The 89,151-nt window shown below is 63.0% G+C and carries 86 protein-coding genes and 1 tRNA gene (1 of these 87 only partly in view); 46 read left to right on the top strand and 41 right to left on the bottom strand.

Annotated features, from left to right (window positions below; translation table 11 throughout):
• The 3 genes from XB14_RS01705 to XB14_RS01695 form a co-directional block, all read left to right on the top strand.
• A partial coding sequence (locus XB14_RS01705; RefSeq protein WP_210190002.1) for an electron transfer flavoprotein subunit alpha/FixB family protein occupies positions 1–383 on the top strand: 383 nt, incomplete at its 5' end.
• A 151-nt stretch (positions 384–534) separates the two neighbouring features.
• Positions 535–1,407 (top strand): 3-hydroxybutyryl-CoA dehydrogenase, encoded by an 873-nt coding sequence (locus XB14_RS01700; RefSeq protein ID WP_065774654.1) that lies wholly within the window; start codon positions 535–537, stop codon positions 1,405–1,407.
• A 126-nt stretch (positions 1,408–1,533) separates the two neighbouring features.
• A complete protein-coding gene (locus XB14_RS01695; RefSeq protein WP_143348182.1) occupies positions 1,534–2,889 on the top strand; it encodes a sulfatase-like hydrolase/transferase in 1,356 nt (451 codons plus the stop codon).
• A gap of 3 nt (positions 2,890–2,892) precedes the next feature.
• Here the strand turns inward: XB14_RS01695 and tlpA are convergent, their stop codons facing one another.
• Entirely contained in the window at positions 2,893–3,552 is a 660-nt protein-coding gene (gene tlpA, locus XB14_RS01690) for a thiol:disulfide interchange protein TlpA (RefSeq protein ID WP_077959873.1), read from the bottom strand.
• Positions 3,553–3,578: 26 nt separating this feature from the next.
• Here tlpA and argH point away from each other — a divergent pair, with 26 nt between their 5' ends.
• The 4 genes from argH (at position 3,579) to XB14_RS01670 (ending at position 9,465) form a co-directional block, all read left to right on the top strand.
• Positions 3,579–4,982 (top strand): argininosuccinate lyase, encoded by a 1,404-nt coding sequence (gene argH, locus XB14_RS01685; RefSeq protein WP_077959872.1) that lies wholly within the window; start codon positions 3,579–3,581, stop codon positions 4,980–4,982.
• A gap of 105 nt (positions 4,983–5,087) precedes the next feature.
• On the top strand, positions 5,088–5,282 hold the full coding sequence (gene lptM, locus XB14_RS01680; protein ID WP_034806616.1) for an LPS translocon maturation chaperone LptM: 195 nt from the start codon (positions 5,088–5,090) through the stop codon (positions 5,280–5,282).
• Between the two features lie 69 nt (positions 5,283–5,351).
• On the top strand, positions 5,352–6,620 hold the full coding sequence (gene lysA / locus XB14_RS01675; protein WP_077959903.1) for a diaminopimelate decarboxylase: 1,269 nt from the start codon (positions 5,352–5,354) through the stop codon (positions 6,618–6,620).
• Between the two features lie 208 nt (positions 6,621–6,828).
• Positions 6,829–9,465 (top strand): TIGR02302 family protein, encoded by a 2,637-nt coding sequence (locus tag XB14_RS01670; protein ID WP_077959871.1) that lies wholly within the window; start codon positions 6,829–6,831, stop codon positions 9,463–9,465.
• A 229-nt stretch (positions 9,466–9,694) separates the two neighbouring features.
• Here XB14_RS01670 and XB14_RS01665 read toward each other — a convergent pair whose 3' ends face one another.
• The 3 genes from XB14_RS01665 to XB14_RS01655 all read right to left on the bottom strand — a co-directional run bounded on the left by XB14_RS01665 (position 9,695) and on the right by XB14_RS01655 (position 11,553).
• Positions 9,695–10,054 (bottom strand): response regulator, encoded by a 360-nt coding sequence (locus XB14_RS01665; RefSeq protein ID WP_077959870.1) that lies wholly within the window; start codon positions 10,052–10,054, stop codon positions 9,695–9,697.
• Positions 10,055–10,274: 220 nt separating this feature from the next.
• Entirely contained in the window at positions 10,275–10,820 is a 546-nt protein-coding gene (gene hpt / locus XB14_RS01660) for a hypoxanthine phosphoribosyltransferase (protein ID WP_077959869.1), read from the bottom strand.
• 64 nt (positions 10,821–10,884) lie between these two features.
• Entirely contained in the window at positions 10,885–11,553 is a 669-nt protein-coding gene (locus XB14_RS01655) for a hypothetical protein (protein ID WP_077959902.1), read from the bottom strand.
• Between the two features lie 310 nt (positions 11,554–11,863).
• Here XB14_RS01655 and ftsE point away from each other — a divergent pair, with 310 nt between their 5' ends.
• The 4 genes from ftsE (at position 11,864) to XB14_RS01635 (ending at position 15,265) form a co-directional block, all read left to right on the top strand.
• Entirely contained in the window at positions 11,864–12,523 is a 660-nt protein-coding gene (ftsE, locus tag XB14_RS01650) for a cell division ATP-binding protein FtsE (RefSeq protein WP_034806610.1), read from the top strand.
• Between the two features lie 73 nt (positions 12,524–12,596).
• Positions 12,597–13,544 carry a cell division protein FtsX gene (locus tag XB14_RS01645; protein ID WP_419178555.1) on the top strand — a complete coding sequence of 316 codons (948 nt, stop codon included), beginning with the start codon at positions 12,597–12,599 and terminating at the stop codon, positions 13,542–13,544.
• 97 nt (positions 13,545–13,641) lie between these two features.
• Positions 13,642–14,340, top strand: coding sequence for a YdcF family protein (locus XB14_RS01640; protein WP_077959867.1), 699 nt, complete (start codon positions 13,642–13,644; stop codon positions 14,338–14,340).
• A 133-nt stretch (positions 14,341–14,473) separates the two neighbouring features.
• Positions 14,474–15,265 (top strand): lysophospholipid acyltransferase family protein, encoded by a 792-nt coding sequence (locus XB14_RS01635; RefSeq protein ID WP_077959866.1) that lies wholly within the window; start codon positions 14,474–14,476, stop codon positions 15,263–15,265.
• A gap of 4 nt (positions 15,266–15,269) precedes the next feature.
• Here XB14_RS01635 and XB14_RS01630 read toward each other — a convergent pair whose 3' ends face one another.
• Positions 15,270–15,821: a gamma-glutamylcyclotransferase gene (locus XB14_RS01630; protein ID WP_077959865.1), complete on the bottom strand. Its 552-nt coding sequence runs from the start codon at positions 15,819–15,821 to the stop codon at positions 15,270–15,272.
• 199 nt (positions 15,822–16,020) lie between these two features.
• On the opposite strand from XB14_RS01630, the gene XB14_RS01625 reads away from it, so the two are divergent.
• Positions 16,021–17,031, top strand: a complete 1,011-nt coding sequence (locus tag XB14_RS01625; RefSeq protein WP_077959864.1) for a DUF2125 domain-containing protein — start codon at positions 16,021–16,023, stop codon at positions 17,029–17,031.
• Between the two features lie 12 nt (positions 17,032–17,043).
• Here XB14_RS01625 and XB14_RS01620 read toward each other — a convergent pair whose 3' ends face one another.
• Both XB14_RS01620 and XB14_RS01615 read right to left on the bottom strand, forming a co-directional pair.
• Complete coding sequence (locus XB14_RS01620; RefSeq protein ID WP_077959863.1) at positions 17,044–18,117, bottom strand: nucleotidyltransferase family protein; 1,074 nt, start codon at positions 18,115–18,117, stop codon at positions 17,044–17,046.
• The gene (locus tag XB14_RS01615; RefSeq protein WP_077959862.1) at positions 18,104–19,207 is read right to left on the bottom strand and encodes a serine kinase; all 1,104 of its coding nucleotides are present in this window, start codon (positions 19,205–19,207) and stop codon (positions 18,104–18,106) included. Before XB14_RS01615 ends, XB14_RS01620 begins: the two co-directional genes overlap by 14 nt.
• 228 nt (positions 19,208–19,435) lie before the next feature.
• Here XB14_RS01615 and XB14_RS01610 point away from each other — a divergent pair, with 228 nt between their 5' ends.
• A complete protein-coding gene (locus XB14_RS01610; RefSeq protein ID WP_077959861.1) occupies positions 19,436–19,669 on the top strand; it encodes a hypothetical protein in 234 nt (77 codons plus the stop codon).
• A gap of 187 nt (positions 19,670–19,856) precedes the next feature.
• Here XB14_RS01610 and XB14_RS01605 read toward each other — a convergent pair whose 3' ends face one another.
• The 3 genes from XB14_RS01605 to XB14_RS01595 all read right to left on the bottom strand — a co-directional run bounded on the left by XB14_RS01605 (position 19,857) and on the right by XB14_RS01595 (position 22,796).
• The gene (locus tag XB14_RS01605) at positions 19,857–20,780 is read right to left on the bottom strand and encodes a prephenate/arogenate dehydrogenase family protein (RefSeq protein WP_077959860.1); all 924 of its coding nucleotides are present in this window, start codon (positions 20,778–20,780) and stop codon (positions 19,857–19,859) included.
• Positions 20,780–21,886 (bottom strand): histidinol-phosphate transaminase, encoded by a 1,107-nt coding sequence (hisC, locus tag XB14_RS01600; RefSeq protein ID WP_077959859.1) that lies wholly within the window; start codon positions 21,884–21,886, stop codon positions 20,780–20,782. The genes XB14_RS01605 and hisC overlap by 1 nt, the downstream gene beginning before the upstream one ends.
• A gap of 145 nt (positions 21,887–22,031) precedes the next feature.
• Complete coding sequence (locus tag XB14_RS01595; RefSeq protein ID WP_077959858.1) at positions 22,032–22,796, bottom strand: class I SAM-dependent methyltransferase; 765 nt, start codon at positions 22,794–22,796, stop codon at positions 22,032–22,034.
• A gap of 81 nt (positions 22,797–22,877) precedes the next feature.
• Here XB14_RS01595 and gloB point away from each other — a divergent pair, with 81 nt between their 5' ends.
• A complete protein-coding gene (gene gloB / locus XB14_RS01590) occupies positions 22,878–23,648 on the top strand; it encodes a hydroxyacylglutathione hydrolase (protein WP_077959857.1) in 771 nt (256 codons plus the stop codon).
• Entirely contained in the window at positions 23,648–24,085 is a 438-nt protein-coding gene (locus tag XB14_RS01585) for a cupin domain-containing protein (RefSeq protein ID WP_077959856.1), read from the top strand. The genes gloB and XB14_RS01585 overlap by 1 nt, the downstream gene beginning before the upstream one ends.
• 12 nt (positions 24,086–24,097) lie before the next feature.
• Here the strand turns inward: XB14_RS01585 and XB14_RS01580 are convergent, their stop codons facing one another.
• On the bottom strand, positions 24,098–24,988 hold the full coding sequence (locus tag XB14_RS01580; RefSeq protein ID WP_077959855.1) for a DMT family transporter: 891 nt from the start codon (positions 24,986–24,988) through the stop codon (positions 24,098–24,100).
• 97 nt (positions 24,989–25,085) lie between these two features.
• Positions 25,086–25,862 (bottom strand): DUF3108 domain-containing protein, encoded by a 777-nt coding sequence (locus XB14_RS01575; RefSeq protein ID WP_077959854.1) that lies wholly within the window; start codon positions 25,860–25,862, stop codon positions 25,086–25,088.
• Between the two features lie 388 nt (positions 25,863–26,250).
• On the opposite strand from XB14_RS01575, the gene rpmB reads away from it, so the two are divergent.
• Positions 26,251–26,541 (top strand): 50S ribosomal protein L28, encoded by a 291-nt coding sequence (rpmB, locus tag XB14_RS01570; protein ID WP_034806568.1) that lies wholly within the window; start codon positions 26,251–26,253, stop codon positions 26,539–26,541.
• Between the two features lie 169 nt (positions 26,542–26,710).
• A complete protein-coding gene (locus tag XB14_RS01565) occupies positions 26,711–27,352 on the top strand; it encodes a queuosine precursor transporter (RefSeq protein ID WP_077959853.1) in 642 nt (213 codons plus the stop codon).
• Positions 27,353–27,449: 97 nt separating this feature from the next.
• Here the strand turns inward: XB14_RS01565 and XB14_RS01560 are convergent, their stop codons facing one another.
• The 5 genes from XB14_RS01560 to XB14_RS01540 form a co-directional block, all read right to left on the bottom strand.
• Positions 27,450–27,902 carry a GNAT family N-acetyltransferase gene (locus XB14_RS01560; RefSeq protein ID WP_077959852.1) on the bottom strand — a complete coding sequence of 151 codons (453 nt, stop codon included), beginning with the start codon at positions 27,900–27,902 and terminating at the stop codon, positions 27,450–27,452.
• Between the two features lie 268 nt (positions 27,903–28,170).
• Positions 28,171–29,175: an esterase-like activity of phytase family protein gene (locus XB14_RS01555; protein ID WP_077959851.1), complete on the bottom strand. Its 1,005-nt coding sequence runs from the start codon at positions 29,173–29,175 to the stop codon at positions 28,171–28,173.
• A 187-nt stretch (positions 29,176–29,362) separates the two neighbouring features.
• Positions 29,363–31,258, bottom strand: a complete 1,896-nt coding sequence (gene cobT / locus XB14_RS01550; protein ID WP_077959850.1) for a cobaltochelatase subunit CobT — start codon at positions 31,256–31,258, stop codon at positions 29,363–29,365.
• Positions 31,259–31,363: 105 nt separating this feature from the next.
• Complete coding sequence (gene cobS, locus XB14_RS01545; RefSeq protein WP_043623109.1) at positions 31,364–32,359, bottom strand: cobaltochelatase subunit CobS; 996 nt, start codon at positions 32,357–32,359, stop codon at positions 31,364–31,366.
• 74 nt (positions 32,360–32,433) lie between these two features.
• Positions 32,434–33,069, bottom strand: a complete 636-nt coding sequence (locus XB14_RS01540) for a J domain-containing protein (RefSeq protein WP_077959849.1) — start codon at positions 33,067–33,069, stop codon at positions 32,434–32,436.
• Between the two features lie 148 nt (positions 33,070–33,217).
• Between XB14_RS01540 and XB14_RS01535 the strand changes: the two genes are divergently transcribed.
• On the top strand, positions 33,218–33,499 hold the full coding sequence (locus XB14_RS01535; protein WP_077959848.1) for a BolA family protein: 282 nt from the start codon (positions 33,218–33,220) through the stop codon (positions 33,497–33,499).
• Between the two features lie 3 nt (positions 33,500–33,502).
• On the opposite strand, the gene XB14_RS01530 is transcribed toward XB14_RS01535, so the two are convergent.
• Genes XB14_RS01530 through XB14_RS01520 form a run of 3 tightly spaced genes read right to left on the bottom strand, consistent with a single transcriptional unit; the run spans position 33,503 to position 36,523 of the window.
• Positions 33,503–34,810 (bottom strand): HlyC/CorC family transporter, encoded by a 1,308-nt coding sequence (locus tag XB14_RS01530; RefSeq protein ID WP_077959847.1) that lies wholly within the window; start codon positions 34,808–34,810, stop codon positions 33,503–33,505.
• A complete protein-coding gene (gene aroB / locus XB14_RS01525) occupies positions 34,807–35,940 on the bottom strand; it encodes a 3-dehydroquinate synthase (RefSeq protein ID WP_077959846.1) in 1,134 nt (377 codons plus the stop codon). The genes XB14_RS01530 and aroB overlap by 4 nt, the downstream gene beginning before the upstream one ends.
• Positions 35,933–36,523, bottom strand: a complete 591-nt coding sequence (locus XB14_RS01520; RefSeq protein ID WP_077959845.1) for a shikimate kinase — start codon at positions 36,521–36,523, stop codon at positions 35,933–35,935. Before XB14_RS01520 ends, aroB begins: the two co-directional genes overlap by 8 nt.
• 234 nt (positions 36,524–36,757) lie before the next feature.
• Between XB14_RS01520 and XB14_RS32420 the strand changes: the two genes are divergently transcribed.
• From XB14_RS32420 to XB14_RS01500, 5 genes are all read left to right on the top strand, one after another.
• A complete protein-coding gene (locus XB14_RS32420; protein WP_104664452.1) occupies positions 36,758–36,907 on the top strand; it encodes a hypothetical protein in 150 nt (49 codons plus the stop codon).
• On the top strand, positions 36,904–37,860 hold the full coding sequence (gene xerD, locus XB14_RS01515; protein ID WP_077959844.1) for a site-specific tyrosine recombinase XerD: 957 nt from the start codon (positions 36,904–36,906) through the stop codon (positions 37,858–37,860). Before XB14_RS32420 ends, xerD begins: the two co-directional genes overlap by 4 nt.
• Before the next feature lie 64 nt (positions 37,861–37,924).
• Positions 37,925–38,878 carry an acetyl-CoA carboxylase carboxyltransferase subunit alpha gene (locus XB14_RS01510; RefSeq protein WP_077959843.1) on the top strand — a complete coding sequence of 318 codons (954 nt, stop codon included), beginning with the start codon at positions 37,925–37,927 and terminating at the stop codon, positions 38,876–38,878.
• Positions 38,879–39,136: 258 nt separating this feature from the next.
• Entirely contained in the window at positions 39,137–40,573 is a 1,437-nt protein-coding gene (locus XB14_RS01505; RefSeq protein WP_077959842.1) for a L,D-transpeptidase family protein, read from the top strand.
• Positions 40,573–40,809 (top strand): sulfurtransferase TusA family protein, encoded by a 237-nt coding sequence (locus XB14_RS01500; protein WP_034806524.1) that lies wholly within the window; start codon positions 40,573–40,575, stop codon positions 40,807–40,809. Before XB14_RS01505 ends, XB14_RS01500 begins: the two co-directional genes overlap by 1 nt.
• A gap of 42 nt (positions 40,810–40,851) precedes the next feature.
• Here the strand turns inward: XB14_RS01500 and XB14_RS01495 are convergent, their stop codons facing one another.
• Together XB14_RS01495 and XB14_RS01490 are read right to left on the bottom strand one after the other, a co-directional pair.
• The gene (locus XB14_RS01495) at positions 40,852–42,012 is read right to left on the bottom strand and encodes a CobW family GTP-binding protein (RefSeq protein WP_077959841.1); all 1,161 of its coding nucleotides are present in this window, start codon (positions 42,010–42,012) and stop codon (positions 40,852–40,854) included.
• A gap of 12 nt (positions 42,013–42,024) precedes the next feature.
• The gene (locus tag XB14_RS01490) at positions 42,025–43,095 is read right to left on the bottom strand and encodes a D-alanyl-D-alanine carboxypeptidase family protein (protein WP_077959901.1); all 1,071 of its coding nucleotides are present in this window, start codon (positions 43,093–43,095) and stop codon (positions 42,025–42,027) included.
• A gap of 201 nt (positions 43,096–43,296) precedes the next feature.
• Here XB14_RS01490 and XB14_RS01485 point away from each other — a divergent pair, with 201 nt between their 5' ends.
• The gene (locus tag XB14_RS01485) at positions 43,297–44,460 is read left to right on the top strand and encodes a M20 aminoacylase family protein (RefSeq protein ID WP_077959840.1); all 1,164 of its coding nucleotides are present in this window, start codon (positions 43,297–43,299) and stop codon (positions 44,458–44,460) included.
• Between the two features lie 19 nt (positions 44,461–44,479).
• The gene (locus XB14_RS01480; RefSeq protein ID WP_034806518.1) at positions 44,480–44,944 is read left to right on the top strand and encodes an Lrp/AsnC ligand binding domain-containing protein; all 465 of its coding nucleotides are present in this window, start codon (positions 44,480–44,482) and stop codon (positions 44,942–44,944) included.
• A 318-nt stretch (positions 44,945–45,262) separates the two neighbouring features.
• Here the strand turns inward: XB14_RS01480 and XB14_RS01475 are convergent, their stop codons facing one another.
• Positions 45,263–46,309: an NAD(P)-dependent alcohol dehydrogenase gene (locus tag XB14_RS01475; RefSeq protein ID WP_077959839.1), complete on the bottom strand. Its 1,047-nt coding sequence runs from the start codon at positions 46,307–46,309 to the stop codon at positions 45,263–45,265.
• A gap of 217 nt (positions 46,310–46,526) precedes the next feature.
• Between XB14_RS01475 and XB14_RS01470 the strand changes: the two genes are divergently transcribed.
• Positions 46,527–47,465 carry an AraC family transcriptional regulator gene (locus XB14_RS01470; RefSeq protein ID WP_077959838.1) on the top strand — a complete coding sequence of 313 codons (939 nt, stop codon included), beginning with the start codon at positions 46,527–46,529 and terminating at the stop codon, positions 47,463–47,465.
• Positions 47,466–47,499: 34 nt separating this feature from the next.
• On the opposite strand, the gene XB14_RS01465 is transcribed toward XB14_RS01470, so the two are convergent.
• The gene (locus XB14_RS01465; RefSeq protein WP_077959837.1) at positions 47,500–47,982 is read right to left on the bottom strand and encodes an Lrp/AsnC family transcriptional regulator; all 483 of its coding nucleotides are present in this window, start codon (positions 47,980–47,982) and stop codon (positions 47,500–47,502) included.
• Positions 47,983–48,061: 79 nt separating this feature from the next.
• Here XB14_RS01465 and XB14_RS01460 point away from each other — a divergent pair, with 79 nt between their 5' ends.
• On the top strand, positions 48,062–51,118 hold the full coding sequence (locus tag XB14_RS01460; protein WP_077959836.1) for an aminotransferase class III-fold pyridoxal phosphate-dependent enzyme: 3,057 nt from the start codon (positions 48,062–48,064) through the stop codon (positions 51,116–51,118).
• 105 nt (positions 51,119–51,223) lie between these two features.
• Positions 51,224–52,234: an amino acid ABC transporter substrate-binding protein gene (locus XB14_RS01455; protein ID WP_077959835.1), complete on the top strand. Its 1,011-nt coding sequence runs from the start codon at positions 51,224–51,226 to the stop codon at positions 52,232–52,234.
• Positions 52,235–52,330: 96 nt separating this feature from the next.
• On the opposite strand, the gene XB14_RS01450 is transcribed toward XB14_RS01455, so the two are convergent.
• Positions 52,331–55,255 (bottom strand): aminotransferase, encoded by a 2,925-nt coding sequence (locus XB14_RS01450; protein WP_077959834.1) that lies wholly within the window; start codon positions 55,253–55,255, stop codon positions 52,331–52,333.
• Between the two features lie 115 nt (positions 55,256–55,370).
• Positions 55,371–56,114: a histidine utilization repressor gene (gene hutC, locus XB14_RS01445; RefSeq protein WP_077959833.1), complete on the bottom strand. Its 744-nt coding sequence runs from the start codon at positions 56,112–56,114 to the stop codon at positions 55,371–55,373.
• Positions 56,115–56,250: 136 nt separating this feature from the next.
• Here hutC and hutF point away from each other — a divergent pair, with 136 nt between their 5' ends.
• From hutF to XB14_RS01415, 6 genes are all read left to right on the top strand, one after another.
• A complete protein-coding gene (gene hutF, locus XB14_RS01440; protein ID WP_077959832.1) occupies positions 56,251–57,627 on the top strand; it encodes a formimidoylglutamate deiminase in 1,377 nt (458 codons plus the stop codon).
• A 35-nt stretch (positions 57,628–57,662) separates the two neighbouring features.
• Positions 57,663–58,697 carry an ABC transporter substrate-binding protein gene (locus XB14_RS01435; protein WP_077959831.1) on the top strand — a complete coding sequence of 345 codons (1,035 nt, stop codon included), beginning with the start codon at positions 57,663–57,665 and terminating at the stop codon, positions 58,695–58,697.
• 157 nt (positions 58,698–58,854) lie between these two features.
• The gene (locus XB14_RS01430) at positions 58,855–59,712 is read left to right on the top strand and encodes an ABC transporter permease (RefSeq protein WP_077502802.1); all 858 of its coding nucleotides are present in this window, start codon (positions 58,855–58,857) and stop codon (positions 59,710–59,712) included.
• On the top strand, positions 59,705–60,532 hold the full coding sequence (locus tag XB14_RS01425) for a quaternary amine ABC transporter ATP-binding protein (RefSeq protein ID WP_077959830.1): 828 nt from the start codon (positions 59,705–59,707) through the stop codon (positions 60,530–60,532). Before XB14_RS01430 ends, XB14_RS01425 begins: the two co-directional genes overlap by 8 nt.
• Complete coding sequence (locus XB14_RS01420; protein ID WP_077959829.1) at positions 60,525–62,021, top strand: HAL/PAL/TAL family ammonia-lyase; 1,497 nt, start codon at positions 60,525–60,527, stop codon at positions 62,019–62,021. The genes XB14_RS01425 and XB14_RS01420 overlap by 8 nt, the downstream gene beginning before the upstream one ends.
• Entirely contained in the window at positions 62,018–62,599 is a 582-nt protein-coding gene (locus XB14_RS01415) for a HutD family protein (RefSeq protein WP_077959828.1), read from the top strand. Before XB14_RS01420 ends, XB14_RS01415 begins: the two co-directional genes overlap by 4 nt.
• 21 nt (positions 62,600–62,620) lie before the next feature.
• Here XB14_RS01415 and XB14_RS01410 read toward each other — a convergent pair whose 3' ends face one another.
• Positions 62,621–63,202, bottom strand: coding sequence for an acetyltransferase (locus XB14_RS01410; RefSeq protein WP_327325264.1), 582 nt, complete (start codon positions 63,200–63,202; stop codon positions 62,621–62,623).
• Positions 63,203–63,279: 77 nt separating this feature from the next.
• On the opposite strand from XB14_RS01410, the gene XB14_RS01405 reads away from it, so the two are divergent.
• The 3 genes from XB14_RS01405 (at position 63,280) to XB14_RS01400 (ending at position 64,492) form a co-directional block, all read left to right on the top strand.
• Positions 63,280–63,588 (top strand): energy transducer TonB, encoded by a 309-nt coding sequence (locus XB14_RS01405; protein WP_234803930.1) that lies wholly within the window; start codon positions 63,280–63,282, stop codon positions 63,586–63,588.
• Between the two features lie 164 nt (positions 63,589–63,752).
• Positions 63,753–63,911, top strand: a complete 159-nt coding sequence (locus XB14_RS33035; protein ID WP_158665050.1) for a hypothetical protein — start codon at positions 63,753–63,755, stop codon at positions 63,909–63,911.
• A gap of 125 nt (positions 63,912–64,036) precedes the next feature.
• Entirely contained in the window at positions 64,037–64,492 is a 456-nt protein-coding gene (locus XB14_RS01400) for a hypothetical protein (protein ID WP_143348177.1), read from the top strand.
• 202 nt (positions 64,493–64,694) lie between these two features.
• Here XB14_RS01400 and XB14_RS01395 read toward each other — a convergent pair whose 3' ends face one another.
• The 4 genes from XB14_RS01395 to XB14_RS01380 form a co-directional block, all read right to left on the bottom strand.
• The gene (locus XB14_RS01395) at positions 64,695–66,425 is read right to left on the bottom strand and encodes a TPR end-of-group domain-containing protein (protein WP_143348176.1); all 1,731 of its coding nucleotides are present in this window, start codon (positions 66,423–66,425) and stop codon (positions 64,695–64,697) included.
• Positions 66,426–66,937: 512 nt separating this feature from the next.
• Positions 66,938–67,014, bottom strand: a tRNA-Met gene (locus tag XB14_RS01390).
• A 135-nt stretch (positions 67,015–67,149) separates the two neighbouring features.
• Entirely contained in the window at positions 67,150–68,403 is a 1,254-nt protein-coding gene (gene mnmA, locus XB14_RS01385; protein WP_077959900.1) for a tRNA 2-thiouridine(34) synthase MnmA, read from the bottom strand.
• Between the two features lie 179 nt (positions 68,404–68,582).
• Positions 68,583–69,332 (bottom strand): helix-turn-helix transcriptional regulator, encoded by a 750-nt coding sequence (locus tag XB14_RS01380; protein WP_077959823.1) that lies wholly within the window; start codon positions 69,330–69,332, stop codon positions 68,583–68,585.
• Between the two features lie 478 nt (positions 69,333–69,810).
• Between XB14_RS01380 and XB14_RS01375 the strand changes: the two genes are divergently transcribed.
• Positions 69,811–70,086, top strand: a complete 276-nt coding sequence (locus XB14_RS01375; protein ID WP_003527546.1) for a DUF1153 domain-containing protein — start codon at positions 69,811–69,813, stop codon at positions 70,084–70,086.
• A 302-nt stretch (positions 70,087–70,388) separates the two neighbouring features.
• Positions 70,389–70,670, top strand: a complete 282-nt coding sequence (locus tag XB14_RS01370) for a GNAT family N-acetyltransferase (RefSeq protein WP_077959822.1) — start codon at positions 70,389–70,391, stop codon at positions 70,668–70,670.
• A 270-nt stretch (positions 70,671–70,940) separates the two neighbouring features.
• On the opposite strand, the gene XB14_RS01365 is transcribed toward XB14_RS01370, so the two are convergent.
• Positions 70,941–71,291: a flagellar export protein FliJ gene (locus XB14_RS01365; protein ID WP_034806460.1), complete on the bottom strand. Its 351-nt coding sequence runs from the start codon at positions 71,289–71,291 to the stop codon at positions 70,941–70,943.
• Between the two features lie 441 nt (positions 71,292–71,732).
• Here XB14_RS01365 and ctrA point away from each other — a divergent pair, with 441 nt between their 5' ends.
• The gene (ctrA, locus tag XB14_RS01360; RefSeq protein ID WP_025424706.1) at positions 71,733–72,434 is read left to right on the top strand and encodes a response regulator transcription factor CtrA; all 702 of its coding nucleotides are present in this window, start codon (positions 71,733–71,735) and stop codon (positions 72,432–72,434) included.
• A 275-nt stretch (positions 72,435–72,709) separates the two neighbouring features.
• Here ctrA and XB14_RS01355 read toward each other — a convergent pair whose 3' ends face one another.
• The gene (locus XB14_RS01355; RefSeq protein WP_077959899.1) at positions 72,710–73,072 is read right to left on the bottom strand and encodes a response regulator; all 363 of its coding nucleotides are present in this window, start codon (positions 73,070–73,072) and stop codon (positions 72,710–72,712) included.
• Between the two features lie 253 nt (positions 73,073–73,325).
• A complete protein-coding gene (gene chpT, locus XB14_RS01350) occupies positions 73,326–73,976 on the bottom strand; it encodes a histidine phosphotransferase ChpT (protein ID WP_077959821.1) in 651 nt (216 codons plus the stop codon).
• A gap of 274 nt (positions 73,977–74,250) precedes the next feature.
• On the opposite strand from chpT, the gene XB14_RS01345 reads away from it, so the two are divergent.
• Together XB14_RS01345 and XB14_RS01340 are read left to right on the top strand one after the other, a co-directional pair.
• Positions 74,251–74,844 carry a DUF1134 domain-containing protein gene (locus XB14_RS01345; RefSeq protein ID WP_077959820.1) on the top strand — a complete coding sequence of 198 codons (594 nt, stop codon included), beginning with the start codon at positions 74,251–74,253 and terminating at the stop codon, positions 74,842–74,844.
• Positions 74,845–75,004: 160 nt separating this feature from the next.
• On the top strand, positions 75,005–76,168 hold the full coding sequence (locus XB14_RS01340) for a hypothetical protein (RefSeq protein WP_077959819.1): 1,164 nt from the start codon (positions 75,005–75,007) through the stop codon (positions 76,166–76,168).
• A gap of 48 nt (positions 76,169–76,216) precedes the next feature.
• On the opposite strand, the gene XB14_RS01335 is transcribed toward XB14_RS01340, so the two are convergent.
• Together XB14_RS01335 and XB14_RS01330 are read right to left on the bottom strand one after the other, a co-directional pair.
• A complete protein-coding gene (locus XB14_RS01335; RefSeq protein ID WP_077959818.1) occupies positions 76,217–77,053 on the bottom strand; it encodes a TrmH family RNA methyltransferase in 837 nt (278 codons plus the stop codon).
• A gap of 4 nt (positions 77,054–77,057) precedes the next feature.
• Positions 77,058–77,441, bottom strand: coding sequence for a hypothetical protein (locus XB14_RS01330; RefSeq protein WP_077959817.1), 384 nt, complete (start codon positions 77,439–77,441; stop codon positions 77,058–77,060).
• Positions 77,442–77,470: 29 nt separating this feature from the next.
• Here XB14_RS01330 and XB14_RS01325 point away from each other — a divergent pair, with 29 nt between their 5' ends.
• On the top strand, positions 77,471–78,499 hold the full coding sequence (locus XB14_RS01325) for an RluA family pseudouridine synthase (RefSeq protein WP_077959816.1): 1,029 nt from the start codon (positions 77,471–77,473) through the stop codon (positions 78,497–78,499).
• A 210-nt stretch (positions 78,500–78,709) separates the two neighbouring features.
• Positions 78,710–79,615: an RNA polymerase sigma factor RpoH gene (gene rpoH / locus XB14_RS01320; protein WP_077959815.1), complete on the top strand. Its 906-nt coding sequence runs from the start codon at positions 78,710–78,712 to the stop codon at positions 79,613–79,615.
• A 108-nt stretch (positions 79,616–79,723) separates the two neighbouring features.
• Here the strand turns inward: rpoH and XB14_RS01315 are convergent, their stop codons facing one another.
• Both XB14_RS01315 and XB14_RS01310 read right to left on the bottom strand, forming a co-directional pair.
• Positions 79,724–82,027 carry a hypothetical protein gene (locus XB14_RS01315; protein ID WP_077959814.1) on the bottom strand — a complete coding sequence of 768 codons (2,304 nt, stop codon included), beginning with the start codon at positions 82,025–82,027 and terminating at the stop codon, positions 79,724–79,726.
• Positions 82,028–82,090: 63 nt separating this feature from the next.
• Positions 82,091–83,389 carry an adenylosuccinate synthase gene (locus XB14_RS01310; protein ID WP_077959813.1) on the bottom strand — a complete coding sequence of 433 codons (1,299 nt, stop codon included), beginning with the start codon at positions 83,387–83,389 and terminating at the stop codon, positions 82,091–82,093.
• Positions 83,390–83,594: 205 nt separating this feature from the next.
• Between XB14_RS01310 and XB14_RS01305 the strand changes: the two genes are divergently transcribed.
• Both XB14_RS01305 and XB14_RS01300 read left to right on the top strand, forming a co-directional pair.
• Positions 83,595–84,476 carry a DMT family transporter gene (locus XB14_RS01305; protein WP_077959812.1) on the top strand — a complete coding sequence of 294 codons (882 nt, stop codon included), beginning with the start codon at positions 83,595–83,597 and terminating at the stop codon, positions 84,474–84,476.
• A gap of 126 nt (positions 84,477–84,602) precedes the next feature.
• Entirely contained in the window at positions 84,603–86,417 is a 1,815-nt protein-coding gene (locus tag XB14_RS01300) for a methyl-accepting chemotaxis protein (RefSeq protein WP_077959811.1), read from the top strand.
• 43 nt (positions 86,418–86,460) lie between these two features.
• Here XB14_RS01300 and XB14_RS01295 read toward each other — a convergent pair whose 3' ends face one another.
• The 3 genes from XB14_RS01295 to XB14_RS01285 all read right to left on the bottom strand — a co-directional run.
• Positions 86,461–86,967 carry a GNAT family N-acetyltransferase gene (locus XB14_RS01295; protein WP_077959810.1) on the bottom strand — a complete coding sequence of 169 codons (507 nt, stop codon included), beginning with the start codon at positions 86,965–86,967 and terminating at the stop codon, positions 86,461–86,463.
• Positions 86,968–87,080: 113 nt separating this feature from the next.
• On the bottom strand, positions 87,081–88,676 hold the full coding sequence (serA, locus tag XB14_RS01290) for a phosphoglycerate dehydrogenase (RefSeq protein ID WP_034806426.1): 1,596 nt from the start codon (positions 88,674–88,676) through the stop codon (positions 87,081–87,083).
• Positions 88,677–88,808: 132 nt separating this feature from the next.
• Positions 88,809–89,151, bottom strand: partial view of a phosphoserine transaminase gene (locus XB14_RS01285; protein WP_077959809.1) — the 3' portion only. The gene runs 836 nt beyond the window's last position; 343 of the gene's 1,179 nt are visible here — the last part of the coding sequence; the start codon falls outside the window, past its right edge — the gene reads right to left on this strand; it ends in the stop codon at positions 88,809–88,811.

The raw sequence follows: 89,151 nt of genomic DNA, 5'->3' as shown, positions 1-89,151 counted from the left end.
CGTCGTCCGACCGTCCGGAACTGACCTCGGCGAAGATCATCATCTCCGGCGGCCGCGCGCTCGGCTCGTCGGAGAAGTTCCAGGAAGTGATCCTGCCGGTGGCCGACAAGCTCGGCGCTGCCGTCGGCGCGTCGCGCGCTGCCGTCGACGCCGGTTACGCCCCGAACGACTGGCAGGTCGGCCAGACCGGCAAGGTCGTCGCACCCGATCTCTACATCGCCTGCGGCATTTCCGGTGCCATCCAGCACCTGGCCGGCATGAAGGACAGCAAGGTGATCGTCGCGATCAACAAGGACGAAGAGGCGCCGATCTTCCAGGTCGCCGACTATGGCCTGGTTGCCGATCTCTTCGACGCCCTGCCGGAGTTGCAGAAGGCCCTGTAAGCATTCACCATGGCCGGCCGCTTGGCCCCTGAAAAGGGCTGGCAAAAGCGCGGACTTGGCATTAACAATCTACCGGGCCGGCCAAACCGGCCCGGTTTGCATGTCTGATGGCGGCCTCGCCGCCAACCTCTGAAGATGGAAGTTCGCCGCGATGATCAAGACGGTCGGAATTATCGGTGCTGGGCAAATGGGCTGCGGCATCGCGCATGTTTCGGCAATCGCCGGATACAAGGTCCAGATCTACGATCTGGCCGCAGACCGGATTGAAGCGGGGCTTGCCACCGTCAACGGCAACCTCGCCCGGCAGGTATCCTCCGGCAAGATGACCGACGAGGCCCGCAAGGCAGCACTGGCTCTGATCAAGGGCTCGACCGATATCAACGACCTGTCGCAGGCCGACCTCGTTATCGAGGCCGTCACTGAAGACGAGACGATCAAGCGCAAGATCTACGGCCAGGTGTGTCCGATCCTGAAGCCGGAAGCGATCCTCGCGACCAACACGTCCTCGCTGTCGATCACCCGCCTGGCATCGGCGACCGATCGCCCCGAGCACTTCATGGGCATCCATTTCATGAACCCGGTTCCGGTCATGAAGCTCGTCGAGCTCGTGCGCGGCATCGCCACCGACGAACAGACCTTCAAGACCGCCAAGGAATTCGTCGCGACGCTCGACAAGACCGTGACTGTCGCCGAGGACTTCCCGGCCTTCATCGTCAACCGCATCCTGCTGCCGATGATCAACGAAGCGATCTATACGCTCTACGAAGGCGTCGGCAGCGTCGAGGCCATCGATACCGCGATGAAGCTCGGCGCCAACCATCCGATGGGCCCGCTGCAGCTTGCCGACTTCATCGGCCTCGACACCTGCCTGTCGATCATGCAGGTGCTCTATGATGGCCTGGCGGACTCGAAGTATCGTCCCTGCCCGCTGCTGGTGAAATATGTCGAAGCCGGCTGGCTCGGGCGCAAGTCCGGCCGAGGCTTCTACGACTATCGCGGCGAAGTACCGGTTCCCACCCGATAATCCCGTCCAAATAACGACAGGACGCCCGGCCCTCTCGGCGTCGCAACTTTGGACACAGGCTCAGGTCAAGAGGTAATGTAATCTAAAGGCGGTGCTGTTACCTCTCCCAGACAGGTGGGAGAGAAGATGACGTCGAGAACCATTTCCGCGGTAGCTGCGCGATCGGTCCCTTCATTGTCGAGTGCGAGGGCGTGGCGTTTTGCCCTGCTCCTCGGCGTGGCACCCAATCTTGTCATGCTGCTGGCCTTGCCGTTTTACGTGGCCACCCGAGCGTTTTCGCCGCTCCTCTATGTATTTGCCGGCCAGCTCGCGCTGCGCGCTCCACCCCTTCTGGCCTATGTGTTGTTCCCGTTGATTGCCGTCGTCGATCTGGGCCTCGTGGCCATGGCGGTGTTCAATCTGCCATTCGGCACTGCGGTCCAGTCGATGCGCTACCTGGCGTCCGTGGATTTGACCTCATCGGCCTTCTATCTGGCGGTGCTCGGCTTCTTTGTCGCGAACGGCGTCGCAGTCGCCTGCCTTTTCAATCGCAACCGGCAGGCCCTGCGAGGCGCAATGGTGCTGCCAGCGGTTCTGGTGGCACTCGGTGTGGCCTTGCTGGAGCGCCACATCAATAGCCCCTTCCTGAAGCAACCTGCTCAATCATTTGAAAGCGCGCTCTCAATCAATGGCGCCGATCCCGCAACCATAGCGGATGCTGGTCGGAACGTACTCTTCGTCATGGTGGAAGGGCTCGGCGCATTGGCGAACCCCGCGCACGCTGCCATTCTCTCACAGCGTCTCCAGCCTGCCCTCGATACCGGGCGCTACACGCTTTCAAGTGGTCTCAGCAATTTCGAGGGCTCGACGACAGGGGCTGAATCCCGCGAACTCTGCGGGCAATGGGGCGACCATACGGATTATCTTGGCCAGGCCCGCTATGACTGCTTCCCCGCGGCCATGGCCGACCGCGGCTATCGCACCGTGTCCTATCACGGATTTTCTCATGAGATGTTCGAACGGGACAAATGGTATCCAAGCATCGGCTTCCAGGAATCATACTTCCTCGAGAACCTTGCGACAGCCGGCGATCGGTTTGGCCAGCGCTGCGGCAGCGTTTTTACGGGATTGTGCGACAATGACGTCGCCGGGGCGATCCGCGACCGGTTGACGAAGCAACCGGCCGAACGGACGTTCCTGTACTGGCTGACGCTGAATTCCCACATACCCTACGTGGCCAAGCAGCATGGCCAGCTGCGGTGTGGCAGAGATTCAGCCGAGATCGCGAACACCCAGGTGTGTGAACTGACCGAACTATGGGCCGACGTTTTTGCCGACGTTGCCGCGATTGCCAAGGACCCGGCTCTGCCGCCGACCGACATCTTCATCGTCGGCGACCATCCCACGCCGTTGTGGAACCGTGCAGCGGCAGGGCATTTCACGCCCCACAAGGTTCAGTGGTACCTGTTGCGGGACAACCGGCAGGTCACTGACAGAGGGTAGCGCCTACTGTCCAACAGCAGCCGTGATCAGCGCCTTGGCGTCGTCGCTGTCCCAGGCGGCCGGGCCGTTCATCGAGCCGATGAGGCAGCCCTTGTCGTCGAGGAGCAGCGTGGCCGGCAGGCCGAAGGCAAGGCCTTCCTTCTTCATGCTGTTGAACACGCCCATCGAGGCATCGCGATAATAGGCAAGCTCGTGCACGGCGGTCTCGTCGAGAAACGCCTTCGGCTTCTCGTCGTCGCCGACGTCGATGTTGATCGCCACCACTTCGAACTTGTCGCTGCCGAGCGACTTCTGCAGCGCGTTGAGCGCCGGCATTTCCTCGCGGCAGGGCACGCACCACGTCGCCCAGATATTGACGAGCAGCGACTTGCCGGCAAAGGCCGAGACATTGGTCGGCTTGCCGTCCGGACCGTTGAAATCGAGCGCGATCGGTCGCGGCGAGGACGCCGGCGACATGGCGGCCACCTGCCCCTTCATGAAGGGCGTGAGCGTGGCGACCTTGGCCGAGGTCAGCGGGCAGCTGGCCGCAGCCGTTTCGGCCGTGTCGCCATTGCCAGACCCCGTCTCCTTCACGTATACCGCTGCCGCACCGACGATCACGCCGAAAAGGGCGGCGAGCGCGAACAGTTTCACGGCCGGGGGGGATTTCTTCTGGTCGGGCATTTCATTCTCCAAGGCGGGCATTCTTCATGGCTGACGGCAATTCCGAGACGAAATCCTCCAACCAGATGTGGGGCGGTCGCTTTGCCTCGGGTCCGGACGCGATCATGGAGGAAATAAATGCCTCGATCGGCTTCGACAAGAAGCTCTATGCCCAGGACATCCGCGGCTCAATAGCGCATGCGACGATGCTGGCGCAGCAAGGCATCATTTCGGCTGACGACAAAGACAAGATCGTTCACGGTCTGAACACGATCCTGTCAGAGATCGAAAGCGGTCAGTTCGAGTTCTCGCGCCGCCTCGAAGACATCCACATGAACATCGAGGCGCGGCTTGCAACGCTGATCGGGCCTTCGGCCGGCCGGCTGCACACCGCCCGCTCGCGCAACGACCAGGTGGCGCTCGACTTCCGCCTCTGGGTCAAGGAAGAGCTGCAGCGCACCGAAAAGGCGCTGACCGGTCTCATCGCCGCCTTCCTCGATCGCGCCGAGGAGCATGCCGACACGGTCATGCCCGGCTTTACCCATCTGCAGACGGCGCAGCCGGTCACCTTCGGCCACCACTGCATGGCCTATGTCGAGATGTTTGGCCGCGACCGCTCGCGCGTGCGCCACGCCATCGAGCACATGGACGAGAGCCCGATCGGTGCCGCCGCACTCGCTGGCACCGGCTTCCCGATCGACCGCCACATGACCGCCAAGGCGCTCGGCTTTGCCGGCCCGACCCGCAACTCGATCGACACGGTATCGGACCGCGACTTCGCGCTCGAATTCCTGTCGATGGCCTCGATCACCGCCACGCACCTGTCGCGCCTTGCCGAGGAAATCGTCATCTGGTCGACGCCGCAGTTCGGCTTCATCCGCCTGTCGGATGCATTCTCGACCGGCTCCTCGATCATGCCGCAGAAAAAGAACCCGGACGCGGCCGAACTGGTGCGCGCCAAGACCGGCCGCATAAACGGCTCGCTGGTCGCCCTTCTGACTGTCATGAAGGGCCTGCCGCTCGCCTATTCCAAGGACATGCAGGAAGACAAGGAACAGGTCTTCGACGCAGCCGAAAGCCTCGAACTGGCGATCGCCGCCATGACCGGCATGGTGCGCGACATGACCATCCGCGCCGACCGCATGAAGGCCGCCGCCGGCTCGGGCTACTCGACCGCGACCGACCTTGCCGACTGGCTGGTGCGCGAAGCGGGCCTGCCCTTCCGCGACGCCCACCACGTCACCGGCCGGGCCGTGGCGCTCGCCGAACAGAAGGCCTGCGACCTCGCTGATCTTTCGCTTGCCGACCTGCAGTCGATCCATGCCGACATCACCGACAAGGTGTTCGACGTGCTGACGGTCGAAGCCTCTGTGGCCAGCCGCACGTCCTTCGGCGGCACGGCGCCCAACGAGGTCCGCAAGCAGATCGCCTGGTGGCGCGCCCGCAACTAGGCGGGGAGCTGCGGGCGGTTTCCGCCCGCAGAAACAGGGTGCACAAGCGCCTGAAAAATCGGTAAGACATCGCACCTGCATCAGTTCCCGCGAAGGAAAATCACGATGACATTCACGAAGGCGGCCCGGCTTGCACTTCTGCTGGCGATCCCCGGGCTGGTTCTCGTTGGCTGTGGACGCAAGGGCGACCTCGATCGCCCCGGCTCGACCGCGCCGATCAACACCAAGGCGCCAGCCGGAACCGTCGAGCAGAAGGAAAAGGCCGACGAGCGTTCGTTCCTGCTCGATCCCCTACTCTAGTTCATCTGAAATTACGCAATTCCGAACGCTTCACATGTCCCGGAATTGCTCAAAGCCGAGCTGCCTGACGTGAACCATTTTCAATACCGCGACGGAATTCTCTACGCCGAAGACGTGCCGGTGACCGATATCGCCCGCGCGGTCGGCACGCCCTTCTACTGCTATTCGACCGCTACGCTCGAACGCCACTACACGGTATTCTCCAAGGCCTTCGCCGATGTGGATGCGATGGTCTGCTACGCGATGAAGGCCAATTCCAACCAGGCGGTGTTGAAGACGCTCGGCCGCCTCGGCGCCGGCGTCGATGTGGTCTCGGGCGGCGAGCTGCGCCGGGCGCTGGCGGCCGGCATCCCGGCAAGCCGCATCATGTTCTCCGGCGTCGGCAAGACGCCGCTGGAAATGGATCTCGCGCTCGACGCCGGCATCTACTGCTTCAACGTCGAATCCGAACCGGAACTCGAAGTCCTGAACCAGCGCGCCGTGCGCGCCGGCAAGCGCGCCCATGTCTCCTTCCGCATCAATCCCGACGTCGACGCGAAGACCCATTCGAAGATCTCGACCGGCAAGAAGGAAAACAAGTTCGGCATTTCCTGGGAGCGCGCCCGTGCGGTCTACGCGCACGCCGCCACCCTGCCCGGCATCCAGGTCACCGGCATCGACATGCATATCGGCAGCCAGATCACCGAGCTGCAGCCCTTCGACGACGCCTTCAAGCTGCTGCGTGAACTCGTCGACACGCTGCGCTCCGACGGCCATTCGATCGATCACGTCGATATCGGCGGCGGCCTCGGCATCCCCTACAAGGACGACAACAATCCGCCGCCGCTGCCGGATGCCTATGCCGAAATCGTCAAGAGCCAGCTGCAATCACTCGGCTGCAAGATCGTCACGGAGCCGGGCCGGCTGATCGTCGGCAATGCCGGCATTCTGGTGACCGAGGTCATCTACGTGAAGGACGGCGGCGACAAGACCTTTGTCATCGTCGACGGCGCGATGAACGACCTCATCCGCCCGACGCTCTATGAGGCCTATCACGAGATTCGCCCCGTTCGCATCTCCGCCGCCAATGCCCCGCGTATCCGCGCCGACGTCGTCGGCCCGGTCTGCGAAACCGGCGACTACCTGGCGCTCGACCGCGAGATGGCGATGCCGAAGCCCGGCGATCTCTTCGCCGTCAGCTCGGCCGGTGCCTACGGCGCCGTTCAGGCCAGCACCTACAATTCCCGCCTGCTGATCCCCGAAGTGCTGGTCAAGGGCGACCGCTTCCACGTGGTTCGCCCGCGTCAGGACTATGATGCGCTGATCGGCCTTGATTCGGTGCCGGACTGGCTCGACTGAGCCGCCCCGCACCGGCAGCGACAATCTGTGGATCGGCCGCCCGGACGATCACGATTGTGTTTGCGCCCTCGTCTTCGCCACAAACGATGGTATCCTGAACACAAGCGGGATCGGCGAAACTATGCGCTTTTTTTGAGCGTGCCCGTCGCCTCACTATATTGGGGTCAGCCACAAGCGTTGTTGGGCGACCGAAAGGAAACTTGGGCGGATGACGCAATTCCGGCAGGATGAAACGCCACAACCGAAGCCGTTTTCGAGAACTCTGGCGCTGAAGAGATGGCTGGCGCGCGCGGTGCTGGTCGCCGAGCAGCTTCTGCCGCGCATCCTGCTGCCGGGCGCAATCGCCCTTCTGTTTCTCGCCTTCGCCTGGCTCGGCTTCTTTCGCGCAGCGCCTTTCTGGCTGCATGCCGCGGCGCTCTTTGCCTTTGGGCTCGCCTTCCTCGCCGCCCTCGTCCCGCTCAGCCGGATAAGTCTGCCCGGCAGTGCCGATGCCGATCGCATGCTCGAGGAGCGCAACGCGCTGCCGCATCAGGCGATCCGCGTCCAAGACGATCGCCCGGCGACCGACAATCCCTTGGGCGAAGCGCTGTGGCGCGAACACCAGGCACGCATGGCGCGAATGATCGGCGCCCTCGATACGGGGTTGCCGCGGCCCGATATCGCCAGGCACGACCCATTCGCGCTCAGAGCGGTGCCGGTGCTGCTGGCCTGCGTGGCCTTTGCCTATTCCTATTCCAATCGCGCCGGATTGCTCAGCGACGCCTTCCGGCTGCCGCAGACCTCGATCGAGGCCGCCAACGTGCGCGTCGATGCCTGGGTGACGCCGCCGCCCTATACCGGGCGGGCGCCGATCTTTCTGACCGGCAAGCCGGAAGCGGCCGCTACCGGAGAGGAAGAACCCGGAGCAATCACGATCCCGCAGTTCAGCGACATCACCGTCCGGATCACCGGCACCGGGGCGGAGGCGCCCGTACGCTATGCTGAGACCGGTGCGAGCGAACCGGTCTCCATTCCCGTCGTCGGCGCCGAAGCCAACGAAAAACAAGCGGAACCGAAGGCTGCAGAGGCAGCACCGCCGGATCCGGCGCGCGGCGCAACCGCCGTGCGCAACCACGTCTACAAGGTCGTCAAGGATGGCGAGCTTGTCGTCGGCAACCAGCGTTGGACCTTCAAGATCACCCCGGACGGCGTGCCTCAGATCGCCTTCGACGGGATTCCCCGTCCCACCATCAACGCGGCGCTGGAAATCACCTTCCTTGCATCTGACGATTACGGCGTCGCTCAGGCCTTCGCGGAAATCAAACCGCTCGACGCGCCGGCCGAAGGTGCGCGCGCGCTTTACCCGCTGCCGGAATACCGGCTCGACTTGCCGCGTCGCAACGCGCGCGAGGCAAAAGGCACGACCAGCAGGAACCTCAGCGAGCACCCGCTTGCCGGCAAGCGCGTGCAGATCACGCTCGTCGCCCGCGACGCCGCCGGGCAGGAAGGCCGCAGCCCGCCGCAGGACATGATCCTTCCCGCCCGCCAGTTCTCGCAGCCGCTCGCCGGCGCCGTGGCCGAACAGCGTCAGGTCTTCGCGCTCAATGCCAACGACCTGCCGCGCGCCATCGACCTCAACGACGCCGTCACCTCGCTTGCCGAGGACTGGATCCCGAACCTCACCCATTTCCTGCTGTTGAAATCGGCACGCACCCGCATGGCGCTCGCCTATAACGACGACATGCTGCGCGATGCCGCCGGATACCTCTGGGAGATTGCGCTCGGGATCGAGGACGGCGACCTGTCGCTTGCGGAGCGGCGTCTGCGCGAGGCCCAGCAGGCGCTGTCGGATGCGCTGGAGCGCAACGCTTCCGACCAGGAAATCGCCAAGCTGATGCAGGAACTGCGCCAGGCGATGCAGGAATACATGCAGGCGCTGGCTCAGCAGGCGATGAAAAATCCGCGCATGACCGGCAAGCTCGATCCCAACAACATCTTGCGCCAGCAGGATCTCGAAAAGATGATGGATCAGATCGAGAACCTCGCCCGCTCCGGCGCTCGCGATCAGGCGCAGCAGATGCTTTCGGAGCTGCAGCGCATGATGAACAACCTGCAGGCCGGTCGCAGCCAGCAGCAGATGGGCGAGCAGAACGACGCCATGCGCCAGCAGATGGACAAGCTCGGCAAGCTGATGCAGCAACAGCAGCAGCTGATGGACGAGACCTTCAAGTTCGATCAGGCCTTGCGAGACCGGATGCAGCGCGGCGACCCGCTGCAGGGCGAGGACAACGAGCTCTTCGGCCAGGAAATGCCGCAGGATCCGGGTCAGCAGGGTGATCCGAACGGCCAGCCCAGCCCGCTCGACGACATGACCGCCGAACAGCTGAAGGAAGCTCTGAAGCAGTTGAAAGAGCAGCAGGACGCGCTCGGCAAGCAGCTCGGCGAACTGAGCCAGAGCCTTGAAAACATGGGCATCAAGCCGGGCAAGGGCTTTGGTGAAGCCAAGCGCGAAATGGACGGTGCCTCCGGCGCCCTCGGCAAGGGCCAGGGCGAACAGGCGGTCGGCAACCAGGGCCGCGCGCTGCAGGCGCTGCGCGAGGGTGCGCAGGACATGATGAACCAGATGCAGGGCCAGGGTCAGGGACCTGGCATGGGCGTGCCGCAATACGGCCAGAACGGGCGCGACCCGCTCGGCCGGCGGCAGCAGAACCTCGGCCCTGAATTCGGCGATCAGGTCGAGGTTCCCGACGAGATCGATTCTCAACGTGCCAGGCAGATCCTCGAAGAGATCCGCCGCAGGCTCGGCGACAGCCTCTCGCCCGAGGCGGAGCGCCAATACCTGGAGCGCCTGCTCGATATGCGTTGAGCCGAGCGCCCGCTCGGTCTACAGCGCCGCGCGTCTTACCAGACGCGCAAAGGTTGCTGTAGAACTTTGGCCTGCATGTTTCGTCCTTTAATCTGCTTTGATTGAAGGCCAAAAACATGCAGTAGCGCTCTTGGACTCACGCGCATTAGGAACGACATCGGCTCCCGTCGCATGCAAATCGATGCGTCGGGGCGAGTTCTTGCGGCGACCGGTCGTCTGGTCGAACGCCTCAGGCGGCGAGCGCCAGGGCGACGGCCTTGCGGATATCGGGAAGGGAAAATGGCTTGGAGATGACGTCGACGATCTTGTCGGTGAGATCGTCGGCCCGCTCGCGCTGCTCGGCATAACCCGTCATCAGCAGAATCTTCATTGCCGGAAAGGCGGCAGACGCCTGGTGTGTCAGTTCGATGCCGTCCATGACGGGCATGCGGATGTCGGAGAGCAGAAGGTCGAATGCCTCTTCATTGAGGCACGCAAGGCCATCGGCACCGTCGCCGGCCTCGACCGTCTCGTGGCCATCAAGCCTCAGGGCCCGCGCGACGAAGGAACGCAATGCATCCTCGTCCTCGGTAATCAGGATCTTCGCCATCATGGCCTCCGCGTTCGCTTCCAGGTCCGGCGTTCACGCCGGCACCCGCACTGATCCAAAGATACAGCGGGCGTGGATCATCGGGAGACACACTGGCGCTGCAGCGCCGCCGATCCCATCGAGAATCACTGCGGCACGCACCAAAACAACCAGTTTTTCGTTTGTGTTCGGTAAACGCCGAACGACTGGATTTCAGGGCGCATGCCCCAAAACGGGACGTTTACTCGGCGTCGCCGGTGACAACGCCGACGAAAGGCAGTTCGCGGAAGGCATAGGCGACGTCCATGCCATAGCCGACGACGAAGTGATCGGGGCATTCGAAGCCGACATAATCCGCCTCGAGCTCGACCTTGCGCTTGACCCGTTTGTCGAGCAGCACGGCGATCGTCACATTGCGGGCGCCACGTTCGTACATCAGCTCCTTGGCGAAGCGCAGCGTGCGGCCGGATTCGAGAATGTCGTCGATCAGGAGCACGTCGCGGCCATGCACGTCGCTGTCGATATCCTTGGTGATCTTGACGCCCTGCGAGACGGTGCCGGTGCCGTAGCTCGACAGCGTGATGAATTCGACTTCCGGGGCCAGACCGGCCGAATGCATGGCGCGGATCAGATCGGCCGCGAAGATGAACGACCCCTTCAGCACCGCGATCACCAGCAGGTCCTTGTGCGGACCGTTGACGATCAGCCCGGCCAGCTCGCTGTTGCGGGCGGCGATCGTTTCAGCCGTATAGAGAGGTTCGATATTCTTACCGCGAACGACGGGCATCAAGGCTTCTCCAGCGTTTCATCCGGAAGACATCAGCCTTCCCCTTTGGCGCCGCTTAGCACAATCAGCGCGCCGAAACACCGTTTTCGGCGAAGGAAACCGTAACATCCGGCATTTTTCCACCTGCATAGGGCAATCTCGTCATGAAATGACGGCTCTCGCCGGGTGCGATGGCCGCGCCTTCCGGCATCACCCGCGTCGTCGTGACCTTGCGCCCGTTGGCAGTGATCTCCACCACGACGAGCGGCAATCGCTGCTCGGCATCCGAGCGGTTGTCGATCGAGCCATAGACGGACAGCACACGCATGCCGCCGGAGTAGTCGAGCGCGCTCGTGATCCCCGATATCGTCAGCGGCTGAACGTCGGCCTGTCCATCGCCGGCAAAGCCGACGATCGCCAGGAAGGAAGCAAGCGCAACCCCCGCGACCATCCCGGCAAAGCGGCGTGCCGGCATGTCGCGCAGCCGCGTTTCGGCAAGACGCAACAATCGAGCGCCTAGCGACGGCTCCTGCTCCACGACCGTCAGCGTCGGCCGCCTGCGGCTCCCTGTCCTGGCATTGTCGTTGAAAACAGGATAGGGCGTGCGGCGGGACGTTGCGGATATCACCTCGAATTCCGCGTCCACATAGTCGGCGCGCCTCGGCGCGGCACCACCGTTGCGTCCGCCGTGCTCGGGCGGCAGGAAATCCGTATAGGCGCTGTTGCTGGCGGACTTGGTCCGGAATGCCTGCATGATCATTTCCTCCTGTCCCGCAAGAGGACATGGGCCGCAGGCGGCCGGTCTGTCTGCGAAACCATCGGGCGATGCCCAGCCCCCTTGCGGTGCAAGAATCTAGGCATTGCATCAAATCTTTCCGACACGTAAACCGGAATGGTTAATGTTTCGGAAAGACGTCGCGAAAGCGGCGCCTTTTCATGAAAAATTAACCGTCACTTAACCATGATTCCGCTGGCGGTTTTGCCTTTCTTGGCTGGTCGTCCTATGCGCGGAGGACCGGAACCGGCCATCGGTTGCACGGCCGTGAGAGAGACTGGGCTGCCGCTTGATTCACTTTGAGAACGTCGGACTGCGCTATGGCATGGGACCGGAAATCCTCCGGGACCTGACCTTCGACATTCCACGCCGTTCGTTCCAGTTCCTGACGGGCCCGTCAGGCGCCGGCAAGACCACGCTGCTGCGGCTTCTTTTCCTCTCGCTGCAGCCGACGCGCGGGCTGATCCGCATGTTCGACCGCAACATTTCGTCGATCCCGCGCGAGGAGTTTCCGATGCTGCGCCGGCGGGTCGGCATCGTCTTCCAGGATTTTCGCCTGCTCGACCACCTGACCACCTACGAAAATGTCGCGCTGCCTTTGCGTGTGCGCGGCAAGGAGGAAACGAGCTACCGCGCCGACGTGCTCGAACTCTTGAAATGGGTCGGTCTCGGTGAGCGTATCAACGTGCTGCCGCCCGTTCTTTCCGGCGGCGAAAAGCAGCGTGCGGCGATTGCCCGGGCGCTGATCGACCGGCCGGAGATCCTGCTTGCCGACGAGCCGACCGGCAACGTCGATCCGCCGATGGCCAGACGTCTGCTCAATCTTTTCCTCGAGCTCAACCGGCTCGGCACGGCAGTGGTGATTGCCACGCACGATCTGTCGCTGATGGACCAGGTGGAGGCGCGGCGCATGATCCTCTCGCAGGGACGGCTCGACATCTATGAGTGACGGCCGCACCAAGCGCCAGAAGAGCGCGCCCGAACCGACGGCCGAACAGCAGCAGCAGCAGCGTCGCACCGAAATGCGGGTGCGGCCGACCGGCCCGATCGTCCCCTCGTCCAATGTTTCCGGCCATGCGCTGATGTGCGTCATCGCCATCATGTCGTTCCTGGCCTGTCTGACGCTCGGCGGCGTCAGCATGGTGAGGGCCACGGCCCAGAGCTGGCAATCGCAGATCTCCCGCGAGATCACCATCCAGATCAAGCCGGACGACAACCTCGACATGGAAAAGGCGCTCGCCGACGCCCGCGACCTGGCGCTGACCTTCAACGGCACCACGGACGGCAAAATCGTCGACCGCGCCGCCACCGCCCGCCTGCTCGAACCCTGGCTCGGCGAAGGCCTCGATCTCGACGAACTGCCCGTTCCGCGCCTCGTCATCATCACCATCGACGAAAACAACCCGCCCGACTTTGCCTCCATGCGCAAGGCGTTGACCGAAACGATCCCGCAGGCTTTCCTCGACGATCACCGCACCTGGGTCGACCGGCTGGTCGCCATGGCCAATACCACGGCGATGATCGGCACGGGCGTGCTGACGCTGGTCTTTTCCGCCATGGTGCTGACGGTGGTCTTCGCAACGCGCGGCGCGCTGTCGGGCAACCGCCATATCGTCGAGGTGCTGCATTTCGTCGGCGCCGAAGCCGGCTTCGTCGCCTCGGAGTTCCAGAAACATTTTTTGCGGATCAGCCTCAAGGGCGCAGGTGCCGGCGGCCTGCTTGCAGCACTTTTCTTTGCGCTCGCGGGCTTCTGGCAGTCCCGCACCCTGGCAACACCCGAGACCGACCAGGCCACCGCCCTCTTCGGAACCTTTACCATCGGCTACGGCGGCTATCTCGGCATCGCCGCGATCATCGTCGTCATCGCCATCCTGACGACGGTCACGGCGCGGCTGACGGTCACCCGCACGATCTACGAGATCGACCTTATCCGTTCGGACCCCGGCCGCACCGACCTCTACCAAAGCTGAGCCGCCTGATGTTTCGCCGCCGCCTGATCTATTCCTTGCCGCAATCTGCGGCTATGTGAAGAGAATCATGATGGCGCGAGAGCTACGCGGGAACGGAATGGCCGGAGGAGGCAAATGGCACGGGAATGCCGACGATCGCCGGCGGCCCCGCAGTCTGCTGCGCAAAATTCTCCGCAGAACTTTCTTCGTCCTGCTCCTGCCGCTGGCAATCCTGATCGCCGCCTTCCTGAACTTCGCCGACACGGTCGCTTCGCTGCAGCCGCCGGGTCATCCGAAGGCCGACGCGATCGTGGTTCTGACCGGCGGCTTCCAGCGCATCGACCAGGCCGTCGATCTTCTCAAAGGCGGCGCCGGCAAGCGCCTCTTGATCTCCGGGGTCCACCCGACGACGACAGGCAGCCAGATCCGCCGCAATACCCAGAGTTCGGCCGATCTTTTCAAGTGCTGCGTCGACATCGGCCACGAGGCGGTCGACACCATCGGCAACGCCACGGAAGCGGCCCAATGGATCCGCGATCGCGGCTATGCGAAGGTGCTCGTCGTCACCAACAACTATCACATGCCGCGAAGCCTCCTGGAACTGCGCCGCGCCCGGCCGGAAACGGCGTTCATCCCCTACCCGGTCGTCAATTCCGATCTCAAGACGACAAACTGGCTGCGCAATCCGATGGTGCTGAAATCGATCCTTCTGGAATTCGGCAAGTATACGGTGGCGTCGATACGCGACTTCGCTGGCGCCCGCCCGACCAGCGGCCTGCGCACCGACGCGTCGCGCGCGACGCCCGCCGAAGAATAGGCCTGGCAGGAACGGCCTTCGCGCTGCAAAGTGAAACAGAGCAGTTTTCCTTCAGCACATATTCGTGTAGGCAGCGATCAACCGGCTGAAAGACGTCGGCTCCCTTGAGACCTCGCCTACGAGAGCGTGCCTGATGATCGTCTTGCGTTCGATCCTTTTCAACGTGGTGTTCTACGCCAACCTGATCGTGCAGATGATCGTGCTTACCCCGATCTACTTCCTGCTGCCGCGCAAGAAGGCGTGGTTCGTGCCGAAGAACTGGGTGCGCAGCAATCACTGGCTGCAGGAGAAGATGGTCGGCACGACCTTCGAGATCGAAGGCTTGGAGAATATCCCCGAGGTTCCCTATATCTTCGCTCCCAAGCACCAGTCGTTCTGGGATGCCTATGCGCTGCTCCCCTGGCTTAGCGATCCCTTTTATATCCTGAAGCGCGAGCTCACCTGGATCCCGCTCTTCGGCTGGTATGTGCTCAAGCAACGCATGGTTCCGGTAAATCGCGCGGCGCGCGGCAAGGCCATGACCGGCGTGATGGACCGCACCAAGCAGGAAATGGCAACCGGCCGCGAGCTCATCATCTACCCGGAAGGCACGCGCCGCCCGCCGGGCGCTCCGCCGGAATACAAATACGGCATCGCCCGCCTGTACCGCGACCTCAACGTGCCGGTGGTGCCAGTCGCCATGCATCCCGGCCTCTTCTGGCCGCGCCGCAAGTTCCTGCGTTTCCCCGGCCACTTCAAGGTCCGCATCCTGCCGCCGATCGAGGCCGGCATGGACCCGGACGCCTTCCTGGCGAAGCTCGTCGAGGTAACCGAGAGGGCGAGCGACGAGCTGCTCGTCGAAACGGTGAAGGCCAATCCGCATGTGCCGCTGCCGCCGACCGCCGAGCAGCGGATGAAGGAACTGAAGGCGGAGGGCCGGGCCTGACCCTTCAGGCCTGGGCCGGAAGCGGCACCTGCCGCAGCAATCCGACCACCTCTTCCAGCCAGTGATCGCGGATGCCCATCTCGTTGAGATGGGCGAGCGTGTTGAACACGTATTCGCTGTTCGGCCCGGACTTTCCCGTCGAGACCGCGACGATGCCGGCCGCCTCCGCCGTGCTCAGCGCGCCCGCATACTGGACGTGGCCCCGGTCGATGACATAGGCGAGCGCCGGAACACGGCGGCCGTCGGCAAGCAGCACCGGCATGGTGCGCTCCTTGTAGACATGGGTCACCAGTTCACGCTCGCGCAGATAGTCGACGACATCCGCCTGCTGCCCGCGCCCGATGCGAAACGCAGTGCCGATGCAGGAGCCACCACGGTCGAGCCCGAGCACAAGGCCCGGCCGCTGCTCGGTGCCGCGGTGAACCCAGGAATGCACGCAGAGTGAGCGACGAAAACCGAAGGCCCGTGCCGTCAGCTTCTCCTCGAACGCAAAGCCCGGGTTCCACATCAGCGAGCCGTAGCCAAAGACCCAAAATTCGTCCATATCCACTGTCATTCAACCCGCGCTGCTGTTCTCGCCGCCGAATCACGATCGGCCCCGTGGGACGGTCAGCCATGTCGGGTTCTACGGCACAGCATCCCGGCACGAAAGAGACAAGCTCGTCCTCGTGCATCTGAACGGAAGAATAGTTTTGCGGATCGACGGCGCCACCCGAAAGGCAGCCTCGATCCTATAGAGTGAGGTATTCGCGCCCATGTCGGCCACCGCAGTCTCCAACCCCTCGTCGGTCAGCCGGAAGTTCCGCTGGCTGACGGCAGGCGTCGTGCTTGTCGTCGGTATCTATTCGGCCGGCTGGTTCCTTGCCGCCGATCAGATCGAGAAGCGGCTCGCAACCCGCCTTGCCGAGGGACAGGCAGCCGGCCTCGGCGGCGAATGCACCGACATGGACGTACGCGGCTTTCCGTTCCGCATCGGCCTCTTCTGCGACAAGGTCCATCTCGACGACACCCGCAACGGCACCTCCGCCTCCTTCGGAGCGCTCAGGACCGCCGCCCAGGTCTACCAGCCCGGCCATGCGGTGATCGAGCTCGACGGCCCGGCCGAAATCCGGGCGTCCCCCGGCCTCAACATCTTCGCCGACTGGACGCTCCTGCATGCAAGCGTGCGCGCGAGCCTGTCCGGTGTCGACCGCACGTCACTCACCTATGACAACCTCACCGGGCGCGTACGGCTACCGCTTTCCGGCGACGGCCTCGGCTTCGGCGCCAGCCACGGCGAGGTGCATCTGCGCCAGAACGGCGCGGACCTCGACGCGGCCCTGAGCGTCGACAAGCTCGACCTGCGGCCGGAGGAAGGCCCGAGCCTCGCACCGCCGGCGACCGTTGCCGCTGACCTGACCTTCACCGACAAGGCCGGCTGGTTGACGACCCCTCCGACACCGGAGATGTTTCGCGGCGGCAAGGGCGAGCTGAGGCAGCTTACCCTCGACCTGGGCTCCGGCATGAACGCCAGGCTGTCCGGGCCGTTCTCGGTCAACGATCAGGGGCTGATCTCCGGCGAGTTCTCGCTGACGATGACCAACATCGAGGCCTGGCGCGCCAATCTGGTCACGCTCATCCCCGACGACGCCAACCTCGTCGACAACACCGCCAACATGCTGAAGGCGCTGGCCAACGGCAAGAACGAGGCGACCGTGAAGCTCAACGTGCGCGACGGCACGGCGTTCCTCGCCTTCATCCCGATCGGCGTATTGCCGACGCTTTAGACCTGTTCGCCCTCAGAGTTTTCCGACCGGTTTCGAGCGAAAAATACGCCTCAGCTCGCGAACTTTTCGCACGACCTCCCGTCGGAGAGATGGATAAGGCTCGCCGCCAAAGCGATCCCAATGCCGATAGTGAGGAACCTCGGTCAGGAGCGTCAGAATTGTAAGGGGGCTGGCGAGATAGTTCCTTCCGAACTGAACCTGCCGCCGCATCAGTTGAATTCTTGCCCGTGTCCCGAACGATAGTTTCGATCCACTATCCATCCCGAACAGTTCAAGCGCTGTGAGGATTTGGGTGTCTACCGCATTTCGTTCGTAACCGGCGGCAAACAGCGACCGCAGCTCCCCCCAATCAACATTCCCGAGATGGGCAAGCTTCGCGATGTCGAGCAAGTGCCGCAGATCGATCAGACCCCGCCAATAGTCACCGTCCTGGAACTGATCATGGAGGATTAGAAAGACGATCTGTACGAAGGCGGACGGGAGATAGGCGTGATTTCCAGCAAGGATGACCCGCCTGCTGTGACCGTACAGCCATTCGATATCGCCGAAAGATACCGGGCCCTTCGGCCTGCAATGAAGATCGATGCCGCCAACATCGACGGGGCGTTCCAACACGGCCGGCAGATGGTATCGGGGGTTTCCCGGCCAGGAGCCACTGCCCAGCCGGAGCTCATAGCCGATACCCTCAAGCGCCGTTATGGCGGAGCTCATATCGGCGGGGCGAACGAATATGTCGAGATCTGTCAGTATCCGCGCGCCGATGTCGTCAAGCTCCTGCGCAAGCAGAATGGCCGCCCCCTTCATAACGACGGGCTCGATTCCGATACGGTTCAGATGCCCCACCGCTTCCGTCAACTGCGCCAGCAATCGGCGATTACGCTCGGCGTTTCTTTCGTAGATCAAGGTCAGGTAATCGCGCACGTCCTGCGGCATATCAGGGGCGGTTCTTACCACCAGGGCGAGCGAAGAAACGGTGAGGCTCTCATTGGCCAATGCTATGATGTCGTCCCAGTTCACCCCGTCGGGCGGCTTTCCCTTGAGGCAGGACGCGAGTGCAACCAGGTTTCGATAGTTATGCCGCCGCATGATGCTGACTCAACGCCGCTACGGCTTCGTCGAGCCGCGCATAGGAAAGTTCTACCGTGCGAGCGCGACGAAGGGCGCCGAGCAGGGTCTCGAACTGCGCGAGGTCGAGGCGCCTCGCCGGCGTGAAGGCGCCGGAAAGGAGCTCTGACAGAACCCGCGCTGGTTCCACGGCGGATATCGAAACTGGTCCATTCCGGCGACGGCGAAGCAACACGATGCTGTGAAGCGGCACGGTTTCGTGCGGCGCATATGGGATCGATGCGAGGTAGCGAACAGTTTTCCCGTCGAGGCGGCGATGGATTGGGGCCGCGGCGATTGCTTCGCGCATGCCGGCAATCAGGCCCCACGATCCCCGCTTGACCGCAGGTGCAAAAGGAACGCCCTGCACAAGGCCATCCTCATCCAAAAGGGCGATATCATCCCCACCACAGGCAAAATCGGCTCTGAGAAGCGCGAGCGCCAACGTCGTCTTGCCAGCCCCCGGCGCGCCACAAAGGAGCAGTCCCTGTCGATTTTTCACGAGGAGCGCTGCATGCAGCGCCACCTGCCGCCTGAGGCCTGCAAGCACGTCATCCGTCAGCATGGCCTTCAGCGCCGGGGCCGCCGCGTTGGCCGCTACAATCATTCCTCTGGCACGGTTGCGGCTGATACAGACTGTGTTGCCGAGGCTTGCCAGCTCGTAGACGATCGAAGGCTCTCGTTCCTTCACCCGCTGATGCTCGAAAACCGGCAAGACCAAGTTGGCAAGCGAATGATCGTGACAGGCGATCGAAACGGCAGTTCCTGCAAGATCAGCCACCAGGCTGCGAACGGGCGGGCCCTCCTCCTCGTCAAGAACGATGTCCAGCAAGCCCAGTCGGGACCAATGCGCAAGGTACTTCTGCACTAAGGTGCGTGCCGTCGCCTGGCCGGCGCCACGTGCTGCAAGCGCCGACACCAGCTCCTGCAGCGACAAAGGCTCGCTGAGGGCGCAGGTGAGAAAGGCCGTCACGTCGTCGACCTCGAATATCTGCTGCGACGATTCGACAAAAACCGTCTTGCGTTGCCCCAGCAGAAAGAAACCCGCGCCCTGCGAGATGCGGAACTTCATTCCAATCCCCCTCGTCCGTCGCCGCCGACGCGCGACTGCGCACATGCCCCAGACAAACTCGCCTATTTGTTGTCGAAAATCCATGCTGCGGCGCGCCCCGGACTGCGGTGAAATGACCGCTGAAAGCGAAGCCAACCGGGTACGGGGAAAGATTAGCCCCAAAGCGCTATGTCCAGAATTTAAGAATTTACTGTATAATCGATTTCTTACCAAACGACAGAGGGTGCAATGGAGAAGGGTGACAACGAGAAGTCTCTCGCACAGGGGGACAGGCGCGAGTTCTTGATAGCTTGCGGTCGTTTCGCGGCAATCACACCACCCGCCGTGACGATGCTGCTGTCGACCAGCCTGACGTCTGAAGCAATCGCGAAATCAGGCAGTGGCGGCGGTTCGGGCGGAAACAGCGGTAGCAACGGCAAGGCCAAGGGCAAGAGCAACGGTAAGGGGAAAGGCAAACCCTAACCCCGAACGGCGCCCGTTATAGCCGCCCCGGCGAAGACGCAGCCGTGCCGTCTCCGCTCGACGCAATGGCATCTGCCCGGCACTCCAGTCGCCGGGTGCCGCCCGACGACAATTGACCCAAAACGCTCATTTGCAGCAACCCTTGTGCCGTTGCAGCAGGCCGTTTCCCGTCCTGGAGCTGCTCCTGTTACTTCTGGTCCATCGCATGCCGGCCGAAGTCCGGCATCGCCGTATCCTGACCCGCCTGGATGATCGAGCGGCGGATGGCGCGGGTGCGGGTGAAGAGGTCGAAGAGCTTGTCGCCGTCACCCCAGCGGATCGCCCGCTGCAGGTAGGCAAGATCCTCCGAAAATCGCGCAAGCATCTCCAGGATCGCATCCTTGTTGTGCAGGCAGACGTCGCGCCACATGGTCGGATCGGAAGCCGCCAGACGCGTGAAATCGCGGAAGCCGGAGGCGGAGTACTTGATCACTTCGGATTCGGTGACCGTCTCCAGGTCGTCCGCGGTTCCGACGATGTTGTAGGCGATGATGTGCGGCAGGTGCGAAACGATCGCCAGCACCTTGTCGTGATGCTCGGCGTCCATCTCCTCGACCATCGAGCCGAGTGTTTCCCAGAAGCGCCGAAGCCGTGCCACCGCTTCCTCATCGGCGCCCGGGGGCGGCGTCAGGATGCACCAGCGGCCACGGAAAAGACCGACGAAGCCGGCGTCCGGGCCGGAATGCTCGGTGCCGGCGATCGGATGCCCCGGCACGAAATGCACGTTCTCGGGCAGATGCGGCGCCATCTGCGCGATTACCGAGCCCTTGGTCGAGCCGACATCGGTGACGATGGCGCCGGGCTTCAGATGCGCGGCGATCTCGGCTGCAACGGCGCCGGACGCACCGACCGGGACCGAGACGATGACGAGGTCCGCGTCGCGAACGGCTTCCGCCGCCGACAACGTATAGCGATCGCCGAGCCCGAGTTCCTGCGTGCGCTTCAGCGTCGCCTCGCTGCGCGTGGAGACGACGAGCGTGCCGGCAAGCTGCTTCTCGCGGATTTCGCGCGCGATCGACGAGCCGATGAGACCAATGCCGATGAGGGCGATCGTTTCAAACTGCTGAGCCATTATTTCCGTCCCATGAATTCGGTCAGCGCCGCGATGACGCCCTCGTTGGCTTCTTCCGAGCCGATGGTCATGCGCAGCGCATGGGGGAAGCCGTAGCTGCGCACCGCCCTGAGGATGTAGCCGCGGCGGGTCAGGAACTCATCGGCCTCCTCCGCCCGCTTGCCGTCCTCGTCGGGGAAGTGGATCAGCACGAAATTCGCAACCGAGGGCGTGATACGCAGCCCGATCGCCGCGAGCGCTTCGCCGACGCGCGCAAGCCAGGTGAGATTGTGATCGACCGCCGTCGCCACGAAGGCCTGGTCGCGGATCGCGGCCGCACCCGCGGCGATCGAGGGCGCGCTGAGGTTGAACGGCCCGCGGACACGATCGACAGCGTCGATCACTTCCGGCGGCGCATACATCCAGCCGATGCGCAGGCCCGCAAGGCCATAGATCTTCGAGAAGGTGCGGGTCATCACAACGTTGCGGCTGGCCGAGACGAGTTCGAGACCGGCCGCATAGTCGTTGCGGCGCACGTATTCGGCATAGGCCGCGTCGAGCACCAGCATCACGCTCTCGGGCAGGCCCGCATGCAGCCGGCGCACTTCGTCGACGGGGATATAGGTGCCGGTCGGATTGGCCGGGTTGGCAAGGAAGACGACCTTCGTCCGTTCGGTAACCGCGGCAAGGATCGCGTCCACGTTGACGCGCGCCTCCGTTTCCTTGACGGTAACCGGTGTGGCACCGGCCGCCAGGATCTGGATCTTGTAGACGAGGAAGCCGTGCTCGGTGATGATGCCTTCGTCGCCGGGTCCGAGATAGGTGTGGCACAGCAGCCCGAGCAATTCATCCGAGCCGTTGCCGCACATGATGTTTGCCGGATTGAGCCCGTGCACGGCGCCGATGGCCTCTCTCAGCGCGCGCGCCTGGCCGTCCGGATAGCGCTCCAGATTGAAGGCCATCGCCTGGAAGGCTTCGATCGCCTTCGGGCTGGCGCCGAGCGGCGTCTCGTTCGACGAGAGCTTATGCACCTTGGCGACACCCGGTGCATGCTCCTTGCCCGGCACATAGGCGGCAATGTCAAGGATGCCGGAACGCGGCTCAGGGCTCTTCGAAGCAAGGCTCATCGGGTCAGCTTTCTATGGCCATCAAGGTGCTACGGCGACCTTTGTCGCGCCTTGGGAGGCGCGGGGCGCTATAGGCAGGAAAAGAGGTCAAGCCATTACCGGCGCAAGCGGCTTTTGTCGAGGGTCCGCCGCCGGACGCTGCGCCTTATCGGGTAAGCCGCGACTGTTCGCGCGTGCTCGGCACGCCCTGCGGGGCAAGCACCGGCACAAAGACGCGGCGCGACGCGCGGGCTGCGACCGGCAGCCCCTGGTAGAGCCGCTTCTGCGCCTCGACGACGATGACGCCGGAAAAGACCGGCCAGAGCCAGCGGCCGAGCCGCTCGAAGCCCTTGCGCAGCCGCAGGATCGCCCGAAGCTTCGACGGCGGGAAGAACAAGGCATCCGCCGTGGCGCCGGGGGTGAAGTTGGTCTCGCGCAAAAGCGCCGTCAGTTGCCCGCGCGAATAGGGCCGGCCGGAGCCGAAGGGCGTATGCTCCATGCGCGCCCAGACGCCGCGTCGGTTGGGCACGACGATGACGAGCCGGCCGCCCGGCGCCAGCACCCGCCAGATCTCCTTCATCGTCTCGCGCGGGCTCTCGGCGAATTCCAGCGAATGCACCATCAGCACCCGATCGATCGAAGCGTCCGGCAACGGCAATTCCTCATCGAACACCAGCGCCGTCGTGGAGCGTTCGGCAACCGGCCAGTTCACCGCCCCCTGCCCCGCCGGCATGAAGGCGAAGGTGCGTTCCGTGTCCTTGCGGAACCGCTCGAGATAGGGAACGGCATAACCGAGGCCGACCAGCCGCTCGTCCGGCAGCCGCGCCCACACGGACGAAAGCGCCATGGTGACGGATTGCTCCGCCATCCGGCCAAGCTCGGAGTGATAGAATTCGCGAAGGTCGACGATATCGGTATGCATTCGCAACATGTTAGCTTCGAAGCGGTAGACTTCAAGGCAAGCCTCGCTACATTCGGCAACATCCCCTCTCTCCTGACCGGAGGACGTGCCATGGCCGCGCTCGAACTCGATCTTTTCCTCTGCCGCACCGACAATTTCGGCGTGCTGATCCACGACCCCGAAAGCGGCCTGACCGCCTCGATCGACGCGCCGGAAGAGGCGCCCATACGGGAAGCTCTGGAACGCCGCGGCTGGAACCTTACTCACATCCTGACCACCCACCACCATGGCGACCACGTCGCCGCCAACGACGCCCTCAAGGAACGCTTCGACGTCACGATCATCGGCCCCTTCGGCGAAGCCTCGAAAATCCCTGGTCTCGACAAGGCGGTGCGCGATGGCGAGCGCTTCGAATTTGCTGGCCGCACGGTGGAGGTGATCGAGACGCCGGGCCATACGGCCGGTCACATCTGCTTCCATTTCCCAGAGGACAAGCTGCTCTTTGCCGCCGACACGCTGTTTGCGCTCGGCTGCGGCCGCCTGTTCGAGGGCGCGCCGGCGACCATGTGGAAATCCCTCGGCCGGCTGATTGCGCTGCCCGACGACACGACCGTCTATTTCGGCCACGAATACACGCTGTCCAACGCCCGCTTCGCGGTCACGGTCGATCCCGACAATGCCGAACTTAAGGCCCGCGCTGCCGAGATCGAGGAAATCCGCTGCGACGGCGGCTTCACCGCACCGACGACGATCGGCCTGGAGAAGCGTACGAACCCGTTCCTGCGCGCTAGCGACCCCGGCATTCGCGCCCATCTCGGCCTCCGAGATGCCGACGATGCCGCGGTCTTTGCGGAAATCCGCAAGCGGAAGGATAACTTCTGATGGCTGAAGCACAGACGGCGGCAGAGGTCATTGCGGCGCTCGGCCTCACGCGCCATCCGGAGGGCGGCTGGTACATCGAGACCTTCCGCGACACGGACGGCGGCCCCCGCGGCCATTCGACGGCGATCTATTATCTGCTCGAGCGTGGCGAACGCTCCCACTGGCACCGCGTCCGCGACGCCGTCGAGATCTGGCACTACCACGCCGGCGCGCCGCTGGAGCTCAGCATCGCCGAGGACGGGAAGCCCGCCGAGACACTGCGGCTTGGGGCCGACATCCGGGCAGGTGATCGGCCGCAGGGCGTCGTCCCGGCCAACTGGTGGCAGTCTGCTGCCTCGCTGGGCGATTGGACGCTGGTCGGTTGCACGGTGGCGCCAGCCTTCGATTTTGCCGCCTTCGAGATGGCGGCCCCCGACTGGCAGCCGCCAACCCGATAGCGATCTTCGGGACTACTCCGCCGGCTGCGTGGCCGCAGCATCCTTGCGCAAGATCAGATCCTGGGCGGCGAGCACCGCCCCGCCTGTGACGAACAGGCAGGCAAGCGCTATGCGCCAGGATGGCTCGGCAAAGCCGAAGAGGATCAGGATCAGCGTCGACAGCACCGGTGCTGCATAGCTCGAAACGCCGAGAAGCTGGATGTCGCCGTTCTTCACCCCGTAATCCCACGCATAGAAGGCCGCGCCCACCGGCAACAGGCCGAGGCCGGCGACGGCCAGCCACTCGAAGGTCGTCGCCGGCCAGACCGTCGTTTCGAGCGCCAGATGGCAGACGAAGGACAGGATCGAGGTGGCAAGGCAGAAGCCGGTGACCACATCGGTCGAAACCGCTTCGAAGCGGCGTGTGATCAGCGAATAGCCCGACCAGGTAAAGGCGCAGAGGAAGGCCGCGCCATAGCCGATGAGATAGGCATCGTCGAAGGCAACGCCGTTGCGCGCGACGATCAGGATTGTACCGACGAGGCCCGCAAGCGCGCCGGCGATATGATACCAGCGCAGCCGCTCACCCGGCAGCAGTGCCGAACCGACAACGATCAAGAGCGGCCAGAGATAGGCGATCAGCCCGGCCTCCACCGCCGGCGCATTGCGCAGCGCCGTGAAGTAGAGGAAGTGATAGCCGAAGAGGCCGGCAATGCCCGTGATCCAGACCTTCGCCGGCTGCTTGAGCAGCGCCAGGCGCTCCGGTTTTACCACAAGCACCGCAAGGCCGGGCAGGCTGCCGATCAGGAAACAGATTGCCGAAAGCTGGAACGGCGGCATCTTGCCCGATGCCGCCGTGAACAGCGCGAGCAGCGACCACATCAGGATGGCCGAAAAACCAATCAGAGTTGCCTTGAGTTTCATAGTCGTCCCCGGGCGTGATTTCTCTCAACGGAAACCTGCGCCGTCAAAATCACGGTGCTTGGTGGTATTTAACCTTTTAGTTGCACGCGATCGCGCGTCAACCACCAAATCGCGTCGCCGAGACCGTGACCGGCCCGAGCTTGGTGGGGATGCGGACATAGACGGGGGCATAGACATTCATGGTCTCAGCTTTGGCGAACCAGATTTCCATCGTCTGCAGTCGCCGCAGATATTCGACGTCCTCGCGGCCCTTCTTGTAGCCGGCCTTCGGCACGAAGCGGATGCCGCAGACGATCACCTCGCCCTCGAAGCCCTTGGTCTTGAAGGGCTTTGTACCCTTCGGCGAGAGCTTGATGTCAAGCCGCGACTCGCCGTCGAAGATCGGCAGCGTGTTGGGGCAGACGCGCGCTTGCGCCGGAATGATCAGGCCCGAAAGCGGGTCGAGCACGTTGCGCATGTCGCGCGAGGTGACCGGCACCCAGTTCTTCGGCAAAGGCGTGCGCTTCGGCGTCATGCTCGCATGCACGACATTGCCGTTGCGATAGGTCACGCTGATCGCCCGGCTCTTCGAACCGCTGCGATAGGACATCGAATACTGCGAGGCGCGCAGGTAATCCTTGTCGACGACGCCTGAAACCTGCGTCTGGCCCGACGTGCGGCTGAGGATATCGAGCAGGCCGGCGGACTTCAGCGTTCCTGAAATCGTGTAGCGATTCTTTTGAACCTCGGTGTGGAAGGAGGCGCGCGCCACCGGCAGACCGGCGAGCGAGATGCTGTAATCCGTCAGATGCTCGACATCGGCGGCCGATGATGCTGTGGAAAACATGACCGCGGAAAGCAGCATTGCCCCGCGAAAACCATTTCGCAATTTCATGCCCTAAGAAATCCATCACTTGATATCGCCGCAATACCCTGAAATGCAGGGTGTTTACGGCTTTTCTGCGCCCATTGCGTTGCCGCCGGCCACGAGGTGGATTCTACTACGGAACCCAACCACCCAAGTGCCCTCGATCAAGAAATAGGGCAGAGCAATACCGCTTGGAATGGGTCTCGCCAGCCATTATTCTTGCCCAAACAGCGCATCACATCGGAAGAACAGCCGGGAAAAACCGCGGTTTTCCGAGAATGCAAGAGGTTTGGCTTGACGGGCGGGCCGTCTCTGACTATAGAACCGCGACTTTCCAATAATGGCCTAGGAACGCGGCCTGGGCTCTGGGCCCGCTACCGCATTGTCCGGCGGCGATAAAGAGAATAGGTGTACCATGTCCCGTAGTTGCGAATTGACCGGCAAGGGCGTCCAGTCGGGCAACAATGTAAGCCACGCCAACAACAAGACCAAGCGCCGGTTCCTTCCGAACCTGTGCAACGTCACGCTGATTTCCGATGCTCTCGGCCAGCGCTACCGCCTGCGCGTTTCCGCAGCTGCTCTCCGCTCGGTTGAACACCGCGGCGGCCTCGACGCCTTCCTGCTGAAGTCGGACGAGAACGAGCTGAGCATGCGCGCTCGCCTGCTGCGTCGCCAGATCGTCAAGAAGGTTGCTGAAGCCGCCTGATCGGCGCCAGCATCCTGTCTTCGACACGCGTTTAAAAGGCTTGCGGGTTCATCCGGCAAGCCTTTTTCTCGTGCGCACGTTTCAACCGATACGCGCTTTTGCCTTCGTCGGCCGGGTACACTACCCTGCTTCCATCCCTCTAGCTGGTGGCATACCCCAGGATAAAAAAATGCTGATCAACCGCTCGTTCTTTATCTATGTCGCGCTGATGACCCTCGTGGTCGTCGCCTCGAACATCCTCGTCCAGTTTCCGCTGCCAGGCTCGATTGCCGGCATGCAGCTCGGCGATCTGCTCACCTGGGGCGCCTTCAGCTATCCCTTCGCCTTTCTGGTAACCGACTTAACCAACCGCCAGTTCGGGCCGAAGATTGCCCGACGCGTCGTGGTCGCCGGCTTCATCGTCGCCATCCTGCTCTCCTTCGTCGCCGCCACGCCGCGCATCGCGATCGCGTCCGGCTCGGCCTTCCTGTTCGGTCAGCTGCTGGACATCTCGGTGTTCAACCGGCTTCGCCGCCAGAGCTGGTGGCACGCTCCGCTCGCCGGATCGCTGATCGGCTCGGCGCTCGACACGGCGATGTTTTTCTCCTTTGCGTTCGCACCGTTCTTCGTGTTCTTTGGACCGAACGACAGCTTTGCGCTGGAAACCGCACCGCTCCTCGGCGTGCTCTCGACCGAGGCGCCGCGCTGGATCTCCTGGGCGATCGGCGACCTGAGCGTCAAGATCCTCTGCGGCCTCGTCATGCTGCTCCCCTACGGCGCGCTGATGAGCATCGTGAAGCCCATGCCCGCTGCGGAAAAGCAGGCGGCCTGAAGGCTGCTTACGACATGCTTCGGCCCGCGTCCAAGCGTTGGCCGGGCATTGGACATGCGGGGAAGAGCGGCAACCGCCCTTCCCCGCACCTTACCTTCTAGCGCTGCCTCAGAACCATCTGCGCGTTTTCGAATGGCAGCCCCTCGTCGTCTTCCGACCGCCGGGACTGTTCCTCAAAGCCAAGGTTCTGGTAGAAGGCATAGGCTTGCGCGTTGGCGGTATAGACCTCCAACCGGAGCTGCCCCTTCAGTTGCAGAGCGTGCGAAATCAGCAAACGGCCGATGCCGGCGCCCTGGTGTCGCGGCGACACGAACAGCCCGCCGATGAAATCGTCGAGCAGGCTGACGAAGCCGGCCGGTGCGTCGCCACGCGTGGCGACCCACGTCTCTGCGTTCGGCAGATAGACGGTTTCGATCAGCAGGCGCTGTTCGCGCAACCGCGCCTCGCCAACAAAGGCGTGCGCCGTTATCGAGGCATCGAACCAGATAGCCGACAGTTTTTCCAAATCCGCAGCCCGGTAGGCGCGGATCATCACATCCATGTTTTTCATGGTTTTTCCGTTCAATAGATATGCGTCAAGAGGGACGCCTGTTCGGCGCCTTGAACAACCGCGAATGCGGGTAAATTTTCAGCCTCTGCGCATAAATCTCCTTCAACGGACGACAGGCCAATAGGCCCTTGCCGGGATGGCGTCAAGCACCGGGCCGGCGGGTACGGGCCTCTGCGCACCCACGCCGGCCAAGACCGCTCGATCCTTCACCGGTTCTCGATTAAGTCTCGTCAGGTATCGAGCGAAGACCGCGCTTTCGGGAATTGGCTTACTGCGTCAGCGCGGAATTGAGCCGGAATTCGAGCATCAGGTTGCGCTCGAGGATCGAATGGTTGTCGTCGGAGACGACGATGACGCGGACTTCGCCATCGGGCAGCACGACGACGTCGAGCCCTTCCATATTGTCGATCTGGTAGCGCATATCCGCCTGGAAGATGACCTCGCCATCGACCACTGCACCGGCCTTGATGGTGTCCCCGGGGATCCGGCGGATCTGCATGCCGAGGCCGGAGCCGAAGGAAAAGCGCCGCTCCAGGAGAAGCAGGTCACCGTTCGGCAGGAACGCACCATCGGTCGCCGCATAGGGGTCCTTGCGCACGACGCTGAACGCGCCACGCTTGGGCCCGTCGAGGATGCCGGCCAACAGGTTGTCCGCCTTGTCGACGCTGCGCTCGGCAATGGCGATCATCGCGCCTGCAAGCGGGCTGTCCTTGGGCGAAACGGCGATCGTCTCGATGCCGGCATTGCTGCGCAGTTCGTTGATCGGGAACGGCAGCGCCACGCTTCCGATCGGGGTTGAGCCGGCAAAGCCCGGATCCGGATAGATGTCGATGCGATGGGCCTGCTCGTAACTGACGATTGCCTGGCCTTCTCGAAGGGCAAGCCCTTCGGAATCCACCTTCCATTTCGCCAGGCCGACATCACCGTTGCGATCCGCCATCGGCGTGGCGGTCAGGTTGGTGATACCGGAAAGCCGCCCCTGCTCGTCGCGGGTTACCGCACCTTCCAGCCAGTGGCCGGTGTCCATGATGGCGATGAAAGACGTACCGTCAGGACGAAAGCGGATCGCCGAAACGGCACCGAACAGCGGGTTTGACGAGGTCATCTCCAGGCCGCCCAGAAACTCCAGGGAGCCAAACCGGGTGGCGCTGGAGCCGACCGCGAAATTGCTGATCTGGCGGCTGCGGATCGGCAGGTCTTCGCTAGCGGGAGCGGACCATGCCGGGCAGGCCGAAGCCAGGAGGAAAAGCGCTAGGAGTCCACGGCCAAGCATAAAGAGAAGTACCTTCAGGGGAGCATCGGGAATGAGGCGGCGTGTGACCACAGGAAGCGCCACCACGCATGGTAGCTTGGTAGACTGTAAAACTATGTCCGTAAATTGGCTTCGGTCGGCAGCAATGCGTGCAGCCCAACCAAATGGCGGCCAGGGGCGGTTGAGGACCGCCCCTGATCGCAAAGGATCACCCGGCGCGGCGAAGGCGCGAGGAACCGCGGCGCTGGCTTTCGTCCTCGAAGAGGGCGGCCAGCTGCTCAGTCATGGCACCCGCAAGTTCGTCGGCATCGACGATGGTGACGGCGCGACGATAGTAGCGCGTCACGTCGTGGCCGATGCCGATCGCCAGCAATTCCACCGGCGAGCGGGTTTCGATCTGCTCGATGACTGCGCGCAGGTGCCGTTCCAGATAGTTGCCGGGATTGACCGAAAGCGTCGAGTCGTCGACCGGCGCCCCGTCGGAAATCATCATCAGGATACGGCGCTGCTCGCGCCGCGCCATCAGCCGCTCATGCGCCCAGATCAGCGCCTCGCCGTCGATGTTCTCCTTGAGCAGGCCCTCGCGCATCATCAGGCCGAGATTGCGGCGTGCCCGGCGCCATGGCGCGTCGGCGGACTTGTAGACGATGTGGCGCAGGTCGTTGAGCCGGCCCGGCGCCTGCGGTTTGCCGCCGGCAAGCCACTTCTCGCGCGACTGCCCGCCCTTCCAGGCCTTGGTGGTAAAGCCGAGGATCTCGACCTTGACGCCGCAACGCTCCAGCGTGCGCGCCAGGATGTCGGCGCAGGTGGCGGCGACCGTGATCGGACGGCCGCGCATGGAGCCGGAATTGTCGATCAGCAGCGTCACCACCGTATCGCGGAAGTTGGTATCCTTCTCGCGCTTGAACGAGAGCGGCTGCATCGGATCGATGATGATGCGCTGAAGCCGCGCCGAGTCGAGATAACCCTCTTCGAGGTCGAACTCCCAGGAGCGGTTCTGCTGCGCCATCAGCCGGCGCTGCAGCCGGTTGGCGAGACGGCCGACCGCGCCCTGGAGATGGGCAAGCTGCTTGTCGAGGAAGGCGCGCAGCCGGTCGAGCTCGGCCTCGTCGCAAAGCTCTTCCGAGGCGATGGTCTCGTCGAATTCGCGGGTGAAGACGGCGTAGTCGACCTTCTCGTTGAAGTCGGCAAAGGGCTGGTTCGGACGTTTGACCTCGCCGGGGGTCTCGCTGTCCTCGTCGCCCTCGTCCTGGAGGTCGTCGTCGGAGATCTCCGCGCCGTCCATCTCGCCTTCTTCCATCTGCTCTTCGGCAGCCTGGTTTTCATCGGCGGGGGCAGCGTCGTCGCCGGCTTCCTCGTCGCTGGCGTTTTCGTCCTGCTCCTGGCTGCGCGGCTGGTCTTCGTCGGTCTCGCTCTCCTGCTCGTCCGGCTCGTTATCGTCGTCACCGTATTTTTCGGCGACTTCCATCGACGTCAGCATGTCGCGAACGACACGGGCGAAAGCCTGCTGGTCGTTGATCGTCGACGACAGGTTCTGGATATCGCCGGACGCCTTGCCCTCGATGAACTCGCGCCAGAGGTCGAGCACCTTGCCGGCCGATGCCGGCGGCTTCTCGCCGGTCAGCTTCTCGCGCACCAGAAGCGCCACCGCTTCGCCGAGCGGGGCGTCCGCCTGCCGCTCGATCGTTGCAAAATTCGCCTTGGCGTACTTCTCTTCGAGCATGACGTTGAGGTTCTTGGCGACACCCGCCATGCGCAGCGCGCCGATCGCCTCGACGCGCGCCTGCTCCACCGCATCGAAGATCGCGCGGGCGTCCGCCCCTTGCGGCGACATGGTCGCGTGAATGCGCGCATCGTGACAGGCCTTGCGCAGCGCCATGCTGTCGCCGAGGCCACGCGTGACGCTGAGCTCCTGCAGTGTCGGGCGCTTCGAAAGCTCCGGCAGACGGATGCGTTCGCCGGTCATGCCCGGCCGCTCGTTGGCGAAGGCGACTTCCACCTCGGCATCGCCCGCGATCGATCGGATGCAGCCGGAAAGCGCCCGCTTGAACGGTTCCGCAGCATTCTCGCGCGTGGTTGGCTTTGCCTTCGAATTCGAGCTCACGACAGTTCCTTCTTCAGCCAGAGGCGACGGCGCCCCAGTGGGGCGTCATCCGGTTTGCCACAGCGTCATGGCCCGCCCTCCCCAAGGGGATGGCGAGCCGTGGGATCAGGCGGTGGCTTCGAGCACGATATTGGCAGCGCTTTCCTTCAGCTCGATGCCGAAGGCGCGCTGGTAATGCTCGGCGACCAGCGCCCGCTCCAGCTCGTCGCACTTGTTGAGGAAGGTCACGCGGAAGGCGAAGGCGATGTCGCCGAAGATATGGGCGTTCTCGGCCCAGGTGATGACCGTACGCGGGCTCATGACCGTCGAAAGGTCGCCGTTGATGAAGGCGGCGCGCGTGAGGTCGGCGACGCGCACCATCTTGGAAACGGTTTCGCGGCCCTTGTCGGCCGTGAAGCCCTTGACCTTGGCGGCGACGATGTCGACTTCCTTGTCATGCGGCAGGTAGTTCAGCGTGGTGACAATCGACCAGCGGTCCATCTGCGCCTGGTTGATCTGCTGCGTGCCGTGATAGAGGCCGGTCGTGTCGCCTAGGCCGACCGTGTTGGCGGTTGCAAACAGGCGGAAGGCCGGGTGCGGGCGAATGACGCGGCTCTGGTCGAGCAGCGTCAGGCGGCCGGAGGATTCCAGCACGCGCTGGATGACGAACATGACGTCCGGGCGGCCGGCATCGTATTCGTCGAAGACGAGCGCGACATTGTGCTGGTAGGCCCAGGGCAGGATGCCATCCTTGAACTCGGTGACCTGCATGCCGTCCTTGACGACGATCGCGTCCTTGCCGACGAGGTCGATACGGCTGACGTGGCTATCGAGGTTGACGCGCACGCACGGCCAGTTGAGGCGGGCGGCGACCTGCTCGATATGGGTCGACTTGCCGGTGCCGTGGTAGCCCGACACCATCACGCGTCGGTTGTGGGCGAAGCCTGCGAGAATGGCGAGCGTCGTTTCGCGGTCGAAGAGGTAGTCCGGATCCAGGTCCGGAACATAGGCGTCGCCCTTCGAATAGGCAGGAACGCGCAAATCCGTATCAATGCCGAAAACCTCCCGGACAGAGATCGTGGTGTCGGGGAGGTTGGAAATGTCGAGGTCAATCTTGCTCATCATGTCTCCAGAGCGGCCACCGGACGGCACCCGCGCATTCGCCTGCAAAAGTGCTTCTGTAATAATCCGCGTTGTTAGCAGAAACCAGCCTGTTTTAACAATTGGTAGGCTTGAATAACGGCGCGAAAACGCTCTTCCGATCCTCTATCTCCGCCATTGGCATCGGGGTGATGCTTCTTGACGAGATCCTTGTAGGCCGCCTTGATGTCGGCAGCCGTCGCCGCGGCGCCAAGACCGAGCGTATCGAAGGCCTTGGCTTCGAGCGTCTTCAGTTTGCGCTGGCGTGGTTCCGGGCGGCCGGATCGCGCCCGCGCCTCGCTGACGAAGCCGAAGGGATCGCGCATGCGCGCCTGGGCGCCGGCGGAGCCGGAGCGCATCTGCGACTGGGTGGGGCCGTTCTTGGCGTTCTTGTTGACGCCGACGGTCCAGGTCGGCCGGTGGCCGGTGATCGCTTCCTTCTGGTAGCGCGCGACCTCGCTGTCGGAGAGACCGGAGAAGAAGTTGTAGCCCTTGTTGTATTCCTTCACGTGCTCGAAGCAGAACATGAAGTACTGCCCTTCGGCATTGCGACCGACCGGAGCGCGGTGCACGCCCTTCTGATCGCAACCGTCCCATTGGCAAACGGGTGCCGCCGGCTCCGCCTGCGGCTCCACCTTGCGCCGGGTTCGAATGCGATCGAAGTATTTTGAATCGAGTCTCATGGCGCTCATTATGGGGTTTGGCCGAGGCCACAACAAGAATTGACAAAGCGGAATGTTGCTGGCTTTGTGCGGGCATTTTGCGCCGCCGAGCCAGCGATTGCCAGGTTCTCAAGTATTGCGAGGGGGCGCCAAGCAAACAGCAAAATGGGACGGAAGAATGTCGCTCACGGACACGATCGAAAAGAAGCTGATCGAGGCTTTCCATCCGGAGAGACTGGCCGTCATCAACGAGAGCCATCTGCATGCCGGCCATCAGCCGGGCTTCGATGGCAGCGGCGAGTCCCATTTGCGGGTTCGCATCGTTTCAAGCGCTTTTACCGGCATGAGCCGGGTTGCCCGCCACCGCGCCATCAACGACCTCCTGAAGCCCGAACTCGACGCCGGTCTGCACGCGCTCGCCGTCGAGCCCGCAGCCCCGGGTGAGCCGACCCGCTGGTAGCGATCAGACCGGTGGGGCGCCCTCTTCCGCCGGGCGGATGCGCAGCTTGGTGATGCGGTTCTTCACCCGCTTCATCACGATGAAACGCTTGCCGTGGAAGGTGAAGGCCTGGCGCTCCTCCGGGATGCTCTTGGATTCGTGGATCACCAGACCCGCGACCGTCGTCGCCTCCTCGTCCGGCAGCGACCAGTCGAGCGCCCGGTTGAGGTCGCGGATCGGCACCGAACCGTCGACGACGATCGAACCATCGGCCTCCTGGCGCACGCCCTGGATGTCGAGGTCGTGCTCGTCGGCAATGTCGCCGACGATTTCTTCCAGGATATCCTCCAGCGTCACCAGGCCCTGAACCTGGCCATATTCGTCGACGACGATCGCCAGATGCAGCTTGCGGCGGAGAAATGCGTTCAGCTGATCCTTGAGGTTGGTCGTATCCGGCACGAACCAGGGCTTCTGCGCGATCTTGACGATGTCGAGGTTCTCCGGCTCGACATTGGGCTCCGCGAGCGCCCTGAGCAGGTCCTTCGAATGCACGACGCCGATGATGTTGTCGGTCGAGCCGCGCCAGAGCGGCAGCCGCGTGAACGGGCTTTCGAGAATGTCGCGGACGCAGGTTTCCGGCGGTTCGTCGGCGTTGATCGCCCGCATGCTCGTGCGGTGGATCATGATGTCTGAGATTTCGAGCTCGCCGAGATCGAGAACGCCACCCAGCCGGTCGCGGTCGGCCTTGATCACCGAGCCTTCCCGATGAAGCAGATCCACCGCGCCGCGCAGTTCCTCATGCGCCGACAGCATCGACATGTCGGCGGCAAGGTTGACGCCGAAGAGATGGAGCAGACGCCGGACGATGCCGTTGACAAGGCTCGAAACCGGGCCGACGACCGCAACGAAGGGCCGGACGAGCGGCGCGACGGCAATCGCGAAGCGGTCGGGCGAGGCAATTGCCCAGCTCTTCGGCAGCACTTCCGAGAAGACGACGAGCAGCACGGTCATGGCGAGCGTTGCGATGGCGACGCCGCTGTCGCCGAAGAGGCCGATCAGAAGGCTCGTCGTCAGCGACGAAGCGAGAATGTTGACGAGATTGTTGCCGATCAAGAGCGTGCCGATCAGCCGGTCGCGGCGTTCGATCAGCCGGTTGACGATGCCGGCCCGCTCTTCGCCGTTGTTTTCGAGCGTATGCATGCGCGAGCGCGAGGCGGCCGTCAGTGCCGTCTCCGAGCCCGAGAAGAAGGCCGACAGCAGCAGCAGGCAGAAGACCGAGAGGATCGACAGCCAGTACTCCGCCAGAAAGGCAATGAAGGCTTCGCCGGTCATTGCGGATGTTTTTCCCTCAGGAAGCTTAAGACCTCGGATGCCGGGACGTCGTCGGCGACGAAGGATTGTCCGATACCCTTCGTCAGGATGAAGGTGAGCTTGCCACCCTTGACCTTCTTGTCCTGGGCGATCGCGTCCATCAGCCGTTCTGCCGGCGGCAACGTGCCGGGGATTTCCGACATCCGCGTCGGCAGACCAACCGTCCTCAGGTGCGCCTCGACACGTGCGGCATCGTCCGGGCTCGCAAGGTTCATGCGCGCCGAGAACTGATGCGCCAGCACCATGCCGATCGACACACCCTCGCCATGCACCAATCGGGCGCTGTCATATTCGGTCGCCGCCTCCAGCGCGTGGCCGAAGGTGTGGCCGAGATTGAGCAGCGCGCGCAGGCCGTTCTCGCGCTCGTCCGCCGCCACGACATCGGCCTTGGCCTGGCAGCTGACCGCAATCGCCTCGATACGGGCGCTACCGCCTGCAAAGACCGCCTGCCAGTTTTTTTCGAGCCAGGCGAAGAAGTCAGGCTTGTCGATCAGGCCGTACTTCGCGACTTCGGCATAGCCGGCGCGGAACTCGCGTTCACTCAGGGTGTCGAGCACGTCCGTATCGGCAAGCACCAGGTCCGGCTGATGGAAGACGCCGATCAGGTTCTTGCCGTGCGGCGAATTGATGCCGGTCTTGCCGCCGACGGAGGAATCCACCTGCGCCAGCAGCGAGGTCGGGATCTGGATGAAGCGCGAACCGCGGCGCACGATGCCGGCAGCAAAGCCGGTGAGATCGCCGATGACGCCGCCACCGAGCGCAATCACCGCGTCATTGCGCTCGATCCGCGCGCCAAGCACGGTTTCGCAAACCGGGATCAGGTGCTCGAAGCTCTTGGTCTTCTCGCCGGCGGGAAGCACCAGCGACACGGCGTCGATGTCGCGCTCCTTCAAGCTCGCCATCAGCGGCTCGAGGTAGCGCGGTGCCACATTCTCGTCGGTGATGACGGCCATCTTCCGCCCCTTGAGGCGCGTCGCGATCTCCTCACCGGCCGCGGCGATCAGTCCGGGACCAATCAGGATGTCGTAGGAACGGTCACCGAGGTCGACACGGACCTTGCGTTCGGCGGCAGGCATCGCATGGCTATTCATGGGTCTTCTTGTCCTGGTACTCGATGACGGCGTTAAGAACGTCTTCCACCATCATCTCTTTCCTCACATCGCGCGACAACACCGTCAGGTCGGCTTCGGCGTAGATCGGATAGCGCGCGTTCATCAGGTTTTCGAGTGTCTGCCTGGGGTTTTCCGTCTTCAGCAGCGGCCGGGTGTCGCGCTTGTTGACCCGCTCCCACAGCACGTCGAGTTCGGCGTTGAGCCAGACCGACAGGCCGCCCTTCTTGATCTGGCGGCGCGAGCGCTCGTTGATATAGGCCCCGCCGCCGGTCGAGACCACGCGCGGGCCGCTGCGCAAGAGCCGTTTCAGCACCCGCGTCTCCAGGGCGCGAAACTCGTCTTCGCCGTAGCGGGCAAAGAGATCGCTGATCGTCATGCGCGACACACGCTCGATCTCGTGGTCGGAATCGACGAAGGGAATGCCGAGCGCCTGGGCCGTCAAGCGACCGATCGCCGACTTGCCTGCCCCCATCAGGCCGATGAACACGAGATTGCGTTTACCGAGTACAAGCTTCGCCCGCTCGGCAAGCGTTGCGGAAACCGGTTCGATCACGTCGTTCATTGGACTTCTTATTCCCCATTCCCTTTCGGTATCGACAAATCGGGGTGTAGCGTCAAGTCGTCGCGCGCGTCCGCTCACGGTTCTTGAACTCGGCGAAAGCGGCGTTCATATAGGTCTGGCACCCGCCAAGCGTCGCGCGCGCACTCGAGCGCCTGAAACGCACTGGCCGTTTGAACGCCTGCATGTATCCTTGCGCCTGCTTTGATCGACGCGGCACATGCAGAGGAGATTGAAATGCCGACCCTCTTCCGGTTCCTTTTCTTCTGCGCCGTAATCGCCGGGATAGTCTACGGCACAATGGTCTCCCTCGTCACCTTCGTCGAACCGACGGAGCGGGACGTGACCGTGAAGATCCCGTCCGAACGGGTGAACAAGACCCAATGAGCGATCTTTCCGCCGCCCATGTCGAGGCCTTCCTCGAAATGATGAGCGCCGAGCGGGGTGCAGCGCTCAACACGCTGCAATCCTATGAGCGTGACCTGGAGGATGCCTCCTCGCATCTGCGCACGCTCGGCACCGGGCTGACGGCTGCCACCCCGGACGACCTTCGCACTTATCTCGCCCACCTCTCCGGCCAGGGCTTCAAGCCCTCCTCGCAGGCACGACGCCTCTCGGCGCTCCGGCAATTCTACAAGTTCCTCTATGCGGAAGGCATGCGCGGCGACGACCCGACCGGCATTCTCGACGCACCGAAGAAAGGCCGCAGCCTGCCGAAGACGCTGAGCGTCGACGACGTCTCGCGCCTGATCGGACAGGCGGAGACCGAAGCCGCAGCCGGCGGACCGGACCGGCTTGCCAAGCTGCGCATGCATGCGCTGATCGAACTGCTCTACGCCACCGGCATGCGCGTCAGCGAACTTGTGTCGCTGCCGGCAAGCGTGCTTCAGCAGAACGGCCGCTTCCTCGTCATTCGCGGCAAGGGCAACAAGGACCGGCTCGTGCCGCTTTCCCAGGCCGCCATCCGGGCCATGCGGGCCTATGGCGAGGCGCTCGCCGCCGAGATTGCGCGCGAGGAAAGTGGCAACCGCGAGAGCCCGTGGCTCTTTCCCTCCTCGGGCAAGCAGGGGTTCCTGCCGCGCCAGGTTTTTGCGCGGGACCTGAAGTCGCTGGCCGCGCGTGCCGGCATTCGCGTCGCCGCCATCTCCCCGCACGTGCTCCGCCACGCCTTCGCCAGCCATCTCCTGGCAAACGGCGCCGACCTTCGCGCGGTGCAGGAATTGCTCGGGCATTCGGACATTTCAACGACACAAATCTATACGCATGTGCTGGAAGAACGGCTGCACAACCTCGTGCAAAACCATCACCCTCTTGCCAAACAGGCGAAAAAACAGGATTAGGACCGCCGGGCAGGCTGGTTTCGGCCCGCAGACCCTTGTGGCAAAATGATCGGAAACGCATCTCATGCACAACTATCTCGATTTCGAAAAACCCATCTCCGACCTCGAAGGCAAGATTCTCGAATTGAAGAAGCTCGCCGGCGAAGACGAGAGCGTGAATACTTCGGATGAGATCGAACGGCTGGAGACGCGTGTCCGCGACGCGATGGCGGAGATCTATTCCAAGCTGACGCCCTGGCAGAAGACCCAGGTCGCCCGGCACCCCCAGCGTCCGCACTTCCTGGATTATGCTGCCGAGCTCTTCACCGAGTTCACCCCTCTTGCCGGCGACCGCAACTTCGCCAACGACGATGCCATCCAGGCCGGCCTTGCGCGTTTCCGCGGCATGCCGGTCGCCGTCCTCGGCCAGGAGAAGGGCAACGACACCAAGTCGCGCATCAAGCACAATTTCGGCAGCCCTCGTCCGGAAGGCTATCGCAAGGCGATCCGCGTCATGGAAATGGCCGATCGCTTCGGCCTGCCGCTGATCACGCTGGTTGACACCGCAGGCGCCTACCCGGGCGTCAACGCCGAAGAGCGCGGTCAGGCGGAAGCCATCGCTCGCTCGACCGAGACGTGCCTCAATGTCCGCGTGCCGATCGTCACTGTCGTCATCGGCGAAGGCGGCTCCGGCGGTGCGATTGCGATCGCCACCGGCAACCGCGTCTACATGCTGGAGCATGCGATCTACAGCGTCATCTCGCCGGAAGGTGCAGCCTCGATCCTGTGGCGCGATTCCACCCGCGCCAAGGAAGCCGCCAGCAACATGAAGATCACGTCCGAGGATCTGAAGGCGCTCGGCGTCATCGACGGCATCATTCAGGAGCCGGTCGGCGGCGCGCACCGCGACCCGAACGCGGTCATCGGCCGCACCGGAACCGTGATCGCCGACGCGCTGAAGGAGCTTTCCGGACGCGATGGCGACCAATTGCGCACCGACCGCCGACAGAAATACCTCAATATCGGCCGCAACCTCTAAGCTGAAGGCGGATGCGGGCCGAGCCCCGTCGCTCCTTCGGTCGGCCGGCCCGCGATTGCGGCAGTGACTTTCGCAACCGCAAAGCGGACTATGGCCAAATCTTGGCCATATTCATGAGGTCAAGAACAGCGCATCGGCAGGGCCACCCTGCAGGGTTAAGAATTCGTGAAGTATAATCGCTTAGTGATTCTCTGAGAGCCCTCCCCCTCGCGGACGCGGCTCTGATAGTCGAGTTTGGGTTTGAACGGGCCTCTGCTGATGCGTTTCTGGCACCTTTTAGCTTCCGCCGCCATTGTCGCCGCACTTTCCGGCTGCACCAACGAGGCGCTCGACGCCACGACGTCGGTCGACATCAAGTCCGTCAAGAACAAGACCGAGTACCAGGTCTCTGCCCCGATGGTCAAAAAGATGTCCGAACTCGGGATGCAGAAGCAGGCCCCGATCGCGCTGCGTATCTTCAAGGAAGAGGGCACGCTCGAAGTCTGGAAGGCCAACACGGCCAACCGCTTCCAGCTCTTGAAAACCTATAAAATCTGCGCCTGGTCGGGCAAGCTCGGGCCCAAGGTGAAGGAAGGCGACCGTCAGGCGCCGGAAGGCTTCTACCCGCTTTTCCCGCGCCAGATGAACCCCAACTCCAACTACTATCTGGCCATCAACACCGGCTATCCCAACGTCTACGACAAGGCGAACGGCCGCCAGGGCACGCACCTGATGATCCACGGCGCCTGCTCGTCATCGGGCTGCTACTCGATGACCGACGAGCAGATGATCGAGATCTTCGCGCTCGCCCGCGATAGCTTCAAGGGCGGCCAGGAGAGCGTGCAGCTGCAGGCCTTCCCCTTCCGCATGACCGCGGAAAACATGGCGCGGCACCGCGACAATCCGAATATCGACTTCTGGAAGATGCTGAAGGTCGGCTACGACCAGTTCGAAGTCACCAAGCGCCCGCCGGAAATCAACGTCTGCGAGAAGAAGTACGTCTTCAACCAGCAGGCCTCCGGTCCGTTCAATCCGGGCGGCCAGTGCCCGGCCATGTCGACGCCGCCTGCCTTGCAGGTAGCGATGGCGACCTTCGAAAAGAGCTACCAGACCGACTACGACAAGGCCATGAAGAAGTATGACGGCATGGTCTGGTACGAGCCGAGCGAGGCCGAGCGCAAGGCGATCGTCGCCAAGCAGCGAGTCGGCCGCGAACTCGCCTATGCCCCGACCGGCAACTCGCTTGACGCCGGCAAGATGATGAAGGCGAGCGATCTCGAAAAGAAACTCGCCGATCAGAAGGAAGCGGAAGAGACCAAGCAGGCTGTCGAGATCCAGAAGAAGGAACTCGAAAAGGCGACCGACGGCGGCAAGCACGTGCCCGTTCCGGCCGCCAATCCCATTCCGCAGCCGGTGATGCAGGCGGCCGTCGAGCAGCCCAAGAAATCCTTCTGGAGCCTGTTCTCCAAGAGCGAGCCTGAGCTTCAGATGCCCGCGCCGGTCGTCATCACGCCGGAACAGCAGGCCGCCGTTGCGCCACAGGCTCAGGAGCCGGCAAAGGCCGAGAAGCAGGCACGAGCCGCAGCGACTGCCGCTGCACCACAGCAGACCGCCGCCGTTGCGACAGCGCCCGCACCGGATGCGGTTGCAGAAGCGCCTGTCCTGACCGAAGAGCCGCCGAAGAAGCGGCCCTTCTGGAAGATCTGGGGCAATTAATGCCGGACGAACAAAAGATCGTCTACGACCTGAGGGGGCTTAAGTGCCCCCTTCCCGTTTTGAAGACTCGCAAGCGCATGACCTCGCTGGCGCCGGGCGCTTTGCTGGAGATTGAGACCACCGACCCGCTGGCGGTGATCGACATTCCGCATTTCTGTAACGAGGACGGCCACAAGCTCGTAGAGGCTGCACCCGCCGACGGCGGCCACCGATTCCTCATCCGCAAGGGCGCCTAGACACCACGTCTGCCGCGCGGCAACGCTTCGATCCCTGAGGGTTTAGAACCGCATGCCCGGAACGGCGAGCGGATTGTCCGACAGCGCCTGGGCGTCCGGCCGGTCGATGCGCGGCTTGCCGGTGAAGGCGTCGAAGAGGTCGCGGACGAAATCTTCCGTCAGGCCCTTGGTGATCAGCACCATGCGCGTGCGCCGGTCGTTCGGATCCGGCCAGGCGGCGAGCCGCTCCGGCGTGTGGAAAACGTTCTGCACGCCGTGCAGCACCAGCGGCCTCTCCGGCCGGTCGGCAACCGCGACGATCGCCTTCATCCGCAAGAGCTTCTCGCCATGCGCCGAGCGCAGCAGATCGATGAACATGTCGAGCGCCATCGGCTCGATCGGCCGGTCATGCACGATGCTGAACGAGCGGATATCGCCACCATGTCGCGTCACATCGTGATGGTGGTGATTATCGTGCCCATGATCATGATGGTTATCGTGCTCGTGATGATCGTGACCGTGGTCATGGTCATGATGGTGGTCGTCGTGCGCTTCGTCCTGCAGCCAGCGGCCGACATCGGCGATCTTCGACGACGGGTCGTAGAGGCCACAATCAAAAAGCCCTGCGCGTCCCGCCTCGGCGCTGTCGCCATCGATCAGCGGTGCGCGCGGATTGAGCGCGCGGATCCGGGCCGTCAGCGCATCGCGCACGGATGCCTCGGCAAGCCCCGTCTTGCTGATGACGATGCGGTCGGCAACGGCGACCTGCTTCAAGGCTTCTTCATGATTGGCGATCGTCTGCAGGCCGTTGACGGCGTCGACGACCGTGACCACGCCATCCAGGCGGAAGTTCTGCGCAATGATCGGGTTGCCGATCACCGACTGCAGAACCGGCGCCGGGTCGGCAAGTCCGGTGGTTTCGATGACAACGCGCTTCAGCGGCTTGATCTTGCCCGTCTGCATCCGGTCCATGAGATCGGCGAGCGTGTCGACCAGTTCGCCGCGCACGGTGCAGCAGAGGCAGCCGTCCGAAAGCTCGATGACCCCGTCGCTGGAGGCTTCCACCAGCAGGTGGTCGATCGAGACATCACCGAACTCGTTGATGATGACGGCCGTATCCGACAGATCGGGATCCTTCAGCAGCCGGTTGAGCAACGTTGTCTTGCCCGCACCGAGGAAGCCGGTGAGGATGGAGACCGGCACCGCCGGCAAGGAACTGACCATCATGGACTCCGATCAAAAGGTCGGCCGCGGCACCGGAATCGGCACGTTGGCGACATCGCCCTGGCCGACCGGGTCGCCGGCAAGTTTCGGCGCCTTTTCGCCGCTGCCGGCGATCAGACCGGCGAAGGCAAGCTTCAGCGGCCGGTTGATTTGATGGATATAGGGCGAGAGCAGCTTCTGGCGGCCGGCCTCGTCGCGGCCTTCGCTGCGGACCTTCGCGGCTGCCTTCGAGCAGATCTGCTTGCTGACATCAGCCACCATGTCGCGCGTCTCGCCATAGGGCGGGATCTGCACCAGCGACGGCTTGCCGTTGCCGCTCGTCGTCAGCGCCATCTGCAGGAGGCGCGCGGACTCGTCGGCTCTGGCACCGAGGCTGTCCTCGCCGAGCACGACCGAGACGACGCTGCGCCCTTCCCGCGTGGCAGAGGAAACCTGATTGAAGCCGGAGGCGCAGATGAAGCCGGTCTTCATTCCATCAGCCCCTTCGAAACGGCCGATCAGCATGTTGTAGTTGGGATAATCCTTCTTGCCGGTCGTAAAGCCTTCCAGCGAGAAATAGGAGGAATACTGCGGGAACTCGCGCTTGAGCGTGATGGCGAGCACCGCAAGGTCGCGCGCCGTCGTGTACTGTCCCGGCCCGGGCAGGCCATTGGGGTTGACGAAGTTCGAGGACGTCATGCCGATGCGGCGCGCCTCGGCGTTCATCCGCTCGATGAAGGCGGGTTCCGAACCTGCGACCGTTTCGGCGATCGCGACCGCCACGTCGTTCGCGGATTTCACCAGCATCATCTTCAGCGCGCTGTCGAGCGTCATCGCCTGGCCGGGCTTATAGAACATCTTGCTCGGCGGTTCGGCGGCCGCGTTCTTGGTCATGATGACGGGGCTCTCGAGCGTGAGCTGCCCGGACTTGATGGCGCGGAAGGCTGTATAGGCCGTCATCAGCTTGGTCAGCGACGCCGGATACCATTTCTGGAAGATGTCCTGGTGCTCGTAGACCTTCAGCGAATTGACGTCGACGACCAGCCTCGGATTGGCCGCAGCCGGCAGCGCCGCGAGAAGCGTGGCGCATGTCGCCGCCGTCACTCCGAGCGCCTTTACCTTGCCACGCGTGAAAAATCCTGCTGTCACCACGATAGAACCTCGAAAATCCGCTGTTGCCTCGTCTCGTCCGGCTATTTAGCCTATATGGCGAGGAGATGGCAAAGCCCATTCACAGGGACTGCTGCCAATCCACACCGATACGCAGATACAATTAGTGATCGCACAGACCGACAGGACGAACCGATGCCGATACTCAACCGTGCCGCCGAGCTCCAGAACGAAGTCGCCGAGTGGCGGCGCCACCTGCACAGGAACCCGGAGCTCCTGTTCGCGGTCGAAAATACGGCATCCTTCGTCGAAAAGAAACTGAAGGAGTTCGGCGTTGACGAAGTCGTGACGGGCCTCGGCCGCACCGGCGTCGTCGGCCTGATCCGCGGCAATCTCGGCACGGGCCGCACCATCGGCCTTCGCGCCGACATGGACGCGCTGCCGATCACCGAGACGAGCGGCAAGCCCTGGGCGTCTGAGACATCCGGCAAGATGCATGCCTGCGGCCACGACGGCCACACGGCGATGCTGCTCGGAACCGCCAAGTATCTCGCCGAAACCCGCAACTTCGCCGGCCAAGTCGCGGTCATCTTCCAGCCGGCCGAAGAAGGCGGCGGCGGCGGCAACGAGATGGTCAAGGACGGCATGATGGAACGCTTTGCCATCGCCGAAGTCTACGGCATGCACAACATGCCGGGCATGCCCGTCGGCCACTTCGGCAGCCGCGTCGGCCCGATCATGGCTTCGACCGACGAGTTCACCATCACCATCAAGGGCCGCGGCGGCCATGCCGCCCAGCCGCACAAGACGATCGACCCGATCGTCGTCGGCACCCAGATCGTGACCGCCCTGCAGACGATCGCGTCCCGCACCGTCGATCCACTCGCCTCCGTCGTCGTCTCCGTCACCAAGTTCAACGCCGGCTTCGCCCACAACGTCATTCCGGAGGAAGCGGTGCTCGGAGGCACTGTGCGCACCCTCATGCCCGAGGTGCGAGAGATCGGCGAAAGCCGTATCCGCACGATCGCCGAAGGGGTTGCACAGATCTACGGCGCGACTGTCCAGGTCGCCTACAATCGCAACTATCCGGTGACCGTCAATCATGCCGACGAGACCGGCTACGCGCTCGAGGCCGCAGCCGAGATTGCCGGTGCCGGCAATGTCCAGCCGTCCCTCGACCCGATGATGGGTGGTGAGGATTTCTCGTATATGCTGCTCGCCCGTCCCGGCGCCTTCGTCTTCATGGGCAATGGCGACACCGCCGGGCTGCATCATCCCGCCTATGACTTCAACGATGAGGCGATCCCGCACGGCATTTCCTACTGGGTGAAGCTCGCGGAAACGCGACTTGCCGCCTGAGGCACGGGTGGGAGGCACGATGCATCAGATCGACAAGATTGACCGACGAATTCTCAACATCCTCCAGGCGGATGGGCGTATCACCAATCTGGAGCTTGCCGATCGCATCGGCCTGTCACCGACAGCGACCAGCGAAAGGCTCCGCCGGCTGTTGAAGGAAGGTTATGTCTCGGGCTTCGGCGCGAGATTGGACCCGCAGAAGCTCGGCTTCGGCCTGCTGGTCTTCATCGAGGTCATGCTCGACAAGACGACGCCGGACGTCTTCGACCAGTTCGCCGCCGCCGTCAAACAGGCGCCGGCCGTGCTCGAATGTCACATGGTGGCAGGCGGCTTCGACTATCTGGTGAAGACGAGATTCGAGGACATGGCGGCCTACCGCAACTTCCTCGGCCAGGTGCTCTGGACACTGCCGGGCGTCAAGGAAACCCGCACCTATGCAGTGATGGAAGAGATCAAGAACGACGGGCCGCTGCCGCTGGTTTGAATGGGGATGCGCGCCGCCGCTTTGTGCGGAAGGTTACCCCCCTCTGCCCTGCCGGGCATCTCCCCCACAAGGGGGGAGATCGACAAGCGGCACCATTCTGCCCGATAACGGGCGGCAGATCATCACAGCGCTTCTATCGGATCGTTACGGCGTTCAACAGACGCCATGAACCGCCACTTGGCTCAAATGTGAAGCGGGACATCGCTTCAAGTCGATCTCCCCCTTGTGGGGGAGATGCCCGGCAGGGCAGAGGGGGGTGTACCACGTGCCACCACCGGCTGAATGGCGCGGCGCTAGATGCGCCGCACCACAAATGCATCACTCAGCCAGCGACGCCATGTCGATGACAAAGCGATAGCGCACGTCGCTCTTGACGACACGCTCATAGGCCGCGTTGACGTCCTGGATGCGGATCGTCTCGATTTCCGAGACGATGTCGTGTTCGCCGCAGAAGTCGAGCATTTCCTGGGTTTCCTTGATCGAACCGATCATAGAGCCGGAAATGCTGCGGCGCGCCGGCACCAGCGAGAAGGCGTGCACCGGCACCGCGTTTTCCGGAATGCCGACCAGCACCAGATCGCCATCGACCTTCAGGAGGTTGAGGTAGGCGTTCCAGTCGATCTCGGCGGCAACCGTGCAGATAATCAGGTCGAACGTGCCGGCCAGCGCCTTGAAGGTCTCCGGATCATTGGTGGCGTAGTAATGGTCGGCGCCGAGCTTCAGCCCGTCTTCCTGCTTGGAAAGCGTCTGGCTGAGAACGGTCACGTCAGCGCCCATGGCATGCGCCAGCTTGACGCCCATATGGCCAAGACCGCCCATGCCGACGATTGCGACCTTCTTGCCGGGGCCGGCTTTCCAGTGGCGCAGCGGCGAGTAAAGCGTGATGCCGGCGCAAAGCAGCGGTGCGGCTGCGTCGAGCGGCAAATTGTCAGGGATCGACAGCACGTAGCCTTCCTTGACGACGATATGGTCGGAGTAGCCGCCCTGGGTCGCTGTCCTGCCGTCGGCCTCGACGCCGTTATAGGTCACGATCAGGCCCGGCATGTAGTGTTCCAGGTCGAGGTCGCGGGTGGCGCAGGTGGTGCAGGAATCGACGAAGCAGCCGACGCCGGCGCGGTCACCCACCTTGAACTTGGTCACCTTGGAGCCGACCGCCGTGACGATGCCGACGATCTCGTGGCCCGGAACCATCGGGAAAGCCGAATTGCCCCATTCGTTGCGGGCCTGGTGAATGTCCGAGTGGCAGACGCCGCAATACTTGATCTCGATCACCACGTCGTCGTCGCGCGGTTCGCGGCGCTCGAAGGTGAAGGGCGTCAGCGGCTTCGACGCATCGGTCGCCGCATATCCTCTTGCAATGGCCATCAGTCTGTCCTCATTTTGGGAAAGGGTGCAGGTCCGGAAGGAACCCGGCCTGACGCATCAGAACTATGGCGGGGCAGACACGGTGACCGTTAGAGCGATCCTGCAAAGTTTTTGCACGATCCTCCAAGATTGAGAAAACGCCCCTGGAGATCCCGTCCTCGCACCTTATCTGAGCATCACCTCAGACAATGCTAAGCCGCTGGAAAGACCGTAGATTATGACAGTCACGCGACAGACCGCCCGCCAAGAGATGATCGATATCATTGCCCGGTTCGCCGGACGGGATGGCGACCACATGACCGGCATCCCGGGTCTGAGCCTCCATCGCCACGGCGGCGAGGCCCCGGTCAATTGCTCTGCCTACCGGCCAAGCCTGGCGATCATCGTGCAAGGTGCAAAGCGCGTCGTGCTCGGCGAAGAGACGCTGATCTACGGCGCCTCCGACTACTTGCTGACGTCGATCGACCTGCCGGTTCTGTCCCAGGTCTGCCAGTCCTCGGCGGAAGAACCCTATCTCAGCATGGCCTTCACCCTCGATCCCGGCAAGATCCAGGCGCTGCTGGCGTCGCTCTCGCACCTGCCGGCTCCCGCCGCCTCCGCGCGCGGCATGAGCGTCAGCAAGATCACGCCGGATCTCGAAGACGCAGCCCTTCGCCTGCTGCGCCTGCTCGAACGGCCGGACGATGTTCCGGCGCTGCTGCCGCTGATCGAGCAGGAAATCCTCTACCGGCTTTTGACCGGTCCGCATGGCCACCGTCTCCGGCAGATGGCAACGACCGACAGCCAGCCGCATCAGGTGGGCCGCGCCGTTGCCTGGCTGAAGGAACACTACTCGCGGCCGCTCCGGATCGATGATCTCGCCAACCGTGTCTCGATGAGCGTCTCGTCGCTGCACCATCATTTCAAGGCGATTACCGCCATGAGCCCGCTGCAATACCAGAAGCAGCTTCGGCTGCAGGAGGCGCGGCGGCTGATGCTGGAGGAGAGCCTCGACGCCGGCGATGCCGGCCATCAGGTGGGCTACGAAAGCCAATCGCAGTTCAGCCGTGAATATGCCCGCCACTTCGGTGAACCGCCGATGCGCGACATCGGCCGCATGCGCCGTTCGCTGCTCGAACGCTTCGGCGTCGAGGCGGAAATGCTCAGCGAAGGCTGAGGCGGCAGGGAATCGGCAACCGCCGGCATCCCGCTCAGCTGCGCTCGATATCCCGCCTGAGCACGATCGAGGTCGTCAGGTCCTCGACATTGTCCATCGTCGCGACTTCGTTGCGCAGCTCGTTGAGCGCATTGATCGAGCCGACCTCGACCTCAACGACCAGATCGAGCTGGCCGCTCACAGACGACACCTTGCGGACGGTGGAAAAGCCGGCAAGCCTATCGAGCACGCCGATCGATGGTGTGCGCTTCAGTGTCACCAGCAGGAAGGCCTGGATCGTGCCCTCCTCCAGCTGCCCGATATCGGCGCGATAGCCGCGGATGACGCCGGCCTTTTCCAGCCGGGTGACGCGCTCGGTCGTTGCACTTCGCGACAGCCCGATGCGTCCGGCCAGCGACTTCATGGGGATCCGCGCCTCTTGCGACAGAATGCTGAGGATGGTGCGGTCGATCGCGTCGATGTCCTGCATGTCCCCGTCCTCCGTGCCCGCCGACAAGATGACGGTTATTATAAACATAGTGCCGGTGCAACCGGCATATTGCCGGATGCATCACGGCACAGCCCATGCAAATCTCCTTATCGAGATGAGGACCCCCATGAACGATATGCTGAAGACCACGCCTGATTTTTCGACCGAAGCGGCCGCCGCCTTGCTGAAGGAGCATTACGGCCTCTCCGGTGCGCTCTCGCTGCTTGCCAGCGAACGCGACCAGAACTTCAAGGTCGAGGCCGAGGACGGCAGCATCTCTATCCTGAAGGTCATCAATGCTGCCGAACCGGAAGTCGAAAGCGATTTCCAGACCGCGCTGCTGAAACACGTCGGCGCCCATGCTGCCGACCTGCCGGTGCCGCATGTTCGCCTGACATTGAGCGGTGCTAGTCTCGCTTCGACGACGAGCGCACGCGGCGTCACCCACCGCCTACGGCTGGTGAGCTGGGTCGAGGGGCTGCCGCTTGCCGAAACCGGCCGCGGCGACGCAGCTCTTCAATCCCTCGGGCAGATGCTCGGCCGCTTTGACGCATCGCTCAAAGGCTTCATGCATCCGGGCGCGCTGCGCGATCTCGACTGGGACATCCGCCATGCCGGCCGCTCGGCCGATCGGCTGCATCACGTCGCTGCCGCAGAAGACCGCGCCCTGCTTGAGCGCTTTCTTGCCCGCTTCAACACATCGGTCGCGCCGCGCCTTGCCACTCTTCGCGCCGCCGTCATCCACAACGACGCCAACGACTGGAACGTGCTCGTCGACAAGGCCGATCACGACCAGATTTCCGGCCTGATTGATTTCGGTGACGCGCTGCATGCGCCCGTCATCGCCGAAGTCGCCATTGCCGCCGCCTATGCCGGACTGGACCATCCTGATCCGATCGGCGCCGCCGCTGCGATCGCCCGCGGCTTCCATCAGGAATATCCTTTGGCCGAGGAAGAGGTCGATCTGCTCTTCGATCTCATCGCCATGCGCCTCGTCACGTCCGTCACCATCTCGGCCTCGCGCCGCGCCCACACCGACGACAATCCCTATCTCGCGATCAGCGAACGACCGGCCTGGACGCTCTTGCGCAAGCTCGACCGGATGAACCCGCGCTTCGCCACCGCCATCCTGCGGCATGCCTGCGGCTTCGAGGCGACCCCTGGCGCACGTGCCATCGCTTCGTGGATCCGCGAGAACCGCAAGACGCTGAAGCCGCTGCTCGATAAGCCGGCTGCCACCTATCCGGCAGCGCTCGTGCCCTACGGCGACCCGACGCACCCGATGACGGTGAAATCGGCAGGCGAACGGCCGGATGAGGCTCAGGCGATCTGGGAAGATTATTGCCGCGCGCATGGCGTCGAGCTCGGCATCGGACCCTTTGGCGAAGAACGCACGGTCTATGCCGGCGAGATGTTCGTCTCGCGCTTCGTCGATCACACCCGCCGCACCCGCCATCTCGGCCTCGACCTCTTCATGGCCGCCGGCACCAGGCTCTACACCCCGCTTGCCGCCACCGTCGTCAGCGTTGACGTCGAAAAAGACCCGCTCGGCTATGGCTGCCTGATCGCACTTCGCCATGAGCCGGAGGGCTGCCCGCCTTTCGTCACGCTCTGGGGCCACATGGCGCATGAGGCCATGGGACGCATCAAGGCTGGCGACCAACTCGAAGCCGGCGCACTCGTCGGCGAAATGGGCGCGCCGAAGGAAAACGGCGGCTGGGCGCCGCATCTGCATCTGCAGCTTTCGACCGACACCAGCCTCTCGGCGACCGAAATCCTCGGCGTCGGCGAGCCGCAGTTTCTCGACGTCTGGGCCGAGCTCTTCCCCGATGCGCGCACCTTCGCCGGCATTGCCGAGGAGTTCTACGAGAAGAAAGGCCGCTCGCATGAGGAGATCGTCAAGCGGCGCAAGGAACTGCTCTTGCCGAACCTCTCGATCTCCTACGACAAGCCGATCAAGTTCGTGCGCGGCGAAGGCGTCTGGCTGATCGACGACAGCGGCCGCGCCTATCTCGACTGCTTCAACAATGTCTGCCACATCGGCCATGCCCATCCGGCTGTCGTCGAGGCGATGGCGAAGCAGGCGGCGATCCTCAACACCAACACCCGCTACCTGCACGACAACATCGTCGCCTATGCCGAGCGGCTGACGGCAACGCTGCCGAAGGAATTGACGGTCGCCGGCTTCGTCAACAGCGGTTCCGAGGCCAATAGCCTGGCGCTGCGCCTGATGCGCGCCCATACCGGCCGGGAAAACGCCATCACGCTCGACTGGTCCTATCACGGCACGACGCAGGAGCTGATCGACATCAGCCCCTACAAGTTCCGCCGCAAGGGTGGCAAAGGCCCGAAGCCGCACGTCCATGTGGCGACCATTCCCGACAGCTACCATGCACCGGCCGACTGGCCGGCCGAGGAACACGGCAAGCGTTTTGCCGAAAGCGTCTCAGAACTGATCCAGGCGATGAAGGCCAAGGGCGAAGGTCCGGGTTTCTTCATCGCGGAATCGATCCCGAGCGTTGCCGGCCAGGTATTCCTGCCGGAGGGCTATCTGAAAGAAGTCTATCGCCTCGTGCGCGAAGCCGGCGGCGTCTGCATCGCCGACGAAGTGCAGGTCGGCTTCGGCCGCGTCGGCAGCCATTGGTGGGCCTTCGAGACGCAAGGCGTCGTGCCCGACATCGTCACCATGGGCAAACCGATCGGCGACGGCCATCCGCTCGCAGCCGTCGTCACGACCCGCGAGGTCACCGACAGCTTCAACAACGGCATGGAGTATTTCAACACCTTCGGCGGCAACCCGGTCTCCTGCGCCGTCGGTCTCGCCATGCTCGACGTGATCGAGGGACAGGATCTGCGCGGCAACGCGCTTTCGATCGGCAACTATCTGATCGATGCCTTCCGTGCGATGCAGGCCCGCTACGAGGTGATCGGCGACGTGCGCGGCATGGGCTTGTTCCTCGGCGTCGAGCTTGTGTCCGACCGCAAGACCAAGGCGCCGGCAACCGAGTTCGCCCGGGCCGTCTCCAATGGCGCCCGCCGCCGCGGCGTGCTGATGGGCACCGAAGGTCCGCATGACAACGTTCTGAAAATGCGCCCGCCGATGATCTTCTCGAAACGCGATGCCGATCATCTGATCGCCGTGCTGGAAGAGACCTTCGCCGACGTGGCAAGCAAGCTCGGCTGACGCCGGGCTCGATACCGCCGAAACCATAACCGACTGGCCGGGATGTGGACGCATCCCGGCAGCGAAGATGCATGCCCTAAAACAAGAGAAGAGGAGAACAGGACAATGAAACTTGGAGTTCTAGCACTGGCAAGCGCCGCGTTCCTTGCCGGCACCGCCGCCAACGCCGGCATGCTCGACGTCATCAAGGAGCGGGGCGAGCTTCGCTGCGGCGTCAGCCAGGGCGTGCTCGGCTTTTCCGCGCCCAACGACAAGGGCGAATGGACCGGCTTCGACATCGACTTCTGCCGCGCCGTGGCCGCCGCAGCGCTCGGCAATCCCGACAAGGTGAAATACGTTCCGCTCTCGACCAAGGAGCGCTTCACCGCGCTGCAGTCGGGCGAGGCCGACCTCTTGTCGCGCCAGACCACCTGGACGCTGTCACGCGATACCGATCTCGGTATGAGCTTCGTCGGCGTCAACTACTATGACGGCCAGGCCTTCATGGTGCGCAACGATCTCGGCGTGAAGAGTGTCAAGGAACTCTCGGGCGCCTCCGTCTGCACCGAAACCGGCACGACGACCGAACAGAACATGGCCGACTATTTCGGCGCCAACAACATCCAGTACCAGGTGGTCGCCTTCGAAAAGGCCGACCAGACGATCCAGGCCTTCAACACCGCCCGCTGCGACGTCTATTCCACCGACGCTTCGGCGCTCTACGCCCAGCGGCTGACGCTGAACGACCCCGACCGTTTCGTCGTGCTGCCGGAAGTCATCTCGAAGGAGCCGCTCGGCCCGGCCGTCCGCCAGGGCGACGACCAGTGGTTCAAGGTCGTGCGCTGGACGCTGTTTGCGCTGACCGAAGCCGAAGAACTCGGCATCACCAAGGACAATGCCGCCAAGCTCATCGAGAGCGGCACGACCGCGCAGAAGCGCTTCCTCGGCATCGAGAACGAAGCCGGCAAGTCGCTCGGCCTCGATCCGAAATGGGCCTACCAGGCAGTTTCCGCCGTCGGAAACTATGGCGAAGTCTTCGAACGCCACCTCGGCAAGGACAGCCCGCTGAAGATCGAACGCGGTCTCAACAAACTCTGGAGCCAGGGCGGCCTGATGTACGCCCCACCGGCACGCTGATCCCCCGAGCAGTCCGGCAAAGTCTCCGTTCGGATTTGCTCGAACAAGGAAAAGCGCCAACGAGACGCCGCGGCCCTCCCCGCGGCGTTTTCGCTTTTACCAGCCTTCCTCCAGCACGCGGCCCAACATGTCGGCAAAGAAGTCGGCGCTCTCGCGGGATAGGCAGAGCGGCGGCTTGATCTTCAGCACGTTCAGGTGGTCGCCGGTCGGCTGCATGATGACGCCGAGATCGAGCAGGCGGTCGCAGATCGCCGCCGTCTCCTCGGTCGCCGGCGAAAGGGTCTCCCGATCGCGCACGAATTCGACGCCGAGATAGAGCCCCATGCCATGGACGGCACCGATCAGCGGGAAGCGCTGCCCGAGTGCTTCGAGCCGCGCCTTCAGATAACCGCCGACCACCTGTGCGTTTTCCGGCAGCCGTTCCTCGGTCAGGATATCCAACACCACCTGCCCGACGACCGAACTCACCGGGCTGCCGCCCGAGGACGAGAAGAAGTACCCCTCCTTCTCCAGCGCATCGGCGATCTCGCGGCGGGTGATGACGGCACCGAGCGGATGGCCGTTGCCCATGCCCTTGGCAACCGTGATGATATCGGGCACGACGCCCTGCTCTTCGAAGCCCCAGAAATAATCGCCGAGGCGGCCGTAGCCGACCTGCACCTCGTCGGCGATGCACAAACCGCCGCGTGCCCGCACCATGGCGTAGACTGCATCGAGATAGCCCTTCGGCAGAGCAATGCCCCCGGCATTGCCGTAGACCGGCTCGCAGATGAAGCCGGCAAGCTTCTCGTCAGCGGCGTCCAGTTCGGTAAGCTTCTTGACGACCGAGCGCACATAGCTGTCGGTCGTATCCCCACCACGGAACTCGCCCCGATAGGTATTGGGTGCGGTGACCGCATGCACCCAGGCCGGGCGGGTCTGAAGCGCCTGCGGATTGTCGGCGATCGAGGTCGACACCGCATCGCTCGCGACCGTCCAGCCGTGATAGGCCTCGAGCAGGCTCACGATGTTGCGCGCGCCGGAATAGGCCCAGGCGAGCCGCAGTGCCAGATCGTTCGCCTCCGAGCCGCTATTGACCAGAAACACCGTGTCAAGCCCATCCGGCGCCAGCGCTGCAAGCCGCGTCGAGAATTCGGCGACGGAGGCATAGTGAAAGCGCGAATTGGTATTGAGCAGCGACCATTGCCGCCCCACCGCGGCTGCAAGTCGCGGATGCCCATGACCGAGAATGGTCACGTTGTTGACCATGTCTAGATAGCTGCGGCCCTCGATGTCGAAGAGATGCTCCTTCCAGCCGCGCTCGATCTGCGGTGGTTTCAGGTAATAGTTTTTCTGCGGCTTGGCGAAGTGCTGCTGGCGACGGGCGAGCAACGCTTCGCCATGTGGTTCCGGCGCATCGCATTCGAAGCCGAGGATACCGGTCGGCGAAGGGCAGAGATGCTTCCAGGCTTCCGCCTGATGCGGCATGGCGAAAAGCGGCGGCACGAGACCATGCTCGCGGCAAAGCTGGACGCGGATCAGCCCGTAGGACTGCTGTTCGCCGGAGACGATGCCGAGCGTCGCCCCGGCGACAACCGTCTCTGAAAGGTCGGCATGGGCTTCCACGCCTTCTAGGAACAGGCTGGCTTCGGCCCCTTCGAGCACCAGAAGCCCGTCCTGCCGAACGACGCGGGCGGAGAAGGGAGCCGTGATTTCGCGGCCCGCGGCCAGGCAGATATCGACATGCAGCGCCAGCGTCGCAGCCGGTTTCGGCGACCGCAGCTGGGCTTCGGTCATCCGGTATTCGCCGTAGCGCGTGGTCGCGACACCGATTGCGTGCGCAGCGTGCTGCAGCAGCGAGATCGGCAATCCCTGGTGCTGCCAGCGCTCTTCCGGCAACAGCGGGCTCAGGATCGAGAGGTCGATCTGGCGCACGTCAGTGGGGCCGAGCCCCTGGATCAGGCTCTCCCCGGTCACTCGGGCCGAGTCCGGCGCGAAGCCGACGGCCGAAAGAATGGCGTGCTCCATTAGCGCAGAAGGCACCGACGACGCGACCTCGAAGATCTCCCGCTCATGCGCGGCATTGCCTTCGACGTAAGCGTTGTCGGGCTCGCGGGAGAGCTGGTGTTCGGAGCTTGCGACCAGCACCGCAGCGCGCGCGACGATCAGCGGCCAAAGCGCCTTCAGCTCCACCTCGGTCAACGGGCATGCCGCGTGAAACGCCTTGACCGCGGGCAGGATGAACCAGGGGTCTCCATCCGCATGATGCAGCAGCGAGGCGCAGGTAACGGCGAGTTCGGCAACCAGCCAGCCATTGAGGATATCGCCGAAGTCGATGACGCCGTCCGGCATCGCCCGGCCGGCCGCGTCGAGCCGGCTGACCACATTGTCGTCGGTGACGTCATGGTGGATCGCCTGGGTTCTGAGCTCAGGGGTAAGCGGCTGCAACCGCCGCATGGCGCCGACCATGATTTCGGCGATGCGCTTCCGGCGCTGCTGGTCCGGCATGTCGGTGAGAAGATGGAGCACGACGGGTCCGGCGCGGCGCAGGTCCCACTGTAGCTCACGCTCGAGACCCGGATGCTCAAAATCCTGCAAGGCGGCGGCGAGCTTGCCGGCCAGGCCGCCGAGCGCGGCAACGGCTTCGCGTGACAGATGCTTGCGCCTGGTCAGCGGTTCGCCGTCGAGATAGCTGAGCAGGCGGATCCGGTAATCGGCGCCGCGCACGGTAACGCTCTCGATCGCCTCGCCTTTTTGCGACGGCACGACTTCCGCGACCCTTGCCGTGCTCATCCGTTCGGCAAGGTGCCGCAGAGCAGCGTTCTGCGCTTCCAGTTCCAGCGGCTCGTATTCCGCGCGGCAGATTTTCAACACATAGCGCCGGTCGCCGGTGTCGATGCGATAGTTGCGGTCCTGCTGGCTGCCGAGTTCTACGATCGCACCGGACAGGCCGTAGTGGTCGGACAGCAGCGCGCGCGCCTCTTCGGCGCTGACATCGGGTCTCGGGAGCTCGGTGCGAAGCTTCAGCGCGTCCTCAACCATGGTCTCGTCATCCTCCCATTCGGCGGTCGATCCTCCGAATCGACCGGAATGTTGTCGAGATTAGAGCGGGATCGAGGAAAAGATGTGCGGTTTTCCGCTTACATCCTCCCCGCGATTACTGCGACATGCCCTCCAGCCGGTAGCGCGTGCCGGGGTAGAGCAGTCGCGCAGTCGTCACATTGCCCGCGTCCGCCCAGGTGCGACGCCGGATCATCAGGCACGGTTCGTTGCGGTCGATGCCGAGCAGCTTGCATTCCCAGGGCTGCGGCGACACCGCTTCGACGATCTGCTCGGTGCGCGTGATCGGCGCCATTGCGGTCAGATAGGCGTTCGGTGTCATCGCCTGGAAATCCTGCTCCAGATAACGCGGGCAGATCGCCGGATTGACGAAACGATCCTCGATCTGGATCGGCAGTCCGTTTTCCGAATGGACCATGATCGAATGGAAGACACGGGCGCCGGTGGCAAGCCCGAGCGCGTAGCCGATCTCCGGTGTCGCCGCCTCTTCGTTCAAGAGCGTCATCAACGACGTATGAGCATGGCCGCGTCCGTGGATTTCGTCGGCGATGTTGCGGACTTCAAGCAGCGCGGTGCTGCCCTTGTGGGCCGCGACGAAGGACCCGACGCCCTGCACGCGGGTGATCGCGCCCTCGGTTGCCAATTCCCTGAGCGCCCGGTTGGCGGTCATGCGGCTGACGCCGAGGTCGGCGACGATCTCGTTTTCCGAGGGGATACGGTGATGCGCGGGCCACTCGCCGCTGTCGATGCGGCTGCGGATGAATTGCTTGACAGCCTCGTAGCGCGGCACCGGTCCGTCTTCGAAAGCGGCTGTTTCGTTCCGTTTTCCCACTGCCGTCATCAACTCAAGCCTCGCCTTTCCGCGCCGCCGAACAAATCATGCGCATTCGCTCTCGAATCTTTTCGTTCATTTCACGCTTGCGCGCCAGCGTAAAATATCTATAGTTCCATATACAACTACGTACAGGAAAATGCACATGGTTAGTTTTCCCGTCAACCGGATCTTTGCAGAACGGGCTCTCCTGCCCGAAGGCTGGGCCGAAAACGTCGCGATTTCGCTCGACGCTTCCGGCCGCATTGCAGCGATCGAAACCGGCACCGCCGCCACAAGCGGCGACGAGCGCGCGGCCGGACCGCTGGTCCCGGCGATCGCCAACCTGCACTCCCACGCCTTCCAGCGTGCCATGGCCGGCCTTGCCGAAGTGGCGGGCAGCGGTAACGACAGCTTCTGGACCTGGCGCGAGGAAATGTACCGCACCGTCGGCCTCGTGAACCCTGACGATGTCGAGGCGATCGCGGCCAAGCTCTACATGGAGATGCTGAAGGGCGGTTTCGGCCACGTCGCCGAATTCCACTACCTGCACCACCAGGCCGACGGCACGCCCTATGCCGACCCGGCCGAGATGTCGCTGCGCATCCTCGCCGCCGCCCGCACGACCGGCATCGGCCTTACCCACCTGCCCGTCTTCTACGCCCACGCCAATTTCGGCGGCATTGACCCCAATCCCGGCCAGCGGCCGTTCCTGCACGACCCCGACCGTTTCCTCGCGCTGCTTCAGCGCCTCGAGCCGCTCTGCCGTGAATCCGGCAACACGCTCGGCTATGCCATCCATTCGCTGCGCGCCGCAACGCCCGAGGAGATGCGCACCATCCTCGATGCAGCACCCGTCGCCGGTCCGATCCATATCCATGTCGCCGAACAGACCAAGGAAGTCGAAGACAGCCTCGCCTGGAGCGGCCGCCGCCCGGTCGAATGGCTGCTCGACGAGATGCCGGTCGACGAGCGCTGGTGCGCGATCCACGCAACGCATCTGACGGAAAGCGAGCGCCAGCGCCTGGCGCGTTCCGGCGCCGTTGCCGGGCTCTGCCCCGCAACCGAAGCCAATCTCGGCGACGGCATCTTCCCGGCGGTCGAGTTCATGGCCGAAGGCGGGATTTTCGGCGTCGGCACCGATAGCCATGTGGCAACCAGCGTCGCCGAGGAACTGCGCCTGCTCGAATACGGCCAGCGCCTGCGCGATCGCCGCCGCAACCGGCTGGCCACCGGCCCCGGTGCCTCGATCGGCCGAACCATCTTCGACGCAGCCCACAAGGGCGGTGCCCAGGCTGCCGGCCAGACGACCGCGGGCGTTACCGTCGGCGCCCGCGCCGATTTCGTCGTGCTCGACGGCGACAACCCTTACATCGCTGCCGCCACCAACAACCAGATCCTCGACCGCTGGCTCTTTGCGCTTGGCGGCGAGAGCGTTCGCGACGTCATGGTCGCAGGCGCGTGGAAGATCCGGAACGGACGCCACGACCGGGAGGACGATATCGACCGCGCTTTCGCGCGGGTGCTGATGAAACTGAAATAGTCATCGAAGCCAATATCAAAAAAGGGAACAGCTTTATGTCGATCAGCAAATTGAAACTCACCCTTGCCGCCACCGGCCTCGTGCTCGCGGCTTCCACCGGCAGCGCCAGCGCGTCTTATTGCGGCGACGGCAAGACCGTCATGTTCGCCGGCATCGACTGGGAAAGCGGCGCCTTCATCACCGAAGTGATGAAGACCATTCTTGCCAAGGGCTACGATTGCCAAGTGGATTCGATCCCAGGCAACTCGGTGACGCTGGAGCAGGCAACCGCCAACAACGACGTGCAGATCTTCGCCGAGGAATGGCTCGGCCGCTCCGACATCTGGAACAAGGCGGTCGAGGAAAAGAAGGTGGTCGCCGTCGGCAAGACCTTCGTCGGCGCCAGCGAAGGCTGGTTCGTACCGGAATACGTCATCAAGGGCGATGCGTCCCGCAACCTCGAGGCCAAGGCGCCGGACCTGAAGAGCGTCTCGCAGCTCTCCGATGCCAAGATCGTCGAGATCTTCGCCGATCCGGAAGAGCCGACCAAGGGCCGCTTCCTCAATTGCCCGTCGGGCTGGACCTGCGAAGGCGTCAGCACGGCCAAGCTGGATGCCTACAAGCTTGGCGAGACCTATGTGAACTTCCGTCCGGGCACCGGCACGGCACTCGATTCCGCGATCACCTCCGCCTATCTGCAGGGCGAGCCGATCCTCTTCTACTACTGGTCGCCGACCGCGATCATGGGCAAGTTCAAGCTCGTGCAGCTGGAAGAACCGGCCTACAACGAAGCCTGCTGGAAGGAACTTTCGAGCGCCACCGGCAAGCGCGATGAGGGTTGCGCCTTCCCATCGGTCGACGTCTCCTACGGCGTCAACAGCACCTTTGCGCAGGAAGCCCCCGAGATCATCGCCATCCTCGAAAAGGCAACCTTCCCGCTCGAAGACGTCAACGGCAGCCTTGCCTACATGACCGACAACAAGGTCGATGCGGTGGCGGCAGCGGCCGAGTTCCTGAAGACCAAGGGCGACGTCTGGGGCAAGTGGGTTTCTGATGAAGCCCGCGGCAAGATCGAAGCCAGCCTGAAGTAAGTTCGTTCGGTCGGCCGACACGGGTCTGACGCGCGCCCTGTCTCTTGCAGGGCGGCCCTGCCAGATCCGGGTCGGCCAGCACCTTCGACACCCCGAGGCAAGCGCCATCGGCCGCAGCGTTGCGCCCGCCCATGGCCCGAGCAAGGAACGACATCCGATGTTTCCGGATACCCTCAATCTCTCCATCCGCGCGCCGGTGAACGAGTTCATCCAGACGCTGGTCAGCAGCTATGGCTGGGTCTTCAAGGCGATCAGCGCGGTGATCCTCAAAGCCGTGCTGTTCATCGAGTGGATCCTGCGCGGGCTGCCCTGGTGGGTCGTCATCCTCGCCTTCATGGCGCTCGCCTGGCAAAGCTCCAAGCGCTGGACGCTGACCGTCGCGGTCGGTGCGCTGCTGTTCTTCGTCGGCGTGCTCGGTCTCTGGGACCTTACCATGCAGACGCTGGCACTGATGCTGATGGCGACGCTGGTATCGGTGGCGATCGGCGTGCCGATGGGCATCCTCGTCGCCAAGAGCCGGCTGGTGCGCAACATCACCCTGCCGGTGCTCGACGTCATGCAAACCATGCCGAGCTTCGTCTACCTGATCCCGGCTTTGATGCTCTTCGGCCTCGGCAAGGTACCTGCGATCCTCGCCACCATCATCTATGCCGTCCCGCCGCTCATTCGCCTCACCGATCTCGGCATCCGCCAGGTCGACCACGAAGTGGTGGAAGCGGCAACCGCATTCGGCGGCAGCCCCAACCAGATCCTCTTCGGCGTCGAGTTGCCGCTCGCCACGCCGACGATCATGGCCGGCCTCAACCAGACGATCATGATGGCGCTGTCGATGGTGGTCGTCGCCTCGATGATCGGCGCCCGCGGCCTCGGCGAGCAGGTGCTGAACGGCATCCAGACACTCGACGTCGGCAAGGGGCTCGAAGCCGGCATCGGCATCGTCATTCTCGCGATCGTACTCGACCGCATCACGCAAGGCTTCGGCAAGAGCCGGACGGAGGATCCCCGCAATGGCTGATATCGAGATCCGCAACGTCTACAAGATCTTCGGGCAGGACGCGAAAGCCGCACTCGCCATGGCGAAGGAAGGGCTCAACAAGTCCGAAATTCTCGCCCGCTCCGGCTGCAGCGTCGGCCTCAACAATGTCAGCCTGACGATCGGCGCCGGCAAGATCTTCGTGATCATGGGGCTTTCCGGCTCCGGCAAGTCGACGCTGGTGCGCCACATCAACCGGCTGATCGAGCCGACCAGCGGCGAAGTGGCGTTCGACGGCAACAACATCCTGGATCTTGACGCCAAGGCGCTGCGCACCTTCCGCATGCACCGCGTCAGCATGGTGTTCCAGAGTTTTGCGCTGATGCCGCACCGCACCGTGCTGCAGAACGTCGTCTACGGTCAGCGCGTGCGCGGCCTGCCCAAGGCGCAGGCGCGCGACATCGGCATGAAATGGATCGAGACCGTGGGTCTTGCCGGCTACGACGCCAAGTTCCCGCACCAGCTCTCCGGCGGCATGAAGCAGCGCGTCGGCCTGGCCCGGGCGCTGGCCGCAGATACCGACGTGATCCTGATGGACGAGGCCTTCTCGGCGCTTGACCCCTTGATCCGCGCCGACATGCAGGACCAGTTGCTGCAATTGCAGCAGAACCTTGCAAAGACCATCGTCTTCATCACCCATGATCTCGACGAGGCGCTGCGCATCGGTTCGGAAATCGCCATCCTCAAGGACGGCCAGGTGGTGCAGGTCGGCACGCCGGACGATATTCTGGAACGGCCGGCCAACGATTATGTTGCCCGTTTCGTGCAACGCCGACAGGGACGACCGGAAGCCCATGAATGAAAGCAGAAGTGCTGACAGCATAATCCTCGATGCGCCGTTGACCTGGAAAGAAATCGCGGCGGTCGCCGATGGCGCCCCGCTCGCGCTTTCGGAAACCGCGCGGAAGCGCATCGTCCACGCCCGCAAGGTCGTCGACGCGCTCGTCGAACGCGGCATTCGCGGTTACGGCATCAACACCGGCGTCGGCGCGCTCTGCGACGTCGTCATCGACCGCAAGAACCAGCAGGCGCTGTCGCACAACATCATCCTCAGCCATGCCTGCGGTGTCGGCGAACCGCTCGCCCGGCCCGAGGCCCGCGCAGTGATGGCCGCCCAGATCGCCAACTTCGCCCATGGCTATTCCGGCGTGCGCATCGAGACGGTCGAGGCGCTGCTTGCGCTCCTCAATGCCAACCTCATCCCCGACATCCCGTCGCGCGGCTCGGTCGGCTACCTCACTCACGCAGCCGCTATCGGTCTCGTCTTGATCGGCCATGGAACGGTCGACGACGGTAAGGGCAAGATCAGCGGCGCCGAGGCGCTCGCGCGGATCGGCCTCAAGCCGCTCAGGCTCGAAGCCAAGGAGGGCCTGAGCCTCGTCAATGGCACGCCTTGCGCCACCGGCCTTGCGGCGCTGGCGCTCTCGCGCGCGACCCGCCTCTTCGACTGGGCCGATGCGGCCGCCGCCATGACCTATGAAAACCTCGGTAGCCAGGCGAACGCCTTTGCCGCCGGCCCACTCGCCCTTCGCCGCTCCAAGGGACTGGAGGAAGTGGGTGCGTCTCTGCGCGCCTATCTCGCTGATAGCCCGATGCTTGCGGAAACCGCCGGCACACGCACGCAGGATCCCTTGAGCCTTCGCGCCGTGCCGCATGTGCATGGCGCTGCCCGCGATGCGCTGGTTCACGTCGCAGAAGTCGTCGATCGGGAACTCGCAAGCCTCACCGACAATCCGGCCGTATCAGGCACGCCCGAGGCGCCGGAAGTCCATTCGCAGGCCCATGCGGTGGGGGCTGCCCTTGGCCTTGCCATGGACAATCTGGCGGTCGCCGTTGCCGAAGTCGCCGCGATCTCCGAGCGCCGCATCGATCGGCTGGTCAACCCGCTGGTGAGCCGCCTGCCGGCCTTCCTTGCCGGCGACAGCGGCGTCTCCTCCGGGTTCATGATCGCACAGTACACGGCCGCCTCGCTTGCCGCCGAAAACCGGCGCCTGGCCGCTCCCGCAAGCCTCGACGGCGGCATCACCTCGGCGCTGCAGGAGGACATCCTCACCCATGCGACGCCGGCTGCCTGGAAAGCGCTGTCGATCGCCGACAACCTCGAAACGATCCTTTCGATCGAGCTGCTCGCCGCATCGCAGGCCTATGATCTGCAGCCGCGTGGTCGCGCCGCACGCACCGACGCGCTCTACCGGCGCATCCGCTCGATCATCCCTGCTTATGCCGACGACCGGCCGCTGAACGGCGACTTTGCCCGCATGCGCGCGATCATCGAGGAGGCGACGCCATGAAAATCCTGCGCGCCAGTTCCTACAAGCGCATGCCCTGGAAGAACGGCGGCGGCGAGACCGTGGAGATCGCCGTCTCCCCCGAAAAAGCCTCGCTCGCCGATTTCGATTGGCGCGTGAGCATGGCGACGGTGGCCACCGACGGCCCCTTCTCCAGCTTCCCCGGCATCGACCGCACGCTCTCCATCCTGCAGGGAAAGGGCATGCGGCTTATGATCGAAGGCCGAGAGCCCGTCCTGATGACCGGAGGGACGGCACCGCTCCCCTTCCCGGCCGACGTTTCGACCTCGGCGACGCTGGTCGATGGCCCGATCGTCGACCTCAATGTGATGACAAGGCGTGGCAAGCTTGCCCACAGGGTTCGGCGACTGGCGCTCGATCATCCGCAGACCGTGGAAGGTGGCACAGCGACGACGCTCCTGCTTTGCCATGGCGGAGCGGTGCGCCTGACCGCGAAAGACGCCACGGCAGACCTCGCCGCGGGCGACACGGTGATCCTAGAAGGCTCTGCCCCCATCACGATCGAACCGGCCGCCTCCGCCGTTCTTTTCCTGATCACCATCAACAAGCCGGCCGCCTGAGCGGGCGCCGGCATGCGCTGATCATCCCCGGCGTAGATGCAGCAGCGGATAGAGCCGCCCGGCATCATCGACCGGCGAGCGCCCGACTGTCACAAACCCCAGGCGCTGATAGAACCCGGCACCGGACGCATTCTGCTCGTTGACATCAACCGTCAGCACCGGATGCAGCGACATGGCGTGCTCGACAAGCCTCCGGCCGACGCCGGCGCCGCGCGCATCCGCATGCACGAAAAGCGAGTCGATCTGCGCCCCGCTCATGCCCATGAAACCGAGTGCCTGGTCGTTCTCGTCAGCGGCGATCCAGAACTCTGCGGCCGGCAGATACTGGTCGCGCACCAGCGCCTCGATCGCGGCAAAGTCCTCCGGCGTGAGGAAGTCGTGCGTGGCAATGACGGCGCTGCGCCAGATCTCGAACGTGCGCGGAAAATCGGAAGCGCGAGAACTGCGGATGGAAATGGTCATTTGAAATTTTCTATTGGAAGGTCGCATAGCCTTCAGAACCCGTACGAAGGCAACGGGCGGCGCAGTGGCCCGCACAATACGCACGAGAGCCTTGCGTTCAAGATGCCGCTTCGATGCTTTCGGCAAATAACCGCACAGCATGAAAATACTCTCGCGCACGCAACCAAAAGATGATTACGTCTCACACCTACCCATCCCACACGCGGCTGAGACGCTCCATGAAAATCCTGCTCCCTCTTCTCTGCGCCGCAATATTCACGGCCGGCGCGCTAGCTCCCGCCCATGCCGCCTCATCAAAGAAGGGCCACGAACAGACTGACCGATCAAGCAAGCACGGGCAATGGCGAACTTTGGTGCGGTTCGTGGTCGAGAAAGACGGCGGATTGTCTCTGGTGACCGTCCACCGTTCGTCTGGCAACAGAAAGGTCGATGCCGCTGCCATCGACGCGGTCAGGCGCGCGGCCCCGTTTCCGAAACATCCAACCGGGAGGCGGGAGTACCGGGTCGAGATGGTCCAGGAACGCTGATCGACGATCGGCAGGGGCAAAGAGAACGCAGTTGGTCGTTCAGAAATGGCTAACCATATTCCATGTTCCCCGGGGAACAGCACAATTGACGCCACACGATAGTCTCCATGTCACGGTTTTTAGCGACACACGTCAACAAACGCAGGGCTTGGAGGACAAGGGACATGATCAAAACCGCTTTCGGCGTCAACGTCACCGTACTGGCCTTCTCGATCACCGTGATCGCGATCATGCACTTCGCCCTGTCCCAATACCGCGCAGCCGAAATCGCCGACATCAACCTGCCCGACTACACGACGATCACTTCGTCGATCCATCGCTGAGCCCTCTGTCCCGCGGCGCCGGCAGGCAGCGTGCCGCGCTGGCCGGTTCCCGTGCTCAAGCGGAAGCATCCGCAGGCGCTGCCATCGATGATGGTGGCGCCTTTTTTGCATCGTTCACCGGCTCCATGTATGGCCAGACGGATTATGATACGGGAACGCTGATTGAGCGAATCCCCGCTCAATCAGCGTTGGCAGGACATGCAGGAAGGCCCGAAATGACGGATTCGCAAAACGAGCTGAAACTCAGCGCATTCAAGTTCCACGAACAGGCGGTGCGTGCATCCGTCGGCGGCAAACCGCTCGCACTCGATGCATTGGAACTCGGCGGCGAAATCCTGGTCGTGCTGACGTGGCTCGGCAATTCCGAGCGAGGCCTGCGCAAGCCGGAATACGTGTTGCCGCTCAGCGCGGTGACACATCAGGATCTGAGCAATGATCCGGAAGGCAAATACAAATGGGCAATTAGCACACCGCTGCCGCAATCGCTGTTTGACGGCAGCGCATCGAGGCAGTTCAGACGGCAGTTCGGGGTCAAGAGCGGGCCGGCGCTGACCTTGCCGCTGAAGCCGCCTCATCATTGAGGGGAGAGTAAGCCGCATTCAAGAATGCCAGACGATCGACGGATCAGCGCCCGTCCGCGATTTTGTCTAGATGCGAGGAAAATGGTAGCGGAGGACCGTCTCACGCTATCCCCCCGCTTATTGATCCGCCGCTCGGTTGCGTAGTTCGGTAAGACCACTAAGAGGCAAAGATAAATATTTAAAGTTTCTCTGGAGAACTAATTCAGTCCGCCTTTGCTTGATTTAACACTGAGAGGAATTCTGGCTCATCGCGCAGGAGATCCATGTCAGTATCTTCATTGAGATGCTTTCGAGATGGAAGCGTCCCATCTGCAAGGCATGCCTTGAGTTCAGCGATAGCATTGTCCAAATCACCCTGCATCGCGTACACGCAGGCTCTATTATAGTTGGCCTTCCCAATAAATGCTTTGGCCTTATCAAGCACTTCAGCTGCTTCGGCCAGAAGTTTCTCGCGCTCACCGCCTGTCAAAACATTGCTTTGACGAAGAAAGAGTGCCCCGAGCGAATCGTAAGCAATTCCGTTGTCGGGTTGAAGACGTAGGACTTCATAGAATTTCTCTTTAGCCGCCGTAAATCGTTCCTGCGCCTCATTGCCCTTCATATCACCAACGCCATCGGCAAGAACGCGAGCCCAGCTAAGCAGAGTACGAGGGTTGCCCGGCGCCAACTGCTCGGCCTTCGCAAATTTTTCTTGAGCAAGCCTGCGGGTTGCCATGCGCTCCTGAACATCATCGTGTCGGGAAGCTTCGATAAACAGAGCTGCGCCCCACGCTTGCCACGCTTGGTAGATGTCGGGCTTCAAGGCGATAGCTTCCTCATACCTGGAGGCGGCAAACCGGCACGCCTCCAAAACTGCCTCCTTTGGGCGGCCGCCTACTGTTTCCTGGATCCTTTCGTGACCCTCCGTAATCTTCGACCAAGCCCGCGCTTCAAGTTCGTTTTCAGACAGCGCTCCACCGGCCTCTGTGGGGTCCGGGGTTACGCCGCTTATCAGCGCATCTTGAGCTCGTGCTTCTCCGTCCTTGCTTATCTCCCATTGATCGGCCGCTTCTTCTAAGCGACGCCGCGTGGATGTCAGCAAATCGAGCCCTGTTTCAGGCTCTACCGGATACGTTGCAACTTCAGTGAGTTCTGTAAGGATATGCCGAGATGGATTGGTTATGACGAGTGGCGGCCAACAGCCCAGCGTCTCGGCAAGATCGATCATCGTTCGATCGAAATCGCACCCGCCAATATAGAATGCGTAGTCTTTAGAAAGCAGACCTGAAAGGTGCGGCTTAGGCTCGGCTTCGTACCCAAGCCATATAAGGTTTTGATGTGAATTGAACTCCTCTTCCATTACCTTAAACGCCGCGTCAGCTTCACCGCTATAGCCGATCACTATCGTTAGGTGGTTTCGGAGGCTATCGGCTAGTAGGGGCCGCAGCGTCTCCTTATGCGCAGCAGTCTCCGCCTCGGAATTCATCAAGCGGAGCCCATAACTCTGTCCGTGAAGGTGGAAAATCGCAGGTGCAGCCAATCCCCCAATATCCCGAGTTGGGGCGACTCCAAAATCGTAAACCGGAAGGTGAATGCCGACGAGTGACGCGGCCCTCTCCAAGATCAGATCGAAGTTGAACGTGAGCATTCTTTTCACTTTCGCGTGCCTCGTGATGCACGCAAGTGCGATATGGCCCCAATTTACCCGTGATTCATCGAGCAAGGGCTGGATCAGCGACTTACGGTCTCCAGGCGCTAACGCACCCATCACTCGACCATAATCAGAACGCTCCACGTCTGACAGACCACCTAGACAGTGGCCAAAAGCCTCGTTGACGCGTTTTACCAACAAAGGCGCCGTAGGTATCCCAGCGGTGCGAGATGCCCCTGCCCCCATTATGATGCTAATTTGATCCGCGGCTTTAATATATCCAGCGACGTCTTTCAGGTTCACCTGCGCCCCCCACAGTCCATTCCCGCCCCCCGGTAGAGAACGTGCCGACGTTTGTCTAGCGTTGAATAATGTTCCAGCGCTGCCATAGATTGTATCTCATGATGCCCACGCCGGAGTGAGGTAAGAGCAAACTGCCAACTGCTTGCCGGCTCGTGGGACAGGTGGACGGTGTCGCGTTTCGCTTCGGCGACGATCCGCTCTAATCCCACTCGCAGGCGACGCGGAAGAAGTCAGCGCCATCCGCTTCGACTTCCTGCGAAAGTCGGATCGTCCCGTCGCGACTGGCAAGAAGCTGATCGAGCATTGCCGGCGCTGGACATATGGCAGCTGGCGCAGGTCGCGACCGTCGAGACAAAGGATATCAAATGCAAAGAGGAGGATTTCGCCAGGACCGTACACGCCCGGCCGACGGCCGAGGGCGGGCTGCGAAGACCGCGGCGGCGTTGCAGTTGAAGTGATTGGCCACCTGTCAGCGCTCATTGGCGCCAAGGCTGAACTATTGGGGGGACGTATGGTAGCGGAGGAGGGATTCGAACCCCCGACACAAGGATTATGATTCCTCTGCTCTAACCTACTGAGCTACTCCGCCGGGTACCGCGTCAGGGCTTCGAAGGGGAAGCCGTCTTGACTGGACGGGCGGCTTATACGGCCCGCTTCCGCCCACTGTCAACCCAAGTCTCCGGGAAAATGTGAAGTTTTCACAACAGCCCGGAAATCAAGGGCTTCAAGCGGCCGCCGGCGCCGAAAGCAGCGCCTTCAGGGCCGCTTCTGCACTCGCTTCGCGTTCCGATTTGCGAATGAATCCGCCGCCATAAACGCGTGCGTCCTCGCCGACGCCGGAATAGAGCGCGCAGGCCTGGCCGGGCGCGATGCCGGCTTCGCCTTCGGCGAGTTCCACATAGATGCCCTCGTCATCCATCGCGAGCACGGCTGGCGCCGGCTGGCGGGTGGAGCGTACCTTGGCGAAACAGTCGAAGCCGCGCGCGGCCGCCGTCTCGACGTCTTCGTCCCCGAGCCAGTTGACGTCGCGCAGATAGACGCGGCGCGTCTCCAGCGCTTCCTTGGGGCCGACGATGACGCGACGCGAGCGGGCGTCGAGATAGACGACATAGAGCGGCTCGCCGGTGGCGATGCCGATGCCGCGGCGCTGGCCGATGGTGAAGTGCAGGATGCCCTCGTGGGTGCCGAGCACGCGGCCGTCGAGATGCACGATCTCGCCCGACAGCGCCGCATTCGGCTTCAGCTTCGAGACGATGTCGCTGTACTTGCCCTGCGGCACGAAACAGATGTCCTGGCTGTCGGCCTTCTGGGCGACGACGAGGCCCATGTCCTCGGCAAACTTGCGCGTCTCGGCCTTGGAATAACCGCCAAGCGGAAAGCGCAGATAGTCGATCTGCTCCTGGGTCGTCGCAAACAGGAAGTAGCTCTGGTCGCGCTCGGCATCGGTCGGACGGTAAAGCGCCCGCTGGCCGGCGTAGCGTGGGTTCGGGCTCGGGCGCGAGCGGATGTAGTGGCCGGTCGCCAGCGCATCGGCGCCGAGCTCCTTGGCGGTCGCAAGCAGATCGGCGAACTTGACCGTCTGGTTGCAGGCAACGCACGGGATCGGCGTTTCGCCGGCGATATAGCTTTCGGCGAATGGATTGATCACCGTTTCCCGGAAGCGCGCTTCGTAATCGAGCACATAGTGCGGGATGCCGAGCGTTTCGCAGACGCGGCGCGCATCGTCGATGTCCTGGCCGGCGCAGCAGGAGCCGGCCCGGTGCACCGCAGCGCCGTGATCGTAAAGCTGCAGCGTGATGCCGAGAACGTCATAGCCCTCGCGTTTGAGCAGGCCGGCGACCACCGAACTGTCGACGCCGCCGGACATGGCAACGACGACACGCGTATCTTCGGGCTTGCGGTCAAAATCGAGACTGTTCACAGGATCCAATCCGGCCTTAGGGCGGCATTCCTCAGCCTGCCCTGTTTCACGCTTCATGCGATGCTTTGCCGAGGAACCCTCGGCGCAAGGCATCTTTGCCTCCACGGCGCCCAGCATCCACTCGGATGCGCAAAGCTCGCCGCAGGACTTTCAGTTCCGCGACATATAGAAACTTGTCCGTCCGGCGGCAAGGCCGGCCGCCGAGGCCCGCCCGCGGCAATCGGACCTCGAAGACTTCAGATCAGCTTCAGCCGCATGGCGCGAGCGATCGCCTGCATGCGGTTAACCGCATCGAGCTTGCGGGTCGCGCTCTTGAAGTAGCTGCTGACCGTGTAGGTCGAGATGCCGAGGATGATGCCGATCTCGTCGCTGCTCTTGCCGGCCGCTGCCCAGCGCAGACATTCCAGCTCGCGGCTCGACAGCTTCTCGCGTGCCGTATTGCCGGTGTCGAAGGTGCGCTCCAGGCATTCGAAAAGCTGGATCAGCGTCAGATACAGCGTCGCCCGCTCGACGCCCGAGGGCGCCTCGCGACGACCCGAAAGCACGGCGACGAAGGGGTCTCCGCCGCTCGTGTGCAAGAGCACCGCGAAATGGCGGGCCATCTCCGGGTGGGCAAGCAGACGGTGAACCGTGGCCTCTTCCCCGGGCTTGGCTACGACATCGAGCAATTCGGGCCCGCCCGTCACCGGCAGCTTGGTGTAGCGCAACTTTTCGACCAGCACGCTCGACTGGAAGGTCTCGCAGGCATCGTACTGGCGCACCAGTTCGGACGGCCAGTTGCTAAGGACCAGCCGCTCGGAAAAGCGCTGCTGTTCGGCTAGCGGCATGCGCGCGATCATGAAATGGGCGAAGCCATAACGCGCAATCAACCGCCGCATCAGATGCAGAAGTTCGTATTCGGTGCGGACGGTGGCCGTATCGATGTCCGAAAACATCTCCACCGTTTCAGCCTCGCGCAGCAAGGCCGGTTCATGCGATTCCTTCATCTGCGATCACCACATCTCCCGGCGCCACCGCGCCCGGTCGAGAGAAATACAAAAACGCCCCACATTTTCAGGAGCATGAATTTCACCCGGCAGACAAAATAAAACTGCCGCTACCGGCCTGCCCGCGCAAGAAACGCGTCCGGTTGTGAAAAATTTGACGATGCACCAAGAACAAATGCGGGAGCGTACACACGACGCTCATCCTTATTTCGGCGCTTCGTTACCAAAAATTTTAGTTAAAGTGAAATGTGGTATTTGCATGGCTCCCATGTCAATTCCGCGAGAATCCCGATTGTTCTCAAGTGTTTCCACAAGTCCGAAAGATATTGCCGTAAGATTTGCGGGGCGCGGCAACGCGTCGAGGGCTCGCGGAAGTGTCTCAAATTATGAGCAAATTGTTACTTGACGCTTAGGCAAATGTTAAATGTGGCAGGCTAAGGTCACGGTCATATGGTCTTGAGTTTGTGTAGAGAGTCCCATGACCGAAATGATGCGACCACGCGTGAAATATGTCATCGGCCCCGATGGCAGCCCTCTGACGATTGCGGATCTGCCGCCGGCCAATACCCGGCGCTGGGTGATCCGCAGGAAGGCTGAGGTTGTTGCCGCCGTGCGCGGTGGCCTGTTGAGCCTGGAAGAGGCGTGCGAACGCTATACCCTTACCGTCGAGGAATTCCTGTCCTGGCAGTCCTCGATCAACGATCACGGTCTCGCCGGCCTGCGCACCACTCGCATCCAGCAGTATCGCCACTAATTCGCCCATAGCAGGGCCATAGGTCGTGCGGCGGCTCCGGGTTTCCCGGGGCCGCCGCCGTCGTTTTAACGGGCGTCGCGATCGTTCAGATGTGCTCAGTGCGCTTTAAGTGATTGATTTGTCGCCTGTCGTAATCGCAAAGCCGCTGCGCATCTTTGCGCGACATGCTCTGCGTGCGGACCGGCATTGGTTCCGTTTCGCGAACGCTCTGTGCACCGGCGACGGCCGAACGGACGATTCCGATTTGCGGAAATCTGCGCTAGCTTCCAGGCAGACAAACCCGTTCACCAAGGAAGGATGCCATGGAAATCATGCACGAGGAAACCGGATCGCACGGCCGCTACTCGACATCAGTCGAAGGCCATACGGGTGAAATGACCTATTCGCGCACCTCGCCTCAACTGATCATCGTCGATCACACGCTCGTTCCGGATGCGCTGCGCGGCAAGGGCGTCGGCCAGGCGCTGGCCAAGCATGCGATCGAGGAAGCCCGCAAGGGCGGCTGGAAGATCATTCCGCTCTGCCCTTTCATGAAGGCCCAGGTCATGCGGCACCCAGAATGGCAGGATGTCATCCAGGGGTGAGACACCCCACGCTCGAAGCCCGGTCCCGAAATGAGAAGACCCGCCCGGATGCCGAGGCATCGGGCGGGTCTTTTCGTCTTGTCACGATCGTGCCGGATCGGATCATGCCAACCGCATGATCCGTCAAGGATGGAACCATCTGCTCCGAAACGGGCTATCGGCCCGTCCAACGGACAAATCCCCCTTGCCGGATCCGGCTCGGGGTTCAAATCACCCTTTGGAACAAGGCGTTACGGCCCGCTGCGCCGGATTTTGGCGCAGGAGCCGCAGCTATGCCCGCAGGCGGGTCGACGTGTCCCGCTCTTCAAGGGCCGCCGCCTTCGCGTACTCGGCCTGCACTTCTTCGAGCGCGAGTTCGGCAGCATCCTGCTGCGTCTTCAGTTCGCGAATGGAAACCTGAAGATTGTCGGCTCTTTGACGTGCGGCCTTGGCGAAGGTGGGATAGGCGAAGTGCTGGGGATCGGAGATACCCGACTTCTTCTCCTCGAAAATAATCTGATTTTCCAGATCCTTGGTCATCCGTTCGAACTCAGCCATCATCATCTGAAGCTGGTTCAGCTGACGCTGCTTCTCCCGGACCTGAAATTCCTTCAGGCGGACAAGGCTCTCACGTGCTTTCATACGCAATACTCCCGTGGATAACGAGACCCCGGTTACTGATTTGCCCGCGAGCCGGCCCGAACAGGGCCGGAAACGAAAAATCTTCAGCGATATTAACAAAAGCCTACCGCTGGTAACCTTTCGTTTACGGGCATCGTTAATCATAGGCGTGATGATTTAAGGCTCCGTAAATGCTGAGGCACGAAATATGACCGCCCCGGCATTAACGAGTCAGAAGAGTCAGATAACGGCATTTCCTCATGTTTCACATGAGATTAGCCGTTCTGGATTCACGTTTGAAATCAGGAGACTGCTAAAAATATTTAACAAACTCGATACACCTTGCCAGAGGGAATCAGAATTTGTTAACCATTTGGTGGCAGCCTCCAAATCAGGCAACGACTGGATCCGTATCGCGTAAGGGTGCCACGACAACCTTGGGCGGCGGAAAAGGGGAAGAATATGCGGGTTCTATTAATTGAAGACGACAGTGCAACGGCTCAGAGCATTGAGCTGATGCTCAAGTCCGAGAGTTTCAACGTCTACACCACCGATCTCGGTGAAGAAGGCGTCGATCTCGGCAAACTTTATGACTATGACATCATCCTTCTCGACCTCAATCTGCCAGATATGTCCGGCTACGAAGTCTTGAGAACGCTGCGTCTTTCCAAGGTGAAGACGCCAATCCTCATTCTTTCGGGCATGGCCGGCATCGAAGACAAGGTCCGCGGCCTGGGCTTCGGCGCAGACGACTACATGACCAAGCCGTTCCACAAGGACGAACTGGTCGCGCGCATTCATGCGATCGTCCGCCGCTCCAAGGGCCACGCCCAGTCGGTCATCTCCACCGGCGAGCTGATCGTCAACCTGGATGCCAAGACGGTTGAAGTCGGCGGACAGCGCGTCCACCTGACCGGCAAGGAATACCAGATGCTCGAGCTGCTCTCGCTGCGCAAGGGCACGACGCTCACCAAGGAAATGTTCCTGAACCACCTCTACGGCGGCATGGACGAGCCGGAACTGAAGATCATCGACGTCTTCATCTGCAAGCTGCGCAAGAAGCTCGCAAACGCCGCCGGCGGCGCCAACTACATCGAAACCGTCTGGGGCCGCGGCTATGTGCTGCGCGAGCCGGATGGTGCCGAATACGCCGAAACTGCCTGATTCCCCGCCAGGGCTTGCACCGATCCCCGCATGATGCGGGCCCGACATTCAAGAGTTTCGCAAAACCCGCCGATGAGGCGGGTTTTGTTTTGCGCGGAACGACCACGCTCGCCGGGCCTGCAATAGGATGCCCCGGCGGATGTCAGGGTTGCGCGCCTACACCCTCCCCTTCCCCGATGATCGAAAGCCTCTTCGGCTCGCCGGGTCGGCACAACAAAAAGCCGCGGCAAACGCCACGGCTTGAGTTCGCTGCAAAGAGATCAGGATAAGGCGGTTCAGGCCGCCATCGACTGGCTCGCGAAAACGCTGGTCAGGATCTTGCGGTCGAAAGGCTTCAGCAGGAAATCGTCTGCTCCGGCTCGCTTTCCGGCCATCATCTTTTTCAGATCCGCCTCGACGACGCAGTAATAGATCCGCACCGAAGGGCCGTTCGGCAGCCGGCGAACGTTGCCGATGAGTTCGAGCGCGCCTTCAAGGCCGGCATCGATAATCAGAATGTTCGGGAGTTCCGCTTCGCAGCGCACAAGCGCCTCGAGGCTGTTCGATGCCTCGTAAACCATGAAGCCCATGCCGGAGAGGATACGTTTTCCAACTTTCCTGACGACATCCGAGCCGTCGGCAATCATCAAACGTCGCATGTCCAACTCCCTTCGCCACTTACCTATACGCGTATCGGCATTCTTGAAACAACTCTATACAAATTTGGGAAAGATTTCGTTACGGAGTTTGCTTAACGAAGCTTTTTCGCGCACGATCAACACTCTGAAAACATTAAACTTTCCAGAATACGAGCGAGATTGAAACGTATATGGCAGATACGTTTCCGCCGGATGCGATGGCACCCGGCGGCTGTCGAGAAGTCAAGAAATCGGAACGCCTGGCGCCGCCGAATTAAACCTCAGGCTGCATTTTGGCCGTGAAGATGATTTCCTCACCGGTCGAGGTAACGGCGATTTCCATGCGCGCCTCCTCGCCGAGAAGCACGGTGTAATAGGGCTGGATCGAATGGGCGTCGACCGCCTCTTCCGGCGTGCCGGACAGGAGTTCCACCAGCCTGGGCGGTACGCGCATCATCCGGCCCTTCGCCACCAGGGTGAACACGGCGTCGAACTCCGGATTCTCTAGCGTGACGTCGATCGAGCCGCCGCGCGGAATGGCGCCGTAGGCGATGAGGAAGAGGTTCAAGAGCAGCTTGACGCGGTTCTTGGCGATGATCGCCCGCGGGCCGTGCCAATTGACCTCGGTCTTCTTCTCGGCAGCGGCAAAATCCTTGGCAGCCTTTTCCGCTTCGCCGGTGTCGATCGAGGCGCCGACCGAGCCCGAGGCACCGAAGGCAAGGCGCGCAAACTTCAGCCGGACAGAGGCGTTGAGCGCGCTCGTGCGGATGAGGTCCATCGCATCGGCATCGGCGCCGCCCTCGTCGAGCAGTTCCAGGCCGTTGTTGATGGCGCCGACCGGGGAAATGATGTCGTGGCAAACCCGGCTGCACAGAAGCGCGGCCAGATCGGGTCCCGTCAATGTCAGGTTCGGATTCGTTGCCATCGTAGTTCCTTGTTTGGTGCCATCGGCCGTCGCGTGGAGCACGCGCCGTGGTCACGCCGGTAAAGCCTCACGCGTGAAGACGCAAGTCATGCGCTGCCCGGCGCAGCCGTTCATCAGTGGAACATAATGACACCACATTTGGTAAACCGATTGTTAAGACCATCGGTTCAAATTGCATGGAATTGGTCCAGACCCCAACTGGCCGCGCGGTGATCTGACTGGCGGCCACTGCAAACCCGCAAGCGAGCAATTTTCGCGCCTGACGGAGGATATGATGCATCAGATCATGAAGGCAGCCACATCGGCTGGCCGTGTTATCCTGGCCACGATGTTTCTGGTCGCCGGCGCCCTGTCCGCTGCGCACGCCCAGTCGGCGAACAACAACAGCCAATACAGCATGCAGGAAATCGTCGATGCCGGTCACGGCTTCTTCGGCGAAACCTCGGGCGGCCTTGCCAAGGTCGTCGAACGCGCCTTCGAGCGCTATGGCCTGCCGAACGGCTACATCCTCGGGCAGGAAGGCTCCGGTGCCTTCATTGCCGGGCTTACCTACGGCGAAGGCGAACTCAACACCAAGAATGCCGGCCAGCATAACGTGTTCTGGCAGGGCCCGTCGCTCGGCATCGACTGGGGCGGCCAGGGCAGCCGCGCCATGATGCTCGTCTACAATCTGCCGAGCGTGCCGGCGCTCTACAAGCGCTTCGGCGGCGTCTCCGGCTCGGCCTATGTGGTTGCCGGCGTCGGCATGACGGTGCTGACCGACGAAAACATCGTCGTGGTGCCGATCCGCACCGGCATCGGCGCACGCCTCGGCGTCAATGTCGGCTACCTGAAGATGACCCAGACCCCGACCTGGAATCCCTTCTGAGACTGTTGCCGGACCTGCCCATCGCAAAATCCGGCACCATAGACTTGCAGCGCACGAAACGTCATGTTTAGTGCAAGGAAGCGGAAAATGGAGCGCCTGCCTGCCCCTTGCGGCCCGGCAGGCGGTTCGGTTTCCGGTCCAGTTTTGAAACGGCCAGCTCGTGATCCAATTCTCGCTTCTCTTTGCCCTGGGCTTTCTGACGGCGATCATCATCGGCCTCCTGGTCGCACCGGCGATCCACCGCCGCATCGTGCGTTTCGCCGAGGACCGGCTGAAGGCGACGATGCCGCTCAGCCCCCAGGAGGTGCGCGCGCAGAAGGATGCTGCCCGTGCCGCCTTTGCCGCCGAGAACGCCCGCACGCTTCAGGCCCTGAAGCGCGAGCGGGACAAGGGCGTATCGCTGATGCTCACCAACGAGAAGAGCCTGCAGGAGGCCCGTCGCCTCAGCGGCGAAAACGCCGACCTGCACGCCCAGCTCGCCGAGATGAACGTCGAAGCGGCGGACAGGCGCTCGGCCATCCGCCAGTTTGAGCAGCGCCTGGAGCGGATGAAGGCGACACTCGACAGTGTCGAGCGGGACAATGCCGGAAAGTCCGACGAGCTTCAGAAACGCGACGTTCAGCTCGCTCAAAATGCCGCGGAGACCGACAATCTGCGGATCGACCTGGCTGCGCGCGAGACCGAGGTCGAGCATCTGAAGAGCCGGATTTCCACGCTGCGCGACGAGCGCGAAGCCCTTCGCAGCGACTTGAAGACCGAGACGGCCCATGCCAAGGAAATGGAGCTCCGCCTGTCGCGCGACGAGACCCGCCTGCACCGGCTGGAAGACAAGCTTGCCCGAGAAGTGGCGACCAGCGCCGACCGCGAGAGTGCACTCGAAAGGCGCGCCGGCGAAATCGAGAGATTGAAGGCCAAGGTCAAGGACACCAATCAGGAAATGCGCGATGCCGCCAAGGCTCTGCGCGCCGCGGGCGTCGCCTTCCCCTTACGCAGGGATCGCCGGGCCGCAGCCGAACAGACGATCAATGGCGCCGTGGATCCGGCTCAAGCGGCGAACGGCGAGCCCGACTCTGCCATGGCCGCCGACGACCTGCGCAATCGCGCCACCGCCCTTTCGGAACGCCTGACCAACTCCAAGTCCGCCGCCCACGACGAGGCGCTGCGCGACGAAGTCGCCGCGATTGCCGCGGGCATGGTCGCGCTGACCGCAACGAACGAAGGTGCTACCTCGCCCATCCTCGGCCTGCTTTCAGGCGAGGAGGAAGGCACTGTCAACAGGAAAAGCCTGGCAAAGCGCGTCAAAGACATCCTGCCGCGCGAATAGGCGCCCGCGGCAATCGGTTTTCGTCCGCCCATACATCAGCGCGAAGCGTCAGATCCGGCCGTTGATCAACGCCACCTGATGCAAGGCGATGCCGGCCGCGGTCGACACATTGAGGCTGTCGAGCCCGGGCCGCTGGCGGATGCGCGCCGTCCGGATCGAGGTCAGCACCGATTGCGGCAGCCCCTCGCCTTCGGTGCCCATCAGGAGCGCCGTGCGCGGCGCCGGAGGGATCGCGCCGATATCCGTCGTTCCTGCCGGAGAAAGCCCCCAGATCGCAAAGCCAGCGTCCTGCAATCGCTCCAGCATGGCGGCAATGGAACCCTCGCGGGCGAAAGGCACCGTCAGCACGGAGCCGACGGAAACGCGGATCGCCTTGCGATACATCGGGTCGCAGCTCGTCTCGTCCATCAGCACCGCGTCGACCCCGAAGGCCGCGGCATTGCGGAAAAGCGCACCCATATTGTCGTGGTTGGAGATGCCGCAGGCGGCCAGCACCAGGCTCGACGTGGGCAGCGACGAGATCAGGGCGTCGCGATCCGGCTCCCCGTCGCGGCGTCCGAGCGCCAGAACGCCGCGATGCATGTTGAAGCCGGCGATCGCGTCGAACACCTGCGCATTCGCCACGTAGACCGGCACATCAGGCGGGAAGCGGCGAAGAATGTCGCCGACGCCCTCCAGACGGTTCTCCAGCAGCAGGATGGCCTCCGCCGCAAGACCGCGCCCGGCCTCGTGTGCCGCGGCAAGCATGCGCAGCACCACGGTGCCTTCGGCGATGAAGCGGCCCTGCCGCCCGGTCAGATCGCGCTCCTTGATCGAGACGAAGCCGGCAATCCGGGGATCGGCTGGATCGTCGATGCGCAAGACGGGCGGGAGGGCGCCTGGCATGCCGTCAGTTCGTCCGAACGGTAATATCAGCGACGATACGGCCGGTACCGATGTCGAAGACGATGGCGCGCGGCTCGGCACCGGGCAGGTTGCCGTAGAACAGCACCTGCGAGCCCGAAAGCGCGACATTCGTCACGGTGAAGCCTGCAGGCAGCGCCGCAACCGCATTGAGCGGCGCTTCGCTCGGAACAACAGCGGCCGACGCCTGGGCCGGCGCTTTCTCATCCGTGCGCGTCAGCTTGTAGACAATCGTTCCAAGGACAGCCATAAGCATGACCAACATGACGCCGGCCGAGACCAGCTGCAGCTTCACCATCTTGCGGCGGACATTTTCCATCGCCGGATCTAGCGGCTTGTCTTCCTGGTCATCGGGCTCGATTGCGGTCATGGCTGGCCTTTTTTCGGATTTTTAACGGAATGAACGACCCCTTTAAACAAGCAACGGCCAATAGGAAAGTCCTGACGGCGGGCGAGGATGCCGCAGGACGGCTTGATTCCTTCCTGACGGACGCACTTTCGGGTGAATTCTCCCGCAACCGCATCAAGGCCCTCATCGAGCAGGGTGCGGTGTCGATCAACGGGAAGCCGGTGAGCGAACCGAAGAAGAAGGTGCAGCCGGGCGACGTCTTCGAGATCGACCTGCCCGAGCCGGAAGACCCCGAGCCGAAGGGCGAGAACATCCCCCTCGACGTGCTCTACGAAGACAGTGACCTGATCGTGCTGTGCAAGCCGGCCGGCCTCGTCGTGCATCCAGGCGCCGGCAACTGGACCGGCACGCTGGTCAATGCGCTGATCCATCATTGCGGCAGCAGCCTGTCAGGTATCGGTGGCGTCAAGCGCCCGGGCATCGTCCATCGCCTCGACAAAGAGACGAGCGGCGTCATGGTCGTCGCCAAGAACGATGCGGCACATCGCCATCTCTCGGACCAGTTTGCCGACCACGGCCGCACCGGTCCGCTCGAACGCGCCTATCGTGCCGTCGTCTGGGGGCGACCGCGGCAATTGAAGGGCACGATCGACGCGCCGCTCGGCCGCGCCGGCGACCGGACGAAGCGCGCGGTCAAGCGCGAGGACAGCGACGACGCCCGTGAGGCGATCACCCATTACGAGGTGGTCGAGCGCTACCTCGAAAAGCCGGACGGCACCTCGCTCGCCGCGACGATCGAATGCCACCTGGAAACGGGCCGGACCCACCAGATCCGGGTGCACATGGCCCATATCGGCCATCCGCTGATCGGCGACCCCGAATACGGCGCTGCCTTCAGAACCAAGGCGAACCTTCTGCCGGATGCCGCCAAAGCCGTTGTCAACCAGTTCCACCGCCAGGCGCTGCATGCCTTCATGCTGCAGTTCGAACATCCGTCGACCGGCGAGACCATGCATTTCGAGGCGCCAATGCCGGCCGACATGGCAGCGCTGATCGATGCGCTGCGCAGCGGAGAGTGACCGCCCCTTGAAATCCGGCGTTAGAATTCCGATCTAAGGCGGGCCTCTATTCGTGACATTTCCGTCGCTCCGGCGTCACTTGCTCGTGAACCGGACTCCTTGAATCATGCTTTCGCCGTACTTATTTTCTACGCTCGTGGGGTCTTGACGAAGACCCACATGCCCGGCTTGCCGATCGGAGGCCGGAGACTAAAAAGGGGGGTGCTTCATATGGCCCGAAACAATTTGCCGACCATTGCCGCTGGAGAAGGCGGCCTCAATCGTTACCTCGACGAAATTCGCAAGTTCCCGATGCTGGAGCCGCAGGAAGAGTACATGCTCGCCAAGCGGTACCAGGAACATGACGACCGCAAAGCGGCGCATAAGCTCGTCACCAGTCACCTTCGCCTCGTCGCCAAGATCGCGATGGGCTATCGCGGCTACGGCCTGCCGATCGGCGAAGTCGTGTCCGAAGGCAATGTCGGCCTGATGCAGGCCGTGAAGAAGTTCGAGCCCGATCGCGGCTTCCGCCTCGCCACATACGCGATGTGGTGGATCAAGGCTGCAATCCAGGAATACATCCTGCGCTCGTGGTCGCTGGTCAAGATGGGCACGACCGCCAACCAAAAGCGGCTGTTCTTCAACCTGCGTCGCCTGAAAGGCAAGATCCAGGCGCTCGACGAGGGCGACCTGAAGCCCGATCAGGTCAAGGAAATCGCCACCACGCTCAAGGTGAGCGAGGACGAGGTCATCTCGATGAACCGCCGCCTGTCCGGTGACGCTTCGCTGAACGCGCCGATCAAGGCAAGCGAAGGCGATTCCGGCCAATGGCAGGACTGGCTGGTCGACGATCACGACAATCAGGAAGAAATCCTGATCGAGCAGGACGAACTTGAGAACCGCAGGGCATTGCTCGCCAATGCGATGAAGGTGCTCAATGATCGCGAACGCCGCATTTTCGAGGCTCGACGCCTGACGGAAGAGCCGTTGACGCTCGAGGATCTGTCGTCCGAGTTCGACATCAGCCGCGAGCGCGTTCGCCAGATCGAAGTGCGCGCCTTCGAAAAGGTCCAGGATGCCGTGCGCAAGGCAGCGCTGGAGCGCGCCAATGCCTTGCGAGTCGTCGAAGGCGCCTGAGGCCATCGAAGTAAATCAGCGACGGTTCTGCCTCAGGGAATGCGTAGTCAAAAAAACCCGGCGGTTGCTTCCGCCGGGTTTTCTGTATCAACGGTTCTCGATGAGAGCCTACTGGCTGTTGCTCTGGGCAGCAGTTCCCGTCGCTGTCCAGGCGCGCATCGCCTGGTTGAATGCATCCGTGCCGCTCGGCCCCTTCTCAAGTGTCAGCAGCGCGCGGCGACCGTTGCGGTAGGTGAGAGGGATGTCGATCCAGCTGCGGCTGCGCAGCAGTTCGGTGTTGTTGCTGATGGCATCCGTCGCATCGTTCAGCGCGATCATGTGGAAATCGTCGGTGATCTTGGCTGGAACGGCGATCAAGGCATCTCCCCGGTCCTGCTCGGTCCGCTTCATCGATACACGCTGGACGCTGTCGATGGCCCCGCCCTCGAAGTTCTGCGGCAGCGAGAAAACGAACTCGATGACGTGACTTGCCGGCAGTGACGGATCCGCATTGCGCTTGATCGTCATCAGCGCCGTGAGCCCGCGGTCGGGAATGGTGATCTGTGCCTGAATTGCCGGCTCGGGCTTGGCGTCGCCGCCGGGCGATTCCTGCTTCACCGACCATGCGACGGTCCCCGGGACGGCCGTGGGCGAAGACTGACCAAGGCGTTCCTCGTAGAGGAACATCTTCTCGCCGCTGGCAAGCGCGACTTCAGTCTGGTTCGGCTGGCCCGCCGGCTGTCCCTCAGCCGGTGTCCCGGCCTGACCGGCGGTTCCGCCCTGCCCGGCCGCCGTTTCGACAGGCTTGCCCGCTTCCGTCTGAGGCGCCACGGACTTGCCCTCCTGGGCCGCGCTCTCGCCGGTTGCATTGGCCGGCCCGTCGTCGGTCTCCGATCCGTCCGCCATCAGGCGCTGCGTGAACTTGGTCGACGCATTGTCCGGAACGGCCGTATCGTCATGCGCGGCCGGTTCCTGCGTGGCGGTTTCGCCAGCGGGCTGCGGCGGCGTCGCTTGCTCCGCCGGCGCGCCGCCGATGCTGGACACGGCCGAGGTTATCGATGCGACAACGCTGGAAATCCAGGCATTGCCGGCCTCGCGGTTCTGCCAATAGGCAAACCCGCCACCGCCGAGCACCAGAAGGGCGACGGCCGCGATTGAAAGACGCTTGACGCTGAAGCGCGACGGCTTCGGCGTCGCCCGATAGGATGCCGGTCTTGGGACAGTCGCCGCGACAGCCTCGACGCTCCGTTCCGGCTCGCGCGCCGCGGCTGCTGCTCCGGCTCCCGCCGCGGCAGCATTGGCCGCGTCCTCGAATCCGAGCAGGTCGTCGATATGATCCCAAGCGGTGCCGGTGCGTTCCTGTTGGTCCTGCGTTGCCGGCGTCGCGTTCGCCTGAACAGGCTTTTCGACCGGCCATGACCAATCGCTGATTTCCGGTTCGGAGGTCTTTTCGGCCCGCCGCTCCTCGATCGGTGCGAAGGGATCATTGTCGTCGAACGACCAGCCGCGCGCAGGTTCCGCATTGGGCGTTGCCTGAGGCGCCTGCTGTTCCGGTTCATCGACCGGATGCAGCCCCAAAAGCTCGGGCGCGTTATCCGGTTCGTGGGCCTCGGCGGCGCGCTCGTCGCTGAGGTGTTCGGTAACCGGGGCGACGGTCGAGGTCGGACCAACGGTCTCCCATTCGGGCAGGTCCCACTCCGAGAGTTCCGGCTTCTGCTCGGCGCTTGCCGCCGGCGCTTCCTCCCAGGTCGGCTCCGATGTATCCTGCGTTTCTGCCACCGGCTCCGAATACTCGGGCGCTTCGTAGGCTGGCGCGTCTTCGTGCGGCTGAGCAACGACGGGAGTTTCGTCCAGCGGCTGAGCTACGGTTTCGGCAGGCTCGACAGCCGGTTCGTATTCTACCGGTTCCGCCGGGGCTTCCTCGGCCGGTTCGCCATGAGGCTCGACGGCATGCGCCGGCTCCTCATAGGCCTCGGCATGGTGGTAGGTCTCGGCAACGCCTTCGTCTTCCGGTGCCGGCTGCTCGACGGCGTGCACCGGTTCGCTTTCGGCCACCGGCTCACTTTCGACAACCGGCGCGCGCTCGGCTTCCGGTTCCGGTTCCGCTTCCGTTTCCGTTTCCGTTTCCGTTTCCGGAACGGGCTCGTCTACTGCAGCGTCCGAGGCAACCGGTTCGACGGTCTCCGCCTCGGCTACCTCCGGCTCGTCGAGCGCCGGCAGGGCCTCGGCATGTTCGCTGTCGACCTCGGCGATCGCATTTTCGAGCTTCGCCAGCTGGCGATTGATCATGTCGTCCGACGGACGCGGGTTCATGTTTTCGAGTTGGCGGCGCACGGCCGCGCGCGCCTTCTCGTATACCCTGTCCCGCATTTCAGGTGTGTTTTCCGACAGGCCGCCAACGGTCCTGCGAATAACTGCAACAAAGTCCGCCATTAGTACTTTCTCATACGCCCAGGTATGTCTTTGCGATCACGACGCAATGTCAGTTCGCCGACACTAGTCCTCAAAGGGGTCCGTCACAAGTATTGTGTCGTCCCGCTCCGGGCTGGTCGAAAGAAGAGCAACCGGTGCACCGATCAGTTCTTCCACCTGGCGGACATACTTGATCGCTTGCGCCGGAAGATCTGCCCAGCTGCGCGCGCCAACCGTCGATTCTTTCCATCCTTCAAGCGTAACATACACTGGCTTTGCCGAAGCTTGCTGCGCCTGGCTTGCCGGCAGATGGTCGATCTGCTGCCCATCCAGAGTATAGCCGATGCAGATCTTCAGTTCGTCGAGACCATCGAGAACGTCGAGCTTGGTAAGCGCGATGCCGGTGATGCCGTTGGCGGCGACCGACTGGCGCACCAGAGCCGCATCGAACCAGCCGCAGCGACGCTTGCGACCCGTGACCGTGCCGAACTCATGGCCCTTTTCACCGAGGAACTGGCCGATTTCATCGGTAAGCTCGGTCGGGAACGGACCTTCGCCGACACGCGTCGTATAGGCCTTGGTGATGCCGAGGATATAGCCGAGCGAACCCGGGCCCATGCCCGAGCCGGCGGCAGCCTGGCCGGCAACCGTGTTCGACGAGGTGACGAACGGGTAGGTGCCGTGGTCGATATCGAGCAGCGTGCCTTGAGCGCCTTCGAACAGGATGCGGGCGCCCTTGCGGCGCGCCTTGTCGAGCAGCACCCAGACGGTTTCCATGAACGGGAGCACCTTGGCGGCGACCGACGAAAGCTCCTGCATGATCGCCTCGTGGCTGATCTCGGCTTCACCCAGTCCACGGCGCAGTGCGTTGTGATGGGTCAGCAGGCGATCGACCTTGGCCGGCAGGGTATCAAGGTCGGCAAGATCCATGACGCGGATGGCGCGACGGCCGACCTTGTCTTCATAGGCCGGGCCGATGCCGCGGCGGGTGGTGCCGATCTTCGTGCCGCTGTTGGAGGCGGCGTCTTCGCGGATGCCGTCGAGTTCGCGGTGCAGCGACAGGATGAGCGTGGCATTGTCGGCGATGCGCAGGTTGTCGGGCGTAATCGCAATGCCCTGCTTGCCGAGCTTGTCGATTTCGGCGATCAGCGCGTGCGGATCGATGACGACGCCGTTGCCGATGACGGCGAGCTTGCCGGGACGCACAACGCCCGAAGGCAGGAGCGACAGCTTGTAGCTGACGCCGTCGATCACCAGGGTATGGCCGGCATTGTGACCGCCCTGAAAGCGCACGACGATATCCGCGCGCTCGGAGAGCCAATCCACAATCTTGCCTTTGCCTTCGTCACCCCATTGGGAGCCGACCACTACGACATTCGTCATAATTCTCTTCCTGTGCAGGCGCGCAAACGAGGCTGCGCTGTTCTCAAACCCGCGCATCTATACTGTGTTGTCATCTGGAAAGCGACCCCGTTCTGCCCGGCGTTCCGCCCTTTTTGCATGACAAGGACGGGATTTAGCGCCTATATCTTGTGCTTTCCCGCCATGGCGACGACCGGTCGCCCATCCCCATGCAGGTCTCAGCATCGTGAATTCCAGGGCCTACTTCTATCTGTGCGTCACCGCCCTCTTCTGGGGCGGCAACTCCGTCGCCGGCAAGATGGCGGTCGGCCATGTCAGCCCCATGATGCTGACGACCTTGCGCTGGGTCTTCGCGTTGATGGTGATCCTGGCGCTGATGACGCCGCAGATCCGGCGCGACTGGGACAAGATCCGCCAGCACTGGCTGCAGCTTCTCGCCTATGGCGCGATCGGCTTTACTACCTTCAACGCGCTGCTCTATTCGGCACTGAAATACACCAGCGCCATCAATGCCGTCATTCTCCAGGCCGGCATCCCGATGCTCATCTTCCTGTTCAATTTCGCGCTGTTCCGGACGAAAGCCTCGGTCGCCCAGGTGATCGGCTTCACGGTCACCCTGATTGGCGTACTGGTGACCGCCGCCCATGGCGACGTGACGAGCCTGCTCTCGCTTGAATTCAACTTCGGCGACGCGCTGATGATCGGGGCCTGCATCGTCTATGCGGGCTATACCGTGGCGCTGCGCTACAAACCGACCATGCACTGGCAGAGCTTCATCGCCGCGCCCGCCTTCGGCGCGCTGCTGAGCGCCATTCCCCTATTGCTCTGGGAGATCGGCACCGGCACGGCGATCGTGCCCGATACTACCGGCTGGATCATCGTGCTTTATGCCGCGATCTTCCCGTCGCTGATGTCGCAGGTGCTCTATGTGCGCGGCGTCGAGATGATCGGCGCCAACCGCGCCGGCCTGTTCATCAACGCCATCCCGGTTTTTGGCACGCTTCTTTCAGTGATGCTGATTGGTGAGACCTTCCACCTCTTCCATCTCGTCGCCCTGCTTCTCGTGCTCGGCGGCATCGCGATCGCGGAAAAGGGGCGCCCTCGCTGAGCGGATCTCGCGCCTACCGGGTAGGTTTCAGGCGATGCAATCGCTAGAACTCGGGAGGCGACTTAAGGCTTGATTAGCAGATGACTGTTTCTGTCGCCTTCAGGATTTTTCCTTGGGGCTAAGGCAGTGAAAAATATTAGAATTTCGACACGTATCTATTTGCTGACGGCAATGGCGCTAGTCTTCATGGCAGCGGCCATGGCCTACAAGACGCAGGTTGCCAACACGGAAGTCAATGACGAGCGCCGGCAGATGCTGCGCAACGTCACCGAGGCGGCGATCTCCACGATCGCAAGCTTCGAGGAGCAGGAGCGCAACGGCACGCTCTCGCGCGAGGAAGCCCAGAGCCGCGCCGTTTCCGCCGTTATGGCGATGCGCTTCGGCCAGGACGGCTACTTCTTCATCAACGGCTTCGACGGCATGATGATCGCCCACCCGCTCGCCAAGAAGCTTGTTGGCACCGACGTCCGCGGCCTCAAGGATACCAACGGCAAAGCCTTTAACGTCGAGCTCATCGCGTTGGCGCAGAACCCGGGCAGCGGCATCGTCAACTACTATTGGGACAAGCCCGGCCATGAGGAGCCGGTCGAGAAGTACTCCTACATTCAGGGCTTCAAGCCCTGGGGTTGGGGCGTCGGCACCGGTGTCTATGCCGACGATCTCGCCGCCAAGTACAATGCGTCTCTGCTGATGACGATCATCATCACGGCGATCGCCGCGATCGCGACGCTTGCTGCCGCCATGGCGATCGGCCGCTCGATCAGCCGGCCGATCAACCGGCTGAAAGACGTGATGCTCGAAGTATCGAACAACGACACCCGTTCGGAAGTTCCGGATACCGACCGCCGCGACGAGATCGGCCACATGGCCGATGCCCTCGTCGTGCTGCGCGCCTCGGTGATCGAGCGCAACGCGCTTGAAGTTCGCCAGCGCGAACAGCAGGTGGCGCTCGACGACGAGCGCAGCGCCAACGAGGAAATGCAGCAGGCGACCGCCCGCGTGCAAGCCCATGTCGTCAGCACCATCGGCGGCGCCCTGGAAAGGCTCGCGAGCGGCGACCTGACGACCCATGTCCCCGATCTCGGCGCCGACTACGAAAAGCTGCGCCAGGACTTCAACACCGCCGTCGCCGCACTTCGCTCGACGGTGAGCGCGATCGCCGATTCCACCTCAGTTGTCACCGGCAATGCCAATGAGATCAGCAGGGCAGCCAACGACCTGTCGCAGCGCACCGAGCAGCAGGCAGCGTCGCTCGAAGAAACCGCAGCCGCCCTCGACGAGATCACCTCAGCGGTTCAGAACTCCACCAACCGCGCCGAGGAGGCGACCCGCATGGTCGCCGAGGCCCGCAAGGGTGCGGCCACCTCGAGCGAGGTCGTTCGCGACGCAATCACCGCCATGGGCCGCATCGAAAACTCGTCTTCGAAGATTGGCGAGATCATCGGCGTCATCGACGACATCGCCTTCCAGACGAACCTCCTGGCGCTGAACGCCGGCGTCGAGGCGGCACGCGCCGGTGATGCCGGCAAGGGCTTTGCCGTCGTCGCGCAGGAGGTGCGGGAACTGGCGCAGCGTTCGGCAACGGCGGCCAAGGAGATCAAGGGGCTCATTACCGCGTCGGGTGTCGAGGTTTCGGCCGGCGTGCGTCTGGTCGAGGCGACCGGCTCGGCGCTCGGCGACATAGAGCGGCGGGTCAACGAGATCAACGACCGCATCGTCGCCATTGCGACAGCCGCCCGCGAACAGTCGGTCGGGCTGCGGGAGATCAACACCGCCGTCAACCAGATGGACCAGATGACCCAGCAGAACGCCGCCATGGTCGAGCAGACCTCCGCCGCAAGCCAGGCGCTCGCCGGCGAAAGCAACGTGCTATCCGGTCGGCTCGCCCAGTTTACCGTCGAGGAGAAGGTGTGGCGGTCCGCTGCGCAGCGCGCAGCTTGATCCATCCCGAGACGAAAATGGCGCTAATCGGCGCCATTTTCATTCAGACGAGATGCCGCTCCATATAGAGCGCATCATCGCCATAACTTGAAAGCTTCTGCACCAGCCGTTCGTCCATGCGAACCTCGAAGCCCTGTCGCTCCCAGAAGCGGCGGGATCCGTTGACGGAAACGAGCGACATCGACCGGAACCCTTCCGTCCGTGCAACATCGGCAAGCATCGGCAACACGCCGCCCCCTGCCCCGGAGCCACGCATTTCGGGCAGAAGGGCGAGGTCATGGATGTACCAGGTATCGGCAGCCTCAGGAATTTCGCCAAGCAGGCTGTTCAGCGACGGCGGCGCACCGCGAAGCCAGGGGTGGCTCAACACATAGCCGCGCGACAGGCCCTTTGAGTCCAGCATGAAACAACCGGCAGGGCTGAGCGCGATGCGGTCGGCGAGCACGGCGTCATCCTCGGGAAAGGCCTGGTGAACCGCGAGCTGGATCTCCGATACGGATGCGAGGTCGGGCAGGCTTGCCTCACGCCAGCGGAATGTCATTTCGTTCATTTCTCGTCATATGCGTTCGAAACGGGAAAACGCACCGGCGGTCGGCCGGTGCGTCCTCGATGTGAGTGGGTCGGCAAAGTGGCAGACCGTGCTGCCCCTTGCTGTGGCTGGCATCAATCGATGTTGAAGACCAGCGGCTTTGCCTGGCGAATTGCCGGATTGGCACGCAGCTTGTCAAGCACGGCCTCGGAAACAGCGCCATCGACGTAGAGCAGCGCGATCGCGTCGCCGGCTTCCTTCTCGCGGCCGAGCTGGAAGTTCGCGATGTTGACGCCCGCATCGCCGAGCGTCATGCCGATGAAGCCGATCATGCCGGGAACGTCGGTGTTGGTGATGTAGACCATGTGGTTGCCGACATCCGCATCGAGGTTGATGCCCTTGATCTGGATGAAACGCGGCTTGCCGTCCGAGAACACCGTGCCGGCAACCGACCGCGTCTGGTTCGCCGTTTTCACCGTCAGCTTGATGTAGCCGTCGAAGACGCCGGTCTTGTCACGCTTGACCTCGGACAGGATGATGCCCTTTTCCTTGATCATGACCGGCGCCGAAACCATGTTGACGTCGGCGACCTGCGGCCGGATCAGACCGGCAAGCACGGCACTCGTCAGCGCCTTGGTGTTCATGCCGGCGGTCGAGCCGTCATAGAGGATCTCGATTTCCTTGATCGCGCTTTCGGTCACCTGACCGACGAAGGCGCCGAGAACGTCGGCAAGCCGGATGAACGGCTTGAGGATCGGCGCTTCCTCAGCGGTGATCGACGGCATGTTGATGGCGTTGGAGACCGCACCCTTGACCAGATAGTCCGACATCTGTTCGGCCACCTGCAGCGCGACGTTCTCCTGGGCTTCCGTGGTCGAAGCGCCGAGATGCGGCGTGCAGACGACGTTCGGCAGGCCGAAAAGCGGGCTTTCGGTTGCGGGTTCGACCTCGAAAACGTCGAAACCGGCGCCGGCGACATGGCCCGACTTGATCGCTTCGGCAAGCGCCTTCTCGTCGACGAGACCACCACGGGCGCAGTTGACGATGCGCACGCCCGGCTTGGCCTTGGCAAGCGCTTCGGCGCTCAGGATGTTGCGGGTCTTGTCGGTCAGCGGCACGTGCAGGGTGATGAAGTCAGCCTGGGCGAGCAGTTCGTCGAGTTCGACCTTGGTGACGCCCATTTCCTCGGCGCGCTCCTTGGAGAGGAACGGGTCGTAGGCAAGCACATGCATCTTCAGGCCGATGGCGCGCGAGCAGACGATAGAGCCGATGTTGCCGGCGCCGATGACGCCGAGCGTCTTGCCGGTGATTTCGACACCCATGAAGCGGGACTTCTCCCACTTGCCGGCCTGCGTCGAGGTGTCGGCGGCCGGAAGCTGGCGGGCAACGGCAAAGAGCAGCGCAATCGCGTGTTCGGCGGTCGTGATCGAGTTGCCGAAGGGCGTGTTCATCACGATGATACCGCGGCGCGAAGCGGCCGGGATGTCGACATTGTCGACGCCGATGCCGGCGCGGCCGATGACCTTGAGGTTGGTCGCAGCGGCAATCAGCTTTTCCGTCGCCTTGGTGGCGGAACGGATGGCAAGACCGTCATAGTTACCGATGATTTCGGCGAGCTTGTCCTTGTCCTTGCCGAGCTTCGGCTGGAAATCGACTTCGACGCCGCGGTCGCGGAAGATCTGGACGGCGGTTTCCGACAGTTCGTCGGATACGAGAACACGAGGTGCCATGGGAGGCCTCCTTAAAGATCAGGTCTGAATGGGAATGCGGGTAGCCAGGCCTCGCTCCCATCGGGAGCGAAGCGGATCACTCAAATCAGTGTGAGATGCGGGCGAAGTTCATTGTCCTCACCCATTGTCCGATCAGGCCGCGGCCTGTGCCAGCGTTGCCTTCTGGGTCTCGAAAGCCCAGGTCAGCCATGGCATCAGCGCCTTCATGTCGGCGGCCTCGATCGTGGCGCCGGCCCAGATGCGAAGACCGGACGGGGCATCGCGGTAATGGCCGATGTCGAAGGCGACGCCTTCCTTTTCGAGGAGCGCAACCACGCCCTTGGCAAAGGCCGCCTGTCCGTCAGCGTCCAGCGTCAGCACGTCCTTGTCGACGATCTTCAAGCAGACCGAGGTGTTGGAGCGGGTCTCGTCCTTGACCGCCAGGTTTGCGATCCAATCGTTGGCGGCGACGAAATCGAAGATTGCCTGCGCATTG

It is taken from the genome of Ensifer adhaerens, assembly GCF_002007205.1.
Classification (GTDB): domain Bacteria; phylum Pseudomonadota; class Alphaproteobacteria; order Rhizobiales; family Rhizobiaceae; genus Ensifer; species Ensifer adhaerens_D.
The sequence above is the reverse complement of the archived record's forward strand: the minus strand, read 5'-3'. Positions and strand labels throughout refer to the sequence as shown.

What these genes read in the sequence shown, in the direction of transcription:
- XB14_RS01560 (WP_077959852.1), bottom strand. Translation starts at nt 27,902, where the DNA reads ATGAAAAACATGGATGTGATGATCCGCGCCTACCGGGCTGCGGATTTG.
- XB14_RS01315 (WP_077959814.1), bottom strand. Translation starts at nt 82,027, where the DNA reads ATGGCGGACTTTGTTGCAGTTATTCGCAGGACCGTTGGCGGCCTGTCG.
- XB14_RS01335 (WP_077959818.1), bottom strand. Translation starts at nt 77,053, where the DNA reads ATGCCAGGCGCCCTCCCGCCCGTCTTGCGCATCGACGATCCAGCCGAT.
- XB14_RS01480 (WP_034806518.1), top strand. Translation starts at nt 44,480, where the DNA reads ATGCATCAGATCGACAAGATTGACCGACGAATTCTCAACATCCTCCAG.
- XB14_RS01370 (WP_077959822.1), top strand. Translation starts at nt 70,389, where the DNA reads ATGGAAATCATGCACGAGGAAACCGGATCGCACGGCCGCTACTCGACA.
- XB14_RS01295 (WP_077959810.1), bottom strand. Translation starts at nt 86,967, where the DNA reads ATGAACGAAATGACATTCCGCTGGCGTGAGGCAAGCCTGCCCGACCTC.
- lptM (WP_034806616.1), top strand. Translation starts at nt 5,088, where the DNA reads ATGACATTCACGAAGGCGGCCCGGCTTGCACTTCTGCTGGCGATCCCC.
- XB14_RS01635 (WP_077959866.1), top strand. Translation starts at nt 14,474, where the DNA reads ATGATCGTCTTGCGTTCGATCCTTTTCAACGTGGTGTTCTACGCCAAC.
- XB14_RS01580 (WP_077959855.1), bottom strand. Translation starts at nt 24,988, where the DNA reads ATGAAACTCAAGGCAACTCTGATTGGTTTTTCGGCCATCCTGATGTGG.
- gloB (WP_077959857.1), top strand. Translation starts at nt 22,878, where the DNA reads ATGGCCGCGCTCGAACTCGATCTTTTCCTCTGCCGCACCGACAATTTC.
- hpt (WP_077959869.1), bottom strand. Translation starts at nt 10,820, where the DNA reads ATGCCCGTCGTTCGCGGTAAGAATATCGAACCTCTCTATACGGCTGAA.
- XB14_RS01495 (WP_077959841.1), bottom strand. Translation starts at nt 42,012, where the DNA reads ATGGTCAGTTCCTTGCCGGCGGTGCCGGTCTCCATCCTCACCGGCTTC.
- XB14_RS01415 (WP_077959828.1), top strand. Translation starts at nt 62,018, where the DNA reads ATGAAAATCCTGCGCGCCAGTTCCTACAAGCGCATGCCCTGGAAGAAC.
- XB14_RS01700 (WP_065774654.1), top strand. Translation starts at nt 535, where the DNA reads ATGATCAAGACGGTCGGAATTATCGGTGCTGGGCAAATGGGCTGCGGC.
- XB14_RS01375 (WP_003527546.1), top strand. Translation starts at nt 69,811, where the DNA reads ATGACCGAAATGATGCGACCACGCGTGAAATATGTCATCGGCCCCGAT.
- XB14_RS01610 (WP_077959861.1), top strand. Translation starts at nt 19,436, where the DNA reads ATGGAGAAGGGTGACAACGAGAAGTCTCTCGCACAGGGGGACAGGCGC.
- XB14_RS01405 (WP_234803930.1), top strand. Translation starts at nt 63,280, where the DNA reads ATGAAAATCCTGCTCCCTCTTCTCTGCGCCGCAATATTCACGGCCGGC.
- XB14_RS01620 (WP_077959863.1), bottom strand. Translation starts at nt 18,117, where the DNA reads ATGCGGCGGCATAACTATCGAAACCTGGTTGCACTCGCGTCCTGCCTC.
- XB14_RS01625 (WP_077959864.1), top strand. Translation starts at nt 16,021, where the DNA reads ATGTCGGCCACCGCAGTCTCCAACCCCTCGTCGGTCAGCCGGAAGTTC.
- XB14_RS01535 (WP_077959848.1), top strand. Translation starts at nt 33,218, where the DNA reads ATGTCGCTCACGGACACGATCGAAAAGAAGCTGATCGAGGCTTTCCAT.
- hisC (WP_077959859.1), bottom strand. Translation starts at nt 21,886, where the DNA reads ATGAGCCTTGCTTCGAAGAGCCCTGAGCCGCGTTCCGGCATCCTTGAC.
- XB14_RS01465 (WP_077959837.1), bottom strand. Translation starts at nt 47,982, where the DNA reads ATGTTTATAATAACCGTCATCTTGTCGGCGGGCACGGAGGACGGGGAC.
- XB14_RS01500 (WP_034806524.1), top strand. Translation starts at nt 40,573, where the DNA reads ATGCCGGACGAACAAAAGATCGTCTACGACCTGAGGGGGCTTAAGTGC.
- XB14_RS01365 (WP_034806460.1), bottom strand. Translation starts at nt 71,291, where the DNA reads ATGAAAGCACGTGAGAGCCTTGTCCGCCTGAAGGAATTTCAGGTCCGG.
- XB14_RS01585 (WP_077959856.1), top strand. Translation starts at nt 23,648, where the DNA reads ATGGCTGAAGCACAGACGGCGGCAGAGGTCATTGCGGCGCTCGGCCTC.
- XB14_RS01640 (WP_077959867.1), top strand. Translation starts at nt 13,642, where the DNA reads ATGGCCGGAGGAGGCAAATGGCACGGGAATGCCGACGATCGCCGGCGG.
- XB14_RS01400 (WP_143348177.1), top strand. Translation starts at nt 64,037, where the DNA reads ATGTATGGCCAGACGGATTATGATACGGGAACGCTGATTGAGCGAATC.
- XB14_RS01530 (WP_077959847.1), bottom strand. Translation starts at nt 34,810, where the DNA reads ATGACCGGCGAAGCCTTCATTGCCTTTCTGGCGGAGTACTGGCTGTCG.
- XB14_RS01345 (WP_077959820.1), top strand. Translation starts at nt 74,251, where the DNA reads ATGCATCAGATCATGAAGGCAGCCACATCGGCTGGCCGTGTTATCCTG.
- XB14_RS01420 (WP_077959829.1), top strand. Translation starts at nt 60,525, where the DNA reads ATGAATGAAAGCAGAAGTGCTGACAGCATAATCCTCGATGCGCCGTTG.
- XB14_RS01450 (WP_077959834.1), bottom strand. Translation starts at nt 55,255, where the DNA reads ATGGTTGAGGACGCGCTGAAGCTTCGCACCGAGCTCCCGAGACCCGAT.
- argH (WP_077959872.1), top strand. Translation starts at nt 3,579, where the DNA reads ATGGCTGACGGCAATTCCGAGACGAAATCCTCCAACCAGATGTGGGGC.
- serA (WP_034806426.1), bottom strand. Translation starts at nt 88,676, where the DNA reads ATGGCACCTCGTGTTCTCGTATCCGACGAACTGTCGGAAACCGCCGTC.
- XB14_RS01645 (WP_419178555.1), top strand. Translation starts at nt 12,597, where the DNA reads ATGCGGGTGCGGCCGACCGGCCCGATCGTCCCCTCGTCCAATGTTTCC.
- XB14_RS01575 (WP_077959854.1), bottom strand. Translation starts at nt 25,862, where the DNA reads ATGAAATTGCGAAATGGTTTTCGCGGGGCAATGCTGCTTTCCGCGGTC.
- hutF (WP_077959832.1), top strand. Translation starts at nt 56,251, where the DNA reads ATGGTTAGTTTTCCCGTCAACCGGATCTTTGCAGAACGGGCTCTCCTG.
- XB14_RS01555 (WP_077959851.1), bottom strand. Translation starts at nt 29,175, where the DNA reads ATGCTTGGCCGTGGACTCCTAGCGCTTTTCCTCCTGGCTTCGGCCTGC.
- XB14_RS01520 (WP_077959845.1), bottom strand. Translation starts at nt 36,523, where the DNA reads ATGAACGACGTGATCGAACCGGTTTCCGCAACGCTTGCCGAGCGGGCG.
- tlpA (WP_077959873.1), bottom strand. Translation starts at nt 3,552, where the DNA reads ATGCCCGACCAGAAGAAATCCCCCCCGGCCGTGAAACTGTTCGCGCTC.
- rpoH (WP_077959815.1), top strand. Translation starts at nt 78,710, where the DNA reads ATGGCCCGAAACAATTTGCCGACCATTGCCGCTGGAGAAGGCGGCCTC.
- XB14_RS01425 (WP_077959830.1), top strand. Translation starts at nt 59,705, where the DNA reads ATGGCTGATATCGAGATCCGCAACGTCTACAAGATCTTCGGGCAGGAC.
- XB14_RS01460 (WP_077959836.1), top strand. Translation starts at nt 48,062, where the DNA reads ATGAACGATATGCTGAAGACCACGCCTGATTTTTCGACCGAAGCGGCC.
- XB14_RS01630 (WP_077959865.1), bottom strand. Translation starts at nt 15,821, where the DNA reads ATGACAGTGGATATGGACGAATTTTGGGTCTTTGGCTACGGCTCGCTG.
- XB14_RS01510 (WP_077959843.1), top strand. Translation starts at nt 37,925, where the DNA reads ATGCACAACTATCTCGATTTCGAAAAACCCATCTCCGACCTCGAAGGC.
- chpT (WP_077959821.1), bottom strand. Translation starts at nt 73,976, where the DNA reads ATGGCAACGAATCCGAACCTGACATTGACGGGACCCGATCTGGCCGCG.
- XB14_RS01410 (WP_327325264.1), bottom strand. Translation starts at nt 63,202, where the DNA reads ATGCTGTGCGGTTATTTGCCGAAAGCATCGAAGCGGCATCTTGAACGC.
- XB14_RS01380 (WP_077959823.1), bottom strand. Translation starts at nt 69,332, where the DNA reads ATGAAGGAATCGCATGAACCGGCCTTGCTGCGCGAGGCTGAAACGGTG.
- XB14_RS01470 (WP_077959838.1), top strand. Translation starts at nt 46,527, where the DNA reads ATGACAGTCACGCGACAGACCGCCCGCCAAGAGATGATCGATATCATT.
- XB14_RS01475 (WP_077959839.1), bottom strand. Translation starts at nt 46,309, where the DNA reads ATGGCCATTGCAAGAGGATATGCGGCGACCGATGCGTCGAAGCCGCTG.
- hutC (WP_077959833.1), bottom strand. Translation starts at nt 56,114, where the DNA reads ATGACGGCAGTGGGAAAACGGAACGAAACAGCCGCTTTCGAAGACGGA.
- XB14_RS01615 (WP_077959862.1), bottom strand. Translation starts at nt 19,207, where the DNA reads ATGAAGTTCCGCATCTCGCAGGGCGCGGGTTTCTTTCTGCTGGGGCAA.
- XB14_RS01330 (WP_077959817.1), bottom strand. Translation starts at nt 77,441, where the DNA reads ATGACCGCAATCGAGCCCGATGACCAGGAAGACAAGCCGCTAGATCCG.
- XB14_RS01595 (WP_077959858.1), bottom strand. Translation starts at nt 22,796, where the DNA reads ATGTTGCGAATGCATACCGATATCGTCGACCTTCGCGAATTCTATCAC.
- XB14_RS01505 (WP_077959842.1), top strand. Translation starts at nt 39,137, where the DNA reads ATGCGTTTCTGGCACCTTTTAGCTTCCGCCGCCATTGTCGCCGCACTT.
- XB14_RS01455 (WP_077959835.1), top strand. Translation starts at nt 51,224, where the DNA reads ATGAAACTTGGAGTTCTAGCACTGGCAAGCGCCGCGTTCCTTGCCGGC.
- ctrA (WP_025424706.1), top strand. Translation starts at nt 71,733, where the DNA reads ATGCGGGTTCTATTAATTGAAGACGACAGTGCAACGGCTCAGAGCATT.
- rpmB (WP_034806568.1), top strand. Translation starts at nt 26,251, where the DNA reads ATGTCCCGTAGTTGCGAATTGACCGGCAAGGGCGTCCAGTCGGGCAAC.
- XB14_RS01605 (WP_077959860.1), bottom strand. Translation starts at nt 20,780, where the DNA reads ATGGCTCAGCAGTTTGAAACGATCGCCCTCATCGGCATTGGTCTCATC.
- XB14_RS01540 (WP_077959849.1), bottom strand. Translation starts at nt 33,069, where the DNA reads ATGAGCGCCATGAGACTCGATTCAAAATACTTCGATCGCATTCGAACC.
- XB14_RS01565 (WP_077959853.1), top strand. Translation starts at nt 26,711, where the DNA reads ATGCTGATCAACCGCTCGTTCTTTATCTATGTCGCGCTGATGACCCTC.
- XB14_RS32420 (WP_104664452.1), top strand. Translation starts at nt 36,758, where the DNA reads ATGCCGACCCTCTTCCGGTTCCTTTTCTTCTGCGCCGTAATCGCCGGG.
- cobS (WP_043623109.1), bottom strand. Translation starts at nt 32,359, where the DNA reads ATGAGCAAGATTGACCTCGACATTTCCAACCTCCCCGACACCACGATC.
- xerD (WP_077959844.1), top strand. Translation starts at nt 36,904, where the DNA reads ATGAGCGATCTTTCCGCCGCCCATGTCGAGGCCTTCCTCGAAATGATG.
- XB14_RS01695 (WP_143348182.1), top strand. Translation starts at nt 1,534, where the DNA reads ATGACGTCGAGAACCATTTCCGCGGTAGCTGCGCGATCGGTCCCTTCA.
- XB14_RS01325 (WP_077959816.1), top strand. Translation starts at nt 77,471, where the DNA reads ATGAACGACCCCTTTAAACAAGCAACGGCCAATAGGAAAGTCCTGACG.
- XB14_RS01485 (WP_077959840.1), top strand. Translation starts at nt 43,297, where the DNA reads ATGCCGATACTCAACCGTGCCGCCGAGCTCCAGAACGAAGTCGCCGAG.
- XB14_RS01310 (WP_077959813.1), bottom strand. Translation starts at nt 83,389, where the DNA reads ATGACGAATGTCGTAGTGGTCGGCTCCCAATGGGGTGACGAAGGCAAA.
- XB14_RS01655 (WP_077959902.1), bottom strand. Translation starts at nt 11,553, where the DNA reads ATGCAGGCATTCCGGACCAAGTCCGCCAGCAACAGCGCCTATACGGAT.
- XB14_RS01355 (WP_077959899.1), bottom strand. Translation starts at nt 73,072, where the DNA reads ATGCGACGTTTGATGATTGCCGACGGCTCGGATGTCGTCAGGAAAGTT.
- XB14_RS33035 (WP_158665050.1), top strand. Translation starts at nt 63,753, where the DNA reads ATGATCAAAACCGCTTTCGGCGTCAACGTCACCGTACTGGCCTTCTCG.
- XB14_RS01435 (WP_077959831.1), top strand. Translation starts at nt 57,663, where the DNA reads ATGTCGATCAGCAAATTGAAACTCACCCTTGCCGCCACCGGCCTCGTG.
- aroB (WP_077959846.1), bottom strand. Translation starts at nt 35,940, where the DNA reads ATGAATAGCCATGCGATGCCTGCCGCCGAACGCAAGGTCCGTGTCGAC.
- XB14_RS01430 (WP_077502802.1), top strand. Translation starts at nt 58,855, where the DNA reads ATGTTTCCGGATACCCTCAATCTCTCCATCCGCGCGCCGGTGAACGAG.
- XB14_RS01665 (WP_077959870.1), bottom strand. Translation starts at nt 10,054, where the DNA reads ATGGCGAAGATCCTGATTACCGAGGACGAGGATGCATTGCGTTCCTTC.
- XB14_RS01670 (WP_077959871.1), top strand. Translation starts at nt 6,829, where the DNA reads ATGACGCAATTCCGGCAGGATGAAACGCCACAACCGAAGCCGTTTTCG.
- mnmA (WP_077959900.1), bottom strand. Translation starts at nt 68,403, where the DNA reads ATGAAGCGTGAAACAGGGCAGGCTGAGGAATGCCGCCCTAAGGCCGGA.